Source organism: Bradyrhizobium monzae, assembly GCF_021458635.1.
GTDB lineage: Bacteria > Pseudomonadota > Alphaproteobacteria > Rhizobiales > Xanthobacteraceae > Bradyrhizobium.
Genome location: NZ_JAIRDQ010000002.1, coordinates 284,121 through 397,169, shown reverse-complemented (window position 1 = coordinate 397,169; position 113,049 = coordinate 284,121). Strand labels below are relative to the sequence as shown.

Here is a 113,049-nt window from a genome sequence, read left to right as displayed (position 1 = left end):
TCGGCGTCGACCGGCGCTGGACCAGCGAAGGCACCGACGGCGATGCCGCCAAGGTGCTGAGCGAAGGGCTGCGCGTGGCCGCCGATCTTGGTGCCAAGATCAAGGAGATTACCTTCCCCGACCCCAAGGCGGTCATAGACGACTGGTTCCCGCTTTGCGGCATCGAGGTGGCTGTCGCGCACGAGGACACCTATCCGGCGCGCAAGGACGAGTACGGCCCGGCGCTCGCTGGCCTGCTCGACCTTGGCCGGCAACAGTCGGGCATGGACTACCAGAAGATTGTGCTCCGGCGTGAGGCGTTTCGCGGTGCCGTGCGCGTGCTGTTCGAGACGGTCGATCTCATCGCGGTCCCGGCCCAGGCGTTCGCGGCGCCCACGCTGGCCAGGATGGCGGCACTCGGCGAGGACGCGTCGCTGATCGGTGGCCTGCTTCGCTTCACGTGCCCATTCGACATGACGGGAAGTCCGACCGTGACGCTGCCCGGCGGCTTTGCGATGAACGGCGGCCCAGTGGGCTTCCAGTTCGTCGGCCGTCATTTCGACGAGGCCAGTCTGGTTCGTGCAGGCGACGCATTCCAGCGTGTTACCGACTGGCACAAGCGTCATCCCGGGATCTGAGTTGAGGAGCCGATGACATGTCCGCAGAAGACTGGTTGAAGACATCAATCATGGCCAAGCGCGCGGTTGCGAAAGGCGCGACTGGCGCGACCCATAGTCTGACGATCGAGCAGCAGGGCGCCTTCCACTACGTTTACGGTCCCTATGCCAAGCCGACCCTGTCGATCGACCCCGGCGGGGTTGTTGTGGTCGAGACGGAAGACGCCTTCGGTGGCGTGCTCACCAAAGAGAGCGACAGTCCGACCGCCAAATTGAATTTCCCCTTTCTCAATCCGCAATGCGGGCCGATTGCGGTGAAGGGCGCCAAGAAAGGTGATTGCCTCGCGATCTATATCCGCGACGTGGAAACGCGGGGTGAGCAGCCGGCCGGCACGACCTGCATCATTCCGGAATTCGGCGGCCTGGTCGGAACAGCCTCGACAGCGCTGCTCAATCCACCGCTGCCGGAACGCGTGAAGAAGCTGCATGTCGACAGGAACGGCATACGTTGGAACGACAAGATTACGCTGCCTTATGAGCCGTTCATCGGCACCATCGGTGTATCGCCGGAGATCGAGGCAATCTCCTCGCTCCAACCGGACTACCACGGCGGCAACATGGATCTGCCCGATGTCGCCCCGGGGGCGATCATCTATTTCCCGGTGCACACCGATGGCGGAATGCTCTACGTCGGCGATTGCCATGCCACGCAAGGCGATGGCGAGCTCTCCGGCGTGGCGATGGAGCAGCGCGCGACCGTCACGCTGCAGGTCGACCTGATCAAGAACTGGAGCTTCGCCTGGCCTCGGCTCGAGACCAAGGACTTCATCATGACGATCGGCAGCGCGCGTCCGCTCGAAGATGCGGCGCGCATCGCCTATCGCGAGCTGGTGCGGTGGATGGCGGCCGACTACGGCTTCGACGAGATCGACGCCTACATGCTGCTTAGCCAGGCCGGCCGTATGCGCCTCGGCAATATGGTCGACCCCAAATACACGATGGGGGCGTCGATCCTCAAAGATTACCTCAAGCCATGACACTCAAAAGACATCAAGGACAGGGGATTTCACGATGAATTCACGACGTAAAATCAGACTTGCTCTCCTCGGCGCGTTGCTTGGAACCTCGGCGCTCGGTGTTGCCAAGGCCGCCGAGCCGCTGAAGATCGGCTTGCTCGAGGACGTCTCCGGCGATCTCGCGTTCATGGGCATGCCGAAGCTGCATGGTTCTCAGCTGGCTGTCGAAGAGATCAACAAGAGCGGTGGCATCATGGGGCGGCAGATCGAGCTGATCCACCTTGATCCGCAGGGCGACAACGCGCGCTACCAGGAATTCGGCCGACGTCTGCTCAATCGCGACAAGGTCGACGTGCTGATCGGCGGCATCACCTCGGCCTCGCGCGAAGCGCTGCGCCCGATCGTCGATCGTACCTCGACGCCGTATTTCTACACAAACCAGTATGAAGGCGGTGTTTGCGACGCCAGCATGATCAGCATGGGCGCGGTGCCCGAGCAGCAGTTCTCGACGCTGATCCCCTGGATGGTCGAAAAGTTCGGCAAGAAGGTCTACGTCATCGCCGCCGATTACAATTTCGGCCAGATCTCGGCAGAGTGGAACCGCAAGATCATGAAGGATCTCGGCGGTGAGGTCGTGGGCGAAGAGTTTATTCCGCTGGGCGTGTCGCAGTTCGCGCAGACGATCCAGAATATCCAGAAAGCGAAGCCGGATTGGTTGCTTACGATCAATGTCGGAGCTGCCCAGGACTCATTCTTTGAGCAGGCCGCCGCGGCCAATCTCAACTTGCCGATGGGCTCGTCGATCAAGGTCATGCTCGGTTTCGAGCACAAGCGGTTCAAGCCGCCGGCGCTCAACAACATGCACGCGACCGCCAACTGGTTCGAGGAGATCGATACGCCGGAAGCGAATGACTTCAAGAAGCGCTGGCACGCAAAGTTCCCCGACGAGCTTTACATCAATGATATGGGATATAACGCCTATAACGCGCTCTACATGTACAAAGCGCTGGTCGAGAAGGCGAAGTCGACCAAACTGGAGGATATGCGCAAGGTCATCGCAACTGGCGACGCTTGCATCGATGCGCCCGAAGGCAAGGTCTGCGTCGATCCGAAGAGCCAGCATACGTCGCACCGCATGCGCCTGATCTCGGTCGGGCCCAAGCACGAGGTGACGGTGGAGAAGGACTACGGGGTGATCCAGCCTTATTGGCTTGGTCAAATCGGTTGTGACCTCACCAAGAAGAACGACAAGGATCAGTACACGCCGAGCCATCTCCCCAACAAGTCGTGACGTCGGGCGGGCACGGATCTTGCTCGTGTTTGACGTCACGATCTTGAACAAGGCCGGCGCCGCAACGATGCGGCGCCGCGATCGGCAAGGGGATCAAGATGTCGGCTGAAGTGTTCTCGTTATTCTATCAGTTCGCCGACGTGTTCGCGTTCCTCATACTCTCGGCCGCAGGCCTCGCCATCGTGTTCGGCATGATGGGCGTTATCAACATGGCACATGGCGAGTTCATCATGTGCGGCGCCTACGTGACGGTCGGCTTGGTAAACCTGGGCGTGCCGCTCGCGATCTCCCAGATCCTGGCCGCGCTGACGGCGGGGCTCATCGGTGTTCTCGTCGAGTTTCTGGTCGTACGGCGCTTCTACAAACGACCGCTGGATTCGCTGCTCGCGACTTGGGGTCTCAGCCTGATCGTGACGCAATCGATGCTCCTGATCGTCGGTTCTGCCGTGCGGGGCATCGGCACGCCCGAGGGTAGCTTCGCGATCGGCGGCTATACGTTCTCGACTTACCGTCTGGTGCTGTTCGGTTGCGCCGTAGCGGTGCTGGTCGCTCTCTACATCATCTTCATGAAAACACGGTTCGGCGTGATTGCCCGCGCGACGATGCAGAATGCGGCGATGGCGAAGGCGTTGGGCGCACGCACCGGCCGCATCTATGCGATCAGTTTTGGAATCGGCGCCGGCCTTGCCGGTCTTTGCGGTGCGCTCTATGCGCCGACCATGACGCTGATCCCGACCATGGGGGCGACTTTCGTGGTTGAAAGCTTCGTCACGGTCGTCATTGGAGGGGCCAACGTGCTGCTCGGAACGGCGCCGGCCGCGGTGTTCCTGGCGATGATCCGGATGGCGCTGAATGCGAGCTACGGTCAGATCATCGGTCAGATCGGCATGCTGGTCGCCGTCATCCTGATTGTCCGCGTGCTGCCGGAAGGTCTGTCCAGCGTGCTGGCTCGTCGTGGGCGCTAAAGGGAATCTGTGATGTTCAAGCTGCTGGAAGGCCCACAGACGCTCGGACGCGGCAAATTGTTCTGGTCCTGCGTCCTTGCTGTGCTGGCCGGCGCGCTGGTCTATCCGCTATTCGCCGATTCCTACGACGTCGGCAATTTCGCCTACTTCCTGATCTGGATCTTCATGGCGCTTGGCCTCTGCCTGATGTGGGGCTATGGCGGCATGCTGTCGTTCGGCCAGACCTTGTTCTTCGGCATCGCCGGTTACGGTTATGGCGTGCTGGCGATCAACATGGGCGGCGGCACGGCGACGATCGCCGCGCTCGTCCTCTCCGTTGCCCTCGCGATGATCGCGGCGGGCATTCTCGGCTATTTCATGATCTGGGGCGGCATCAACGGCATCTTCTTCGGCATCGTGACGCTGTCCGCAACCCTTGTGCTGGCCTTCTTCCTCGGCCAGACGGCGGGGCCGGAATGGCATATCGGCCCGGCTCGCCTGAACGGATTTAACGGCATGAAGGGTATGGATCCGCTCACCGTTGGCGACTTCTATATCGAGGGATCGGCGCTCTATTACGTCATGATCGCGCTGATCGTGATTGTCTATCTGGCTCTTCGGATGCTGGTGAATTCTGGGATCGGCAACGTCATCGCGGCGACGCGTGAAAATCCTCAGCGCGCCGAGATGCTGGGTTATGACGTCCGGAAATATCAACTCCTGACCTTCGTCATCGGCAGTGGTCTCGCTGGCCTCAGTGGCGCGCTGTACACCTCCTGGGGGCAGTTCATCACGCCGTCCAGCATCGGCCTGCCTGCGGCTGCAATGCCCATAGTATGGGTGGCCTTTTCGGGGCGCAGCGATCTGACGGCGACGCTGGTCGGGTCGTTCCTGCTGCTGTTCGGCTTCCAGACCATCACGGTCTACAGCCAGCAGGCAGCGCTGGTTCTGATGGGTGCGCTATTGCTCGCCACGGTGATGCTGGCACCGCAGGGGTTTGTGCTCGGCATCGGCAAGCTCGTCGCCGATCGGTGGCGCGGCCGCCGTCGCGATGACGGTACCGTCATGGCGGAGGCCGGACGCTTGCAGTCGGAAGAGTCCTGATCATGGCGCTGGTCGAAGTCAAAGGCGTATCCAAACGTTTTGGCGGATTGACCGCCGTCTCCGACGTCGACCTCACGGTCAACGCGGGAGAGGTCCACTGCCTGATCGGACCCAACGGCGCCGGCAAAAGCACGTTGTTCAAGCTGATCGTCGGTCTCTACCCACCGAGCCAGGGCAGCATCCTGTTCGATCGCGTTGACATCACTGCCGAGCGTCCATATGCGCGCGTGCAGCGGGGTATGAGCATCAAGATGCAGGCTCCGAGCGTATTCAAGGAGCTGCCGGTGCGGCAGAACATCCAGATCGCGCTCCAGGATCGCGTGTCCGGAGCGGAGCGCATCTCCGAGGAGGATCGCCTGCTGACGCTGCTCAATCTCACGGCGGACAGCGAGAAGCTCGCGGGTGCGCTGTCGCACGGTCAGCAGCAATGGCTCGAGATCGGGATGGCGCTGGCGTTGAAGCCGCAGCTCTTGCTGCTGGACGAGCCGACAGCTGGCATGTCTCCGGAAGAGACCTTCAAGACCGGGGAGCTGGTTAAATCATTCAACGCCGAAGGCATGACGGTGCTGGTCGTCGAGCACGACATGGCGTTTGTACGGCAGGTGGCCCAGCGGGTCACCGTGCTGCATCTCGGCAAGATTTTTGCGCACGGCGATCTCGAAAGCATTTTGCAGGACGAGAACGTTGCGGAAATCTATCTGGGGAAGACCCATGCTCACTAGAACCCCGCGCACTGACCGGATTCTCGACGTATCGGAGCTGTGGGCCGGATACGGTGCGACGCCGATCCTGCAGGGTGTCACCATGTCGGTCTCGCGTGGCGAGATCGTTGGCGTGATCGGCCGCAACGGCGTCGGCAAGTCGACCTTGATGCGCTGCCTGATCGGCCTGCTGCGGTCCTGGCGCGGCACGATCAGCTTCATGGAGCAGGATGTAACTGCGCTCGAGGCGGACGCGCGGGCGCGGGCGGGATTCGGCTACATCCCGCAGGGGCGCGATGTCTTTCCGCAGATGACCGTTGAGGAGAATCTTCAGGTCGGTGAGCTGATCGGTGGTTCCGGCGGCAAGAAGCTGCCGGAGCTCGTCTATGAGTATTTTCCGCGGCTGAGGGAGCGCCGGCGGCAGGCCGCGGGCACCATGTCGGGCGGCGAGCAGCAACAGCTTGCCATCGGTCGCGCGCTGATTGGCAATCCATCCCTCATGATCCTGGACGAGCCGTCCGAGGGCATCCAGCCCTCGATCGTCCAGCTTATCTGTGAGGCGCTGAGATCGTTCCGGAACGAGCTTGGGACCACGATCATCTTTGTCGAGCAGAACCTCGACACAATTCTGGCGATCGCCGAGCGCTGTTACATCATGGAGAAGGGCAAGATCACGCAGTCGCTGGCAGGCAGCGAAGTCAATGAGGACAATGTCCGCGCACAGCTCCTGCTCTGAAGGGTCGCAAGGCGGGATTTAAGTCGTCAATAGGGAGGGAATGGACATGGATCTGGGACTCAAGGGAGCAAAGGTTCTCGTCACCGGGAGCACCAAGGGCATCGGCAGGGCGATCGCCGATACGTTTGCAGCCGAGGGCGCCAATGTCGGCATCTGCGCGCGGAACCAGGCCGATGTCGACAGCGCGGTCACCGCGATCAGGGCGAAAGGCGTCGTTGCATTTGGAAGTTCGGTCGACGTCTCCAACGGCCCGGCGCTCAAGGCCTGGGTCGAGGACATGGCCTCGAAGCTCGGCGGCATCGACGTCGTTGTCGCCAATGTCAGCGCACTATCGATCGGGCAGGACGAGGAGAGCTGGGAAAAGGAATTCTCCACCGACATGATGGGCACGGTGCGCCTGGTCAACGCGGCGATGCCGTATCTGGAAAACAGCAAGGCCGCCGCGATCGTCACCATCTCGAGCGTCTCGGGGCGCGAGGTCGATTTCGCCAGCGGTCCCTACGGCACGTTCAAGGCGGCGATCATTCACTACACGCAGGGGCTCGCGTTTCAACTTGCCGCCAAAGGCATCCGCGCCAACTCGGTATCGCCCGGTAACACCTATTTCGAGGGCGGCGTCTGGAGCCAGATCAAGGACGGCAATCCCGAGCTCTACAAGACCGCGCTGGCGCTCAACCCGACCGGTCGCATGGGCACGCCGCAGGAAATGGCGAACGGTGCAGTGTTCCTTGCCAGCAAGGCCGCGAGCTTTATCACGGGGACCAATCTCGTGGTCGATGGTGCGCTCACACGCGGGGTGCAGTTCTAGGCGCATCCAAAGCAGCGCGGTCTGGAGGCCGGGCTGTCCGCGGCGCCGGTGAGCGAAGCGATTTCCGACAACAGCAGGGCTGTCAGATGTCAGCAGATCCAATTCACTACAAGTCGATCACCGAGCTCTCTGAGCTGTTCCGCCGGGGTGAGCTTCTGCCCTCGACAGTGACTGAGGCGATGCTGGGCCGGATCGCGAAGCTCGACGCCAAATTTCACGGCTACGCGCTCGTCCTGGCTGAGCGCGCCATGGCGCAAGCGAAGCGCTGTGACGCCGAGCTTGCCAAGGGCATCTGGCGCGGGCCGCTGCACGGTGTGCCGATCGGATTGAAGGATCTCTGCTACACCACATTCGCACCGACCGCAGGCGGCACCACGATCCATGCCAAATTTGTCCCGTCCTTCAACGCGACGATCGTGGACCGGCTCGAGCTCGCGGGTGCCGTCACGCTCGGCAAGCTGAAGATGACCGAGGGTGCCTATACCAGCCATCATCCGAACGATCAGGCGCCACTCAATCCCTGGGGCGTCGACTACTGGGTCGGCTCCTCCTCGAGCGGATCGGGCGTGGCGACGTCGGCGGGGCTCTGCTTCGGCTCGATCGGCAGCGACACCGGCGGCTCGATCCGGTTTCCGTCGGCGACGTGCGGGCTGACCGGGCTCAAGCCGACGTGGGGACGTGTGAGCCGTCACGGCGTCTTTCCGCTGGCGGACTCGCTCGACCATGTCGGGCCGATATGCCGGAACGCAGCCGATGCGGCAGCCATGCTTGGCGTCATCGCAGGCGCGGACGTCAACGACCCGACCACCCTGCAGGCGGCCGTGCCGAACTATCTGGCGGGGATCGGTGACGGCATCCGCGGCTTACGAATTGGCGTGGACCGCAGCTACACCCAGAACGGGATCGATCCGCAAGTGGTCGCCGCGTTGCTGGAGGCCGAACGCACGCTTGCGGAACTCGGTGCCGACATCCGCGAGGTCAAGTTTCCGACATACGAGAAGCTTGTCAGCATGTGGATCCCGATGTGTTCAATCGAGACTGCGGAGGCGCATCTCGCGACCTATCCGTCACGGAAGTCGGAATACGGCCCGGACCTCGCGCAACTGATCGAGCAGGGAAGATCGATGAATGGCGTCGAAATCGCAGAGATCCATCATGAGCGGTTGAAGTTCTCCGGCAGCCTGGCCGCCCTGTTCGGAGATATCGACCTACTCCTGATTCCCACCATGCCGGTGCCAATCCCGACACTGACCAAGATGGGCGAATACGGCGCCGATCCGAACGTGCTGCTTAGCATCCTGCGATTCACCGCGGTGTTCGATTTCTCGGGCAGCCCAACCGTCACGCTGCCGAACGGCACGGCGTCAGACGGCCTTCCGCTCAGCATGCAGCTGGTCGGCCCGCATATATCCGAGGATGTGCTCGCCCGCGCTGGGTATGCCTTCCAATCCGTGACGGATTGGCACACCCGGCGCGCCCCCATCGAATGAACGGCATCGGATACGATCCCTGACAATCGAGCGGCAATCCGAAGGCGATTTCCGCTTCCTTTTCTTGCCTGTATGGCCCAAGAACCGACAGATGGTGGTAGCTTGATAAAATCAAATTTCGCAATCGGTCCAATGACATATGGGATCGATTGCGGAGTGAATAACTATGTAAAATGAACGACTTAGATCGAAAATTCTCTATCGCCCCCATGATGGATTGGACCGACCGGCACTGCCGGGTGTTCCACCGACACCTGACGCGGCGGGCGTTGCTCTATACGGAGATGCTGACCACCGGCGCCATCATTCATGGCGATCGGGAGCGGCTGCTCGGTTTCGACACGACTGAGCACCCTGTGGCGCTGCAGCTTGGCGGCTCGGATCCGCGGGACCTCGCTGAAGCCGCGCGGATCGGCGAGGGTTTTGGCTATGACGAGATCAATCTCAATGTCGGCTGCCCATCGGATCGCGTGAAGGACGGACGTTTCGGCGCCTGTCTGATGGCGGAGCCGGAGCTCGTCGCGCGATGTGTCGCGGCGATGAAGCGCGCAGTGTCGATTCCCGTCACGGTGAAATGCCGCATTGGCATCGACGACCAGGATCCCGAAGTCGCGCTCGATACGTTGGCGCATGCTGTGGTCGCTGCGGGCTGCGACGCGCTGATCGTGCATGCCCGGAAGGCCTGGCTGAACGGCCTGTCGCCGAAGGAGAACCGCGACATCCCGCCGCTCGACTATGACCGCGTCTATCGGCTCAAACGCGCGATGCCGGAGGTGCCTGTCATTATCAACGGCGGCGTTCCCAGCATCGAGGAGGCGAAAGCGCATCTTGCCCATGTCGACGGCGTGATGCTCGGCCGAGCCGCCTATCAGGAGCCGTGGCGGCTGCTCTTGGTCGATCCCGACCTGTTCGGCGAGGCGGCGCCGCACGCGACCATGCAGGACGCGTTCGAGGCGATGATACCCTATATCGAGGTGCAGCTCGCGCGTGGCACGCGGCTGCATGCCATCACGCGCCACTTCGTCGGTGCGTTCCACGCCGTGCCCGGCGCGCGCGCTTTCCGCCGACACCTCGCCGAGCACGGTGTGAAGCCGGGCGCCGGCATCGACGTCTTGCGTGACGCGATCGCGCATGTTGGTGCGCGTGCGCCGGCGGAGGCTGCCTAGTCACGAGAAAGCGCCGGATCGCGGAATCCGACTCTCTCCTGATCACGCTCAGCGGAACAGGTCGAAATGGCAGTTCACGCCGACGCGGAAGCTGTGGAATTTCGCAGCCGTCCAGTCCGGCAGGTCGTCGTGCTTGAACTCGGTGTGGGGATACTCGGCCTTGGCCGACCATTTCGGCAGGAACGCCCATTCCACGCCGCCGCCCGCGGTCCAGCCATCTTCATCTTGTTGATCGGGCCGTCCTTCAATTCGCCGGTGGCAAGACCTGCGGTTCCGAAGAACAGCAACCGTGAATCCATCGTGGCGATGCCGGCGCGGGCACGGCCGGAGAGCGCGGCCCTTAATCGACCGCCGTGCGCGTACGGCGGTGGCTGCTCTGGAGCTCAGGGTAGCCGGTGAGCATCAGCGTGTCGGACCGCACGCCCCAGCTCTCCAAGCGATCGAGGAAGCTCATGCCGAGCAGATTGGTCTTCATCTGCCCGCGCTGGACGACGAGGGCCGGCACCGATTTCTCGACGAGATGGCCGACGGCGAGCCGGTCGATCGTGAGCCGCGCCGCCTTGGTGTGGCCGCCGGCGGTTTCGAGGTCGACGTCATATTCGAGCATCTCGAGCGGCAGGCCGATCGCCTTCGCGGTTTCCCAGGTCAGCACCACGGAGGTGGCGCCGGTATCGATCACCATGGGCGCGGCCACGCCGTTGATCTTGGCGCGCAGCGCGAACTCGCCGCCCTGGCCGCGCTGGATCTGCACGGCGGGGGCAGGCGTTGCCGTTTGCGCACGAAAAATATGCGAGACCTTGTGGCTCGCGCGTGCGATCTGGTCGGGATCGCCATAGGCGACCACAGCGCCGGCCGTGGCTGCGAGCGTGACGAGAACGAGCAGGAAGCGGATCATCGCGCGCCTCCGATGGCACGCTCACCGGTCAAGCGCCTTTCGGCGATCCCCCGATCTGCTGCAGGCCGGCGTCGGTCATGCGCGTGGGCAACAGGGCCATCACTGCGAGCCGTTCCGCACTCTCCATCGCGTGCCAACGCGCGATCTCCGGCAAGGTCCGGCCGCAGCCGAAGCACAGCTTGGTCTTGGGATCGATCATGCAGACGGCGACGCACGGCGTTTCTTTGCTCATACGGACATAGTGAGGGATCGGCGGGCATGTCTGCAAGCATGTGTTTACGAGCCCGTGCCCGCGCTCATGATCGGCTTGTGGCGCGGCCTGCGCTTCTCGTCGGGCACCATGGAACTCTCCGGCTGCAGCGGCGGCGCTTCCTCCGAGAGCGGCGCAAGCGCGCTCATCACGCGCTCCGGCGGGAAGGTGACGATCACCTCGGTGCCGATGCGCAGCTTCGACTTCAGCGTGAACGTGCCGCCATGCAGATCGATCAGGTTCTTGGCGATGGGCAGGCCGAGGCCTGCGCCCTGTTCGGCCGATTTGATCGAGTTGGAGCCCTGGCCGAACGAGGCGAGCACGACCGGGATCTCGTCCTCGGGAATGCCGGGGCCGGAGTCCTTCACCGACAGATACTGGCCGCCCGAGGCGGTCCAGCCGGCCTTGAGCCAGATCTCGCCGCCTTGCGGGGTGAACTTGATCGAATTGGAGAGCAGGTTGAGCACGACCTGGCGGATCGCGCGCTCGTCGGCCCAGAGCCGCGGCATGGCCTGCTCGAACACCTCGTGGATGGTGATCCCGCGGCTCGAGGCGCGCAGCTTCATCAGATGATGGCAGTCGGCGACGATGCCGACCAGCGACACCGCTTCCTCGTTCAATTCGTAGCGGCCGGCCTCGATCCGCGACAGATCGAGGATTTCGTTGATGAGGTTGAGCAGGTGTACGCCGGAATTATGGATGTCTCCGGAATATTCCCTGTAGACCGGCACCGCATGCGCGCCAAAAATCTCGCTCTTCATCACCTCGGAGAAGCCGAGGATGGCGTTGAGCGGCGTGCGCAGCTCATGGCTCATCTGTGCGAGGAAGCGCGATTTGGCGACGTTGGCCGCTTCGGCACGGTGGCGGGCTTCGTCCGAGATCGCCTTGGCCTGTTCGAGCTCGCCGATCAGCGCGTCCTTCTCGGCGCGCGCCTCGAGCGTGGCGAAGGTCGAGGAGTGCAGGCGATGCGCCAGCAGCACGAAGTAGCCTTCCGCCGCGAGCGCGAGTGCAGCCAGGATGTAGTTGTCGAGCGAACCGGTCATCGCAAAGCTCAGCGCCATTGCGACCGCAACCGGCGCGGTGGCGGCAAGCGCTGCGATCGGCAGATTGGCAGCAAGCATGCTCGACACTGCAATCACCAGCAGCATCAGGAACATCATCAGCGTTTCCGTGACCATGTCGAGCACGGGATGAATCAGGATCGCCATCCAGCACAGGCCGTAGAGCAGATCGAGCACGACAAAACGCGTCCGCCAGGTGCGCGTCGCCGTGGGTGAGGCGGGCTCGGCCAGGAAGCGGCGGCAGCTGCGGATCATTGCCGCGTGAAGGCAGATCATGCCGGCGGTCCAGGCCGCGGCCGGAATCGGCTGCATCCAGAGTCCGAACAGCACGCCGGTGGCGACCACCAGCAGCATCACGACATAGGAGGCGGACAGGCGCGTCTGGGCGTACTGGCGCAACAGCTCGGCGTCGAAGGCCGGCCGGGTTCCGCTGGTCGACGTTAACTTATCGCGCGCCTCGCGCACCCGCTGCGACGCAGCCCTTCGGCTGCTCGCCGACGGAGCGCTGATTGGCTCGGCCGGAAGCTGCACAACTTCAGGCTTTTCAGCGGGGTTACTCATCAAGCAACAACGATTCCTGCCCACGTCGGACGCGGGCCTTCTGCATTGTCTATCTCTGGCAAGAAATCCTTAAGAGGTGACTTAAGGAGCTAAAGAATTACGTTAACCGGGCGTTAATTTTGGATCCCGGTGACCGCCCCGCTCAGTGCAGCCAGGCATGCTGTGCGACGTAGATCACGGCGCCGGCCAGGTAGCCCGCAAGCGCGGGCACGGCAATGCGGCGGGCGTACCAGAGGAACTCGATCCGCTCGAGCCCCATGGCGGCAACGCCCGCGGCAGAGCCGATGATCAGGATCGAGCCGCCGGTACCGGCGCAATAGGCGATGAACTCCCAGAGGAAGCTGTCGGGCGGGTAGTGGCCGAGGTCGTACATGCCCATGGTTGCTGCGACCAGCGGCACGTTGTCGACGATGGCGCTGAGCAGGCCGAGCACGACGACGATGACGTCCTGGCGGCCGATGGTCGTCTCCAGCCATCGGGCCAGCATCGTCAGGAGGCCGGCATGTTCCAGGCAGGCGACCGCCAGCAGAATGCCGACGAAGAACACGATCGAGCCCATGTCGATCCGGGTCAGGGCGTGGGCGAGCGAGAGAGGACGGCGCACGTGCTCGTCCTTGTCGCGATGAACGATCTCGCCGACCAGCCAGACGATGCCGAGGCCGAGCAGGACGCCCATGAAGGGCGGCAGATGCGTGACCGTCTTGAAGGCCGGCACCGCGATCAGCACGCCGAGCCCGAGATAGAACATCAGATTGCGCTCGAACCGGTCGACAGTGAGCAATCCGCTGTCGCGCGGTGGTGCCGCGATCGTCTTGCCTCTGAACGACAGACTGATGAAGGCCAGCGGCACCAGCAAATTGACCAGCGAAGGCAGGAACACCGCGCGCATGATGTTCAACGGCGTGATCTGTCCACCGATCCACAGCATGGTCGTGGTGACGTCGCCGATCACGGTCCACGCGCCGCCGGCGTTGGCGGCGATGACGATGAGGGAGGCGAACAGCAGGCGGTCGTCACGCCTGGCGATCAGACGCTGGATTAGCGAGACCATGACGATGGTCGTGGTCAGATTGTCCAGGATCGCGCTGAGGATGAACGCCACGAAACCGACCAGCCACATGAGCGTGACCTGGCTCGTGGTGCTGATGCGCGAGGTGATGACCTCGAAGCCGTCATGGGCGTCGATCACCTCGACGATGGTCATCGCGCCGATCAGGAAGAACACGATCTGCGCGGTCGAGGCGACGGACTCGTCGAGCTGATGGCCGACCAGCGCGTGATCGCCCGTCGTGAATGCGTAGATCGTCCAGAGCACGCCCGCGCCGAGCAGCGCGGATGCGCTCTTGTTGACCCCGATGGGGTGTTCGAGCGCGATCGCCGCATAGGCCAGAACGAAGATGACGACGATCGCAATCAGCAAGGCGGGGTCAGTTCGTCAAGTGTCAGCGATTGAGGCGCGCGAGCAAGCTCGACGTATCCCAGCGCTTGCCGCCCATCTTCTCGACCTCGGCATAGAACTGGTCGACCAGCGCAGTGACCGGCAGATTGGCGCCATTGCGGCGGGCCTCAGCCAGCGAGATCGAGAGGTCCTTGCGCATCCATTCGACCGCGAAGCCGAAATCGTACTTGTCCTCGTTCATGGTCTTGTAGCGGTTCTCCATCTGCCACGACTGCGCGGCGCCCTTGGAGATGGTCTCGATCACGGCGGCGACGTCGAGGCCGGACTTCTTGGCGAAGTGGATGCCCTCGGAGAGGCCCTGCACGAGGCCGGCGATGCAGATCTGGTTGACCATCTTGGTCAGCTGGCCGCTTCCGGCGGGCCCGAGCAGCTTGCACATCCGTGCATAGGCGCCGGTGATGATCGGCTCGGCGCCGGAATAAGCGTCCTGCGCGCCGCCGCACATCACCGTCAGCACGCCGTTCTCGGCGCCGGCCTGGCCGCCGGAGACGGGGGCGTCGATGAACTTGAAGCCGGCCTTGGTCGCGGCTGCGTCGAGCTCGCGCGCGACTTCGGCGGAAGCGGTGGTGTGATCGACGAAGGTCGCGGCCTTCTTCATGCCGGCAAAGGCGCCGTCGGCGCCGATCGCGACCGCGCGCAAATCGTTGTCGTTGCCGACGCAGCACATCACGAAGTCCTGGCCTTCAGCCGCAGCCTTCGGGGTCGCCGCGGTCCTGCCGCCGAACTTGTCCGCCCACTCCTTCGCCTTGGCGGCGGTGCGGTTGTAGACGGTGACCTCATGGCCCCCTTTTTTCACGAGGTGTCCGGCCATGGGGAAGCCCATGACGCCGAGACCGAGGAAAGCGACTTTAGCCATGTGTGTGTCCGTAGCTTGAGTTTTACGGTTGCAGCCGGCGAGGGGCGCCAGCCGGGGTCCTGAGGTTCCGCCCGAGGGCGGGCCGGGCGCACCATAAACCCTTGCGGCCGGAGGGCAACGGCTTCGTTTGGCGGCCTCCTGTGCTAGGATGCAGGGACCAAGGACTTCAACAAGGACTTCAAAACAAGGGAGCGAAGCATGGGTGTGGGCTTGGGCGGCGTGAGCGTTGGCGTCCTCGATCATTTCAACATCCGGACCCGGAATCTGGCCGAGACGGTCCGCTTCTACGAGGACGTGCTGGGCCTGGAAAAAGGCGCCCGGCCGAATTTCGCCTTCCCGGGGGCGTGGATGTACAGCGAGGGCAAGCCGGTGGTGCACCTCGTCGATATTTCCCCGACCTCGGAGCCGCAGAAGCCGGATTCCGGCGTGGTCCACCACGTCGCCTTCGTCAGCCGCGGCTTCGACGGCATGAAGCAGCGTCTGGCCTCCAAGGGCATGAAATTCGACTCCCGCCAGGTGCCCGGCGGCGACCTCTGGCAGATCTTCGTCTACGACCCCAACGGGGTCATGATCGAGCTCAATTACGAGGCGGCCCACGAGCAGGGGTCTGCGCCCGCCGAGATGGCTGACGATATCGGCAAGCAGTAGCCTTTTGGCCGTTTCCGCTCTAATGGGGCATCCTGAACTTTAGGAGATGCGCTTTGAGCGTGACGCAGCAACAGGTTCTCGACAGCCTCGCCAGGATCAAATCGCCCCGCGGGGTCCCGCTCACCAATGCCAATGTGCTGAGCCCGATCAGCGCATCCGACGGCAAGGTGTTCTTCTCGATCAATGTCGATGCCGCCGAGGCGCGGGCCTGGGAATCCGTCCGTGCCGAAGCCGAGGCCGCCGTACGCGGCATTCCCAGCGTCACCACCGTGATGGTCGCCTTGACCGCCGAGCGCAAGCCGGGCGCAGCGCCGCCACCCCCGCAGCCGAGCCGCGGCACGCCCGGCGTGCAGCCGGTCCATGCCCACAAGCCGCCGCCGCAGGGCGGCGCCCAATCGCCGATGGCGCGGCAGTCCGAAATTCCGGGCGTCGCCGCCGTGATCGCGGTGGCCTCGGGCAAGGGCGGCGTCGGCAAATCGACCACAGCACTCAATTTGGCATTGGGCCTGCGCGATCTCGGCCTCAAGGTCGGGCTGCTCGATGCCGACATCTACGGCCCCTCGGTGCCGCGGCTGACCGGCCTGCACGAGAAGCCGGAGCTGGACGGCGAGCGAAAGATGATTCCGCTCCGCCGCTTCGGCCTCGCCATCATGTCGATCGGCTTCCTGGTCGAGGAAGAGACCGCGATGATCTGGCGCGGCCCGATGGTGATGTCGGCGGTGACGCAGATGCTGCGCGATGTCGCGTGGGGAACGCTCGACGTGCTCGTCGTCGACATGCCGCCGGGCACCGGCGATGCCCAGCTCACGCTGGCGCAGAACGTGCCGCTGAAGGGCGCCGTGATCGTCTCGACCCCGCAGGACCTGTCCCTGATCGACGCACGGCGCGGGCTTGCCATGTTCAAGAAGGTCAACGTGCCCGTGCTCGGCATCGTCGAGAACATGAGCTACTTCCAATGTCCGCATTGCGGCACGAAATCCGACATCTTCGGCCATGGCGGGGCGCGCCACGAGGCCGAGAAGCTCCAGGTACCGTTCCTGGGCGAGATCCCGCTGCACATGGCGATTCGCGCCACCTCGGACGCCGGCAATCCCGTCGTGGACAGCGAGCCGGACGGACCCCATGCGGCGATCTATCGCGCCATTGCGGGACAGGTCCGGGACCAGCTCAAGGGCGTCATCGCCGCCGCTTGAGCCGATTGTCCGGGACATGCGACTTTCGTCGCCCCCCGTCATGCCATTGTCGCGTTCCGCGGCAAGGGCTTCCGTGTTAAAGGCCACGGCAGCGAAGCCCCTTCGGATCGACGCGGCTAAAGACGTGTCGCCGGAACGCGCGGCAGCAAAGAGGAAGTTCGGGGAAACGCCCCAGCAAGGAGAGACCTGAAGATGAAGCGTCGTGATTTCCTGAAAGTGTCGGCAGCAGGTGCGGCGGCAACCGCCGCGGTGGCCTCGCCGGCGATTGCGCAGTCCTCGCCCGAGATCAAGTGGCGCCTGACGTCGAGCTTCCCGAAGTCGCTCGACACCATCTATGGCGGCGGCGAGCAGTTGGCGAAGTACGTCGCCGAGATGACTGACAACAAATTCCAGATCCAGGTGTTCGCGGCGGGCGAGGTCGTCCCCGGCTTGCAGGCGCTCGACGCAACCTCGAACGGCACCGTCGAGATGTGCCACACCGTCTCGTACTACTATGTCGGCAAGGACCCGACCTGGGCGATCTACGCCTCGGTGCCGTTCGGCCTCAACGCGCGCATGCAGAACTCCTGGTGGTACCAGGGCGGCGGCGAGCAGCTCGGCAACGAGTTCTTCAAGAAGTCGAACGTGATCGGTCACGCCTGCGGCAATACCGGCACGCAGATGGGCGGCTGGTTCCGCAAGGAGATCAAGACCGTTGCCGATCTCTCCGGCCTGAAGATGCGCATCGGCGGCATCGCCGGCCAGGTGCTGCAGAAGGTCGGCGTGGTGCCGCAGCAGCTCGCTGGCGGCGACATCTATCCGGCGCTGGAAAAGGGCACCATCGATGCGGCCGAGTGGGTCGGCCCGTACGATGACGAGAAGCTCGGCTTCGCCAAGGTCGCCAAGTACTACTACTATCCGGGCTTCTGGGAAGGCGGCCCGATGGTCCATGCCTTCACCAACCTGGACAAGTGGAATTCACTGCCGAAGAACTACCAGGCGATCCTGGCCAACGCGGCGGCCAATGCCAACAGCTGGATGGCTGCGCGCTACGACATGCAGAACCCGAAGGCGCTGAAGAGCCTCGTCGCCGGTGGTACGCAGCTCCGTCCCTTCACCAACGAAGTGCTCGAGGCCTGCCTCAAGGCGACCAACGAACTGTGGGCGGAGACCTCGGCCAAGAACGCCGACTTCAAGAAGTCGATCGACGCCATGCAGGCCTACCGCTCCGACGAATATCTGTGGTGGCAGGTCGCCGAATACACCTACGACAGCTTCATGATCCGCTCGCGTACCCGCGGCTGATCTTCGAGCAGTCTGTCAAGCTGAATGGCCCGGCCTCGTTCGCGAGGCCGGGCTTTTTCTTTGGCAGCGTATCGGGCGCCCAGCAAAATCCGCAAAACAACCCCATGCACAGTAGAAGCGGGGTGATGGCGGGTCGATCGGTGGACGCCCGCCAACGGTTTGGCGCATCAAAGCCCGTTTGACACGTCGGGCAAAACAGTGGCAAAAATCGATCATCGCTAAATCCGAAATAGTTGCTCGCTTGCCGGCCGCGGCTCTTCACGAGCACCGCCTGCGGCTTAGGTCATAAGACCTAAGTTGGCCTCGTTTGCGCAGCCGGCTTTTCCTTTACCGCAGTGCGATCACCATGGCATTCGCTCCGACCTTGCGCCATGCTGGCCTCAAGCCTCGAGAAGAAGGCCCACAATCACCATCCATCAGGGTAGGAAAATCATGAAGAGACGAGACTTCATCAAGGTCACAGGGCTTGGTGCGGCAGGCGCTGCCACGTTGGCCGCTCCCGCAATCGCGCAGTCGATGCCGGAGATCAAATGGCGCATGCCGACGAGCTGGCCGAAATCGCTCGACACGCTCTATGGCGGCGCGGAGATGATGAGCAAGATGGTTGCGGAGGCGACCGACAACAAATTCCAGATCCAGACGTTCGCGGCCGGCGAGATCGTGCCGGGCTTGCAGGTGCTGGACGCCGTGCAGAACGCCACCTGCGAGATCGGCCACACCGCGTCCTACTACTATTTCGGCAAAGACCCGACCTTCACCTTCGGCTCGTCGGTGCCGTTCGGTCCCAACATGCGCATCAACCAGGCCTGGTACATGCTGGGTGGCGGGCGCGAGATCCTCAACGACTTCTACAAGAGCTATAACGTCATCTCGCTGCTGGCCGGCAACACCGGCTGCCAGATGGGCGGCTGGTTTCGGAAAGAGGTCAATACACCCGACGATCTCAGGGGCATGAAATTCCGCATCGGCGGCTTTGCCGGCCGCGTGCTCCAGAAGCTCGGCGTGGTGCCGCAGCAACTCGCTGGCGGCGACATCTATCCGGCACTGGAGAAGGGCACCATCGACGCCGCCGAATGGGTCGGCCCCTATGACGACGAGAAGCTCGGCTTCTACAAGATCGCGCCGCACTATTACTATCCCGGCTGGTGGGAAGGCGGCCCGATGCTGCTCGCCTACGTCAACCTCGACAAATGGAATGCGCTGCCGAAATATTACCAGAGCGTGCTCATGCAGGCCGGCCACTACTCCAACAACTACATGATGGCGCGCTACGACCAGGCCAATCCGCTGGCGTTGAAGAAGCTGCTGGCCAACGGCACCAAGCTGCACGCGTTCCCGCCGCCGATCATGGATGCCTGCTACAAGGCCGCGAAAGAGCTGCACGACGAGGTTTCGGCGACCAACCCGAACTTCAAGAAGGTCTACGAGTCCCTGACCAAGTTCTCCAACGACAGCTATGCCTGGTTCCAGGTCGGAGAAGTCGGCTACGACATCTTCATGGCGCGTCACTCGCAGAGCTGAGCTGCATTCGTGTTGCGAAAGCCTCTGAGCGAAGGCTCCGAGGCTTTTTGCGTGTCGCCACGCATACGCGAGCTCCCGAGCACGCTCGGTTAGCTTACATAAACCTGACAGGGGGCAAAAGGCGGTGAGGTTCGCCTTTTTGCTGGCCGAAACCCCATAGATGGTGGAAGAGAACGAAGATGCGGCGCGAGCCGCATGTTTTCACCGGATATGCGATGCGCCTTCTTATCGTCGAGGACAATGTCGAGCTGTCGCGGCTCGTGGCCAGCGGGCTGGCGGCGGCCGGCTATGAGAGCGACATCGTGGGCTCCACCGAGGAGGCGCGCGAGGCGGTGCACAATGTCAGCTATGCCGCGATGATCCTCGATCTCGGCCTGCCCGACGGCGACGGCCTGTCGGTGTTGCGCGAATTGCGGCGGCAGATGGAGCCGCTGCCGGTGCTGGTGCTGACCGCCCGCGGTGGCGTGCAGGATCGCGTCAACGGCTTGCGCAGCGGCGCCGACGACTACCTGGCAAAGCCGTTCGCGATGGAGGAGCTGGTGGCGCGGCTCGAGGCGATCCTGCGTCGTCCGGGCCAGTTGCTCGGACGATCGCTGCGGCTCGCCAATCTCGTCTACGACACCGAGAGCCGCCAGATCTTCATCGACGACAAGCCGCGGATCATCTCGTCGCGCGAGACCTCGGTGCTGGAGATTTTGCTGCGCCGGCAGGGGCGGGTGGTGCCGAAGAAGAATGTCGAAGATCACATCTTCGGGCTCGAGGGCGAGGTCGCCTCGAACGCGGTCGAGGTGTATGTCTCCCGGCTGCGCAAGCAACTCACTGAACATGGCGCCAAGGTCGTGATCCACACCATCCGCGGCGTCGGCTACATGATGGCCGAGGAGAAATAGCGTGGCCCGAGTCGGGTTTCGCGCCGGGTCGTTCGCCAGGCCGTCGTTCAAATCGCTGATCTCGCGCATCGTGTTCCTGCACATCATCGCGGTCGCGGTGGTCGCGATCTTCCTGCCGCTGGTGTTGTTCTGGCTGCTGGACTCCGAGATCGACCAGTTGCATCGCGCGGCGATGCGCGCCCAGGCCGAGACGCTGGCCGAGCGTATCGCGGTCCGGCCCGACGGCAAGGTGACGTTCAATCTGCCCGAGAGCCTTCGCGGTCTCTATTCGGAAGCCTATGGCCGCTACCAGTACGACATCCGCGATGCCGACGGCCGCCTGCTGTTCTCGTCGCACAAGAAGACCGGTGACGTTGGATCGGAGTCCATTTCCGGCGCTGACGTGACCCAGACGATCGGCGACACCACCTTTCGCATTCAGGTGGCGGAGGATCTGTCGCATCGCGACGTCATCACCGACGACATCGTGTCCAACTTCTTCCGCCGGGTCGGGTGGATCACCATCCCCATTCTCCTGATCCTGCTCGCCATCGATATCATCATCTTCCGCCGCGCGATCGCGCCGCTCTGGATGGCCTCGGAGGAGGCCAGCAATATCGGCCCGTCGCGCACCGACATCCGCCTGCCGACCGAGCAGATTCCGCGCGAGATCATGCCGCTCGTCACCGCCGTCAACCAGGCGCTCGATCGTCTCGAGGACGGTTTTCGCGTGCAGCGCCAGTTCACGGCCGATGCCGCCCATCAACTGCGCACGCCGCTTGCGATCCTGCGCACGCGGATCGAGACGCTCGGCGATGGCGCGGCAAGGCAGGCGCTGCATGACGACATCGCGGGCATGAGCCGGATCGTCGCCCAGCTGCTGGAGATCGCCGAGCTCGACACGCTGGTGCTCGATCCCGATGAGACCGCGGATTTGCGCGCCGTGTGCGCCGAAGTCGTGGCCGCGATCGCACCGTTCGCGATCGCACAGCACAAGGACATCGCGCTCCGGGGCGCCGACGCGCCGGTGATGATCCACGGCAATTTCGAGATGCTCCAGCGCGCGGTCTTCAACCTCGCCGAAAATGCCATCAAGTTCACCGCGAAGGAGACGTCGGTCGACGTCGAGGTCGGCGACGACGGTTCAGTGCGCGTGCGCGATTGCGGCCCGGGTGTCACGGAAGCCGAACGCGAGCTGATCTTCCAGCGCTTCTGGCGCCGGGATCGCCAACGCAGCGACGGCGCAGGCCTGGGACTTTCGATCGTGCGTGGCGTCGCCGACGATCACGCCGCAACGGTTGCGGTGGACAATCTCCCCGGCGGCGGCGCCGAGTTCACGCTGCGGTTCAGGCTGGCGGGGGAAAATTCCTCCGCCCCCGATCGACGCTGACCGTTATTTCAGCTTGCCGGTGGACAGATCCATGATCATGCGCGTGGTCAAATAGAGACGCGGCACGATGGTGTCGAGCTTCACGTATTCGGCGTCGTTGGAATGCGCGCCGAAGCCCGACAGGCCCATGCCTTCGACCACGGCGCCCTTGGTCTTCAGCGCGGCAAAAGCGGCATCGGTGCCGCCGCCGGTCGCCTTCTCGTCGACCTTGAGGGGCATCCCGATCTCCTCGTAGATCGTCTTGCCGTAGGCCGCGACGCGGCGCGAGGCGTCGTTGGCCTCGAGCGGCGGACGGCGCACCTCGAATTTCAGCGCGACCTTGGAATCGGGCAGCAGGCGGTTCTTGATCTTGTCTTGCAGCGCCTTCTCCAGCTCGTCGAAATCCGACACCTTGAGCGCGCGCGCATCGGCCTGCGCGGTGGCCTCAGCCGGGATCACGTTGCGGTTGGTGCCGGCCTTGGCGACTGTCCAGTTCAGCTTCAGGCCCTGCTCGGGCTTGGACAGGTCCTTCATCTGCAGCACCTGGTGCGAGAGCTCGTAAAGCGCATTGATGCCGCCCTCCGGCCGCGCGCCCGCATGCGAGGACTTGCCGGTCACCGTGAGATAGGCCGAGCCGATGCCGCTAGTGGCGAGCCGCAGCGTGCCGTCGGTGCCGCCGCCCTCGAACGAGAACACGACGTCCTGATCGGCGGCGAATTTGGTGATGGTGCCGCGCCAGCCGGGCGAGGAAATCTCTTCGTCGCCGTTGGTCAGCACGGTGAGGGTGCCGTAGTCCTTGAAATTGAGCTTCTGCAGCATCGCCACGGTGTGGAGAATCAGCGCGACGCCCTGCTTGTCGTCGGCAATGCCGAGGCCGTAGGCCTTGTCGCCGTCGATGCGGAACGGCTGGTCCTTCAGCATGCCCTTCAGGTACACCGTGTCCATGTGGGCGATCAGCATGATCTTCTTGCTGCCGGTGCCCTTGAAGACGGCGTGCACGGCCGGGCCGATCTTCTCCGGCGTGTCGTCGAGGCGATAGATATCGGTCGGCTGCAGGATCTCGACCGTGCCGCCGATCTGCTTGAGCTGGTCAGCCACGCGGCCCGCGATCAGGTTGAGGCCCTCGAAATCCTTGCTGCCGGATTCGATGCTGACGAGGTCGCGCAGCGTGTCGAGCAGCGGCTGCTGCTCCTTCTGCGCCAGCGCATGAACCTCGGCCACGGGCTCGGCATGCGCGATGGTGGCGGCACAGGCGAGCCAGAGCGAGGCGACTAGGGAACCGGCGAGCGAGGAAGCGTGGTGCGATCGGAGCATAGGCGGGATCCATCGGTTGGATGACGGCCCGGTATGCCCCTGTTTGCCGCGCCTGTCACGCGCATCATGCTCCGCCGAAACGGAGCATGATGGCGAGAGGCAACCGCTATTTCTGCGGCGGGCCGAGATCCAGCGGCGGCAGGTCGATCTGCGGCACCTCGATCCTGACCTTGTCGAGGTCGACATTGACCGGCTTGTCCAGCAGGCCCGTCACCGTGATCGGGAAAGCGATCACGATCAGCACCATGATCATCTGCAGGCCGATCCAGGGCATCGCGCCCCAATAGATGTCCGAGCTCTTCACTTCCTTCGGCGCGACGCCGCGTAAGTAGAACAGCGCGAAGCCGAACGGCGGATGCAGGAACGAGGTCTGCATGTTGACGCAGAGCATGACGCCGAACCAGATCAGCGCGGGCCCGTCGCCGACGACGGGTCCGAGAATCTTCTGCGCGATCGGCGCGATCATCGGCAGGATGATGAAGGCGATCTCGAAGAAGTCGAGGAAGAACGCCAGGAAGAAGATGAAGAGGTTGATGAAGATCAGGAAGCCCCAGACGCCGCCGGGCAGCGAGGTCAGGAGATGCTCGAGCCAGACGCCGCCGGAGACGCCGAGGAACACCACCGAGAAGCAGGTCGAGCCGATCAGGATGAACGTGACCATGCAGGTGAGGCGCATGGTGGATTCGTAACCCTGCTTGATGAGGTCGCGCAGGTCGGGAATGCGTGCCGCCGAGATGCAGATCCAGGCCACCGCCAGATACGTCACGGCGAAGGCGAGCTTGAAGACCAAATTCTCGGTGAACAGCATCGCGACGATGGTGCCGAGGCCGGCGGCGATCACGCCGACGATCAGGATCTTGCGGTCGGTCGAGGTGAAGTCCTTGTGGTGGATCGCGGCGAGCACGATGGCGCCGACAGCGCCCATGGCGCCGGCTTCCGTCGGGGTCGCAAGGCCCATCATCATGGTGCCGAGCACGACGAAAATGAGAACGGCCGAGGGGATGATGCCCATCAGGCACTTCTTCCACAGCGCCCAGCCGGTCAGCGTGCGTGCTTCGAGCGGCACGGGCGGCACGTGCTCCGGCTTGATCAGGCCGAGGACGAAAGTGTAGCCGGCGAACAGCATGATCTGGAACACCGAGGGACCCCAGGCGCCGAGATACATGTCGCCGACCGACTTGCCGAGCTGGTCGGCGAGCACGATCAGCACCAGCGAGGGCGGCACCAGCTGCGTGATGGTGCCGGAGGCCGCCAGCACGCCGGTGATGTAGCGCATGTTGTAGCCGTAGCGGATCATCACGGGCATCGAGATCAGCGCCATGGCGATGACCTGCGCCGCCACCGTGCCGGTGATGGCGCCGAGGATGAAGCCGACGATGATGACGGAATAGCCGAGACCGCCGCGGACCGGGCCGAACAGCTGGCCCATCGAATCCAGCATGTCCTCGGCTAATCCGCATCTCTCCAATATGGCGCCCATGAAGGTGAAGAACGGGATCGCGAGCAGCAGCTCGTTGGAAAGCACGCTGCCGAACACGCGGCCGGGGATCGCCTGCAGGAAGTTGAGGTCGAAGAATCCGAGATGGATGGCGAGGAAGCCGAATGAGAGGCCGACCGCCGCGAGCGTGAACGCGACGGGGAAGCCGATCAGCATCGCCAGAACCAGGCCGCCGAACATCAACGGCGGCATCATCTCCAGCGTAATCATTGGGTCGGCCTCTCGTACTTGGCGTCGATCGTCACATAGCCCTGGAGAGCCGCGATACGCTTGATGACTTCGGAAACTCCCTGCAATGCCAGCATCACGAAGCCCGAGGGAATCACGAACTTGATGGGCCAGCGGACCAGGCCGCCGGCATTGCCCGACATCTCGTTGACGCTGTAGGCCTGCATGAAGAAGGGCCAGGACAGATAGGCCAGCAGGAGGCAGGAGGGGATCAGGAAGAACAGCGTGCCGATCATGTCGAGCCAGAGCTGGCCGCGCTCGGACAGGGTCAGATAGAAGATCTCGACGCGCACATGCTCGTTGCGCTTGAAGGTGTAGGCCGATCCGAACATCACCAGGATCGCGAACATGTACCATTGCAGCTCCAGCCACCCGTTCGACGAGTAGCTGAAGGCGTAGCGGATCATGGCGTTGGCCGCGCTGACCAGACAGGCGAGAAGCACGAGCAGGTTACAGACGTACCCAATCTTTTCATTGAGGGCGTCGATGGCGTTGCTCAACGCCAGCAATGGACGCATCTTACTTCTCTCCGTCGCGGCCTAACACTTTACGGGAGGCTTCAGCACGCATCGCTGGGCCCGCGTGCAAAAAGCACGCGACCGCACGGATTCCGGTCCGAAAGCGATTGCGGCGTCAGTCCTCCCCTCGTGCCTTGCCGTCTTGACCGCGACCGCCAACGGGGCGGGCCGGCTTATTGCTGCCGGGCAAGCAAAGGCGAGGGCACCAAATCAGCGGGCTTGTGCGCCGTCAATCGGAAAATGGGCAAATTGACGCGCGCTCAAAAGCTTAAGGCAGCCGGCGGCCCGCGAATCCTCAGCCGCCGGTGACGCTCATATGCCTGGAGACGCTGGGGCGGTCGTGGCGGCGGTCGATGATGAAATCGTGGCCCTTGGGCTTCAGCCCGATGGCGCGGTCGATGCTCGCGGCAAGCAGCATGTCATCGTTCGATGCACGCAGAGGTTTGCGCAAATCGGAGGCATCCTCGTGACCGAGGCAGGTGTGCAGCGTGCCCGTGCAGGTGATACGCACCCTGTTGCAGGATTCGCAGAAATTATGGGTCATCGGCGTGATGAAGCCGAGCTTGCCGCCGGTCTCGGCAACGCTGACATAGCGCGCCGGTCCGCCGGTGCTCTCGGCCAGGTCCGTCAGCGTGAATTGCTGGGCGAGCCGCGCGCGCACCAGCGACAACGGCAGATACTGGTCGATGCGGCCCGAGCCGATCTCGCCCATCGGCATCACCTCGATCAGGGTCAGCCCCATGCCCTTGCCGTGAGCCCAGCGCAAGAGATCGGGGAGTTCATCCTCGTTGAAGTTCTTCAGCGCGACTGCGTTGATCTTCACCGCGAGGCCTGCGGCGCGCGCGGCCTCGATGCCCTCCAGCACCTTGTCGATCTCGCCCCAGCGCGTGATCTCGCGAAACTTCCTGGGATCGAGCGTATCAAGCGAGACGTTGATGCGGCGGACGCCGCAATCGGCGAGCTCCTGGGCATGTTTTGCGAGTTGCGTGCCGTTGGTGGTCAGCGTCAGCTCGCCCAGCGCGCCGCTCGTGAGATGGCGCGACAGCGAGCGGACCAGCGACATCACGTTGCGCCGGACCAGCGGCTCTCCGCCGGTGAGCCGCAGCTTCTTCACGCCCTTGGCGATGAAGGCCGAGCAGAGCCGGTCGAGTTCCTCGAGCGTCAGCAGGTCGGCCTTGGGCAGGAACGTCATGTCTTCCGACATGCAATAGAAGCAGCGCAGGTCGCAGCGATCGGTGACCGAGACGCGCAGGTAGGAGATGGTCCGCCCGAACGGATCGGTCATCGCGCTCGACAGCGCGGCGCCGGGGCTCGCTGTAGCCAGAGAGGTCGCAGGAGATCCGTTCATACCAACTGCCTTGTCACTTACGGCGACGGGCGCACCTTTGCTTCAGCGAAGCCCTGGACGCAATCTAAGCATCGGACGCGCCGAGGACAATCGGGTGGTATACGTAGATTAACGATTGGATCAACGCTTGCCCGCGTTCGGATCGGGGAACGCAGAACCGGCTGCGGGCGCTGCAGCATCGGCCGGCGCCGCGGCGGGCGCGGCTGCGGCCGGTTTCGGCTTGCTCGGCCGGTGCGGCTTCTTCTTCACCGGCTTGGGCGGCACCGCCAGCTGGAGCTCCGCGAACACCGGGTTCGGATCGGTGGTCACCGTGGCAGGCGTGGTGAAATCGCCGGGATTCTTGATCACGTTCACCGGTACGCTGGTCGGCTGGTACTTGTTGAGGACGTAGTCGACCGTGAACGGAGCCTCCGGCGCGGGGACCGAGACGGAGCAGGGGGTCTTGCAGCCCGGACCGAGCGAGGTCCGCGCGTCGGCGCCCGGAGGATTGGATTCGAGCCGGACCTGAACGGTCGGGGGCGCCGATTTGAGCATGTCCCAAGACATCGAGGAGCAGCCACCAAGGCTTGTTGCCCCCAGCAGGCTCGCTCCCGCTAACGCAATCGCGATGACACGACGCATGACCATCCACTTCCACTGCGACGAACCGCCACATAACCCCGCGCGGACCTTAGGGTCGTCGCCTGGGGCAAGCAACCGGCGGACCGCGCATAGTTAATAGATGGTTAACGCAGGGTTCCCCGGAATAAGCCAGCTGTGTCAGAGCCTTGCCCGGGGCTAAGCCATCATCAGGCTGTGGGCGGCGGCGGGCAGGTCGCGCATGTGATGGATCAGCCGGTCCGGCTTCAGATCGGCGATCGGCACGTCCGTGTAGCCGAAACTGACCCCGATCACAGGCACCCCGGCGCGCCGGGCCACCCCGACATCGGTTCCGGCGTCGCCGACCATGATGCTGGCTTTGACCTCGCCGCCGGCCCGCGCCACGGTCTCGCGGAAAATGGTCGGATCGGGCTTCTGGACCCCAAAAGTGTCCGCGCCGCAGATCGCCGCGAACCGCCGGCTCAGGTCGAGCTGGTCCAACAGCCGCCTCGACAGCCATTCCAGCTTGTTGGTGCAGACCGCGAGACGATGGCCCTGGGCCGCAAACAGGTCGAGCGCGTTCAGCAGCCCCTCGAAGGGCCGCGATTCGACCGCGATATGGTCGGCGTAATAGGCGATGAAATCTGCCGTCAGCCGGTCCATGTCGGCAGGCGTGACCGTGCGGCCCTCGGCCTCCAGGCCCCGCTCGATCAGCTTGCGGGCGCCGGCGCCGATCATGTTGCGGGCCGAGGCCATCGGCACGGGAGGCAGGCCTTCGCGGTCGAGCACGTAATTCAGCGCGGTGATCAGGTCGGGCGCCGTATCCACAAGCGTGCCGTCGAGATCGAAGACGAGGGTGTAGGGGGAGCTCTTCTGGGAGGCGGTCATGGTTCAAGCGCTAGCGGCCCGGCCGTATTGGCGCAAGGGGCGGGGCCATAAGATCGGCTAATGGGCCTGTTCCCAGACCCTGTTCTCCGGGGAAAAACGAGGCTACATAGGCCCGCCGCAACCGACGATACCGGCGGCACTCCTGACCTGAGAGGCGCGCCCGAACGTGAACATGGACCAGTTGAAACGGCAGGCTGCGGCGCGCGCGCTGCAAGAGGTGCGTGACGGCATGCAGCTCGGCCTCGGCACCGGCTCGACCGCGAAGCATTTCGTCGAGCTGCTGGGCGAACGCGTCGCCGCCGGCCTCAAGGTGATCGGCGTGCCGACCTCCGAGACGACGCGCGCCGATGCGGAGCGCTGCGGCGTGCCACTGACCACGCTCGATCAGATCGACCATCTCGACATTACAGTCGACGGCGCCGACGAGATCGATCCCGAGCTCAATTTGATCAAGGGCGGTGGCGGTGCGCTGCTGCGCGAGAAGATCGTGGCGGCCGCCTCGGATCGCATGATCGTGATTGCCGACGACACAAAATGGGTGCCGACGCTCGGCCGCTTTCCGCTGCCTATCGAAGTCATTCCGTTCGGGCTTGGCGCGACGCGTCGGGCGATCGAGAAGGCATTTGCGGAATGCGGCGTTTCCGGGCAAATGGCGGTTCGCAAGGCCAAAGGCGGGGTCGAGGATGGCCACGTTTTCGTCACCGATGGCGGCCACTGGATCGTCGATGCCCAGCTCGGACGTATTGTGGATCCGGCCAGCCTCGCCAAGGCGTTGAGCGCGATCCCCGGCGTGGTCGAGCATGGGTTGTTCATCGGCTTGGCCAGCTCGGCTGTTTTGGCGGGCGGCGAGGGAATTCGCGTGATTGAACGGCGAAAGCCGAAAGGAGACTGGAAATGAAGAGCGTCTTGAAGATCGTGCCCGCTGCGTGCCTCGCCTTCGCGCTGGCACTGGGGACCGCGCCGGCGATCGCGCAGCAGCAGCCGGCGGCACCGTCTCCAGCGTCGCTTGCCGCGGCGAAGGAGATTTTGACGCTGAAGAATGCCAGCGCGATGTACGCCAACGCCGTGCCCGGCATGGTGGACAAGGTCAAGGGCACGCTGATCGGACAGAACCTCAACTACCAGAAGGATCTCAACGAGCTCGCCCCGATCGTCGCCAAGCAGCTCGCCGGCCGCGAGCAGGAGATCGGCGACGGCATGGTGGGGGTCTATGCCGGCGAGTTCACCGAGCAGGAGCTGAAGGATCTCGTCGTGTTCTACAAGTCGCCGCTCGGCCAGAAGCTGATCGCCAACGAGCCCAAGGCCATCAGCCTCAGCATGCAGGTCATGAACGATTGGGCGCGGAACTTCTCCGAGGTCGTCATGGCTGCCTTCCGCGCCGAGATGCGCAAGCGTGGCAAGGAAATGTGACGGTACCTATCTGACAGGATAGCTGATCAGAAAGCCCCAAAGCGCGTCGCGGTTCGGGTTGAAGAGGTCGGAGTGGACAATGGCTGAATTCGACGTCGACCTCTTTGTCATCGGTGGCGGTTCGGGCGGCGTGCGCGCCGCCCGCATCGCGGCCGGCTACGGCGCCCGCGTGATGATCGCGGAAGAGTACCGCATGGGCGGCACCTGCGTGATCCGCGGCTGCGTGCCGAAGAAGCTGTTGGTGATGGGCTCGCATTTCCGTCATGACTTCGAGGACGCCGCCGGCTTCGGCTGGACCGTTCCGCCCGTGACCTTCGACTGGCCGACGCTGATCGCCAACAAGGACAAGGAGATCGCCCGGCTGGAGGCGATCTACACGACCAACGTCGAGAAGTCGGGCGCGCAGGTCGTGAAGAGCCGCGCCGTGATCGAGGACAAGCACACCGTCCGCCTGCTCTCGGACGACAGGAAGATCACCGCGAAATACATCCTCATCGCCACCGGCGGCGCGCCGAACCATGGCGCCTCGATTCCCGGCATCGAGCATGTGATCTCGTCCAACGAGGCATTTCACCTGAAGAAACTGCCGAAGCGGATCGTGATCCAGGGCGGCGGCTACATCGCGCTGGAGTTCGCCGGCATCTTCGCCGGCTTCGGCTCCGACGTCACCGTGATCTATCGCGGCGACAACATCCTGCGCGGCTTCGACGAAGACGTCCGCGCGCACGTCCGCAGCGAGATGGAGAAGCAGGGCATCACCATTCTCACGGGCTGCACGGTGAACAAGGTCGATCGCCATGTCGATCACAATGGCGAGGAATTCACCACGCATCTGTCGAACGGATCGAGCCTCGCGTCCGACCAGGTGATGTTCGCGATCGGCCGTCATCCGGCCGTGGCCAATCTCGGCCTCGAGAAGGCCGGCGTCGCCATCAACCCGAACAATGGCGGCATCGCGGTCGATCATTTCTCCAAGAGCTCTGTCGACAGCATCTACGCGATCGGTGACGTCACCCATCGCCACAATTTGACGCCGGTCGCGATCCGCGAAGGCCACGCTTTCGCCGACACCGTGTTCGGCAAGCGCGAGATGCAGGTCGATCATTCGTATATCCCGACCGCGGTGTTCTCGCAGCCGGAGGTCGGCACGGTCGGCCTGACGGAAACCGAAGCGCGCGCGCAGTATGGCCATGTCGACATCTACAAGACGACGTTCCGCCCGATCAAGGCGACGATGTCCGGCCGCGACACCCGCGTGCTGATGAAGCTCATCGTCGACGGTTCGACCGATCGCGTGCTCGGCTGTCACATCGTCGGCGATTGCGCCGCCGAGGTCACGCAAGTCGTCGCGATCGCGGTGAAGATGAAGGCGACGAAAGCCGATTTCGACGCGACCATCGCGCTGCATCCGACCGCGGCCGAAGAGCTGGTGACGATGCGCACCCCGACCGCGCGTCACGTGCGCCAGGCGGCGGAGTAGGGCGGTTCGAAAACGCTTTAGCTAGCCGTACAGATATCCGACCGGCTTGCCTTCGGTGCGCAGCGGACGAATGTCCTTTTGCGTGATGATCTGGCCGGCGAGGCCGTCGATCTCGTCGCGCTGCGTCGGCGTCCAGCTGCGCAGATCGTTGATGCCTTTCAGGAGACCGAGTCGCAGGACCTGGGTGTTTTCGCCGACGCCGGCGAGGCTGATGGAATCCTTGCCGGCTGTCACCACATCGCCAGCTGCAAGTTCAAAGGTCTCGCCCGCCTTCTGCTTGAATTCGGCGGTGCCGCGAATGACGCGATAGATCACGACCTCGCCCTTGGCAAAGCAGTCGGGGTCCGCAGCGATCGACGCGCTCTTCGGCAGCAGCGAGTGGCCACGCGGGTCGGTCGCGATGATGTGGCCGGTGACGAGATGGCCGCTGGGAATCTCGATCCCGATATCGCGTACGTAGACCGTCAGGGCGGATTTGACGGGGCTGTCGACGAGCGGCTTGAAAAGCGCGTCTAGCGCCAGCGGATCCTGAAGCCAGAAGCCTGCATTGGCCGGGCGATCATGCAGGGGGTGGCTCCAGGCGACCCGCGGCGTCTCGTCTTCGTTGATCTGATCCGGGCCGACGATGGTCGGATTCGGAAAGGTGGTGGGATCGGTGATGAAGGCTTCGAGGAATTTGCCCGAATAACCCATCGAGATCGGATCCGGCACCACCGTCTGCGGCGTCTTCAAGTTCTCGTCGGTCGACAGGCCCGACCAGGTGTAGAATAGCTGGCGATGCACGATCGCACTTTGCAGCATCACTGCGCCGGGGCCGACATTGTAGAACCGCCCGTCATAGTCGAAGGTGAAGGCGCCCGAGGTGACTAGCACGAGCTGAAAGCCGCCCGGCGGAAGATGCAGATGGAAGTCAGTGGGGCCGGTGTCGGGACGATAGATCGGCAGGTTCGTCGCGACTTCGTGGAGCAGGAAGGTTTCGTTGTTGGCGTGAAAGCCTTCGTTGGCGCGATTGTAGAGCGCTTGCGGACGATACGTCGCTTCGAACTTCGCATTTCGGTCGCGGTCGATCGCGACGAAATCCCGGGTGTTAAGGCGGAGCGGCGCGCCGTTCGGATGGGTGAGGCCGGTCGTCTTGAGATCGCCCGCAGCATGCACGTTCATGACGTTCTCCGCTCTGCGCCATTGCTTCGCTTGCGACATCGTTGCGAATTTTGGGCCAATTGGTTCGCGGTCGGCAAACGGGCCCGGCGCGACGACGCGTCGAGGCTGTTCAGGAGGAAATCCGGTGGTTGCACGGGAGGTTAGATCACCCGCCTGGCTTGTCCCTCCGACGCAGCGCTAGGGCCTTGCGCTTCCGGGCCTACGGCTCGACTTGTCTAATTTGTCGGCAAGTCTTGGCAGTGCACGTGCAGTCGCAGCGGCGGCGGAGGGGCGGTGACGTCGCATTTAGTCGCCGCGGCGATTGACAATATGTTCATGTTTTGTTCTTATGCTGTGACCGAGATGGAGGCAGCCATGGACAACCGCATCAACGACATCCGCAGAACGATCAGGGCGCTCCGCGTCAGCATGCGCGAGGCCGAAGCGATCATGCATGAGCAGATCAACCGCGATGAGGACTGCAGCTTCGTGGCGCAGGAAGTCATCAAGATGCGCACGGTCATGAGCGGGCTGGTAAAGGAGCGAACCGCGCTCGGCGACAACGAGCCGATCCTCGTCAACAGCTTCTTCATCCCGCGGCGCCGGTCGGCGCGAAAGCTGGCTGCTGCTGTCCCGACCGTCGCGTCTGTGTTCCGTCCACGCCTGGTGGCGAGGGTTTGACGCGGAGGGCAGCTCAGTCAAACGAGTGAGGCGCAGCACGGTCCGGCTTGCCGGCCGGGCTGTCCGCCCACTTCGCCATGTCCATGGCTCGGGCGTCGACGCTCTCGCACCAGAAGCAGTTCGGCGATGTCAGGCCCTTCTCGGACAGGATCGGGACCAGGCTGTGGCCGCAACCGGCGCACCAGGTGATGTCAGTCATTCATTCCCCTACGGCGTAGCAAGTTCAGACGAGATATTTTCGTTGGCGAAGCTTGCGCGGGCGCTATGGCGGCGCCGGAGCGCTGCAGCGCGCCGACATAATGGTCGTACTCGCGCCTGCTCTCGAACAGCTCGGGCAGCAAAGTGTCGTGAGGTGCACCAACGATCTTCACCTCGTCGCGGTTCCAACCACTTGCTCGAAGCGGACTCGCACGGAGCAGGGTTGCCTTAACGCTCTCGCCGTGTAGAACAGCGACGGGTGTTCACTGCATGTGGCAGTGACAGGTCAAGCGATGGTCGGGCCGCCACGCCGGATGCGTGTGCGCCCATGAATGATCAGCTGCCCGGCAGGCACCTGCCCAAGTCTCCGTTTTTCGTCGAGCGAGCGCTCAACACGTTCCAGCGTTTCCTGCACGTCGAGGCCGTCAGCGGCGTCGTGCTGCTGGTGGCTGCGGCTGCCGCATTGCTCTGGGCCAATTCGCCCTTTGCCCATTCGTATCATGACATCTGGAACCTGCCGATTGCGCTTCGCCTCGGCGAGTTCGCCTTCGTCAGACCTCTGCATTTCTGGATCAACGACGCATTGATGACGGTGTTCTTCCTGGTCGTCGGCATGGAAATCCGTCGCGAGCTCTACGAAGGTGCGCTGAGCAGGTTCGATCAGGCTATTCTTCCAGTGCTTGCGGCTGTCGGCGGTGTCATCGTTCCCGCGCTGATCTATTTGAGCTTCAACGCCGTTGCAGGACGCGAGCAGGGCTGGGCGATACCGACCGCGACCGATATCGCCTTTGCGGTGGGCGTGCTCGCGCTGCTCGGACGATCGGTCCCCGCCAACGTCAGGGTGTTTCTACTTGCGCTCGCCATCATCGACGACATCATCGCCGTTCTCATCATCGCGCTGTTCTACAGCAGCGGGGTCGATCTCAGCGGTTTCATCGTCGCCGCGCTCGGCGTGCTCATGGCGCTCGGGTTTCAACGGCTCGGCTTCGGCTCTGCGTTTGCCTACGTCCTGCCAGCTTTCGTTGTCTGGGCGGGTTTCCTCATGGCCGGCGTCCATCCGACGCTTGCGGGTGTCGTGCTCGGCTTGATCACGCCAGTCCGCTCAGCGCGGTCCGAGATCGTGCCGCCCGTCATTCGCGTGGAGACGGCGCTCCATCCCTGGGTCGCCTACGCCATCATGCCGCTGTTCGCACTGGCCAACGCAGGCGTCGATCTCAGAAACGCCGAATTCACCGGCGGCGTCGAGTTCGTGACGCTCGGCATCGGGCTTGCGCTCTGCGCGGGAAAGCCGATCGGCGTGATCTGTGCGACCTGGCTCGCGGTGCGCGCGGGTGGATGCCGGCTCGCGCCGGGCGTGACATGGTCCGGCGTCTGTCTCATCGGGCTGCTGGCCGGCATCGGCTTCACCATGTCGATCTTCATCGCCATGCTCGCCTTTACCAACGACAGACTGCTGGACGCCGCAAAATTCGGCGTGCTGCTCGGCTCGCTCATCTCCGTGACCCTCGGTCTCGGCTGGGGCGCAGAATACGCCCACCGGCTGCGCAAAGAGGTCGGAGACTAGATTGGAGTCGGAATCAGAGCCGCGACCTCGCGATCGCCTGCGTTCTCGCTCGCCGCGAGCCCGGCTGCGACGCCGATGCGATCGGCCTCGGGCCGGTTCTGGCTCATCTTGCGCTTGCCCTCGAACCGCACCACCGGGATGCGCACGCCAACGATTCCGCGCAGCTGTGCGGCGATAAAATCCGCGGGCGCATCACTGACCGCCCACGGCTTTGCGCGCACGCCTTCGTGCCTGTTGGTCAGCCGCGTCACGGCTTCGAGCAGTCGCTCCGGCTCGTGGAAGAATTCCACGGGGCCATAGGCATGCACGGCGATGTAATTCCAGGTCGGCACGACCTTTTCGGTTTCCTGTTTGGTCGCGTACCAGGACGGCGTCACATAGGCGTCGGGACCGCCAAAGATCGCGAGCGCATCGCCGATCGGCGGCAGCTTCCATTGCGGATTGGCCTTCGCCACATGTCCGTACAGCACACCATGCTGGCCCTCGCTCTCGTCGAGGACCAGCGGCAGGGGCGTGGCGACCGGACCTTCAGAAGTAGCCGTGACGAGGCTTGCAAGGCGAGCGGCGCGAATGGTCGCGCGGATGCTCTCGATGTCGTCGTCCTTGAAGGCCGGGGGGATATACATGGCGTGTCTCCGTTCTGGCTAAGGAGATAGCGGCAATCTGGACTGTAATAAACTGCCAGTTTTTTATAATTTCATCAGTCCAGTTCGGCGACCGCCTGCGCGAGAAGCTTGCAGCCCCGTTCGATCTGCGCGGTTTCCAGCGCCGAATAACCCATGACGAGGCCGACCGACTTCCGGGTTCGGGACCCGACGAACAGCGCGGAGACCGGATGGATGCCGACGCCCTTGGCGCGGGCCGCGTTGATCAATGCATCCTCGTGCTTTGGCGGCAAATCGTCGAACCAGGCCACCACGTGCAGGCCAGCGGCCGCGCCCTCGATCCTGATGCGATCGCCGAAGCGGCGGCGAAGGGCATCGAGCAGCGCCTGCTGGCGTTCGGCATTGCGCCGGCGCACGCGCCTGACATGGCTGTCATAGGCGCCGCTCTCCAGCATCGCGGCAAGCGCCTCCTGTTCGATCAGCGGCGTGTGCCGGTCCATGATCTGCTTGGCGGCAGCGAACAGGGATCGCAAGCCCGGTGGCACGACGAGATAGCCGATCCGCAAGGTCGGCGAGAGCGTCTTGGAGACGGTGCCGAGATAGATCACGCTGTCGCTGCCCTCCAGCGCATGCAGCGGCGGGATCGGCCTGGTGTCGTAGCGGTACTCGCTGTCGTAATCGTCCTCGATCACGCAAGCGTCGTTCTTGCGCGCCCACGCCAGCAATTGATGCCGGCGCCCGATCGGCATGACGCCGCCGAGCGGATATTGATGCGATGGCGTGACATAGGCGAGGCGGGCCGCGATGCCGTCGAGCCGCTCGGTCTGAAGGCCGTCGCTATCAACCGGGATCGGCACCGCGACGGCGCCGGTCGCTGCAAATGTGTGACGCGCCATCTGGTAGCCGGGATCCTCCATGACGAAGCGGTCGCCGGCATCAAGCAGCAGGCGCGCGCAGATATCGAGGCCTTGCTGCGAGCCGTTGACGACGACGATCTGGTCGACCTCGCAGCGGACGCTGCGCGACCGCCACAGATAGCCCTGAAGCGCGGTCCGCAGCCGCGGCGACCCGCTGGGATCGTCATAGGCGAGCCGCTCGGGCTTGCGCGCCATCGCAGCGGTCACAGCCTTCTTCCAGGCCAGCACCGGGAAGTCGGAGGGCGACAGCTCGCCATAGCGGAAGTTCGCAACAAGCCCGCGCGGCGGCACGATCCAGCGCGGCGGGTCCAGGCGCAGTCGCTCGCCGAAGGCCGACAGCCGCGCCTTGCGGGTCGATGGCCGGGAAGTCGCGCGGGTGCGTCCGCGCTGCACCACCGCGCGCGCCACGCGCGGCCGGGCGCCGTGGCGCGTCTCGATGAAGCCCTCGGCGGCGAGCTGCTCATAGGCGATCGTGACGGTCGAACGCGCCACGCCCATCTCGTCGGCCAGCGCCCGCGATGACGGCAGCAGGCCGTCAGTGCCGTAGACCAGCGACATGATCTGATCGCGCAGCGCCTCGTAGATGCGGCGCGCGCCCATGCGGCCGGCGCGGGGGCCGGGATTGGTTCTCTTCTGCATCATCCACATTCCAGGCCGGCGTTCTGTCCGGACCGACGAGGTTGGAATGTGGTTCTAATCCTGTTCGCCGAGCGTTTCGACGTAAGACTTGCCGTAGGGATAGAACTGGTCCTTGTGGCCCTGGTCCCATTGCGCTTTGAGGCCGGGTGCCGTGATGTCCCAATCCGGACGGCACGCCATGCTGACGGCTCTCAGATCCTGGCGAAGCTCTTCGATGGTCGGGCGGCCGAAGAACCAGTAGCCATTGTAGATCTTGTGGATGCGCAAGCCGGGCTCCAGCACGACCACGTAGGGAATCATCGGATTGTGCACAGGGTCGGTGTATTCGGCGATGTCGAGATCCTTCTGAACGATGCGCCGTGAGTCCGAGAGGAACGGCCAGTGCGCCCCGACGCCGCTACGATATTCGTTGGTCTGGGTGATGTTGTCGGTGGTGATCGTGACCATCCGGCAATAGCCCACCTCCATCTCGCGATGGAGTTGCAGCAACCCCTCGGCCTGCCGGCGGTCCTTCGGGCAGAACCCGCCACGGCCGAGCACGAGGACCATGGGATCGCTGCCCTGCAACTCCGAGAGCTTGCGGTGCTTTCCGGTGTGATCGCTCAGCTCGTAATCCGGGAAGGTTGCTCCCGGGACCATGTCTGTTCGCATAGGACTCTCCTGTGCCTCAAAGATCGATCACGGTGTCGCTCTGCGGCCGGGAGCAGCAGATCAGGACATTTCCGTCCGCCGGTGCGTCGAGCGGATCGGGCTGATAGCTGACGTCGCCCGCAACGAGCCCGCTTTCGCAGTTGTGACATACCCCCGTCCGGCACGACCAGCGCACAGGGACGTCGCAGGCTTCGGCCAGTTCGAGCAAACTGGCATACGACGGTCCCCAGCAGACATTGAGGCCGCTGCGCGCAAAGGACACCATGGGTCCCGGGCCCGGTACGCCGGCCGGCACATGCGCGGGCGTCCGCGGTGTAACCGCGATGCCGGGCGTCAGCGATGGCCTCGCGCCGAACAACTCGGTGTGGACGCGATCGGGCGCGACGCCCCATGCGCGAAGACCGTTCGTGAGGTCGCTCATGAAGCTGGCCGGTCCGCAGAGATAGAAGTCGCCGTCTTGCGGCACATTGAGTTGCTTGAGCAGGGGAAAGTCCAGATGTCCGGCGCTGTCGAAATCGACCTCAGGGCGATCGCCGGGATCGGGCGTGCTGTAGCAGACATGACTGTGATGGTGAGCGAGCCTGTCCAGGAGCTCGCGCACCTCGCCGGCAAAGGCATGTTCGCGGCCGTTGCGGCTGCCGTGCAGCCACCAGATTTCTCGTTGTGATCCCTCGCCTGCGAGCGCGTGGAGCATGGCGAGCACCGGCGTCACGCCAATGCCGGCACTCAGCAGGACGACAGGCCGCGCGCCCTCTCGCAGCGTGAAGCTGCCGCGAGGCGCACCGAGCTGCACGAGGTCGCCGGGTCGGAGGTCGTCGGCGATGTAAGCGCTGGCGGCGCCGTGCGCTTCGCGTTTGATGCTGAGACGATAGGACGCCGCATCGGAGGTGCGCGACAGCGAATAGCTGCGCATCATCGCAGGCGTGGTGGAAGGTCCGAGCCTGATGATGACGAACTGACCGGGCAGGGCGATGGCTCCGGGATGTCCATCCGATGGTTCGAGGATCAGCGACGTCACGTTGCTGCTTTCGACGATCTTGCGCGCGACGCGAAACGGCCGGAATCCGCGCCATGCCGGAGGCGGGCTCGCCGCGGGGCCGAGCCCGGCATTTCCCGCTGGTGTAGTCTGCTCGAGCATTGCTCCGAAGGAATGACGCCATCCGCCGCTCAGCGCCGGAATCCGCAGCGCGCGTTCGAGGCGCTCGCGCGGGTGAGGAGGCAGGTAAAGCAGTGCGTTGATCTCGCACACGCTCATGCTTTCAGGCCCGCTCGCGACCTGAACGATCTCATCGCCGGCCTCGACGTCGCCTTCCTCGATCACACGGAAATAAAAGCCGGGCCGGCCGTGCTTGACCATCAGCGCGGCCATGTCTGACTCCTCCATGCGAATGCCGAGCCGGTAGCAGGTGACGCGCGGTTGCGTCACTTCGAACAGGGCAGAGCCGATCCTGTAACGATCACCGATACAGACGTCGCTGTCGGCGAGGCCTTCGACGGTGAAGTTTTCGCCGAATTGACCGGGGACGAAGTTCGAGCGACCGAGATGCTTTTGCCAGTAGCGATAGGATCCGTCCTGATAGACATACACGGCCCGTTGTTCGCCGCCGTGACCCGCGGTGTCGCCCTGGCCGTCGCCGTCAATATTGAGCTGGCGTACCCGGCGCGGGCCTTTGACGGGGCTTTTCCAGATGCCGGTATGGACGGTTCGGCCTTGCCAGGCGACATCGCGCGGCAGGCCGACATTGACGGACAGCAAACGTGCCATGCTTGTTTCCCGGTGTGATCATCCCGGCGCCACCCGGCGAATTCCGGATCGCTGCACCGTCAATCTGCCTCCAGATCGTGGCTTTGGTGCGTTAGGCGTTGTTAGACTTTGCTAGAGGGCCTTGCCGGAGGCTGTCTGCGCTCTGATTTAGAGAGCTGAAACCGCAAGTCGGGAGATAGCGATGGATGACCAGACCACGCTGGCAGCCCTCAAGCGCCATTGGGACGCTTCGGACGCGAACGATTTCGAGGCCGAGCATGACATCTATCGCGAGGACGCCGTGCTCGACTATCCGCAGTCCGGCGAGATTATTCGCGGCCGCCGGAACATTCAGCAGAGCCGCTTCGTGCAGCCCAACAAGAAGCGCTTCACGGTCCGACGGATCGTCGGCGGCGGTGATCTCTGGGTGAGCGAGTTCGTGCTGACCTATGACGAGGTGCCGTCCTACGTCGTCAGCATCATGGAATTCCGCGACGGATTGGTGGCGCACGAAACGCAATATTTTGGGGATCGGTTCGATCCGTCACCGACGCGTGCGCATCTCGTGGAGCAAACGACGTAGCGTCTGTGCTCTTCAACGACGGTCTCGCGCCCCGGACGCAGCGCAGCGCCTCCGGGACACGCGGCAGCAACCTGGAACCCCGCTGCGGCGGCTGGTCGCACTGTTGTCGCCTTGATTCCGGCTCACCCGGCTTTATGTCTGGAGAGAACAAGAATCCGGGCCCCTCTGGCGAGGACGCTGACAATGTCAGCAAAACCTCGCGATGTCGGATGACCTGTCCCGCGCGAATGCGATGGATCGGCCGATCGTCGGGCCTTCTCAAGTTCCCTCCGACCAAATCGTCCTCATCGCAGCTCCGCGCGGCCATTTCGCAAGAATGAGGAGCGACGATGTCTGACGCCACCACTTCCCACCCGATCGAACTCGAGATCACCGAGCCGCGCAGCTTCAACGAGCAGGCTGCGGTGGCGCTGGTGATCGCCGGCGCGCTGGTCGCCGTGGCGGACCGGCACGTGTCGCCGGTCGAGCGCGACGAGGTGATCCGCTTCATCAGGGAACGCGGATTGGCGCCGCACATCGGCGAAGAGCGCCTGTTTGCGATGTTCGACGAACTCGCCGAACGGCTCGAGGAGCCCGATTTCGCCAATGTGGTGATCGAAACCTTGCGGCCGGTCTCGGACCTGCCGCTGTCGTCTCATCTCATCGAGCTGTCGGAGCGCGTCGCGGCCGCGGACCAGGACGTGCATCCGCACGAAGTGCAGGCGATCAAGCTGTTGCGCCTGCTGACGCTGGTGCTGCCGCGCGCGAAGCCGGTCGGGCCGGTTGCGGTCGATGCCGCCGCGAAGGCGTGAGCATGAGCGCAGCTTCGGACGAGCAAAAGACGAGCTCCAAGGACGCCAGCGGCCAACCGGCCGGTGGCGATCCGCGGCTTGACGCGCTCGTTCATCGGCTGCCGCCGCGCCTTGCCGGCACCGTCGACTATCTCCTGCAACCGTCCAGCCGCTGGGTTCGGATTCCCTCGGGCGCGCTGCTCGTCGTCGGTGGCGTGCTGTCCTTCCTGCCGGTGCTCGGCATCTGGATGCTGCCGCTCGGCCTCGCGCTGCTCGCCGAGGACGTGCCGGCGCTGCGTAAGTCCCGCTCAAAGGTCTTCGACTGGATCGAGCACCGCAAGCCGCACTGGCTGGATCCGTCAGTTCCGAAAAATGATCAATCATGATTGAATTCATCACCGCCGATGCGCTGACTGCGCTGCTCCAGGTCGTCCTGATCGACCTCGTGCTCGCCGGCGACAATGCCGTCGTCATCGGCCTCGCGGCCGCGGGCCTTCCGGCCGATCAGCGCCGTCGCGCCATCGTCGTCGGCATCGTGGCTGCGACCGCGCTACGTATCGTCTTTGCCGGTGTCGCGACCCAGCTCCTGCAGGTGATCGGCCTGCTGCTCGCCGGCGGTGTGCTGCTGCTCTGGGTGTGCTGGAAGATGTGGCGCGAACTGCGCGAGCAGGCTGCGCATGCGAATGAGCTCGCATTCAGTCATGCCGGTGGCGCGAGCGCCGCGCCGGCGCCGCGCAAGACGTTCACGCAGGCGGCGTTGCAGATCGTTGCCGCCGACGTGTCGATGTCGCTCGACAACGTGCTCGCGGTTGCGGGCGCGGCGCGCGAGCACCCCTACATCCTCGTCTTCGGCCTGGTTCTGTCAGTCGCGCTGATGGGGGTCGCCGCCGATCTGCTCGGCCGCGTGCTCCAGAAGCAGCGCTGGATCGCCTATGTCGGCCTCGCCATCATCGTCTACGTCGCCTTCGAGATGATCTATCGCGGCTCGCTCGAGCTCGCGCCTGTCATCGCAAGCCTCTAAGTCCTGCTTTCGTTTTTCTGGAGTGACCGATGTCGTCTGAACCCAAAGCACCTTCGACGGCGGCCGCGACGCGGCCGCAAATCGGCCCGTTCGCCCAGCTGATCTTCGGCTCGCGCTGGCTGCAGGTGCCGCTCTATGTCGGCCTCATCGTTGCGCAGGCCGTTTATGTGCTGCTGTTCCTGAAGGAGCTCTGGCACCTGGTTGCGCACTCGTTCGACGCCAGCGAGCAGCAAATCATGCTGGTCGTGCTCGGCCTGATCGACGTCGTCATGATCTCGAACCTGCTGGTGATGGTGATCGTCGGCGGTTACGAGACGTTTGTCTCACGCCTGAACCTGAACGGCCATCCGGACGAGCCGGAATGGCTCAGTCACGTCAACGCCAGCGTGCTCAAGATCAAGCTGGCGATGGCGATCATCGGCATCTCCTCGATCTCGCTGCTCAGGACCTTCATCGAGGCCGGCAATCTCGGCACCACGCGCAGCAATTTCACCGAGACCGGCGTGATGTGGCAGGTGCTGATCCACCTGACCTTCATCATCTCGGCCATCGGCATCGCCTGGGTCGACCGCCTCAGCGAGAGCGGGCACCGCAAGGAGAACGGTCACGCCTGAACGCGTAGCCCGGCCTGATCCAAGGCGCCGGCTCCGCGCCAGCGTCTCGGAGGGTGTCTCGCCAAACGTCATGCCATTTGCGGATATGCCGCGTTCTCGCGCCGCTCGCGCTCGCCGAGCTCGCGTACGAGTTCCTGGAGGAAGGACTCGGTGAAAGCGGGCAGGGTACGCTCGGCGCGGACATAGATGCCGAGATCCGACCACACCGGGCTGCCGGCATTGTCGAGCGGCAGGAACACGAGTTGCGCGTCGCGCGACAGCCGGCCGACGCCGAGCTGGGTCTGGAAGGCGACGCCGACGCCGCGCGCGGCGAGCTCGCGCATCAGGTCGATCGAGTTGGCTTGAATCGCAGGCTCGGGCGTCTCGGAGAGCTGCGCGATCAAGGGCTGCAGCAAATGGTAGATCGACAGCTCCGGCAGCGCCTGGATGACGGGGAAGGCGAGGCATTGCGCCAGCGTCACAGTCTTGCGACGCGCCAGCGGATGCTCGCGCGCGACGAGCGCACCGAGGCGAAACCGTTTCAGCGCGACCTGTCGCAGGTCGGGCGGATGCTTGAGCGCGATGGCGATGCCGATATCGGCCTCACCCCGGCGCAAGGCTTCGAGCACGTCGGACGATCCCATGACTTCAGCGGTGAAGCTGACGCGCCGGGCCCGGGTCCGGTGTGAGGCGATCAGATCCGGCAACACCGACTCGGTGAGGGATTCGATGCAGGCGATGCTGACGGTGCCGTGCCAGGCGCCGGACAGGGACGCCACGTCCGAGCGGAAGCGGTCGAGGTCCTGCAGCACGTTCATGACATGCCGGGCGAGCATCTCGCCGACCGTCGTGAGGGTCAGGCCGCGCGCATTCCGTTCGAACAGGGGCGATCCAACTTCTTGTTCAAGCTTGAGAATTTGGCGACTGACGGCCGACGAGGCAACGTTCAGGTCGCGCGCCGCAGCGCGGATCGAGCCGGCGCGGCGGACGGCATGGAAGTACTGGATGGAAGGTGAGTGAAAGCGCATGGGACCCCCGGCCAGACTATAGCTGTTGCCGAAACGGCAGCAATATGTACGAAATTATCTGCCTTCTTAGAGCGCTGATTTCACCCTAGTGTCACGTGCTGACGGGCCTGCCGGGCCCGCGCAGCGACGCGCCCGCAATGATGCGGTAGGGGATTTGGGGTGAACGAGATGATCGCTGGCGAGCTGGAGCACGGGCCCGACACCCGTCTCGTCGACCGCCGCCGCGCCGCCGCCTATGTCGGTGTGACCGCCGGCCGCTTCGAGCAGCTGGTGCGCGACAATGTCGTGCCGGCGCCGGTCATGGTCGATAACAAGCGGCGCTGGCCGATCGCGTTGCTCGACGACGTGAGGGAAGCGGTTGGCAGCAGCATGCCGTCGCTGCCGGCGGCGACGGCCGATGTCGAGGTGCGCCCCTGTGAGCGCGACGCCGCGCCGTCTTCGCGCGAGCTGCCCGACGCGGCCTGGTTCGAGCAGCGCGCGAGCTTCGTGCAGCGCGTCCGCCGCTCGCTGCTCTCGGGCAACGAGATCCGCGTGCTGCGCGAGTTCAAAGTGCTGAAGCAGAACCAGATCAGCATGTATGGCTACTATGGCAGCTTCGAAGCGCTGATGGTGCGCGGCTACGTTGTCGAGACCGACCGCCAGCCGCCATCGAGCCGTCCGCTGGTGACCTATCGCCTGACCGTGCCGGGCGAGCAGGTCATCGCGGCGCTGAAGGACGAATAGCTGGCGGCAATGATCGCGCCGCTCAGGCGCGCTCGATCCGAATTGACCGCTATGAGGATTTGCGGGAGTGGGCGATGTCGCTCTTGAGCGCTTCCAGATCCTTGTGCACCGCGCGCGCGGCGTCGCGCTCGATCTTCCGGTAGCGCGCAACGAGTTTTTCGCCGAACGGGGTCAGCATCGCGCCGCCGCCGTTCTTGCCGCCGGCCTGCGGCTCGACCGCGGGATGTCCGCAGATCCGGTTGATCTCGTCCACGAGATCCCAGGCGCGCTTGTACGACATGTCCATGGCGCGGCCGGCCCCGGAGATCGAGCCTTGCTCGCGGATCTGCTCCAGAAGCTCGATCTTGCCGGGTCCGATCCGATCCTCGCCGTCGAGGTCGATGCGAAGGCTCAGCTGGGGAAGGGATCTGGCGCTTGCGCGCGACATGTTGAAGTCTCTTGGCCCACTCGTCGCGAGATTGCCACTCTTGCCCGCGGCGGACAAGGTGAGGCGCCAGATTTCCCGGAAGATGGACCTTCGTCAAAGTCCGCAGAGCACGGGCTTCAGCCCGTGCCCTTGATGGCTGCACCTTACTCCGCGGGGCTTCCGACCACCGCGCCCTCACTGACGTCGTCGCGGGCGAGGATCACCAGGACGCCGACGATGACGAGCTCGACAACCGCGAAAGCGATGAAGGCGCCGGTGAACGAGCCCCCGGAGGCGTTGATAATGGCACCCATCATCCAGGGTGCCACGAAGGCCGAGAAGATGCCAAACACCTCGGCGTATCCGATCGCGGCCGGTGCGAGCGCATCGGAGTATTTTTCGCTGAGCAGGGAGAAGATCGCGCCGCCGCCCAGCAGGGCGATGCCGCTGAGCGCTGCAAACAGCACCAGCATCGGAAACGACATCGGAGTGACCACGCTCCACAGGAACATCAGCGCGGTCAGGAAAGCGAGACATGCGGTGAGCTTGATCATGAAGGGCTTGCCGAGCCGATCGGACATGTAGCCGCCAATCACCAGGAACAGCACCTGCGACAGCCCCATCACGGTGCCGATGACTGCGCCGGCCTCCGGAGCCATGTGCTGTACGGTGATGAAGGCCGGCACCACCCAGGTGGCGGTGCCGGCGATGGCGAAGGTGCAGGCCACGATGCCGAAGCCGCCGACCGCGATCCATTTCGAGCGGAATATTTCGCCGAGGGGCAGATGCTCCTGCGGTGTTTCGTTGCCCCAGGTGAAGCCGTCGAGGCCGAGCTCGCGCGGATTGTTGCGGACGACGAGTGCATCGACTGCCGCGACGAGCAGCGTGCCGATTGCCAGCACGGCGAAGAAGGTTCGCCAGCCGGTCGCGATCGTCAGGGGGATGCCGAGCGCGAAATCCATGGTGATGGCGAGGCTGTAGGCGGCGAGGATGATGCCGACCACCGAGCCGCGCCGACTTTGTGGAAACCAGCCGAAGATCAGCTTCATGTTGCCGATGAAGATGCCGGCGTCGAAGAAGCCGATCACGAGCCGGAGCATCACGAGCTGCGTGTAGCTCTGCACGAACACCTGAAGCACCATGCCGATGCCGGTGCCCGCAAGCCCGATCAGCAGCATGTTGCGCGCCGTCATCGACCGGCTGACCGGCGACCACACCACCATGCCGATGCCGTAGGTCAGCGCAAAGATGCCTTGCGCAAGCCCCGCCTCGGCGGGATTGAGCTTGAGGCTCTCGGAGACGAACGGCAGTACGGCCGCGAAGGCATACCAGTCCGCGGCGAGAAATATCTCGCAGAGGATGGCGAGCGCCAGCATGCCTTTTTGCCACCGGGCTATCCGACGGCGGTCGCTCTCGGAGATGGTCGTCCAAGTTGTTGTCAGCGTGGTCATCATCGGTTCTCGCGGTTTGCGTGTTGGTGGGAATCGGCGCGGCGTCAGGCAGGCGGCGGCAGGAAGTTCACCTCGTGCTCGGCGGCACGTCGCACCACCTCCTGCGGATCGGGCAGATTGTGGATGCGTTCGAACAGCTCTTTGAGCGACCGCGTCGGTGCGACCCAGAACAGGCTGGTGGCGGTTTCGCCCGACTTGTTGAAGATGCCGTGGGGGATGCCTTTGGGCATGCGCACGAGGTCGCCGGCCCTGGCGACCAAGTCCTTGCCGTCGAGCCAGAGGTCGTAGCGGCCGCTCAACACATAGATGAACTCATCCTGGGTCGGATGGACGTGCGGCGGCACGAAGGTGCCATCCGGAAAAACGGCATGCCAGGCCATCGACGCCTCGGAATGCTGTTTCAGCGTGTAGGTCTGGCCCAGAATGTTCCAGATGACGTTGTCAAAGCCTTCCTTGGCCGGGGTCACGCCCGGAGGCATCTCGATCATGGTGCTGTCCTCTGATGTGTGCGGGATCAATCGGCGAGAAAGTCGGTGACGTAGTGCGCGGACGACGGCGTTTCCTCGAACACGAGATGACCGGTCGCCGGCACCAGCGTCACGCGTGCGTCGGGGAGTCCTGCTTTCCAGGCCTCTGCCTGGGCGGTCGGGCGCAGACGGTCGGCGGCACCCCACAGCACCAGCGTCGGCATCGTGATCCGATGCAGCCAGTGCGCGAGCTTGGGATTGCCTTGCGGTTCGCTGCGGATCAGCTTCGCAAAGCCCGTGACCTCGCGTCCGAGGCGGGCGTCGAAAGCCGCGTCGGACGCCTTGGGAAAGTAACGGAGTGCCGCGGCCGGATCGTGCGCGAGATAGGCGGGCAGTTCTTGCGGTGCGATCTCGAACAATCCGGGCGCGGGCGCGCTTCCGACTACAAGACCGGCGGGCGCAACCAGCACCAGCTTGCGGACCCGATGCGGCTGACGGATCGCGAACTCCGCGGCAAGCCATCCGCCGAGCGAGAACCCGGCGAGGTCGAATTGCGCAAGACCAAGCTTGTCGAACAGATCCATGTAATGAAGGACGTGATCCTCGACGGTGTCGATCGTCTCGGCGTCGCCGGAGTCGCCAAAGCCCGCATGATAGGGGATGATGACCGTGTGCCGCTTCGCCCAATCGCGCGCCATCTCGAAGCCGGTGAAGGTGCCGGTGCCGTGCAGGAATACGAGCGCCGGGCCGCTTCCGATGCTGTGGACGACGGTGCGCACGCCGTTGATCGTATGTTCCGCGCGCGAGAAGCCGGTGAGATTGGGAGAGGGGTTGACGGTATCAAGCATGGTTGTCTCCGGTTGGCGTCGGCAGGGCCGGGCGTTCGTGAATCATGCGGCTGCTGCCTGGCGACCGCCGAGAAGCGAGGCGAATTGTTCGACGGCGTTGGCGAGCCGCGCCGCCGTCATTGGCGCAAGCGGTTCGCCCGGAACGATCTCGCCGCTGCTGGCGTAGATCGCCGTCGAAACGGTGCAGGCTTCAAAGAAGCCGAACAGAGGGCGGAGCTGGTGTTCGACCACCAACGAGTGGCGCAGGCCGCCGCCGACGGCGGTCAGCAGCACCGGGCGGTTGCGCAGCACGCTGGGTTCGATCAGGTCGAAGACGTGCTTGAACAATCCGGGATAGGACCCCTGGAACACCGGGCACCCGATCACGAGGCCGTCGGCCTGTTCGATGGCCTCGACGACGGCGCGCGCGCTGTCATCGAGTGCGACCCGGGTGAAGCCCGCGATGCCGCAACCGGCATCGACAAGATCGAGGACCGTGGTCTCCAGTCCATGCTGCGCCTGAAGGTCGGCGGCGACGGCTTCCACCAGCACGCGCGACTTCGCGGGGCGCCAGCTATTGCCGCAGAAGCCAACGATGCGGGATGTTCTCACTTCGACGCCCTCGTTGTCTGATCGCCGCTCAGCCCGTCACCCCGAAGACGGTCCATTGCGCTCCCGGGCCGGGAAGGCCGAGCAGCGCGCGGCCGCACTCTTCGACGATCTGGTCGGCCATCAGGATGTGCTGCGTGCCCGAATGAATGTCGCGATAGAACCGCTGCATCGGCGTGTTGTGCAGCGAGGCACCGCGGGCGGCGCGATGCGCGAAAGTGGCGACATCAGACAGCACGTCGTGGACGTGACGCAGTGACAGCTTGATCATCGTCATCTGCTCCAGCGACGGGGATTCACCGCTGGCGCAAGTCTCCGAGACCTCCTTCCAGGTTTCGTGGACCAGCGCACGCGCGGCACGGAAGCGAGCTTCGGCCTGCGCGAACTGAAACTTGAAGCTCGCGCTGTCGCGCGACTTGCCGAAGGGATCCTGGCGCTGGACGATCACCTTGACGAGTTCGTCGAGCATGCGGCGGCCGACACCGACGGCCCAGGCCGAATGCGCCCAGGCGCTGTAGCCTGCCAGTCCCAGCGCACCCTGCACACCACCGCGGCGCGGCGCGCCAATGTCGAAATCGTAGGTCATGTGCGTGGGTACGAACAGCTCGTCGCCCTCGCTCAAAGTGTAGTCGAAGCTTCCGGTCGCGCGCAGGCCAAGCACGTCCCAATTGCCCATCAACTTGATGGTCGCGCGCGGATGGTGTGTGACCACGATCTTGGGCTGGCCGTTGGGACCGAACACCATGTCCTTGCCGGATGCGTCGGTGACGAAGCAGCCGGAATGGACCCACTCGGCGTGCTGAATGCCGCTGCCATAGGCCCAGTTGCCGCGGATCATGTAGCCGCCATCGATCGGTCGGGCGAAGCCGCGCGGCACGCCGTTGCCGGCGATCGTGATGTCGGGCCCGCCCGCGAAGACCTTCTTGATGCCTTCGTCCTCGATGTAGATGGCGAGCGTCGTGCCTTCCATGTTGTTGCCGATGACGCACCAGCCGGCCGAGGCGTGCGTGTAGGCAAGCCGCTCGATGACGGTCATGGCGTCGTAAGGCAGAAGCTCGGCGCCGCCGACCTCCTTCGGGAACAGCATGGTGTAGATGCCGGCCTTGCGCAGCGCTGCCACGACATCGTCAGTCAGATAGCCCTGTGCCTCGGCCTCCGCAGCCCTGGATTCGACCAGCGGCAGCAGCGCGTCGAGGCGCGCATGGAACTCGGCCACCGTCGGGGTCGCGGAAGGTTTGACTGCGAGTTGCACGGAAGGGCTCATCGTTGGTGTCTCCAGGTCGGTCGGTTGGTTCTTCGCGCGGACGCGAAGATTTGGGGCGGACGGGACGGTCGCGGGCAAAACTTCGCCCAAACGCGCCAATGTCAGTTGGCGCGCGCGACGGTCGGCTTGCGTTGGTGTCGAGATGTCCCTGCCGGAAGCGCGCGTCGTGACGCGATCCCGATTGCTGCGATGGTAGAGATGAGGCGGCCAAACCAGCAATCCCCCAGCATGGGGGGATCGGCCATGGTGCTTTGCCGCAAAGCTGGGCCGGGACAGCGGCGCGTTGCCGCTTCTTTTCGCTTGACCAAGGATCAGGCAAGGCAGAAATTTTAAGCCTATAACAATCGGCAATGGCGTGCGCGTGTCCGGAGCACGTCGCGTTCGCGCGAGGAGTGGCGGTGAGAGCCGAGCCCGAGCATTTGGATGGTCTGCCCGAGCGCCAGCTCGCGGATCGGCTGATGTCCATCGCCGAGAGCTGCTCGGTGCGTGCGCTTGGCGTCGCCTGCTGCTCGGCGATCACGGAATTGACGGGATCGCCGACTGTCGGCCTCTATTTGCTCGATGGGCTCGAACCGGAGCTGGTCTACAGCCGCCACGTCGCGGAAGGCCTGCTCGACAATTACCGAGACGGCTTCTGGAAGCATGACCCCGTGCTCGACTGCATCATGACCCGAGGCCGCGCGGTCGACGGCGAAACCGTGATCGGTCCTCTGCAATGGCGGCACAGTCCGTCCTTCGAGATGCTGCACGAGTGGGGTTTTGCGTACAACATGGGTGGGCCATTGTGGTGCGGGCAGAAGATCGTCGGCGTGCTGTTTACGGCGACGACCGACACGAACGCGCCTTACACGATGCGGTCCCGGCAGCGCATGGAGATGCTGTGTCGGGCCGGCTCGCTGGCTTTGACCAACATGACGAACGCGGGCGCGATCGTCGCCCATCCTGCCGCGACCCGGGTCCGTGAGCCGGCCGCGACGCTCTCGCTCCCGCCAAGGTCTGCGGACGTCGCCATCCGGGTCTGCCGCGGTCAGACCAACAAGGAAATTGCCCGCGAGATGGGGATTTCCGATCAGACCGTGAAGGAGCACGTCGCCAATTTGTGCCGGCGCTTCGGCGTACACAATCGCACCGAACTCGCGGCCTGCCTGCTGAGCACCAGCGTGCGCCAGTAGCGGTTCGGCGCTTGCGGCATCATCGCGCGGAGTGCATCTCCAGAAAGGCTTTTACGCCGGAGACCTCGCCGGTGTCGGACAGTGTGTAGCCGGGCAGGGCAGCGACCGCCGCCTGAAAATCATGACTGCGGATAATGTCGAGGATGCGTCGCATCGGCTCCATTTCCAGGAAGGCGCGCTTGCAGACGAAAAAATAGTCTTCGGTGAGAACCCGGATGAAATCGAGACCGAACTGGCGGGCGGCGGCCTCGACGCCGAAGGTGACGTCGGCCATGCCGCTCGCGACGTAGGCTGCGACCGCCGCATGGGTGAACTCGATCTGCTTCGCGCCATTGATCTTGCTCTGGTCGATGCCTTGCGCGGCGAGCAGACGGTCGAACAGGAGACGTGTGCCGGAATCGTGATCGCGGTTGACGAAGCGCACCTTCGGTTCGGTCAAATCGCGAAGCGAGGCGATCCGCAACGGATTGCCGCGCGCGACCATCAACCCCATCTCGCGCGTGACGAAATTGATGACGCGATCCTCGCGCGGGTCGAGCCACTCGCGGGCTGCGTTGATGCCTTGCGCGCGCAACTCGCCGCGCGGCAGATGCAGGCCGGAGAGATCGCAGGCACCCTGCGCCAGCGAGACCAGCGAATGCTGGTTGCTGACATAGCGCAGGTCGACGCCGATGCCGGGCTCGCGGTCGAGGAATTCGCGCAGCTTTGCGACCGCAAAGCCGTGGCTCGCATGCACGCGGATCACGGAAGGTCGCTGTTCGAGGAACGGCTTGATCTCGCTCGCGAGCTCCTGGGCGAGGTTTTCGAGCTGCGGTCCGAGCCGGGCCTGCATGCGCTCGCCGGCCCACACCAGCCGCTCGCCGAATGGCGTGAGCTTCGAGCCCTTGCCACGCTGGGTCTCGACCAGCGGGGTTCCGAGAAATTCGGACCATTGCTCGATCAGGTTCCAGACGTGCCGGTAGGACAGCTGCGCGTCGCTGGCTGCGCTCGTGATCTTCCCGGTCTTCCGGATCTCGTTGAGCACGCCCAGCATGACCACCGCGGTGCGTGGGCTGCCCTCGTGGCGAAACCGCCAGACGGCTTCGATCTCGATCTGAAGCATTCGCTTTCCTTATGAAATTGACTTCATATGTTGGGCGTCCAATTGCACTCCATATCATATTTACTCCAGCCATTAGGTGCCTAGTCTGGCATACCAGATTAGGAGGAAATATGATGTCTGTTGCATATGACTTTGCGCATTCGCCGGCCACCGAGTTCATGTCCCGGCCGCAGCATCTGCTCATCGACGGCCGCCGCGTCCCCGCGAGCTCGGGCCGGACCTTCAAATCCCTCAACCCCGCCACCGGGCAGGTCATCGCCATCGTCGCCGAGGGTGGCGAGGCCGATGTCGAGCATGCCGTGGCAGCCGCCCGCCGCGCCTTCGAAGGCCCGTGGCGCACGATGCGCGCCTCCGAGCGTGGCCAGATTTTGCTGCGCTGGGCGGACCTGCTCAGGCAGCACTCGGAAGAGATCATCGAGATCGAGTCGATCGATGCCGGCAAGCCGATCTCGGCGACGATGCGCCAGGACTTTCCAGCCGCCGTCGACACGCTGATCTACTACGCAGGCTGGGCCGACAAGATCAGCGGCGATGTCGTGCCGGTGCGCGACGATGCCTTGACCTATACCGTGCGCGAGCCGGTCGGCGTGGTTGCGGCGATCGTGCCGTGGAATTTCCCGCTGATGATCGGCATGTGGAAACTTGCGCCTGCGCTGGCCTGCGGCTGTACCATCGTGATGAAGCCGGCCGAGCTGACCTCGCTGTCGGCGCTGCGCATCGCCGAACTCGCGCTCGAAGCGGGCCTGCCGGCGGGCGTCTTCAACGTCGTCACCGGTCCCGGACGTGTCGTCGGTGACGCGCTGGTCAATCACCCCGATGTCGACAAGGTTACCTTCACCGGCTCGCCCGGTGTCGGCCGTGGAATCATGAAGGGCGCTGCCAGCAACTTCAAGCGCGTCTCGCTCGAACTCGGCGGCAAGTCGGCCAACGTGATTTTCGACGATGCCGATCTCGAAGCGGCCAGCAAGGCGGCCCGCTCCGGCATCTTCTTCAATGCCGGCCAGGTCTGCTCGGCTGGCTCCCGCGTGCTGGTGCAGGAGAAGGTCTATGACGAGGTCGTCCAGCGGATCGCGGCACGCGCAAAATCGCTCAAGATCGGCGATCCCCTCGATCGCAAGACGGCGCTCGGCCCCGTCATCTCCGAGAAGCAGATGAAGTCGATCCTCGACTATGTCGACATCGGCCGGAAGGAAGGTGCGACCCTCGTCACCGGCGGTGAGCGGGTCGGGGATCGCGGCTATTTCATCAGGCCGACTGTGTTCGCCGATGTCGCGCACGAGATGCGGATCTCGCAGGAGGAGATCTTCGGTCCCGTCGTCAGCGTCATCAAGTTCAAGGACGAGGCCGATGCTTTACGGATCGCTAACGGCACGGCCTACAGCCTCGCCGCCGGCGTCTGGAGCCGCGATATCGGCAAGCTGCAGCGCTTCGCCAAGCGGGCGCGCGCGGGCACGGTCTGGATGAACACCTATGGCTACACCGACGTGCGCTTGCCCTGGGGCGGCGAGCGCGACTCCGGCCTCGGCCGTGAGCACGGCACCGCCGCACTCGACAATTTCACCGAGCCCAAGGCTGTCTGGATGAATTTGGCCGTCTGATACCTCCCGAGCGGCCAATCCTGGAGCCCGCCTGATCCGTCCGGTCAGGCGGGCTCTCTTTCTCAGATCGGTAAAATTGTCTGCAATCGGCTCAGCGGGGGCAAACCCTGCGGACAAGAACCGGACCGCCTTAAACGTCCGCTTTGGAACCGACATGCATCCTGCCTGCAAAAGGCGGGGCATCAGCATGTCAATTCTCAAGGAGATCGTCGCTGCGGTCGCGGGAGTCTACGCGCTCCTGTTCGTGTGCGACGCACTGTTCGGCGTCGGCGAGGCTCGCTTCGACGACGCTTATTACAGCGCCAGCTTCTACGCGCCGAAGCCGAAGGAATTCCGCTTTGCCAGCGACACGCCGCCGGCGGCCCGCGTCAGCGAAGCCTTCGCGCAGTTCTCGGCGACCGAGTCCAAGCCGAACAAGCGCTACTCGTCGCTGACGACGTTCATTCGGTAAGGTCGACGGCGCTCGCAAGAAACGGCCTTGTGAAAATCACATCGGCCAGGCCGTGATAAGAGCGGCCTCATGATCCTCTATCTTGTCGCCTATCTCGGTGGCGTCCTGACCATCGTGAGCCCCTGCATCCTGCCGGTCATCCCCTTCGTGCTGGCGCGCGCCGATCGTCCATTCCTGCGGAACGGCTTGCCGATGCTGATCGGCATGTCGCTGGCGTTCGCCGTGGTCGCGACGTTGGCTTCCGTTGCCGGTGGCTGGGTTGTCTCGGCCAATCAATATGGGCGCGGCGCCGCGCTGATCCTGCTCGCCGTGTTCGGCCTGACGCTGGTGTTTCCCGAACTGGCCGATCGGCTGATGCGGCCGCTCGTGGCAATCGGCGCGCGGATGTCGCAGTCGGCGGGCGAGCCGGGCGAGGACAGCCTCGTCGCGCCTTTCGTGCTCGGAATTGCGACCGGTTTTCTCTGGGCGCCCTGTGCCGGCCCGGTGCTGGGCCTGATCCTGACCGGCGCCGCACTTCAGGGCGCCAACGTCGGGACCGCGCTCCTGCTTCTGGTTTACGCCGCGGGCGCCGCAACCTCGCTGGCGCTGGCTCTGCTCGTGGGCGGGCGTGTCTTCGCCGCGATGAAGCGCTCGATCGGTGCCGGCGAATGGATCAGGCGCGGCGTCGGCGTGGCCGTGCTTGCGGCTGTCGTCGCCATCTCGCTCGGCCTCGACACCGGCTTTCTCACCAATCTCTCGCTCGGCAGCACGGCGTCGCTGGAGCAGGCGCTGCTCGACAAATTGCATCCGGACGCGAAGACCGCGATGACGGGACCCTCGATGCAAGCCAAGCCGGCCGGCGAGAATGCATCGGATATGCTCATGGTCGAGGACCTCGATCCCAAGCTCGCCGGCGCGCAGGCGTGGCTGAACTCGCCGCCACTGACTTTCGAGGAGCTGAAGGGCAAGGTCGTCCTGGTCGATTTCTGGACCTATTCCTGCATCAACTGCCTGCGCTCGATCCCCTATGTCCGCGCCTGGGCGGAGAAATATCGCGACAGCGGTCTCGTGGTGATCGGCGTGCACGCGCCCGAATTCGCCTTCGAACGCAATGTCGCCAACGTCAGGAATGCGGTGTCGGCGTTGAAGATCGGCTATCCCGTCGCGATCGACAATGACTACAAGATCTGGCGGTCGTTCGAGAACCAGTACTGGCCGGCGCACTACTTCATCGACGCCAAGGGCAAGGTCCGTCACCATCACTTTGGTGAAGGCGAGTACGCGGAATCGGAGCGCGTTATCCAGACGCTGCTTGCCGAGGCCGGCAACAAGAACATCCCGTCCGATATCGTCGCGGTGAAGGCATCGGGTGCGGAGGCCGTGGCCTCGGATGGCGCTGACGTCAAATCGCCCGAGACCTATGTCGGCTATGATCGCAGCGAAAATTTCGTCTCACCCGGCGGCGTGGTGAAGGACGAGAGCCACGTCTATGCCACCGGCGAGCTGCAGCTCAACGACTGGTCGCTCACCGGCAATTGGACGGTCAGCTCCGAGCGCGCGCAGCTGAATGAGCAGGGGGGCGGTATCGTCTATCGCTTTCACGCCCGCGACCTGCATCTTGTGCTCGGCCCCGCCACCGAAGGCGCCAGCATCCGCTTCCGCATCACCATCGACGGCAAGCCGCCCGGTGCCGCGCATGGCATGGATGCTGACGCCGACGGCAATGGCGTGGTGACGACACAGCGGCTCTATCAGCTCGTCCGCACGCCGGACACCGTCGCCGACCACACGTTCGAGATCCGCTTCCTCGATCCCGGCGTGCAGGCCTATGCGTTTACGTTCGGCTGAGCGAGTGATCGCCGGGATGCTGTCCCGCGCGTTGCGGGATCAGCAGCAGGCAGACCACCATGAACACTGCGATCACGGCCGAGGCCAGTGGCCGGCTCAAGGCAAGTCCACCGTGATCGAGCGGCTTGTCGAGGAAGTCGCCGACGGTCGCACCCAGCGGTCGGGTCAGGATGAACGCAGCCCAGAACAGCGTGACGCGTGAGACGCGGGTCCAGAAATAGAGTGCGGCGATGACGGCAAGCCCGGCTGCGAAGATCAGCGCGCCGCCGCGATAACCCATGTCGCCGGTATCAGCGATCCAGTCGCCGAGCGCGGTGCCGAGCGTCTGCGAGAAAGTGATCGCGCCCCAGTAGAACGCCTCCACCCTCGGCGTGCTGACGCTGTTGACCGAGATCGTGCCTTCAGTGCGATACCAGAGGCCGAGCACCAGCACGAGGTAGGTGAGCAGGAGCGTCGAGCCGCCGCTATAGCCAATGCCGAGCGAGCGGTCGGCGAAGTCGGCCATCGTGGTGCCGAACGTGGTCGAGGCAACGATGGTCGCCCAATACAGCGCCGGATTGAATTTGCGCGCGCGGATTTGGACGGCGACCAGGACGATCATCGCCGCCAGGAACAGGCACGTGCCGGCGAGGTAACCCCAGTTCAGCGTCATTGTGACGGTATCACCGCCGGTCTCGCCCAGCGTCGTGGCGGCGATCTTGATGATCCAGAAGCCGAGCGTGACTTCAGGAACCTTGCTCTCGCTGACAAGGCCGCTCTTGGTGGAATCTTGCATGAATCTCCTTGCCGCGTCCGGGGAACGCGATCAATCGCGTTGCCGACGGTGTGCCAGTTGGCAAACGACAATGGCGGAAATCAGCTTCGTTGTGATCGATGACGGGAAGGTGGCGGCCGCCTTCAATAGAGCGTGACGCTCACTCCCCCTGGATCCATTCCGCGACGCCGCGCCACAGCGTGTCGCGATGCTCGGGGCGGAAGAAGCCAAAATGGCCGATCGCCTTGGCGCCGACGTCGGATGGTTTCACCGTCAGCACCTCCGGCTTGATCGCCGTGAAGCCGGATGTGAGCAGCTCGACCGCCGGGCGCGTTGCCCAGGGATCGTCGGAGAAGCAGAGCGCGCGCAGCTCGCCCTTGAACTTTGCAAAATTCTCCAGCGCCGGCAGTTTGGAATCGAAGAGATAGCGCGGGCTCGAGACCCAGTCGGCCCATTGCAGGAAGACGCCCTTGGGCAAATCCTCGCCGATGCCGACCCAGCCCGGTGCGTAGCCAAGCGCGTGGACCAGCGGCACGCCGACGAAATTCATGAAGGCGAAGACGCGGTATTTCTCCGGCGAAATCATCAGCCGCCAGGTCGCGGCCTGCGAGGCCACGAACGCCGCGCGCGAAATCTCGCTGTTGTTTTCGATCAGCCCCAGCGCTTGTCCGCCGAAGGAATGGCCGACATACGCGAAGGGCAGGGTGTTGTACCGCTCGCGCATCCAGCGCACCGCGGCGGTGACGTCGAGCGCGGCCCAGTCCGACATCGAGGCCTTGAAGCCGACCAGCGATTTCGGCTGGTTGTAGCCGACCATGGCCGGCTGCCGGGAGTCGCCGATGCCGCGATAGTCGTAAGTGAGGACCGCGCAGCCGCGATGGGCGAGGTAGGAGGCGAAGCCACGATAGATTTTTCGCGGGACGGCGGTCGCCGAGTTGATCAGGACGGCATGGCGCTTGGCGCCGCGCGGCAGGAACAGGGTGCCGGTCAGCGCATACCCGTCGGTTGCCGGGAAGCTGATCTCGTCGATGAAAACGTCGTCCAGTGCCGCGTCCATGGGTGGAAGTCGTCTTGCCGGTTTCCTCTCCCCCCTAGCAAATGCGAATTCGGCTTTACCCGCAAGGGTTTGCATTGCGAAACGGATTTACAACTGGCGGTGTCGTGCCAGCCTGTGTATAAGGCGGCCCTCGCAACCCACAGATCAGGTTGCACTTTTTGCTTCACGGAGAGATTGCGATGTCCGAGCGGTGGACGCCCGAGTCCTGGCGCAGCAAGCCGGTGCTACAGGTGCCCGATTATCCCGACGCCAAGGCTTTGGCCGACGTCGAGGCGCAGCTTGCAACCTTTCCGCCGCTGGTGTTTGCCGGCGAGGCGCGCAATCTGAAGAAGGCGCTCGCGCGCGTTGCGGCCGGCGACGCCTTCCTGCTGCAGGGCGGCGATTGCGCCGAGAGCTTTGCCGAGCACGGCGCCAACAACATCCGCGACTTTTTCCGCGTGCTGCTCCAGATGGCGGTGGTGCTGACCTATGCCGGCGCGGTGCCGGTGGTGAAGGTCGGCCGCATCGCCGGCCAGTTTGCAAAACCGCGCTCGTCGCCGACCGAGAAGGTCAACGGCGTCGAGCTGCCGAGCTATCGCGGCGACATCGTCAACGACATCGCCTTCACCAAGGACGCGCGCGTGCCGGATCCGCAGCGCCAGCTGATGGCCTATCGCCAGTCGGCCGCGACGCTGAACCTGCTCCGCGCCTTCGCCACCGGCGGCTTCGCCAACCTCGGCAGCGTGCATCAATGGATGCTCGGCTTCCTCAAGGATAGTCCGCAGTCCCGCCGCTACAAGGAATTGGCCGACCGCATCTCGGACGCGCTCAATTTCATGCGCGCCTGCGGCCTCGATCTCGAAAGCCATCCGGAGCTGCGCGCCACCGATTTCTACACCAGCCATGAAGCTCTGCTGCTCGGTTACGAGCAGGCCATGACCCGCGTCGATTCCACGACCGGCGACTGGTACGCGACCTCGGGCCACATGATCTGGATCGGCGATCGCACCCGTCAGCTCGACCACGGCCACATCGAATATTTCCGCGGAATCAAGAACCCGATCGGCCTGAAGTGCGGTCCCTCGCTGAAGCCGGACGAGCTGTTGAAGCTGATCGACGTGCTCAACCCGGACAACGAGCCGGGCCGGCTGACGCTGATCAACCGCTTCGGCTCCGACAAGGTCGCCGACCATCTGCCGGGCCTGATCCGCGCGGTGAAGCGCGAGGGCAAAGTGGTGGTCTGGTCGTGCGATCCCATGCACGGCAACACCATCACGTCCACGTCGGGCTACAAGACGCGGCCGTTCGATCGCGTGCTGTCGGAAGTGAAGTCGTTCTTCACGATCCACGCCGCGGAAGGCACCCACGCCGGCGGCGTGCATCTGGAGATGACCGGCCAGGACGTCACCGAATGTATCGGCGGCGCCCGCGCCATCACGGACGAGGATCTCAACGATCGCTACCACACGGTTTGCGATCCCCGCCTCAATGCCGAGCAATCCATCGACATGGCTTTCCTGGTCGCCGAACTGCTGAAGCAGGAACGCTCCGGCAAGGTCAGGCCGATTCCGGCTGCAGCGGGGCTCTAAAACCTTGCTGCGGATCTGGAAGGCCACGATCAATTCCCGCAACGGTCTGGCCTTTGCGTTCCGCTCGGAACAGGCCGTCCGCGAGGAGATTTTTGCGCTGATCCTGTCGGTGCCGGTCGCGTGGTTCGTCGCCGCCAGCGCGACGCGCGCGGTCGAGCTGGTCTGCTCGGTCGCCTTCGTGCTGGTGGTCGAGCTGCTCAACACCGCGATCGAGAAGCTCGCCGACCGACTGACCATGGATCACGACAAGCAGATCGGACGGGTCAAGGACATGGGCTCGGCCGCGGTCGGCGTTGCGCTGCTGATGGCCGGCGCGTTCTGGATCATCGCGATCATCGAGCGGCTGGGATTTCTCTAACTCGAGGACGGCGGCCATGACCGAACGTCTCAACACATTCGCGGTCACGCTCGCCCAGCTCAATCCGACCATGGGCGACATCGAGGGCAATGCCGCGAAGGCTCGCTCGGCACGCGCGCGAGCCATCGCCGATGGCGCCGATCTGGTGCTGTTTCCGGAATTGTTCATCGCCGGCTATCCTCCGGAGGATCTGGTGCAGAAGCCGGCGTTCCAGGCCGCCTGCCGTTCCGCCATCGAAGCGCTCGCGCGCGAGACCGCCGACGGCGGCCCGGCGCTGCTGGTCGGCACGCCCTGGGTCGAGGACGGCAGGCTCTACAATGCCTGCGCGCTGCTCGACGGCGGGCGCATCGCGGCGTTGCGCTTCAAATGCAATCTGCCGAATTACGGCGTGTTCGACGAGAAGCGGCTGTTTGCGCGCGGGCCGGCGGCGGGTCCCGTCACCGTGCGCGGCGTGCGGATCGGCGTTCCGATCTGCGAGGATATCTGGCTGGAAGAGTCCGAGGATTACGAGAACGTGGTCGAGACGCTGGCCGAGACCGGCGCCGAGATCATTCTGGTGCCGAACGGCTCGCCCTATGCCCGCGACAAGAACGATGTGCGCCTGTCAGTGGCGGTCGCGCGGGTCACCGAGAGCGGCTTGCCGCTGATCTATCTCAATCAGGTCTGCGGCCAGGACGAGCTCGTGTTCGACGGCGCGTCTTTCGCGCTCAACGGCGATCTCTCGCTCGCCGCGCAACTGCCGGCGTTCGCGGAGAACGTCACGACGCTGCGCTTCATCAGGAACGGCGGCGATTGGCGTTGCACGGGTCCGATCGTGGAGCAGCCCGAGGGCGACAAGGCCGACTATGCCGCGTGCGTGATCGGCTTGCGCGACTACGTCACCAAAAATGGCTTTCCCGGCGTGCTGCTCGGCATCTCCGGCGGCATCGATTCCGCACTCTGCGCGGCGATCGCGGTCGATGCGCTGGGCGCCGATCAGGTGCACGGCGTGATGCTGCCTTATCGCTACACGGCAGCACACTCGATCGCCGACGCGGGCGAGCTCGCCGGCCATCTCGGCATCCGCTACGAGGTGTTGCCGATCGCGGAAGCGGTGGGCGGATTCGAAACCATCCTGTCCGGCATCTTCAAGAACCTGCCGCCCGATATTACCGAGGAAAACCTTCAGGCCCGCACGCGTGGCACGCTGCTGATGGCGATCTCCAACAAGACCGGGCTGATGGTGGTGACGACAGGCAACAAGTCGGAAATGTCGGTCGGTTATGCCACGCTCTATGGCGACATGAACGGCGGCTTCAATCCGATCAAGGACATCTACAAGACGCAGGTGTTTCGCATGGCGGCGCTGCGCAACACCTGGAAGCCTGACGGCGCGCTAGGACCTGCGGGCGAGGTGATCCCGCCCGACATCATCACGCGTCCGCCGACGGCCGAGCTGCGTGAGAACCAGACCGATCAGGACTCACTGCCGGCTTACGAGGTGCTCGACGCGATCCTGGAGCGTCTGGTCGAGCGCGAAGAGCCGTTGGACCAGATCATCGCCGCCGGCTTCGACCGCGGGACGGTCACCCGCATCGACCATCTCCTCAACATCGCCGAATACAAGCGCCGCCAGGCCGCTCCCGGCGTGAAGGTGACGCGCAGGAATTTCGGCCGCGACCGCCGTTACCCCATCACCAACCGTTTTCGCGACAAGGGCGAGCCGCTTCCTGTCCCGGACGAGACCTTGGTCTCGCGTGCCAACGGCGCCTCGATCGACGCGTTCGAGGGGTGAGGTTAGAGGCCGGGTCTGCCGGTGCTACGACGGGCTTGCGAAGAACAGCACCCGAAGGAAGTGCGTGTACTCGGACTCGAGCACCATGATCGTAACAAAGACCAACACCGCGATCGGCGGCGCCAGTATGGCATAGGCCAGGGCCAGCCGCTCCCAGGCCATGTGCATGAAGACGGCAACGATCAGGCCTGCCTTCAACACCATGAACAGCAGGATCAGCGACCACCTGAGATAGCCATGCAGGCCAAAGTAGTCGACGAGGAAGGAGCACGTGCTGAGGACAAACAACCATCCCCAGACCACGAGATAGAGCTTGATCGGGTGCTGCTGGCCCTTGGCGTGCGCCGCTCCCGATCCGACGGCGTCATGCGCATGAGCGTGTAGCTGTCCTTCCATGTGTACCGCTGCATTTGTCATTGGCCGATCTCACCAAAGATAGAACAAGGCAAAGATGAACACCCACACGAGGTCGACGAAGTGCCAGTACAGGCCCATGATCTCGACGATCTCGTAATAGCCCTTGCGGCTCGTGAAGAAGCCGCGCCTCGCGACGTCGAAGTCGCCGCGCAAGACCTTCCGCGCAATGGCGATCAGGAAGATTACACCGATCGTCACATGGGTGCCGTGAAAGCCGGTGATCATGAAGAAGCTCGCGCCAAACTGCGGTGCGCCCCACGGATTGCCCCAGGGCCGGACGCCCTCCGTGATCAGCTTGGTCCATTCGAAGGCCTGCATTCCGACGAATGTCGCGCCGAAGGCCGCCGTGACCAGCATCAAGGCTGCCGTCCTGACGCGGTCGCGGCGGTAGCCGAAATTGACAGCCATCGCCATCGTCCCGCTGCTGCTGATCAGGATGAACGTCATGATGGCGATCAGGATCATCGGGATGTGTGTATCGCCGATGGTGAGGGCAAAAACTTCGCTGGTATTGGGCCACGGCACGGTCGTCGACATGCGCGCGGTCATGTAGGAGAGCAGGAAGCAACTGAAGATGAAGGTGTCGCTGAGGAGGAAGATCCACATCATGGCCTTGCCCCAGGACACGTTCTTGAAGGCGCGCTGATCGGAAGCCCAGTCGGCGGCGATGCCGCGCCAGCCTTCAAGGCGCGCAGGCGATTGGCCCGAATTTGTCAGCACGGTCTCAGCCATCTGGTCTCGCCTCCCTAACTCAGCAATTGGCGACAGATGTTGACGAAATCGTCGGTCCAGCCGGTGAGGAGGCCGAGCAGGACGAGCCAGACCAGCAGCAGGAAGTGCCAGTAGATGGCGCACAGCTCCACGCTCAGGCGTGTGTCGGCGATCTCGGCGCTGCGCCACACCTTGGCTGAGGTTCGGCCGAGGGCCACCAGGCCGCCCGTCAGATGCAGCCCGTGCACCGCCGTCAACAGGTAGAAGAAGGAATTGGCCGGATTGGACGCCACGAAATATCCGGCCGCGTTGAGCTGTTGCCAGGCCAGAAGCTGTCCGGCGAGGAAAAGTACGGCGGACACTCCGCCCGTGAGCAGGCCGGCCATGACGCCATCAGCGTCGTGTCGGCGCGCGGCCACAGACGACCATTGCAGCGCGACGCTGCTCACGACCAGGACGCCCGTGTTGATCCACAGCAGCCGCGGCACGGGCAGAGCCCGCCAGTCCACCGCATTCATGCGCATCGAGTAGGCGCTGATGAAGAGGACGAACAATGAACCCGCGACCGCGAGAAACACGCCAAGTCCGATCTTCGCGGCCGGCCAGGTCATGGCATCGCCGCCTGGGAAGTCACCGGCCGAACCTTCCTCCAGCCAGGGCTTGGCCGTCAGCCGCTGCTGCGACAGCCACCATCCGGTGATGACCGCGATCACAGCCAGGAACAGGATGATGGCGCTCACGAAACAGCTCCCTGAACGGCCTGCGTTGCGCGCGGCGGCTGGTTCTGCGGAATGAAGTCCTCCTCGGCGCCGGGTACGCTGTAGTCATAGGCCCAGCGGTAGACGACCGGGAGCTCCTTGCCCCAGTTGCCGTGCCCGGGGGGCGTCTCCGGCGTCTGCCATTCCAGCGTCGTCGCCCGCCACGGATTGCCGCCTGAGGCTTCACCTTTGAACAGGCTCCAGGCAAGATTGAACAGGAACACCATCTGGCTGAAGCCGACGGTCAGGGCCACCACGGAGATGAAGGCGTTCAGTGAATGGGCCGAAGGCGGGATGAACGCCGCCTCGCCGAGTTCGAAATACCGGCGCGGAACGCCGAGCAGTCCGAGATAGTGCATGGGGAAGAAGATCAGGTAGGCGCCGAGGAAGGTGACCCAGAAGTGAAACTTGCCGAGGACGTCGTTCAACATCCGTCCCGTGACCTTGGGGTACCAATGATAGATCGCGCCGAGCACGACCATGATCGGCGCCACGCCCATCACCATGTGGAAATGTGCGACCACGAACATGGTATCCGAGAGCGGAACGTCCACGACGACGTTTCCGAGGAAGAGGCCGGTCAGCCCGCCGTTCACGAAGGTGATGATGAAGCCGAGGGCGAACAGCATCGGCACCCTGAGATGAATGTCGCCGCGCCACAGGGTCAGCACCCAGTTGTAGACCTTGATCGCGGTGGGGATGGCGATGATGAGCGTCGTGGTGGCGAAGAAGTAGCCGAATTGCGGGAACATGCCGCTCACATACATGTGGTGCGCCCATACGAGGAAGCTGAGCGCGCCGATGGCCACGATCGCCCAGACCATCATGCGGTAACCAAAGATGTTCTTGCGCGCATGTGTGCTGATCAGATCGGAGACGATGCCGAAGGCGGGCAGGGCGACGATGTAGACCTCGGGGTGGCCGAAGAACCAGAACAGGTGCTGGAAGAGCAGCGGGCTGCCGCCACCATATTTCGAAAGCGTGCCCATCTCGACGAGTGAGGGCATGAAGAAGCTGGTTCCCAAGAGACGGTCGAGCAGCAGCATGACCGAGGCAACGAAGAGTGCAGGGAATGCCAGCAAAGCCATAACGGTCGCCGTGAAAATGCCCCACACCGTCAGGGGCAGCCGCATCAGTGTCATGCCGCGGGCGCGCGCCTGGAGCACCGTGACCACATAATTCAGCCCGCCCATGGTGAAGCCGATGATGAACAGGATCAGGGACGACATCATGAGAATGATGCCCCATTCCTGCCCAGGCGTTCCGGAGAGGATTGCTTGCGGCGGGTACAACGTCCAGCCGGCGCCCGTGGGGCCGCCGGGCACGAAGAATGTCGAGGCCAGCACCAGGACTGCGAGCAGGTAGACCCAGTAGCTCAGCATGTTCACATAGGGGAAAACCATATCCCGGGCGCCGACCATCAGCGGGATCAGGTAGTTGCCGAAGCCGCCCAGGAACAATGCGGTGAGCAGGTAGATCACCATGATCATGCCGTGCATGGTGATGAGCTGGAGGTACTGGTTGGGGTCGATGAAAGAGAAAGTGCCCGGGAACCCCAGTTGCAGCCGCATCAGCCACGACAGCACCAGGGCCACCAGTCCGATGGCGGAGGCCGTCAGCGCGTACTGAATGGCGATCACCTTGGCGTCCTGCGAGAAGACATACCGTGTCCACCAGCTCCTCGGATGATAGAGCTCGACATCAGGTGCTTCGGCAGGCGGGATGTTCGCGATCCCTTCATATGGAATATCGACCATAGAAACCTCCTCGGTCGTTTCCATCGGGTACGACGAGTTGACCTCACGCACCCGATCTAGCTTCGCGGCGGCACCTTGCTACTTGTCGCCGGATTGGTACGTCGCCCTCACAACCGCGTTTCCGCCCGACAATTCTGCGAACGTTTTCTGTTGCTCCAGCCAAGCGTGATATTCATGTTCTTCGTCGACGATGACCTTGGCCCGCATCTGATAATGCGCAGCGCCGCAGAGTTCCGCACAGAGAACATCGAACGTTCCGGTTCGGATCGGCGTTATCCAGAAATAGGTCACCGCGCCCGGGACCATGTCCATCTTGGCCCGGAATTCCGGCACGTAGAAATCGTGCAGGACATCGACCGAGCGGAGCAGGACTTTGACAGGCTTCCCCAATTGAAGGTGCAACTCGCCGTTCTCGATCACGACATCGTCCTGCGCATGTGCATCGTCGCGATTGAGTCCCATCGGATTGTCGGGACCGATGTTGCGGACATCGGAGGTGCCCAACCGCCCATCCTTGCCGGGAAGGCGGAAGCTCCATTGCCATTGCTGGCCCATGACCTCGACCTCGGTGGCATCCGCAGGCACCGTCACGAACTGGTGCCAGACCACGAGGCCCGGCGCCAGCATGGCCGCGACGCCGACGCCGGTCCCGACGCTCAGCCACCATTCGAGCTTTTTGTTTTCCGGGTTGTAGTCAGCCCGTCTTCCCTCTTTGTGGTGAAAGCGGAAGACGCAATAGGCCATGAACGCGATGACCGCGACGAAAACGAAGCCCGTGATCCAGAACGTGATGTTGATGGTGTGGTCGATATAGACCCAGTTGGTGCCGATCGGCGTCCACCACCACGGGCTGTAGATGTGAAACAGCACCGAGCCGATCGCGACCAGAAGCAGTATCAATGCGACAACCATCCTGATCCATCCTTGCCATCGAAGGCTACGGATACGAATCCAGGGCGGAGCTCACGTCTGTCGCGATAGCTGGCTTTTCTTGGTTGGCATCTATGCCATCGCCGGCCTCTTGCCTCGCCCATTCCAGTGGTCGCGAACTCAAGAGAACGTCTCGACCACCAATCTCATCGGAGCTGAGGGCGTCCGCTTTTAAGATGATACCAGCAGAACCCGGCGTCAATAGAGCATTGTAGGCGTGCCAATGTCGTGTCGGCGTCGCTGTCGGTCGGCAAGAAGCGCCTGTTGCATCCATTGCGCGACGGCGTCTCAGGTGACGCCACGCATGAAAACTTGTGCAGATGCACAATTCACCTAACCGTGAGTTCAGCCGAGCCCGGTGCGCGCTAGGATTGCCAAGGCAGGTCGCGACGGGTTCCGTCCGGCCAGGCTCGTGTCGCTGAACCTGGGTTACCGTACTCGGCCCATCGCGTTTCTCGCTCGTGAGGCGGACACGCGTGGTTGGAAAACGCGTGTTATCGGCATCGCGATTTTCAGCACGGGAGGTGCGTCCATGGCCACTCTCTACTCCCACGACATCTTGAGGCGGCACGTATTCGGCGAAGCGGCCTCTTATCCCATTCGCAAGATCAGCTTGTCCGACTTGACCGTGGCTCTGCGCCTGGGTTGGGAGGACTTCCAGGCAATGCCAAGTCACGCGATCGTCGTATGCGCGATTTATCCCGTTCTTGGTCTCGTCCTGTTCAGGATGGTCCTCGGCCATTCGGTGCTGCCGCTGTTGTTTCCGCTAGCCGCCGGGTTTGCCTTGATTGGCCCCTTTGCCGCGATCGGTCTCTACGAACTCAGCCGTCGCCGCGAGCTCGGCGAGGAGGTCGACGCATGGGACGCGATCAAAGTGCTGCGCGCACCGTCGTTCGGCGCAATGCTCGAGCTCGGCGTGCTCCTGCTCGTCCTGTTCGGGATCTGGATCGGTGTCGCGAACGCAATCTACGTCACGATCTTCGGTCACGCGCCGGCTGCAAGCATTCCCGACTTCGCAACGCGCGTGCTGACGACCCCGGAAGGCTGGTCGCTCATCATCGTCGGTTGTGGCGTCGGCTTCCTGTTTGCGGTCGTGACGCTGTGCATCAGCGTCGTGTCGTTCCCGTTGATGCTCGACCGGCATGCGACTGCGATCGATGCGATCCGCACGTCGCTCCGAGTCGTGGCCGCGAATCCGGTCGGGATGGCCGGATGGGGTCTCATCGTTGCGGCGCTGCTGGTGATCGGCTCGCTACCGGCGTTCGTCGGTCTCGCTGTCGTGTTGCCGGTGCTCGGTCATGCCACTTGGCATCTCTACCGGAGGGTGGTCGAGCCGAATCCGAATCCACCTGACGAACCGCCGCCGCACCCGAAGGGAAAGCGCTACGCAGCTGACTTTCCGGCGAATCTCTTCCCGTGGAGCCGCGAGGGCGAGCAGTAACAGCGACACGGCCGCGCCTGGCGGCCGCCTTCGCGTGACATGACGGAGAATAACCTACTTCTGCTGCTGCGGCAGGAACGTCGGCCCGACCGAACGGATCGGCTTGTTTTCGGACGTGGTGGCGGTGCTTGCCTCAGGCGGAGGTGTCGCTGCCGGTGCGGTAGCCGTTGTCGGCGCCGGAGCTGCGCCCTTCTTGGCCGTTGCGGCAGGCGTGCCCCTGCTGAGCCGCTGCTGCTGCATTTTCTTGGCGCTCTCCTCGGTGACGATGATGTCACCCTGCTGCTCGGCCGCCGCCTTGTCGTCGGCCGATTTCAGCGCGTCGGCCCAGGTCTGGCCGGCCGCTTTGCACGAGCAGGACGGGTTGAACTCGCTGCGGAATTTGAAGGCGGTTGGCAACGCCGTGTAGGGCTGACCACTGATGGAGACCGCCGAGCTCATGTCCTCGCCGGGATTGCGGTGGGCGTAGAGCACGGCTTCAGCCGCCGGGCACAGCGCCTTGCAGGTCTTCTCGTCGTCGGGGAAGCGCGCCGGCACGGTCGCAAACGAGATCGGAAAATAGGCGCCGTCGCAGGTACGCACGCAGACGGTGCGGTAAGTGCCGGATTGCGGGCCGAGATCCGCGGGCGGCGCGCCCGGCGGATTATTGGGGTTATTGCCGCCGCCGAACAGATTGCTCAGGAAGTTGCCGCCCTGCGACTGCGCGGCGTTGGCGTATTGCGGGCCGCAATTGTTCTGCGCAAGCGCAATCAGCACCGAGCGGCGCTGGCTATCGCGTTCGGGGCTGCCGCCGCCGGGACCGCCAGTGCGCAGGCGTTCGAGATTGCCGGTGATCTGGTCCAGATTGGCGCGCATCTGCTGGATCTGGGTGTTGACCGGGCCGCATTGCGCCGACTGGCCGTTGAACAGCGAGAAGAAGCCGGAGGAATCGCAACCCATGCGCTTGGCCTGCATGGTGACGCGATCGAGCTCGGCCTGCTGGCGGGTCTGGGAATCCTGATAACGGCGGATCTGGTCTTCGCGCGCGGGATCACCACCACCGCCGCCGCGATCGAGCGCGGCAAGCTGGCCTTCCAGCCGCACGCACATCGGATTCGGTCCGAGCCCGTTCTGGGTGGCCGGAGGCGGCGGCGCTCCCGGCGGGCCGGCCTGTGCAAAGGCGTCAGTGGTGAGCACGATCGCGCTCAGAAGCACGGTGCAGGCAAGGAGGGAGCGGGGACGGGACAGAGACAAAAATTCAGGCATATCCGCCATTCTAGCGAGGTCACGGCCCCAACTGACTTCCAATGTGATTTGGGGGGCCGAAGCGCGTCCTCCAATAGCCGCTTCCTGCGGCATCGTCACGTCGTTTCAGGGGCCGTAAATGGGTCCTAAGGTCCGCCAGCTCCGAGCGAATTCAGCGCTGGCAGGTGATTGCGACATATTCGTCGCAATGGCCATGAGAGCAGTTTGCGCCGGATTTGGGGACAGAGCCGGTAATTTCGTCGGGATCGACCCGGCGGTAGGCCGATGCCTGCGCAAAGTCCCGTGACTGGCAGTAGGTGCGGGCCACCTGCGCGCCGCATTTCTCGCCCTTGGCCAGGCATCGGTCGATGCCATAGCCGTCCGCCTGGTTGGCGATGATGAAGACGCGGGTCTCGGCGAAAGCACCGGATACTGCGACGATGGAAGCACAGGAGACGAGCGTGAACAGGGATCGCATGGATGCACCGGGGCTTGGGACCGCCGGGTTCCAAATTAAAGTCAAAAGGTTAAGGATGACGAACCATCAAGGCGGGGCGGCCGCGCATTGCGGAAACAAGACGGCATTTTCGCGGCTCTCTTGACGAAAGGCGCCTTCGTGGCCCATATGTCGCCGCATGAACGGTCTCCTCGCCATCTGCATTATCTGCCGCGAGATTACGAGCTAGCGATTCGCTGGCTGGAGCCGTCTTTTCTCAACCACATTGAGAGCACTGGACGCCCGGCCAACAGCCGACGGGTGTCCATATGGAATTGCGTCTTTACGATACGCTGACGAAGACGAAACGCACCTTCCTGCCGCTGAGGCAGGAGGATGTTCGCATGTATGTTTGCGGGCCAACCGTCTACGACTTTGCCCATATAGGCAACGCCCGTCCGGTAATCGTGTTTGACATGCTGTTTCGGTTGCTACGCTTCTTTGCGAAGAAGGGCGTTTGGGATGAAGGCAAGGGCCAGACAACAGTCACCTACGTCCGCAACATCACAGATGTGGACGACAAGATTAACAACCGTGCTGCACGAGACTATCCTGGCATGCCTCTGAATGAGGCGATCCGTAAAGTCACCGAGAAGACCGCAGAGCAATTTCGCACAGACGTCAAAGCGCTCGGCTGCGAGCCACCGACTTTTGAGCCACGCGCTACAGATTTCGTCCTGCCTCGTCTTGATGGCAAGGCAGACATGGTGACCTTGATCAAGCAGTTGATCGAGCGGGGGCACGCATACGAGGCGGTCGGCGAAGTTCTATTCGATGTCCGATCGATGCCTGACTACGGCACGTTATCCGGTCAAAATCTAGACGAGATGCGGCCGGGCGCACGCGTCGCGGTCGATGCACACAAGAAAAGTCCGTTGGACTTCGTGCTGTGGAAGCAATCGTCGGGGGATGAGCCTGGATGGGAAAGCCCGTGGGGAAGAGGGCGACCGGGGTGGCATATCGAGTGCTCGGCTATGAGCGCGGCATATCTTGGTAACGTATTCGATATTCACGGCGGCGGCTTAGATCTGATCTTTCCGCATCACGAAAATGAAATAGCCCAGTCGCGGTGCGCGCATGGCACTGCCACAATGGCAAATTTTTGGATGCACAACGGCTTCGTAGAGGTCGAGGGTAAGAAGATGTCGAAGTCCGACGGCAACTTCGTGACTATTCGAGACCTACTTGCGAAGTGGCCGGGCGATGTGTTGCGCTTGCAAATGCTGATGACTCACTATCGATCGCCCAGCGATTGGACCGACGCGCGGGCGCATCAAGCCAATGCTGAACTCGAGGACTGGGCTTATCTGCTGCAATCTCGATATACGTGGTCCGACGCGGTGCTCCCGGAGCCGACTGCGATTGCAGAAATACTTGCTGACGATCTCGATACATCAAACGCACTAACGTTTTTGCGTGAGCTCTATAGCCGCGCAAAACGAGGTACAGAGGAGGAGATACGAGAGTTTGCGGCCTCTTGCCGATTGATGGGTTTCCGCAATCTAAATAAGCCGGGGTATTTCAACCAGATAAATACCGGAATCGGCGCGGGATCCGGTGAGGCCGTTTCGAAGAATGCTGACCGCATTCAAGCGCTGCGTGCAGCTTATGCGAACACAGCTCCGCCTCAGGTCATCAGCGTCATCAGCTCTGAGATCGAAAGTAGCAGCAATATCCGGGTTGAGGTCACCGATAAGGGCAAAGTTATACTAGTTTTCGGCAATCGACAGGAAACCGATACGAAGGTCAACGAACTTATCGAGCAACGAAATGAAGCACGAGCGAGGAAAGACTTCACCGAATCTGACCGGCTTCGGGGAGTGCTTGCGCAAATGGGCATAACCCTTCGCGACTTCAAGGATCCTGTTACAGGGGAGCCAAAGAGCGAGATAGTTCAGTGAAGCAGCCCGACACGCCGTTCCAGCGGCACTGGCTTTATTGCATCGCGCCGAAAATCTTGCTTCTCGGCGCCGCTGTGGCGATCGTGCTGAAACTCGATTGGATGTTGTGAAGACGATGGCACAAGCTCATCCCAAGCCCGGACTGCGGCCGTTCCTGCCGGCCGACGTTCCGATGCTGGCCGCGATCTTCGCCGCCAGCATCCAGGAGCTGACCGGCGACGACTACAGCGAGGCGCAGCAGGAAGCCTGGATGGCTGCGGCGGAGGACGAGGAGTTCGGCAAGCGGCTGGCGGCCGACCTGACGCTGATCGCCACGCTCGACGGCTCGCCGGTAGGGTTCGCGTCGCTGCGCGGCGCCGATCACATCCGCATGCTCTATGTGCATCCGGCCGTCGGTCGGCAAGGCATCGCGACCATGCTGGTCGATGCGCTCGAAAAGCTCGCTGGCGGCCGTGGCGCTGCGGCGCTGACGGTCGATGCCAGTGACACCGCACAGGGCTTTTTCGCCCAGCGCGGCTACGTCCCCATGCAGCGCAACAGCGTCACCGTCAATGACGAATGGCTCGCCAACACCACCATGAAGAAGACGCTCGGAGCACCGCAATGAGCAAGGAGCGCCTGTATCTGTTCGACACCACGCTGCGCGACGGCGCGCAGACCAACGGCGTCGACTTCACGCTGACCGACAAGCAGGTCATCGCGGCGATGCTCGACGAGCTCGGCATCGATTATGTCGAGGGCGGCTATCCCGGCGCCAATCCGCTCGACACCGAATTTTTCGGCAGCAAGCCGAAGCTCAACCATGCGCGCTTCACCGCCTTCGGCATGACGCGGCGGGCAGGGCGCTCGGTCTCCAACGATCCCGGCGTCGCCGGGCTGCTGGAGGCGAAGGCGGATGCGATCTGCTTCGTGGCAAAGTCCTCCGCGTATCAGGTGCGCGTCGCACTGGAGACGACCAAGGAAGAAAACCTCGCCTCGATCCGCGACAGTGTCGCAGCCGCAAAGGCCGCTGGCCGCGAGGTCATGCTCGATTGCGAGCATTTCTTCGATGGCTACAAGGAAGATTCGAGTTTTGCGCTCGCCTGCGCCCAAGCTGCCTACGAGGCCGGCGCACGCTGGGTGGTGTTGTGTGACACCAATGGCGGCACCATGCCGCACGAGGTCGAGGCCATCGTCACCGAGGTGACAAAACACATTCCCGGCGACCACGTCGGCATCCACGCCCATAACGACACCGAGCAGGCGGTGGCGAATTCGCTCGCCGCAGTGCGCGCCGGCGCGCGGCAGATCCAGGGCACGCTGAATGGCCTTGGCGAGCGCTGCGGCAACGCCAATCTCTGCTCGCTGATTCCAACGTTGAAATTGAAGAAGGAGTTTGCGGACGCCTTCGATATCAGCGTCACGCCGGAGAAGCTCGCAACCCTCGTCAAAGTCTCGCGCACGCTCGACGACATGCTCAACCGCGTGCCGAACCGGCATGCGGCTTACGTCGGCGAGAGCGCCTTCGTCACCAAGACCGGCATTCATGCCTCCGCCGTGATGAAGGATCCGCAGACCTACGAGCACGTACTGCCGGAGACCGTCGGCAATCACCGCAAGGTGCTGGTGTCCGACCAGGCCGGCCGCTCCAACGTCATGGCCGAGCTCGATCGTGCCGGCATCGCCTATGAGAAAAGCGATCCGAAGCTGACGCGGCTGGTCGAGGAACTGAAGGAGCGCGAGGCGGCCGGTTATGCCTACGAATCCGCCAACGCCTCGTTCGACCTGCTGGCGCGCCGCACGCTCGGCAAGGTGCCGCATTATTTCGAGGTCGAGCAGTTCGACGTCAATGTCGAGCAGCGCTACAACGCCCTTGGTGAGCGGGTCACCGTTGCGTTGGCCGTGGTGAAGGTCGACGTCGCCGGCGAGCATCTGATCTCGGCCGCCGAGGGTAACGGTCCCGTCAACGCGCTCGACGTCGCGCTGCGCAAGGACCTCGGCAAGTATCAGAAGTACATCGAGGGCCTGACGCTGATCGACTACCGCGTCCGTATCCTCAACGGCGGCACCGGCGCGGTCACGCGCGTCCTGATCGAGAGCGAGGACGAGAACGGCGATCGCTGGACCACGGTCGGCGTGTCTCCGAACATCATCGACGCCTCGTTCCAGGCATTGATGGATTCGGTGATCTACAAGCTTGTGAAGTCGGGCGCGCCGGCGTAGGGCAGGATGGGGCGCCACAAACGCCGTCATTGCGAGCGACGCGAAGCAATCCAGAGTCTTTCCGCGGCAACAGTCTGGATTGCTTCGTCGCTTCGCTCCTCGCAATGACGGAGAGAGGGGAGCGCGACCAATGATCGACCACATCTCCGTCGGCGTCAGCAATCTCGATCGCTCCGCAAGATTTTACGAGGCCACGCTCGCCACCCTCGGCCTCGCGCGCCTCGTCACGCGGCCGCGCACGGTCGGCTTCGGCAAGGCCTATCCCGAATTCTGGATCAATCTGCGTGAGGCCATGCCGCCCGTGACACCGGAGAGCGGCGTGCACGTCTGCCTGCGCGCAAAGACGACAGGTGAGGTCGACGCATTCCATGCTGCGGCACTTGCGAGCGGCGGCGCGTCCGACGGCGCGCCGGGTATCCGCCCGCACGACCGCGTGCGCTACTACGCCGCTTTCGTCGTCGATCCCGACGGCAACCGGATCGAGGCGGTGACGTTTCCGCCTGCGTAGGGCGTCAGGAGAGCCAGCGCGCCACGTCCGGCGCAAGATCCTTGTCCGCCTCGGCGACCCCTGCCGCGGCCGCCTTGAGCTTCGGCAATATCTCCTCAACGCGATCGGCCATGAGAATGTCGACCGAAAGGCCGGGGCGGATGAACTCCGTCTGCCGCATGTGCGAGATCAGCGAGAACAGCGGCTCCCAGAAATTATCGATATTGGCGAGCAGCAGGGGCTTGGCGTGGCGGCCAAGCTGCTTCCAGGTCAGCTGCTCGACCAGTTCCTCCAGCGTGCCGAGGCCGCCTGGCAGGGCGACGAAGGCGTCGGAGTGTTCGAACATCAGCCGCTTGCGCTCGTGCATGTCGGGAGTGACGATCATCTCTTGCACGCGCGTCAGCGCATTCTCGCGCATTCGCAGGAAGTCGGGGATGATGCCGGTGACGCTGCCGCCGTGATCGAGCACGGAGGTCGCGACCGCGCCCATCAGGCCGAGCGAACCGCCGCCATAGACCAGTCGGATGTTGCTTTCAGCGAGGGCCTTGCCCAAGGCCTTGGCGGCTTCGACGAAGCTGGGATTGGTTCCGGGGCCGGAGCCGCAATAGACGCAGACAGTTTTGATGGTGCTCATTGGCGCCATGATGCATTGCAGCGAATACGCGTCAAGCCCAATCGGTGATTCGGACCACCCGGAAATCTACCGGCAAATGGCGACAAACAATCGAGGATTCGCCATCTGGCGGGGTGCGCTGGCCTCCGGAAGCTTCTATATGACGAGCGAAAACAGTTAATCGCAACACGCCCGCATCCGGCGGGCCTCCAGGTTTCTTGATGAGCCCACCTCATTTGCCAGACGTCCCCGACGTGCCAGAGCCTGCCCGCGGCCCGCTCGAGCGGGCCACCCTGATGGGTACGCTGGCGCATCTTTGGCCCTACATCTGGCCTGGCGACCGCTTCGACCTGAAGATGCGGGTGGTCTGGTCGATGGTGCTGCTGCTCGCCGCCAAGCTGATCACGCTGACGGTACCGTTCAGTTTCAAATGGGCAACCGACGCGCTCACCGGCGCCGACACGGCACCGGTGCAGGCCGGCAACTGGCACCTCTGGGTGATCGCATCGCCGTTGCTCCTGACCGCGAGCTACGGCGTCATGCGCATCGTGATGGCGGTGCTGACGCAATGGCGCGACGGCATCTTTGCCCGCGTCGCCATGCACGCGGTGCGCAAGCTCGCCACCATCACCTTCGTCCACATGCACGAGCTGTCGCTGCGTTTTCATCTCGAGCGCAAGACCGGCGGCTTGACGCGCGTGCTCGAGCGTGGCCGCGAGGGCATCGAAGTCATCGTGCGCATGGTGATCCTGCAGCTGATCCCGACCATCGTCGAGGTCACGCTCTTGATGGCGGTGCTGCTCTGGCAGTTCGACTGGCGCTACGTGGCCGCGACGCTGATCACGGTCGCGGTCTACATGTACTACACCTACATCGCGACCGAATGGCGGATCGGTATCCGCCGCAAGATGAACGATTCCGACACCGAGGCGAACACCAAGGCGATCGACTCGCTGCTCAACTACGAGACCGTCAAATATTTCAGCGCCGAGGCGCGCGAAGCGCAGCGCTATGACAAGTCCGTCGCGCGCTACGAGGACGCGAGCATCCACACCTACACTTCGCTCGCGGTGCTCAACACCGGGCAGGCCGTGATCTTCACGCTGGGCCTGACCGCGACCATGCTGATGTGCGCGATCGGCGTGCGCAACGGCACCAACACGGTCGGCGATTTCGTGCTGGTCAACGCCATGATGATCCAGCTCTACCAGCCGCTGAACTTCATGGGCATGGTCTACCGCGAGATCAAGCAGGCGATCATCGACATCGAGAAGATGTTCAACGTGATCGGGCGCGAGGCCGAGATCAAGGATGAGCCCGGCGCGCAGCCGCTGGTCGTCTCGGCCGGTGCCGTGCGCTTCGAGGACGTGCGCTTTGCCTACGAGCCCACGCGGCCGATCCTGAAAGGCATCAGCTTCGAGGTGCCGGCCGGCAAGACGGTGGCGATCGTCGGCCCCTCCGGCGCCGGCAAGTCGACCATCTCGCGCCTGCTGTTCCGCCTCTATGACATTTCCGGCGGAAAGATTTTGATCGACGGCCAGGACATCCGCGAGGTTACGCAGGCGAGCTTGCGCGCCTCCATCGGCATGGTGCCGCAGGACACCGTGCTGTTCAACGACACCATCCGTTACAACATCCGCTACGGCCGCTGGGACGCCAACGATGCCGAAGTCGAGGAGGCGGCGCGGCTGGCGCAGATCGACCATTTCATCCGCATGGCGCCGATGGGCTACGAGACCCAGGTCGGCGAGCGCGGCCTGAAACTGTCGGGTGGCGAGAAGCAGCGTGTCGCGATCGCGCGCACGGTGCTGAAGGCGCCGCCGATCCTGGTGCTGGACGAGGCCACCTCGGCGCTCGACACCCACACCGAGCACGAGATTCAGGGCGCGCTCGAGCGCGTGGCGAAAAACCGCACCTCGCTCGTGATCGCCCACCGGCTCTCGACCATCGTCGGCGCGGACGAGATCATCGTGCTGGACCAGGGCCGCATCGCCGAGCGGGGCACCCATGCCAGCCTGCTCGCGCAGGGCGGTCTCTACGCCAGCATGTGGAACAGGCAGCGCGAGGCCGAGGCTGCGCGCGAGAAACTGGCCCGGATGGCCGACAGTCGCGAGGCGCCCAACCGGGAGCCGCCCCCGGTCGAGGACGTCCTCACGGCGCAGGCGGCCGCGGAGTGAGCTTGTCTCCGGTGCCAACTCTGGCCTAAACAACCCCACCGCGCGAGACGACCCGCGCCAGCAACTCCTGAGCGGCAGATAGCGATGTCCATCCTCGATTCGATCCAGCGTCAGATCCCGCCGATCCACAAGGAGGGCTATCCCTTCATCGGCGGCTTTGCGCTGGCCAGCCTCGTCCTGTTCTGGCTGTGGTCGCCGCTCGGGTGGATCGGCACCATTATCACCGTATGGTGCGCGCTGTTCTTCCGCGACCCCGTGCGGGTAACGCCGGTGCGCGACGGGCTCGTGGTGTCGCCGGCCGATGGCCGCGTCTCGATGATCACCATGGCGCTGCCGCCGGCCGAGCTCGGGCTCGGCGACCGGCCGCTGCCGCGCATCTCCGTGTTCATGAGCGTGTTCAACTGCCATGTGAACCGCGCTCCCGCAGCGGGCAGGGTGGATCGCATCGCCTATCGGCCCGGCCTGTTCATCAATGCCGAGCTCGACAAGGCGAGCGAGGACAATGAGCGCAATTCGCTTGTCATCTCGACACCGCAGGGCCGCATCGGCGTGATCCAGATCGCAGGCCTCGTCGCAAAACGCATCGTCTGCTTCGTCAAGGAAGGCCAGGCGGTCGGCGCCGGCGAGCGGTTCGGCCTGATACGGTTCGGCTCGCGGCTCGACGTCTACCTGCCGGTCGGCACCAAGGCGTTGGTCTCGGAAGGGCAGACCGCGATCGCCGGCGAGACCATTTTGGCCGATCTCACCGGAGACGACCCGAACCGCGCCTATCGCGCCAATTAACCATCAGGCCGCTGTCGGGGGTCCTCCGCCGCAATGGCGGAGGGGAACACGGCTTGCTATATCTCGCCTTCAGGTGAGGATGCGCCAATGACGCCCTACGACTTCAGAGATCCCGACATTCGCCGCCGGCGGTTCCGCCCGATCCCGGTGCGGATGCTGGTGCCCAACGTCATCACGCTGCTGGCGATCTGCGCCGGCCTGACCTCGATCCGGCTGTCGATCGAGGGGCGGATGTCGCTCGCCGTCTACGCCATCGTGTTCGCGGCCGCGCTCGACGGAATCGACGGCCGCGTCGCGCGCATGATCAAGGGCCAGTCGAAGTTCGGCGCCGAGCTCGACAGCCTCGCCGACTTCGTCAATTTCGGCGTCGCCCCGGGCTTGATGCTGTACTTCTGGCAGCTGCACGAGCTCGGCAATGCCGGCTGGATCGCCGCGATGGTGTTTGCGATCTCCGGCGGTCTCCGGCTGGCGCGCTTCAACGCCACCATGGACGATCCGAACAAGCCGGCTTTCGCCGCGAATTTCTTCACCGGCGTGCCGGCGCCGGCCGGCGCCATCACGGTGCTGCTGCCGATCTATGTCGCCTTCCTCGAGCTCGGCCGCGCCCCCGCGGCGGTGACGGCGGCCTATACGCTGCTGATCGCCTTCCTGATGGTCTCGCGCCTGCCGGTGTTCTCCGGCAAGACCAAGCGGATGCGCGTGCCGCCTGAGCTCGTGCTGCCGGCCTTTGTCGCGGTGGTCGTCTTCATCGCGATCCTGATCGCCTATCCCTGGCACGTGCTCTCGATCGGCACGGTGCTCTATCTGCTCGGCCTGCCGCTCGGCTACAAATCCTATCGCGATCAGGCCCGCGCGACGGAAGCCGCGGCGTCCGCGGGCGGCGAGGTCTCGTCGCCGCCGTCGGCGCCGACAATCGCGAGCCTGTCTGAGCCGCCGCACGATGACGACCGGCCCGGACGGTTGCACTGAGCGATCGCGCGCGGATATCTGCCATGAGAGCGCCTGAGTTGGGTTGAGGCCCGATCTCGGCTATATCGCCCTGTGACGGCGGCACCGCGCCAACAGCGGCCGCCAATCTGGGAGATAACGCCGTGACCAATACCGCGACCGGGCCGCTGCCCGCTTCCGTCCTCGAAGCGCTGGGCCGCTACGACACGCCGACGATCTGCAACGCCATGGAGATCGTGGCGCCCGAGCGCCGCCTGATCGGCTACACCACCAAGCAGCTGGTTTGCCCGTTCCCGGATTTGCCGCCGATCGTCGGCTATGCCCGCACCGTCGCGATCCGCTCAGTGTTGAAATCGTCGCTGCCGGCCGAAGAACAGTCGAAGCGCCGCATCGAATATTACGAATATGTCGGCACCGGCCACGGTCCGCGCATCTCGGTGATCCAGGACATCGACGGTCATGACGTCGGCTACGGCGCGTTCTGGGGCGAGGTGCAGAGCAACGTGCACAAGGCACTCGGTTGCCTCGGCGTCATCACCGACGGCTCGATCCGCGACATTCCGCAATGGGCGCCGGGCTTCCAGGCGCTGGCCGGCTCGATCGGCCCGTCGCATGCATGGGTGCATGCCGAGAGCTTTGGCGGCGAGGTGCGCGTCGCCGGCATGACCGTGAAGTCGGACGATCTGATCCACGCCGATCAGCATGGCGCCATCGTGATCCCGCTCGACATCGCTGCGAAGCTTCCCGAGGCCGCCGAGCTCTGCGGCCGCCGCGAGACGCCGATCCTCGAGATCGCGCGCAGCCCGGACTTCTCGCTGGAGAAGCTCAAGGCCGCGCTGAAGCGCTCGGCGGAGATCCACTAATCTCGGAGTAGCGCGATGGACATGGCCGGCAAGACGGTTCTGATCACGGGTTCGACCGATGGTGTCGGGCGCTATGTCGCGAACCGCCTTGCCGCCGAGGGCGCGCATGTTCTGATCCACGGTCGCGACGCGGCGCGGGCAAACGGGCTGATCGAGGAGATCGTGAGGGCCGGCCACACCGCTCCGACCTTCTATCAGGCTGATCTGTCGTCGATGGCTGGCACGCGCGAACTCGCCGCGGCCGTGACGCGGGATCATCAACGGCTCGATGTTTTCGTCAGCAATGCCGGCATCGGCTCGCAGAGCGACGGGCCGCAACGCCAGGAGAGCCGCGACGGTCACGAGCTGCGCTTTGCCGTGAACTATCTCTCGGGCTTCCTGCTCGCCCATCTGCTGCTGCCGCTGCTGAAGGCGGCGGCGCCGTCGCGCATTGTCAATGTTGCGTCGCTCGGCCAGCATCCGATCGATTTCGACGACGTCATGATCACGAAGGGCTACAGCGGCTCGCGGGCCTATGCACAGAGCAAACTGTCGCAGATCATGTTCACGATCGATCTCGCGGCCGAGCTCAAGGGCGCCGGCATCACCGTGAATTCGTTGCATCCGGCGACCTACATGAACACGACGATGGTACGCGCCGGCGGCATCACGCCGATGTCGACGGTCGAGCAGGGTGGCGCTGCGATCCGGCATCTCATCGAAGGCGACGACGTCGCGGGCAAGAGCGGCCTATTCTTCAACGGCATGAACGAGGCGCGCGCCAATCCGCAGGCCTATGACGCCGATGCGCGCAGTCGCTTGCACGCGCTCAGCCTGGAGCTGACGGGACTGTCGTCCTAGCGCACCCGTCATGGTTAGCGAAGTGTTGAGATTTCTATCCGCCGTCGGCAAAGCCGGTGTCCTGTCAGCGCGCTGCGCCGATCCGGCGCGCCGGCTCAACTTAACCTTTACGGGTCTTTAATGGCGACACTCTAGGGTTTCCGATGCGGCTCGGGGTTGGGCCGCGCCAGCGGCCAGGACGGCCGTTGTTGCGTACGCGTTGGAGTATCCCATGGATATCATGACGGGCGTCGGGCTCACTGCGGGCATCATCGTCGTCGCGACGATGATCTTCATGGGCGGCGACCTGCACATGTTCATTTCCGAACATGCGATGATCATCATCTTCGGCGGCTCGATCTCCGCCACCATGATCCGCTTCCCGCTCAGCGCGCTCCTGCATGGCCTTCCGCTCGGCGCCAAGTTCGCCTTCACGATGAGCCGCCTGTCGGCCCACGACCTCGTCGACGAGCTTGCTCGCATAGCCGAAATCGCCCGCAAGCAGGGCCCGGTGGGTCTCGAAAAGGTCGAGACCGACGAGCCGTTCCTCGCCAAGGGCATCCGCTACGTCGCCGACGGCTACGACCTCGACTTCATCCGCGACAATCTCGAGCGCGACCGCGACAATTTCCTGATGCATCTGGACGAGGGCAGCAAGATCTACCGCGCCATCGGCGACTGCGCCCCGGCCTTCGGCATGATCGGCACGCTGATCGGCATGGTGCAGATGTTTGCGAACATGACCGACCCCTCCAAGCTCGGCCCGTTCATGGCGACCGCGCTGCTCGCCACCCTCTACGGCGCGCTCGTCGCCAACCTGTTCTGTCTGCCGATCGCCGACAAGCTGCACGGCAAGCTGCTCGACGAGGAGACCAACCGCACCCTGATCATCGACGGCATCCTGATGATCCGCGACTCCAAGAGCCCGACGCTGGTGCGCGAAATGCTGCTGGCCTACCTGCCGGAGAAGCATCGTAATGCCGAGGGCGAGCCGGTGCCGGCGTAAGGCGCCCGCCGGGATTTGACAGATGGCCAAGAAGAAACGCGGCGCTGCGCACGGCGGCGGTCACGGCTGGTTCGTGACCTTCGCCGACCTGATGGGCCTGATGATGAGCTTCTTCGTGATGCTCGTCGCGTTCTCGACCCAGGACGCCAACAAGCTGAAGATCGTCGCCGGTTCCATGCGAGATGCCTTCGGCGTTCAGAACGAAGCGCGCTACGCCGGCATCGTCGAGTCCGACGGCTTGCCGACGCGCCCGCGGCTGAAGCACGTCGACCACATTCAGCCCGAGGATGCCTCCAACACCCCGACCCCGGACCAGGAGGATCGCGATCGTACCTCGGGTGCCAAGCTCAAGGTCGACCGCAATTTTGCGCTCGCCGCGGCCTCGCTGCGCCAGGCCTTGCAGGACATGCCGGAACTGACCGAGATGTCCAAGCACATCATGTTCGAGGAGACCCAGCAGGGTCTCAACCTCGAGATCGTCGACCAGGACGGCCGCTCGATGTTCGCGGACGGCTCCAAGGTGCCCTACGACCGCACCCGCCGCCTGATCGAGAAGCTCGCGGTCCCGCTCAAGGCGACCCCCTTGCGCGTCTCCATCGCCGGCCACACTGCGGCCGGCTTCGTGCCGACCCGCAGCGATTACGGCGCCTTCGACCTGTCGGCCGACCGCGCCAACGCGGTGCGCCAGATCCTCGAGCGCGAGGGTCTGCCGCCGTCGCATGTCTTTGCCGTCTCCGGCAAGGCGGACACCCAGCCGCTGTTCCCGGACGACCCATCGCTTGCCGCAAACCGCCGCGTGACCATCACCTTGATGCGTGAAGACCCGCCGCTGCCGCCGAACTTGAAGCCTTAGGGCATGATCCGGAAAAGTGTGCAGCGGCTTTCCGAGAAGATCGTGCCCAAGCAATGAATCCCTTGCGTTACCATTTTACCTGAGGCTATTCGTCGCGAAGGCGACGAACGTGGCCGCGCCGTCACAGCATCTCGCTCGGCGCCTGCTATGGTGGCGGGCCGATTGACAGGCGCAGCGGAAGCGTCAAAAGGCGCCGGATCAATTCCAGGGACGAAGCGTTTTCCACCCTCATGACGGCGAGCATCACATCGACCGAGACCCAGGAAGGGCCGGTCACTTCGGGCTTTTGGTCCCTCACGCTCGGGAGCATCGGTGTCGTCTTTGGCGATATCGGCACTTCACCGCTGTACGCCTTCCATGAGGCGGTCCGAGGGGCGGCCCATGGCGAGCCGGTCACGCGGATCATGGTACTCGGCGTGCTCTCGCTGATCCTGTGGGCGCTGCTGATCGTCGTCACCGCCAAATACGTCCTGCTCCTGCTGCGGGCCGACAATAACGGCGAGGGCGGCACGCTCTCGCTGATGGCGCTGGGCCAACGGGCGCTGGGACGGCGGAGCTGGTTCCTGCTGGCGCTCGGCGTAGTCGGCGCCTCCATGTTCATCGGTGATTCCATGATCACGCCGGCGATCTCGGTGCTGTCGGCAGTCGATGGCCTCAAGCTCGCGACGCCGGCGTTCGAGCATTATGTCGTGCCGCTGACGGTCCTGATCCTGGTCTTGCTGTTTGCGATCCAGAGCAAGGGGACCGCGCTGGTGGCCTCGGCCTTCGGGCCGGTGATGGTGGTCTGGTTCACGGTCCTGGCGGTGCTGGGCGTCATTCACATCGCCGACGATCCGTCGGTGCTGGCCGCGATCAATCCCTATTATGCGTTCCAATTCCTGCTGTCGCACGGCACGATCGGCCTGGTGACGCTCGGCGCGGTCTTCCTCGCCGTAACCGGTGGCGAGGCGCTCTATGCCGACCTCGGACATTTCGGCCGCAAGCCGATCCAGTCGGCCTGGATGTTTTTCGTGCTGCCGTCGCTGCTGATCAATTATTTCGGGCAGGGCGCGCTGGTGCTGTCCGATCCGAGTGCGATCGAGCATTCCTTTTATCGCATGGTGCCCGCGCATCTGGTGCTGCCGCTGGTCGGGCTTGCAACCGCGGCCACCGTGATCGCCAGCCAGGCGGTGATCACCGGCGCCTATTCGCTGGTCTATCAGGCGGTGCAGCTCGGCCTGCTGCCGCGTTTCGAAGTGCGCTACACCTCCGAAACCCATGCCGGCCAGATCTATTTGCCGCGCGTCAACCGGCTGCTGCTGATCGGCGTGATGCTGCTGGTGCTGTTGTTCCACACGCCCAGCAATCTGGCTTCGGCCTACGGCATCGCGGTCTCCACCACCATGGTCGCCGACGGCATCATGGGCTTCGTGGTGATCTGGAAATTGTGGAACTGGCGCGCCGCGACAGCTGCGGCCGTGATCCTGCCCTTCGTCATGGTCGACATGACCTTCTTCAGCGCCAATCTGTTGAAGCTGCTCGAAGGCGCCTGGGTGCCGCTGCTGTTCGGTGCGGCGATGGCGGGGACGATCTGGACCTGGCGGCGCGGGTCGGGGACTCTGATCCAGAAGACGCGCCGGATCGAGGTGCCGCTGGACGATCTGATCCGCAGCCTGGAGAAGCGGCCGCCGCATATCGTCAAGGGCACGGCGGTGTTTTTGACCAGCGATCCCGCCTTCGTGCCGACCGCGCTGTTGCACAATCTCAAGCACAACAAGGTGCTGCACGAGCACAACGTGATCCTCACCATCGAAACCGCGCACACGCCGCGGGTCGATCTCGCTGATCGCTTCAAGATGGAGAAGATCAGCGAGAAGTTCTCCAAGGTCCGGCTGCGCTTCGGCTTCATGGAGCAGCCGAACGTGCCCAAGGCGCTTGCGATCGCGCGCAAGCAGGGCTGGCAGTTCGACATCATGTCGACGTCGTTCTTCGTGTCACGGCGCTCGCTGAAGGCGTCGGCACAGTCGGGCATGCCACTCTGGCAGGACCACCTGTTCATCGCGCTCAGCCGCTCGGCCAATGACGCCACCGACTATTTCCAGATTCCGACGGGGCGGGTGGTTGAAGTCGGAACCCAAGTCACCATTTGAACGCTGCATCGGACGCAATGACGGACCTATGCGAGTTTTGCATGCCAAGGGCCCAGAATCGGGCTAGGCTATGCCATCAGCGCAGGACTATAAGCCGCGCGCGCTCCTCCGCCGTTGTGCAGTGAAGCATTTTTAGAGGCCACCAGGCTCTCCCATGACAAGTGACGTAGCAGTTCCCGCCCCGGAAACGGCGGCGGCCAATGGGCATGGCGATGCCCACACCACTGCCGGTTTCGGTGCGCTGACGCTCGGCAGCATCGGCGTGGTCTATGGCGACATCGGCACCAGCCCGCTCTACGCCTTCCGCGAGGCGGTGATGGCGGCCTCAGGCGCGGAAGGCGCGCCGACGGCGGCGGCTGTTCTCGGTGTGGTGTCCCTGATCCTGTGGGCGCTGATCGTCGTGGTGACGCTCAAATACGTCGTGATCCTGCTCCGCGCCGACAACAACGGCGAGGGCGGCACGCTGGCCTTGATGGCACTGGCGCAGCGCGCGGTCGGCACCGGCGGCGCAACCATCGTCCTGCTCGGCATCATCTCCGGCGCCCTGTTCTACGGCGATGCCGTGATCACGCCGGCGGTCTCGGTGCTGTCGGCCCTCGAAGGCATGAAGGACGTCACGCTGCGGTTCGAGCCCTATATCGTTCCGCTGACGGTGGTGATCCTGGTGTTCCTGTTTGCCGTGCAGTCGCGCGGCACCGCCCGCGTGGCGGCGTTCTTCGGACCGGTGATGTGCGTCTGGTTTGCGGTGATCGCGGTCGCCGCGATCCATCCGATCATCGCGCAGCCGCAGGTGCTGCTCGCGCTGAATCCGTTCTACGCCGTGTCCTTCATGTTCCACCACGGCATCATCGGCTTCGTGACGCTGGGTGCCGTGTTCCTGGCCGTGACCGGCGCCGAGGCGCTCTATGCCGACCTCGGCCATTTCGGCAAGCGGCCGATCCAGACCGCCTGGCTGTTCATCGTGCTGCCGTCGCTGGCGCTGAACTATCTTGGGCAGGGCGCTCTCGTGCTCGGCGATCCCGGCGCGATCGAGAGCCCGTTCTTCCAGCTCTTCCCGCAAGGCATTATTCGCGGCTGCATGGTTGTGCTGGCCACGGCCGCCACCGTCATCGCGAGCCAGGCCGTCATCACCGGCGCGTATTCGCTGACGCGGCAGGCGATCCAGCTCGGGCTGCTGCCCCGATTCGAAATTCGCCATACCTCTGAAGCCCATTCCGGCCAGATCTTCATCCCGCGCATCAACCAGCTGCTGCTGGTTGCCGTGATCATGATGGTGCTGCTGTTCCGCTCTTCCAGCGCGCTCGCCTCCGCCTACGGCATCGCCGTGACCGGCACGATGGTGGTCACCGGCTTGATGGGTTTTGTCGTGATCTGGAAGGCCTGGAAGTGGTCGCCGCTGTGGGCCGCCGCCCTGATCGCGCCGTTCCTGTTCCTCGACCTGACCTTCCTCGCCGCCAATTTGCTCAAGGTGTTCGAGGGCGGCTGGGTGCCGCTGGCGCTCGGCGCGCTCATGATCCTCATGATGTACACGTGGCGGCGCGGCAGCCGGCTCTTGTTCGAGAAGTCGCGCAAGCTCGAATTCCCGCTCGCCGACCTCGTGGCGATGCTGGAGAAGCGGCCGCCGCAGCGGGTGCCTGGCACCGCCGTGTTCCTGACCAGCGATCCCCTGAGCGCGCCGACCGCGCTGATGCATAGTCTGAAACACTACAAGGTGCTTCACGAGAAGAATGTCATTCTCACCATCGAGACCGCGCAGACCCCGCGCATCGATCCGGCCGAGCGGGTGAAGCTGGAGCAGATCTCGCCGACCTTCTCCAAGGTGACGCTGAAGTTCGGCTTCATGGAATCGCCCAACGTGCCGAAGGCGCTGGCGATCGCCCGCAAGCTCGGCTGGCAGTTCGACATCATGTCGACCTCGTTCTTCCTGTCGCGGAGGGCGCTCAAGCCCGCCGCCCATTCCGGCATGCCGCGCTGGCAGGACAGGCTGTTCATCTCGCTCAGCCGCTCCGCCAACGATGCTACCGACTATTTCCAGATCCCCTCTGGCCGGGTCGTCGAGGTCGGCACGCAGGTGACGATTTAGGCTCACGATCTGGCGTCGGGATTCAAAGCGTACTTCAAGTCGCTGCGATTTAGCTTTAACTTGCGCAAGGCAGCCCAAGCCTTTGTAGCGCTTGATTTTCAATGCCTGAGAGGCGAGGTTGCCCGCCGGCCGGGATTGCCCCGGCGGGCGCCCCGCGACGTTGGAGGATGATGTGGCAAATCAAGTACAGGATCTGACCCCCGAGGAGGTTTCCAAGGGTGTCGCGGAGGGCCGCTATCTGCTCGTCGACGTCCGTGAGCCGAACGAGGTCGAGGCTGAGGCTTACCCTTACGGCGTGGTCGTGCCGCTCTCGACCTTCGATCCGAAGGCGATCCCCGATCCGCAAGGCAGGGAGGTCGTGTTCGCCTGCCGCTCGGGCAAGCGCTCGGTGACCGCCTCGCTCGCCGCCCAGGCCGCGGGCCTGCCTTACGACAAGCATCTGGCCGGCGGCATGCTCGGCTGGAAGGCGGCGGGTCTCCCCAGCAAGGTTGGTGGCTAACCTCGCGATGACCAAGAGCTCTTCGCTGAACAAGGTCTTCGCCGACCTTCCCGTCACCATCTTCGAGGCGATGTCGCAGGCCGCGCGCGACAACAACGCCATCAATCTCGGCCAGGGCTTTCCCGACGATCCCGGCCCCGAGGACATCCGCCGCGCAGCCGCCGACGCCTCGCTCAACGGCTACAACCAGTATCCGTCGATGATGGGCATCCCGGAGCTGCGCCAGGCGATCGCGACCCATTACGGCCATTGGCACAACCTCAAGCTCGATCCGATGAGCGAGGTGATGGTGACCTCCGGCGGCACCGAGGCGCTGACCTCGGCGATCCTGTCGGTGGTGCAGCCCGGCGACGAGGTGGTCTGCTTCCAGCCGGTCTATGATTCCTACCTGCCGATCATCCGCCAGGCCGGCGGCATTCCGCGCCTGGTGCGGCTCGAGCCACCGCATTGGCGGCTGAATGAGGACATGCTGAAAAGCGTCTTCAATTCAAAGACCAAGGCGGTGCTGTTCAACAATCCCTTGAATCCTAGCGCGGTGGTCTATCCGCGCGAGGACCTCGAGCTCTTGGCGCGCTACTGCCAGGAGTTCGACGTCATCGCGATCTGCGACGAGGTCTGGGAGCACGTCACCTTCGACGAGCACAAGCACATCCCGCTGATCACCATCCCGGGCATGCGCGATCGCACCATCAAGGTCGGGTCGGCCGGCAAGATCTTCTCGCTGACCGGCTGGAAGATCGGCTTCGTCTGCGCCGCGCCGCCGCTGTTGCGCGTCGCCGCCAAGGTGCACCAGTTCCTGACCTTCACCACCGCGCCGAACCTCCAGGCCGCCGTCGCCTACGGCCTCGGCAAGCCCGACGAGTACTTCCTGTCGATGCGCAAGGATCTGGTGCGGAGCAGGGACCGCCTGACCAAGGGGCTCGAGAGCCTCGGCTTCCCCGTGCTGAAGTCGCAGGGAACTTATTTCCTCACCGTCGATCTGTCGCCGCTTGGGCTGAACGAGAGCGATGCCGAATTCTGCTGGCGGATCGTGAAAGACTACAAGGTCGCCGCGATCCCAGTCTCGGCGTTCTACGAGCAGGACCCGGTGACCTCGGTGGTCCGCTTCTGCTTTGCCAAGAACGACCAGACGCTCGACACCGCCCTGGAGCGGCTGTCGGACGCGATACGCGGACGCAAGAGGTAGACCGAGATGACGAACGTCGGCCGCTTCGGGCTTTGCCTTGGTTTTGCAATCGCCGCGCTGACGTTGCTCTCCGCCCCAGTGAGGGCCGAGGAGCGGGTCGTCAACTTCTACAACTGGTCGAACTACATGGCGCCCGACGTCCTTGAGGCCTTCACCAAGGAGACCGGCATCAAGGTGGTGTACGACACCTTCGATGCCAACGAGACGCTGGAGACGCGCCTGATGGCCGGCAAGTCCGGCTATGACGTCGTGGTGCCCACGGCCTATTTCCTGCAGCGCCAGATCAAGGCGAATATCTTCCAGAAGCTCGACAAGGCGAAGCTGCCGAACTTGGCCAACGCCTGGCCGATGGTGACCAAAAATCTCGCGACCTACGATCCCGGCAACGATTTTGCCGCGAACTACATGTGGGGCACGACGGGCATCGGCTACAACGTCGCCAAGGTGAGGCAGATCCTCGGGCCTGACGCGAAGATCGACAGCTGGGATATCGTCTTCAAGCCGGAGAACCTGGCCAAGTTCAAAGACTGCGGCGTGCACATGCTCGACTCCGCCGACGACATCTTTCCGGCGGCGCTGAATTATCTCGGGCTCGATCCGAACTCGACCAGGCAGACGGACCTGGAGAAGGCTGCCGATGTCGTGGCGAAGGTTCGCCCTTTCGTGCGAAAATTCCACTCGTCCGAATATCTGAGCGCGCTCGCCACCGGCGAGATCTGCTTCGTGGTCGGCTGGTCCGGCGACATCATGCAGGCCCGTGCGCGTGCGGCCGAGGCCAAGAGCGGCATCGAGATAGGCTATGCGATCCCGAAGGAGGGCGCGCAGATGTTCTTCGACAATCTCGCGATCCCCGCGGATGCAAAGAACGTCAAGGAAGCCTACGAGCTGATCAACTACCTCTACCGCCCCGACGTTGCCGCCAAGAACTCGGACTTCCTGTCCTACGCCAACGGCAACCTCGCCAGCCAGAAACTGGTCGATCCGAGAATCCTCAACGACAAGAACATCTATCCGGACGAGGCGACGCTTTCAAAACTGTTCGTCATCACCGCTCGTGATCCGGCCACGCAGCGGATCATCAACCGGCTCTGGACCAAGGTGAAGACGGGACGCTGAGGGGCGGCGGTCGATCCGGAAACTCAATTCCGCAAAACAACCCCATGCACAGTAGAACCGCGGCGTGCGAGTTGTCGGTCATTTGACACGTCGGGCAAAACACCGGCAGGATGACATCCTGCCCATAAGCTCCAGACACTGCGCGCCACGCGAAGCATCGCGCGGGCACCGTGCCTCTTACCACTCATACCGGACTGTGCCCTTGCCGGTGTAGGTCTGCGTGCTCCGGGAGAACTCGCCCTCGACGCTGCCGGCGAGCGAAAGGCCATTCCGCCATTTCATCTCGGCACGGCCGCCGACAAGCGCGGAGTCGGCGGCCGGCTGCGCGCCGCCGACGGTGAAGGCGGCGCCGGGGAGGGTCTGGAAGGCGGCGTTCACGAAGCGGTTGGTGTTGGAGTCGTGGGCCCAGGCGAGCCGGCCGCGCAAGGTGAGCAGGCCATAGCTGACGAGGAAGCGCTGGTCTGTACGCGCGCCGAGCTCGGTGCGGACATTGGTCGTGTCCTGCGCGGCGTAAGACAGCGCGAACTGATTGCTGCCGACCATCGCGGTCTCGCTGTAGCCGGGCAGATGGAAGGTGGTGGCCTGCACCGCCGCGTAAGGCGTCACGCCGAAGCTGGAGGCGGGGATGGGTGCGAAGCGCCAGCCGGTTTCGAGGCGACCGGCAAAGGTGCTTGCCTTGAAGTTCGCGGTGAGCTTGTCGGTGCCTGACACCGTCACGGTGCGGTCGGTGGTGACGTCCTGCCAGCCATAGGCGAGGGCCGCGGAGATGTAGGCTGGCCCAAGATCGTGGCGGGCATAGAGGCCGGCCTGGAAGACATCGGCGCGGCCGCTGCCGAGCGCATCCGCAACGGAGAAGTGGAAGCCGGCGCCGCCGAGCGCAAAGCCGACCAGCGTGTCCGGCGAGAGGCGATAATCGGCGCCGACGGCGGTGCCGTAGATGCGGCTGGTGGTGGAGGTCGAACCGGCCGCCGCATTGCCGTTCAAATTGCTGGCGCCGCCATAGCCGGAGGCCCACACGCCCCAGCGCCGATCGATGACATCGCCGCTCGCTTCGCGCGGTGTCACCGCGGCATAGGCCTCGCGGACTGCGTCGTGGTTTTGGGCATCGTCCGGGGCATAGCCCAGCGCTCCGCCACCGGCACCATTAGGGCTGCGTCCGCCGTCCGTGCCGCCATTGAGCGGATCGAGCATGCCCATGAACTGCTGCATGGCGTTGAACGCGGCCTGCGTGCTGGCGGCGCCGGGCTGGCCCGAGACCTCGCTGAGCGCGCGCTTGAGCTGCGCACCGCTCATGTTGAGAAGCGTATCGAAGCCGGCCGGCGGTGCCGCACCGCCGTCGACCGCCTTGTTGACGCTGTTTGCGACGCCGGTCTGGTTGCTGTTCGTGTCCGGCGGCAGCACGATCAGGCCGGGATCGAGCACGAGATAGACATTGTCGAGGTCGTAGGTCAGGTGCGGATTGCGGGCCGGATTGAACGAGCCGCTGACGTTAAGCCCGGCGAACTGCGTTCCACCAAGCCCGCGGGTCGCCGTGAGAATGGTGTAGGTCTGGCCGCGGAAGCTGCCGGGGATCGCTACCGCTTGCACGGTGGCGCCAGTGAGCGTCGCAGTGCCCGTGACTTTGGCGGACGTGGCGGCCGAGGAGCTGACCTGCACCAGATAGATCGCGCCGGAGGCGAACGCGAGGCTGCCGGTGACGGACGCCGACGAGCCCGCGGTGGTGCCGGGCGCATAGGTGCCGCCGTTGATGTTCAGCGTCCCGGTCGAGCCAGTGCCGGTCAGGATGCCGCCGTTCAGATTGGTCGTTCCCAGGATCGCACCCAGGTTGGTGATGGTGCCCGAATTGCTGGTCAGGCCGCCGCTCAGTGTGCCGGCGTTGGTGACGGTGCCGCTGTTGGTCACGAGGCCGGATACCGTGCCGCCGGAATTGTTGATGAAGCTGCCGGCGGTCGCAATCGTGCCGGTCCACACCGCGTTGTTGGTGATGGTGCCGGTGTTGCTCGCGACGTCTGCGACGTAAGTGCCGTTGTTGGTCACGGTGCCGGCATTGTCGAGAGCATCGCTGATGCTGCCGCCCACGGACACCACGATCGTGCCTGACGACGTATTGACGATGCCACTGGCGGTCGCCGTCAACCGTCCGGTATTGGCGACCGTGATCGCGCCGCTATTGGTCAGGAGACCCTGAATTGTGTAATCGCCGTTCGCGTTGATCGCCAGCGTCGCGCCATGGGCGTTGGTAAAGGTGGAGTCGCTGTCCACGGCGCCGCCGACATTGAACACGCCGTTGGCATTGTTGGCGATGTCGCCATTGACCACTCCGCCATTGGCGTTGACGGTGGCGGTGTTGGTGAGGCCTCCGAAAATGCCGTAGGTGGTCGTAAGCGTGCCGCCGGAAACGTTCACGCCGCCCCAGAAGATGCCGTCGTTGATGGTGGTTCCGGTGTTGGTGAAAAGGCCGTCGACGCCACCGCGCATATTGTTGACGAAGGTCGCCGAGTTGGTGGTGCCGCCGGTCGTCGTCACCCCGCCGCTATTGGTGAAGGTGCCGGCGTTGTTGGCGATGGTGGTGGCGCTGAGCCCGCCCGAGGCGACATTGACGGCCGACGCGGATGTCGAATTGTTGGTGAAGGCGGTGATGCCGGTGAAATTGCCGGAGACCGCCAACGTCGCCGTGCCGCTGTTGGTGAAGGTGCTGTTCGTCGACAAGTGGCCAGCCGTTACCGTGAACGAGCCGGTGCCCTGGTTGACAATGGCGCCATTGATCGTGCCGGTTGCCCTCACGGTGCCGGTATTGGTAAGGCCACCCGTCACCGTGTAGTAGTTGGTGAAGGTGGCGCTGTTGGTGATACCGCCGGTCGTCGTCACCGTGCCGTAGTTGGTGAAGCTGCCGGCATTATTGGCAATGCTGCCCGCACTCAAGGTTCTTGGCCAAGCGACAACGACGGCCGACGCTGATGTCGAATTGTTGGTGAAGGTCGTAATGCCGGTGAAATCGTTGGAGACCGCGATCGTCGCCGTATCACTGTTGGTGAAGGCGCCGTTGGTCGTGAGCGCGTTGGCCACCGTGAACGAGCCCGCGCCCTGATTGACGATGCCGTCGTTGATCGCGCCGGCCGCATACACGGTCCCTCTATTGGCAAGGCCGCCATTGACGGTGCCGAAATTGGTCAAGGTTCCCGCGCTGTTGTTCGTGGTGCCACCCGTCGCAGTCAACGTGCCGTAGTTGGTGAGGGTGCCGGCATTGTTGGCGATGGTGGTGACGCTGAGCGTCATGCCTCCGGAGACAGTGACGGCCGATGCGGATGTCGAATCGTTGGTGAAGGCGGTGATACCGGTAAAATTGCCGCCGGCGACGGCGAGCGTCGCGGTGTCGCTGTTGGTGAAGGCGCCGTTGGTCGTGAGCGCGTCAGTCAGCGTAAACGAGCCTGTGCCCTGATTGACGATGCCGTCGTTGATTGCGCCGGCTGCATTCACGGTGCCGTTGTTGGTGAGGCCGCCGTTGACAGTGTCGGTGGTGGTGAAGGTTCCTGCGCTTCCGTTCGTGAACCCGCCGGTTGTCGTCACCGTGCCGTTGTTGGTGAAGGTGCCGGCATTGTTGGCGATGGTGGTGGCGCTGAGCGTTCTGCCCGTGGAGACAATGACGGCCGACGCGGATGCCGAATTGTTGGCGAAGGCGGTGATGCCCGTGAAATTGCCGCCGGAGACGGCGAGCGTCGCTGTGCCGCTGTTGGTGAAGGTGCCGTTGGTCGTCAGTGCGCCGGTCAGCGTGAACGAGCCGGCGCCCTGGTTGACAATGCCGTCGTTGAGGACGCCGGTCGCGTTCACGGTGCCGGCATTGGTGAGGCCGCCATTGACGGTGCCGGTGGTGGTGAAAGCCCCTGCGCTGCCGTTCGTGAAGCCGCCGGTCGTCGTCACCGTGCCGCTGTTGGTGAAGGTGCCGGCATTGTTCGCGATGGTGGTGGCGCTCAGCGTCATTCCGGAGGCGACGTCCACGGCTGAGGCCGACGTCGAATTGTTGATGAAGGTGGTGATGCCGGTGAAATTGCCGCCGGAGACGGCCAGCGTCGTCGTGCCGCTGTTGATGAAAGTGCCGTTGGTCGTGAGCGCGCCTGTCACCGTGAACGAGCCGGCGCCCTGGTTGACGATGCCGTCGTTGACCACGCCGGCCGCATTAACGGTGCCGCTGTTGGTGAGGCCGCCATTGACGGTGCCGGTGGTGATGAAGGTTCCGGCGCTTCCATTCGTGAAGCCACCGGTCGTCGTCACTGTGCCGTTGTTGGTGAAGGTGCCGGCATTGTTGGCAATGGTGGCGGCGCTGAGCGTCATGCCGGAGGAGACGATGACCGCCGACGCCGATGTCGAGTTGTTGATGAAAGTGGTGATGCCGGTGAAATTACCGCCGGCGACCGCGAGCGTCGCTGTATCGTTGTTGGTGAAGGCGCCATTGGTCGTGAGCGCGCCTGTGACCGTGAACGAGCCCGCGCCCTGATTGACGATGCCGTCATTGATCGCGCCGGCCGCATTCACGGTGCCGTCGTTGGTGAGGCCGCCATTGACGGTGCCGGTGGTGGTGAAGGTGCCGCTGTTGGTCATGCCGCCGGTCGTCGTCACCGTGCCGCTGTTGGTGAAGGTGCCGGCATTGTTGGCAATGGTGGCGGCGCTCAGCGTCCTGCCGGAGGAAACAATGACGGCCGAGTCCGAGGTCGAATTGTTGGTGAAGGTGGTGATGCCGGTGAAATCTCCGCCGGAGACCGCGAGCGTAGCCGTATCGTTGTTGGTGACGAAGCTGTTGGTCGCGAGCGCGCCTGTTACCGTGAACGAACCGGTCAGCAGATTGGAAATACCGTCGTTGAGCGTGCCGGACGCAGTGGCGGTGCCGACGTTGCCAAGCCCGCCATTGACCGTGCCCGTGGTGATGAAGGTTGTCCAATTGCTGATGGCGCCGTTCCAGGTGCCGTTATTCGTCAGTGTGCCGCCCTCATTGTGGGCCGTGCCGTTCCAGGTGGCGCCGCTGCTGTTGGTGATGGTGCCGCCGGCGTAGGACGCCACGTTGCCCGACATTGTGCCGTTGTTGGTGAACGTGCCGCCATAGTTATAGAGGTCGTCGCTGAACGACCCGTTGTTGATGATTTGGCCCTCATTCCTGACGGAGCCCGCAGTGAAGCTGCCGCTCGCGCCGACGGTGATCGTGCCGCCGCCGTTGTACACCGCGTTGCTGAAGCTGGCGGTGCCGTTGGCCGTGAAGGTCGCGCCAGTGGCCAGGCCGAGGTCGGTCGCGCCCAGGGTCCGTCCGCTCGAGACGTTGACCGATCCGGTTTGGTCCATGTAGACGCCGCCGGCGCCCGTGAGGTTGCCGCTGGAAACCGTCAGCGAGCTGCCGTAGAGCGTGATGACGTTTCCGTTCAGCATGCCCCGTGCGTCGAGCGACGAGCCACTGGCGGTGATTTCGCCAGTGATGTTCGATCCGGTCAGCAGGGTCAGGCTGTTGACGCCGCCGGTGAAGGCGAGGGCCATGGAGCCGGAAATCGAGCCGGAATTGGTGATTGCCAGATTTTGCCCGGTAATGCCGACGCCGGTATTGCCGGAGTGTCCGCGCGTAACAAAATGAAAGGCGGTTCCGCCCAAGCCGCCCGAGCCTGCGGCAATTGCCCCGGAATTTGTGATGGTGGCGCCATTGCTGTTGGTGACAGTGATGCCGTTGCCGCCATCGCCGCCCGCGCCGATAGAGTCGAAATCACCGGAATAATTATATATCTCGTCGCCGCCAACACCACCGCTTCCGCCTTGCACGGAGACGCCGCTATTGATGGTCAACACGACGCCGGTGTTGGCGCCGTTGACGATGAGGCCGCTGCCGCCGCCGCCGCCGCCGCCGCCGGGGCCGACGCTCATAATGTCAGTCTGATTAACATATCCAGTGCCGCCGGCGCCGCCAGTGCCGCCGGTGGCGTTGACGCTGATGGTCGTCGTGCCTGACGCGCTGACGGTGGTGCCGGCACCACCCGCGCCACCGCCGCCACCGCCGGCGGCACCGCGGCCGCCGGGGCCGCCATAGCCGCCTTCGCCGCCGCTGTCGGATCCGCCGCCGGAACCGCGACGACCGGGAGTATAGACGCCGTCACCGCCGGCTGTGCCTGTCGACGCTCCATTGCCAGCGAGCCCTGCGGCTCCGCCGCTGCCGGGAAACGTGGTGAGATTCCAGTACGCATCCGTACCGTTGCTGCCGTTTTGTCCGGTCGACTGGGCGAGCGCGGCAGCCGGGCTCGCCAGGGCGGCGATAAAGGCGGCGCTCGCCATCCAGCGGCGGCGAGATCGCGATGCTATCGAACCGACATGCGCTTTCCGCTCACCATTCATAACGCACCGTGCCCTTGCCCGTGTACGTCTGCGTGCTGCGGGAGAACTCGCCTTCGATCGTGCCCGCGAGCGACAGGCCATTCCGCCATGTCATCTCGGCGCGGCCACCGACCAGCGCGGAGTCCGCGGCAGGTTGCGCGCCGCTGACCGCGAAAGCCGCGCCGGGCAGCGTCTGGAAGGCGGCGCTGACGAAGCGGTTGATGTTGGTATCGTGCGCCCAGGCGAGGCGGCCCCGCAACATGAGCACGCCATCGCTGACAAGGAAGCGCTGGTCGATGCGGGCGCCGAGCTCGGTGCGGACATTGGTAGCGTCCTGCGAGGTGTAAGAGAGCGCGAACTGGTTGCTGCCGACGATCGCGGTCTCGCCGTAGCCGGGGAGATGGAAGGTGGTGGCCTGTACCGCCGCGTAAGGCGTGACGCCGAAGGAGGAAGTGGGGACCGGTGCGAAGCGCCAGCCGGTCTCCAGGCGGCCGGCAAAGGTGCTCGCCTTGAAGTTGGCGGTAAGCTTGTCGGTGCCCGACACCGTCACGGTACGGTCGGTGGTGACGTCCTGCCAGCCATAGGCGAGGGCCGCGGAGATGTAGGCCGGCCCAAAGTTGTGGCGGGCATAGAGGCCGGACTGGAACAGATCGGCGCGGCCGCTGCCGAGAGCATCCGAGAGCGCGAAATTGTAGCCGGCGCCGCCGAGCGCAAAGCCGATCAGCGTGTTCGGCGAGATGCGATAATCGGCGCCGACCACGGTGCCGTAGATGTGGCTGGTGGTGGTGCTCGAGCCCGATGCGGCATTGCCGTTCAACGTGCTGGCGCCGCCATAGCCGGAGGCCCACACGCCCCAGCGGCGATCGATGACGTCGCCGCCGGCCTCGCGCGGTGTCACCGCGGCATAGGCCTCGCGCACCCTGGCGTCGTTCGGGCCGGTGGAGGCGTATCCAAGCGTCCCGCCGTCACCGGCGGCCCCGCCGTGCTCGCCGCTGGCGTCGCCGCCGAGCATGTCCAGGAATTGCTGCGTGGCGCCGAACGCGGCTTGCGTGCCGGCGGCGCCGGGCTGGCCGGAGACCTGGTTGAGCGCATGGTTGAGCGGCGCGCCGTTCATGTTGAGCAGCGCATCGAAGCCGGCCGGCGGCGTCCCGCCGGCCGCGACCGCTCTGTTAATGGCGTCGGCAACACTCTCGGGATTGGCGCCCGTGCCGGCCGGCAGTGTGATCGTGCCGGGATCGAGCACGAGATAGACGTTGTCGAGGTCGTAGGTGAGATGAGGATTGCGGGCGCCGGGGGCAAAGGTGCTGCCCGTGATGCCGGCAAAGGCGCCGACCAGTCCGCCGCCTGCGGAGAGGATGGTATAGGTCTGGCTGCGGAAGCTGCCCGCTAGCGCCACCGCCTGCACGGTCGCGCCGGTGAGCGTTGCGGTGCCCGTGACGTTGGTGCGGTCGGCCGCGGACGTTGAGACTTCCACCTTGTAGAAGCTGCCGGCTGTGAACGCCAGATTGCCGCTCACGGTGAGGGTGCCGATGGAATTGCCGGGCGCGAGCGTGCCGCCGTTTGCGATCGTCGTGTTGCCGACAATGCCGGTGCCGCCGAGCGCGCCGCCCGCGTTCACAGTGACGCCGCTCGATGCGGTGATATCGCCGTTCACTGCGAGCGTGCCGCCGTCGATCGTGGTCGCGCCGGTGTAGGTGTTGATGCCCGACAGCGTCAGCGTGCCGGTGCCGACCTTGGCCAGCGCGGCGCCCGCGCCGCCGCCCGATCCGCCGTCGGCGATCACGCCGGTGACGTTGGTCGATCGATTGTCGCTGCCGACCGTCAGCTGGTTGGCACCAAGATAAAATGTCCCCACTCCGAGGAGCGAGCCGGCGGTGAGCTTGTGGTCGCCGTTGGGTCCTGACGTCGTCGAGAGGTCGAATACTGATCCGACCGAGGCGTTGAACAATTGCGCGTTGCCGGGCCTGGAGTTGCCTTCGAACAGCACATTGCCGCTGTTGGTGATGACGGCGCTGCCGGCCGTGGCATTGGCGCTGAACGCCAGCGTACCGGCGGAGACCGTCGCGCCGGAAAAACTCTCCACGCCGGTCAGGGTCAGCGTGCCGGCGCCGGTCTTGGTCAGCGTGGTGCCGCCGAGGTTCTGACTCACGACGAAATTGTTGGCGGCATCCGCAATGTCGAATGTGCCGCCGCCGGTGCCCAGATTGATGGTACGCGCGGTGGTGTTGAAGGTCGTGCCCGTGATCTGCAGGGTACCGCCCTTGAAGGTCAGGCCGCCCGCGAGGTCGCCGAGATTGTCCTCGGAGGCGACGCTGACGGTGCCGCCGGCGAAGGTGGTGCCGCCGCTATAGGTATTGCTGCCCGTGAGCGTCAGCGTGCCGGTGCCGGTCTTCACCAGCGAGCCGCCCGCGGCGCCGCTGTAGCCGCCGTCGGCGATCACGCCGCTGACGGTGGTCGACAGATTGTTGCCGCCGACCGTCAGCTCGATCGCGCCGAGATAGAAGGTGCCGTCGCCGGCGATCGAGCCGGCGCTGAGCTTGTTGTCGCCGCTCGGGCCGGAGCTGCCGGAGAAATCGAAGAAGGTGTTGGCCCCGTTGTTGATCAACTGCGCATTGCCGGCGGTCGCATTGTCGCGGAACCAGGTCATGCCGCTGGTATTGTTGACGGGGCCGCCGGCATTGTTGGTGATGGCGGCGTTGCCGGCGGTGCTGGTGCCGGTGAATGATAGATTATAGGTGTTGTTGATGGTCGCACTGCCGGCCGTGCTGGCGTCGTTGAACGACGCTACAAAGTTGCTGGTGATCGTTGCGCTGGCCGCAGTGCTCGAGCTCTCGAAGTACAAGCTGCCATTGTTGGTGATGCCGGCGCGTCCCGCCGTGCTCGTTTGGTTGAAGTCGATTGAGCCGGTGCTGGTGATGACGGCATCGCCAGCGGTGCTCGAACCGCCAAAGGAAAGCGATCCATCGTTGTTGATGGTTGCGGTGCCGGCCGTGCTGGTGTTCAGGAAATACGCGTAGCCGAAGTTGTTGACGGTGATGGTCGCGCTGCCAGCCGTGCTGGTGTTGCGGAAAGACAATTGGCCGTTGGCCGTGATGGTGGCGCTGCCGGCCGAACTCGCATCGTAGAAACCTATGAACGTATAGTTGCTGCCGCCGCCGATGATGGCGTTTGCGGCCGTGCTCGAGTCCTGGAAGATGACCTGGCCGGTGCTGGAATTAGCGATGGTGGCACTGCCGGCCGAGCTCGTGCCGTAGAAATATGTCAATCCGCTATTGCTGATGGTCGCGTGGCCTGCCGTGCTGGGTGTCGTAGAACGCAGTCGTTCTGTTTGTGATGTTATTGATGGTTGCGTTTGCTGCCGTGCTGGCGTCGCGGAAATAGAACGTGCCGCCGATATCGTTGCTGAGGTTTGCGGTTCCGGCCGAGCTCGTGTTGTGGAAAGTGACGGCGTAGGTGGGAGTATCGGCATTGTTGATGATCGTGGCGCTTCCGGCCGTGCTCTGGTCGTAGAAGTCGACGGTGCCGTGTCCCGTGCTGGTGATCACGGTGCTGCCGGCACTGCTTGTGTTGCGAAAGATCACGGCCCCTTCGCTGGAGATGCTGGTGATGCCGGTGGTGTCGGCGTTGACGACGGCGAGCGTGCCGCCAGAGCCTACTCCGATCGTGCCCAGGATCGAGCCGGTGCGGGTGGCCGCGCCGAGCTGCAACGTTCCGCCGTTGATCGTGGTGCCGCCGCTGTAGGTGTTTGCGCCCGACAGCGTCAGCGTGCCGGTGCCGGTCTTCACCAGCGATCCGCCGGTTGCGCCCGCCGCGGAGCAGGTCGGGCTCGTGCCGCAATCGCTGATCACGCCGCTCACTTCCGTGCTCAGATTGTTGCCGCCGACGGTGAGCTCGCGTGCGCCCAGAAAGAAACTGCCCGCGCCCGCAATCGAGCCGGCGCTGAGCTTGCCGTCTCCCGCCGGTCCCGTGGACGCGGAAAAGTCGACGATGCCGCCGGCAGCGTTGGTGATCGCTGCGTTGCCTGCCGTACTGGTGCCGGAGAAACCCAGGAAGCTGTTCGTGTTGTTGATGATGGTCGCGTTACCAGCCGTGCTGGCGCCGGAAAAACTCACGCCACCATTGTTGGTGATGGTCGCGCTGCCCGCTGTACTGCTGTCCTTGAAGGACAGGTGCATGTTGTTGGTGATGGTGGCGCTGCCCGCCGAGCTCGTGTTGTTGAAGAACAGCCACCCGCCATCATCGCCATTGTAGTTGACGGTGATGTGGGCGCTGCCAGCCGTGCTGGCGTCGTAGAAATTCACACTGCCGTAGGTCGTGATGGCCGAGGTGCCCGCCGTGCTGGTGTTATAGAAGTTCACCGCGCTGGTGGGATTGTCGTTGTTGATGGTGGCGCCGCCGGCCGTGCTGGCGTTGAGGAAATTGACGCCGCCGTCGACCATGTTGATGGTGGCGCTGCCGCCGTTGATGACGATGCCCGCGCCGTTGAAATTCAGAAACTGGCCGGTGGCGAAGGTGTAATTTCCCGCCCCGGCATTGAACGTCCAGCCGCCGACATTCGTCGTATTGGCTTCGTCGTTGCCGGGAAGTGACAGGCTGGTGGTGTTCGAGGCACCGAAGGAAGCCGTGCCTGACGGCACAGTACCGGTGCTCCAACTGGTGCCGAAATCATAGCGGTTGCTGCCGGGAGCAGCGAGCCAGGTCGCGTCCTGCGCACGGGCGGGGGTGGCCGGCAGCGACCAGGCCAAAGCCAGCGCCGACGACGTCAGCAGCGCGGCCCGCAGGCGGCGGGTCGCCTTGAAACAATCTTTCCCCGTCCTCACCTCGTCCCCCGGCATGCACTTTGCGAGTCCTTGATCGGATTCATCGCATCGGGCCGGAGGTGGTGTCCTGATAAGGGGGTGGCTTGTTTCTGAAACTTTCTGATATTTCCGGTTCAGGGAAACTTTTCGGGCTTTTTCGACACAGTTGCCCTATATGAGCCGGCCAGAGAGAGGCTTGGGGGGATCAGTTGCTTTGTTTCGCCGGCTTCGAGCTGGATCAGCAGCGCGCGGAGCTGCGCTCAGCCGATGGCGTTGCAATCAAGCTCCGGCCCAAGACCTTCGAGATGCTGCGGTTGTTCGCAACCAGCGGCGGCCGGGTGCTGAGCAAGCAGGAGTTGATGGAGGCGGTCTGGCCGAACGTGCATGTCGGCGAGGACAGCCTGTTCCAGTGCATCCGCGAGCTTCGCACCGCGCTCGGCGACGAGCGGCGGCAGCTGATCAAGCTCGCTTCCGGCGGCGGCTATCTGCTGGCGACGGAGGTCGTGGCCGCGCCGGATGCTACGCCACAAGCCGAGGTGCCCCGGCTGGCTCCGACTGGCGGGGTTGAGCCTGAGCCGCCGGCCGAGATGGTCGTGGCGCCTGTGCGGCCGCAGCGTGCCATCTTCGGTTTGAGCCGGCAGGCCATCGTCGCCGCGGTGGTCGGACTCTGTGCGATCCTCATGGGGCTTGCGGTGGCCGCGCCCGTGCTGAAGCCGGACCTGCTGTTCAGGCGAACGCCGCCGCGCATCGTCGTGAGGCTGATCGTTGATGCCAGCAACGATTCCCGCGGCGCGGCGATGGCAGCCGAGGTCACCGGACGCCTGACTGACGGTTTTGCCAAGATCCAGAACATCAGCGTGGTGGCGCCGCGACTGGCGGCGGTCGCGGGCGGCGAAAGCACCTCCGCGCCTGCCACCTCATCCGATTACGAACTGCGCGGCGAGTTGCAGCTTGCCGATCAATCCTGGACGCTGCGGGCGCGCATCATCAAGTCCGCGACCGGCGAGGTTCAATCGGCGGTCGCGGCGTCGGTCAACGCTGAGGCGCTGGACGCGCAGCTTGCGCAGGCGCGGCTCGCCGCGGGCGTCGGCCATGTGCTTGCGCGCCGGCTGAATGAAATTCTGGAGCCGAGTGCGTCATCCGCGCGCCGCACATCGTCGGCGGGCGGCGACAAGGTGGCCGTCGAGCAGGCGCTCGCCTCGATTAACCAGACCACGCGCGAGCGTTTTGACGCGGCACAAACGATGCTGCAGAAGGCGCTCACCGACGATCCCGACAATGTCGATCTCGCCGTCGCGCTCTCATCGCTGCAGATGCGCGGCATCCAGATGGTCTGGTTCAGCCCGGAGGAGGCCGTTGCGGTCGAGGCGAAGGCCAATGCCACGCTCGAGCACGCACTGCGATTGAAGCCGAACGCCATTGCGGTGCTCGAGGCCCAGTGCCGCTTTCTCAGCGCCACCAACCATTTCGTCGAAAGCCTCGTCACCTGCGCCAAGGCCTTGAGCTTCGATCCGTGGAACGGGTCTGCGCTCTATCTGATCGGCCTCGGGCAGATATTTCTAGGCCGCTTCGACGATGCGCTCGCGACATTCCAGCAAGCCGACCGTTACGACACGCCGCCGGCTTCGCGCTGGACCTGGCTGCTCGGCGCAGGCATGGCGAATGTCTTCATGGGGCGCGACGAGGAGGCGCTGCCGTGGCTGCAACGCTCGATCGCCATCACGCCGGCGACCGGCCGCTCGCATTTGATGCTGGCTGCCGCCTACCAGAGATCGGGCCGGTTCGAGGAGGCAAAGGCGGCGATCGCGGAGGGACTGCGCTTGCGGCCCGGCACGACCAGGCAAAGCGTCTGGCCGCCTATGAAGAACGTCAGTCCGGTCTGTATCGCAGCCTGGGAACGCGTCGTGCAGGCCGAGGTGGATGCGGGCTTGCCGGAGCAGTGAGGGCTGTCTCAGCGGCTGACGCCCAAAAAAGCCAAACCCTCACCCTCTCAGGATGAGGAATTAGCAGTCCGGACTGCTTCGCTTCGCTCGCAGCAATGACGGAATAAATCAGCGCCACCGCCGGTGCAGCCAGAGCCACTGCTCGGGATGCTCGCGCACCCAGCCTTCCACCACATTGGTGATCGCCTGCGTCGTGCCCTGGATGTCGATCTTGCCGTCGGCGTCACGCACTGGCGGAATTTCCTCCGTCAGTTCAGCGCGGAAGCGGAAGCCGGGCAGGCGGATGACGCGCACGCCGTGAATGGGGCACTCGACCTGGCGCAAGAGGCGGGCCAGCATCGGATTGGCGCGGGTCTTGCGACCGAAGAAGGTGACCTCGACGCCGTTGGTCAGATACTGGTCGACCAGCATGGCGACGTGCTTGCCATCCTTGAGCGCCTGCGCGAGCCGCAGCGGCGCATCGCGGCCGGCGGGGATCAGCGTGCCCATGTTGACCTGGCGCATCTCCTGGATGATGCGGTCGGCCGACGCAATGTTCGGCCGGCGGTAGAGGATCGCGGTATCGAGCCCGTGCGCGACGGCGGCGAGTGCGGGCAGTTCCCAATTGGCGAGATGCGCGGCAAAGATCAGCGCAGGCCTGCCGTCGTCACGGATGCAATCGAACCGCTCGATGCTGGGCTTTGGCAGTTCGATCCGGCTGTTCTCCGGATGGGCACGATCGTAGTCCCAGACATGGTCGATATGGGCGAACTCGGCGCCGACGCGGCCGAGATTGTCCCACACGCCCATCAGGATCTGCTCGATCTCTTCGGGTGATTTTTCCGGAAACGCCGCGGTCAAGTTGGCGCGGCCGATGCGGTGCTCGCGCAGACGCGGGCCGATCGTCTTGGTGACGCGCGCGAAAAAATCCGAGGTCTTGACCGGATCGAAATAGCGCGTGGTGCGCAGCATGCCGACGGTGGCAGCCCCGATCAGGCCTCCGCTGATCGATTTGGCGGCTTCCCGCGCGCGGGCCTTCGTGCTCGCAGGAAGCAGCGCCATGCGTCCGGTCAGGCCGGTTCGCGGGTCAGGATCAGCGAGGCGTTCTGGCCGCCGAAGCCGAACGAGTTCGACATCACCGCGGTGACACGGGCATCGCGCGCCTTGTTGCCGACGACGTCGAACAGGATCGTGGGATCCGGATTGTCGTAGTTGATGGTCGGCGGAATGCGCTGATGCTCGAGCGTGAGCAGCGAGAAGATCGCCTCGACCGCACCCGCGGCCGAGATGGTGTGACCGACCATCGACTTGTTGGAGGTGACCGGAATCTTCTGCAGGAGATCGCCGAACACGGCCGATGTCGTGTTGTACTCCATCTTGTCGTTCTCGGGCGTCGCGGTGCCGTGCGCGTTGATGTGGTCGATCTGGTCCGGCGTCATGCCGGCGTCGGCCAGCGTCTTGTTCATGCAGCCGATGATCGGCTTGCCATCGGGCGACGAGCGGGTGCGATGGAAGGAATCGGTGAGCTCGCCGCAGCCGGCGATGACACCGAGAATCCTGGCGCCACGCGCGGTCGCTGCTTCATAGCTCTCCAGCACCAGCGCACCTGCGCCTTCGGCCATGACAAAGCCGTCGCGGTTCTTGGAGAAGGGGCGGGAGGCCGCCTGCGGCGGATCGTTCTGGGTCGACAGCGCCGAGAGCAGCGAGAAGCGCACCAGCGCTTCCGGATTCACGGTGCCGTCGGTTGCGACGCAAAGCGCCGCATCGGTCTCGCCGCGGCGGATCGCCTCGACGCCGAGCTGGATCGAGGTCGCGCCCGAGGCGCATGCCGTCGACAGCGAGATCGGCGAGCCCTTGGTGCCGAAGGTCTCGGCGAGGTGCGCGGCGACCGAGCCGAACATGAAGCGGTGATGATAGGCGCTATACTTGCCGCCGCCGGAGATGCGCAAGAGATCGTCATAGGTGAAGTCGGGCGCGCCGACGGCGCGGCCAAGCTCGCGACGCTGCGGCCACTCGACCTCGACCGGCGCGACCGCGAGGAAGAGAGGACCCGGGAAATCGCCCCTGGCGCCGATGCCGGCCTGCTCGAGGGCTTCCTGCGTGACGAGTTCGGCCATCCGCTCGGACAGGCCAGTGGAGGAGAATGGATCGACGCTGACGAAATCCACCGTGCCGGCCATCGTGGTCTTCAGGCCGTCGATCGGAAAGCGCGTGATGGTCCGGATGCCGGATTCGCCGGCGACGAGCTTCGACCAATTGTCGGCCTTGCCGGCGCCGAGCGAGGTCGTGATGCCCATGCCGGTGACGACGACAACGGGACGCCCGAGTTTGTCGCGTGGTGCAGTCATGTCGATCCCCTGCTAGAGCTAGCTAAATTGCCTCGACCAGCGCCATGCCTTCGCCGCGCCAGTGTCCGGCTCCCACCACGACGATCTGGGTCGGCGCACCCTGCATTTCAACCTCGGTCCCGGTCGAATCGTTCGGCGGAAACAGCGCGCCGCGCGAGATCGAGAGCGCCGCGAGCGCAATGCCGAGCGGGAATTGCGTCTCCATGGTGTGGCCGAACATCGTGCCGGTCGAACGCACCGGGAAATCGGCGTGCTTCTTCAGGAAGCCGCGTTCCTCCGACGTCGCCGGCTCCGCGCCGGTCGCGCCGGAGATGATCGCGCCCTTGCCGTCGCGCTTCGGAAGCTTGTCCCAAAGCGTCTCCAGCGTCGCTTCCATGTCGCCGGACTGCTTGCGGCGGGCGAGATCGGTCACCACGCTCGACAGCTTCGCGTACGGTTTTGCGCCGCGCGCTTCCGCATGCGCCTTGGATTCCAGCACCAGGAAGGCGCCGGCCGAGCCGAGCGCGAAGCCGGCGTGATCCTTGCGCCCCCAGACGGGAGCAAACTTGTCCTTCAGATTGAAGTCACCGAATTCGTAGAGGACCATGAGGTCCTTGCGCTCGCCATTATGCGAGCCGCCGACCAGCGCGATGTCGCTCTCGCCCGAGGCGATGCGCGACAGCGCGATGCGCGCGGCGTCGGCGCCCGCGACCTCTTCGCCCATGAAGGTGCGCGAGGTGCCGCCGAGACCGTTGACGATGGCGATGTTGCCGGCGAGCAGGTTGGAGAGCTGTGCAAGGAACAGCGTCGGCCGGAGATCGCTCATCAGCCGCTCGTTGAGGAAGCCGGGCGCATTGGCGCCCTTGGCCTCGGCGGTGAGCACGCCGGTGTCGACGTTGAGGTCGCGCTCACCGCCGCCGGCGGCGACCACCATGTCGATCTTCGACAGGATGTCCTTGTTGCCCTTGATGCCGGCGGAGTCGAGCGCGAGGCCTGCGGCGTAGACGCCGATGCGCTGCCAGGCTTCCATCTGGCGCTGGTCGCCCTTCTTCGGGATCTGGCTGTCGAAGGTAACAGGCAGCAGCGGGTGCACGATGAAGGGCGCAAAGCCTTTCTCGTCGACATTGATGCGCTTCTCCTGAAGCGCCGCCCAATTGGCGTCGAGACCCTCGCCGAGCGAGGTGGCAAGACCAATGCCGGTGATCCAGACTTCCGTCTGGCCGGGCTTCGAAGCAGTGTCGGTCATGACGATGCGGCCTGTTGCGGAAAGCCGACGCGCTTGGCGACCGCGTCCATGTATCCGCGCATATCCGAATTGGGGAAGGGGATCAGCGTGAAGGTGAGCGCCGAGTTCGCGCGCAGCTTGCCGCCGACCCTGATCTTGGCCTCGGTCATGGCGTAGCCCGATCCCTCATGGGCGACGCTCGCCTCGAGGCTCATGAGATCGCCGGGGAACACCGAGCCGCGCACCTTGGCTTCCTTCACCGCGGCGAGAATCGGCATGCGCTCAAACTTCAGAACGCCGAGCAGGAGAAAGCCCGAGGCCTGCGCCATCGATTCGATCAGCAGCACGCCGGGCATGAGGGGATAACCCGGGAAGTGCCCCTCGAAGATGGTGCTCTCCTTGGGAACCTGGGCCTCGACGACGATCTTCTTCTCGTCGACGTTGAGGTCGACGATGCGATCGATCATGTGGAAGTATTCGAGTTGCATGACCGCCCGATCAGGCGCTCGCGCCCTTGGCGGCAACCAGCTCGTCGATGCGCGCGCACAGATTCTTCAGCACGAAATACTGCTCGGTGGTCGCCTTGCCGTCGTTGACTTCCTGGGTCCACTTTTCCAGCGGCAGCTTGATGCCGAACTGCTTGTCGATCGCGAACGCGATGTCCAGGAAATCGAGGCTGTCGATGCCGAGGTCATCGATGGCATGGCTATCCGGCGTGATCGTGTCGCGCGGGATGTCGCAGGTTTCAGCGATGATCGTAGCGACCTGATCGAATGTGGAGGACATCACTAAGCCTTTGATATATTGCAGGTATTCATCAGATATCCCAGAGTGGCACGGTGGGTGGGCATCGCGCCCGGAATGACGCCCTCTAACCCCCCTCTGGACGGGTCGGAAGCCCGTATATCGGAGCGCCGCCCTGAGTTCAATGGAGCCGGACGGGGGTGGGGAAAGCCCTGGGGATGCCGGTCCGGAGCGGTTTCGGCCGAGGGGACCTGCCGGCAGGGAGCTTCCGGCGCCGGGGCCTGTTCGACAGGGCCCGCCTAGATGTGCGGCGTCGTGATCTTGACGCAGTCCCGCCGGCCCATCATCACGCAATCCTGGGTCCGGCGGAGGTCGGCGATGCTGACGGCGAGCCAGATCCCGATCGCGGTCAGCGCGATGGTGAAGGCGAGCGCCGCGATGTTGGCGAGCATGCGATGGCGGAAATCGTCCGGCGCCTCGCGCGGCTGTTCGTAGCGGGACAGGTCGAGCGGTTCGGGGGCCGCGTGCGCGTGCAGCGGCTGGACGACACCACTGCCTCGGTGGACCACCGGGGAGGGCGTCGTGCGCGGCCTGAACTGGAGCACCCGGTGCTCTTCGTTCGAGGTTATGGGCCGCTGGGATTTCATGGGGCGGGATTACTCCGAAGCAGCGATTTTTAGATAGCATAGGCGACACGGAGGTTGCAGAAAATCTTCTCAACGCGCACGTACATTGCGCATTCGCATGATCTTTCCTGACCATTTCCTGGGCGATTCCCAGCACGTGCGAATGATCTTTGGCGCGGGTTGTCATTCCGGCGTCAGGGACGCGCGGGTTGCGATGCAGCAACTGCCAGAACAATGACGCTGCCCGTGCTGAAGGCATGTTGCCGCAGCAGGGCCCGTGGCATAATCGGGAACCCGACCACAATCTCCCACCAGACGAGAGGCCGTCGACCATGACCCCCAACGCGCGCGAGCCGAGAGTGCACCCGGTGCCGATCCTGTCGCTTCGTCCGACGCAGATGACGGTCGGCATGCGCGAGGTCAAGGAGAAGCGCAAGCGCTGGCGTGAGCACGACAAGAAGAAGCAGACCGACCTGCTCGGCACCCACATGATCCCCGTCGTGTACGGACCCGACGAGCGCTACTACGTGATCGACCATCACCATCTCGGCCGTGCGCTGCACGACGAGGGCATCAAGCAGGTGCTGGTCACCGTGGTCGGCGATCTCCGCATGGTCGAGCGCGAAGCGTTCTGGGGCGTGATGGACAACAAGCGCTGGGTCTATCCTTACGACAGCAAGGGCGAGCGTCGCCCGTTCCGCGATTTGCCGAAATCGGTCGTCGATCTCAAGGACGATCCGTTCCGCAGTCTCGCCGGCGAGATTCGCCGCATGGGCGGCTTCGCCAAGGACACCACGCCTTTCTCAGAATTTCTGTGGGCCGATTTCCTGCGCCGCAAGCTGACGCGCAAGGCGGTGGACGCCAATTTCGACAAGGCACTGGAGAAGGCGCTGGCCGCGGCCAAGAGCAAGGACGCGATCTATCTGCCCGGCTGGTGCGGCCCGGCGTCGGACGATTGAGGCGCGCCCGCTCGCATCAGTCGCGCTGGAAGATCTTGGCGCCAGGGTAGACGCGCCGCGCATAGGTGACGACCAGCGCGCGATCCTGGGTTGCCAGGAAGGGCGTGCGAATCCGGCACGACCCGATGATGAGGTGCCACAGGCCATTTAGCCTTTGGATGACGATTTTCATCTGACTGTTCCTCGAAAACTCCGCAATTGAGCCAATGCAGTCTGTCACGGCTGTCGTGCGAGTCGTGATCGCGATCGCGGGCGTGAAATTCCCCGAGACCGCTTGCACGCGCGGCAAGACGGAGGCGACTATGATGATTTGGTTACGACCTGCGGCCCGGTCAGCTGAATCCGATCACAGCCGCTTGAGCGACATCATTTTCCGCGCCGACGAAACCGTCCTGAAACAGAGCCACCCACCAATAGGGTATCGAGCTCATACAGGAGGCGACAATGCGCCGTCTGGTTTTCGCAATTGCCCTGCTCGCAGTGGCTTCCGTTGGAATCTCTGCCTCGTTTGCCGCAGTTCACCAGGCCAGGACTTTGACATTTGCGGAGCGCTTTGCCCCGGCGCTTCCGCTGATGGACAAGCAGTAGCGGGTTCGCGTCTCACGCGCGATCATTTCGGAGTTTGCTGGTTCGGCGAGGACAGCAATCGCTCCATGTCGACGGCTGCTTCGCCGTCGCGGACCTTCTGCAGCAGCGCGTGACGCTCGGCGCCGGCCGGCAGGTTCTTGGCCGCGGCGCGCGCGTCCTCGGTGAACTTGTTCAGGCGCTCCTGGAGCGAGAGGGCCGGTCGCGTGCGGTTGCGCTTCTTGGTCATGGTTTGGCCTTTCAGGGCAAATCAGACCATGCGCGGACAATCGGCGTCCTTAACTTTTGTTGGAACCGGGGGAGTGGATCGCGGGTTTTTCCCCGTGATGGCGCGATGGCGCCCTCCAACCCCAAATGGGTTCCGTACTCACGACTGGAGTTGACCCGACGTGCCCAGCGATGTGATCCGCGGGGCGCTCATCAAGCGCCTGCGCGTCTCGTCCGCGATCGCGGACGAGGATATCAGGGAGATCGAGGCCCTTCCAATCTCGGTGCGGCACTACCCCGCCGAAACGGCGGTGGTGCGCGACGGCGAGCGCGCGACCGATTGCTGCCTGATCGCGGACGGCTTCTGCGCGCGGTCCAAGACGATCGCGAACGGCAAGCGGCAGATCCTTTCGCTGCACATTCCCGGCGAAATCCCGGACCTGATGAGTCTGTTCCTGCATGTGATGGACCATGATCTGTCGACGCTGACGGCGGCGACGCTCGGCCTTATCAGCCACGAGACGCTGCAAAAACTGCATCGCCGCAGGCCTGTGGTCGCCGAGATGTTCTGGCGCGACACACTGATCGACTCCGCGATGTTCCGCGAATGGATCGTCAATGTCGGCCAGCGGCCCGCGCCGGCGCGGCTTGCGCATGTCATGATCGAATTGCGTGAGCGGCTGAAGATCATCGGGCGCGTCGACGGGGCCAGCTTCGAGATGCCGCTGACCCAGGAGCAGATCGGCGAAGCGCTGGGCATTACCGCCGTGCACGCCAATCGCGTGATCAGGCAGTTGCGCGAGGAGGGCATCGTCGAGCTGCATCGCGGACGCGTCACCGTGCTCGACGAGCGAAAATTATCGGAACTGGCGGATTTCGACGGTCGCTATCTGCACCAGTCGCCGACGCTTTGATTGGACGTTCCTTACGGCTCCCGCTGCCTCCAGTCGTCGAGCGTCGGCGTCGCCATGTCGAAACGGTCGCGAATGGTCGCGCAGGTGCTGCCGCCCAGCCTGGCGATGGCATCGAGTCGCGCCGGATCGACGTGCAGGCGTTCGGCATCGACGACGTCGGCGTGATAATGCGCGAACAAGATCTCGCCCATGATGATCTGCCGCGACTTGCCGAGCTCCAGCGTGATGTGGCGGCGGCATTCGAACGCGGCCGGCGCCTCCTTGATCCAGGGCGACGCCACGGTCTTGCCCGGCATCGCAGTCAGGCCCGCGGCCTTCAGTTCGTCATGCTGCGGTGAGAACGGCACGGCGCAGACATGCATCGCCTCGGCAATCGCGTGCGAAACGATGTTGACGGTGAAGACCTCGGTCAGGCGAATGTTGAGACCGGTGTCCTTGAAGCGCATGTCCGGGTGGTTCTCGACGCCGAGCGCGAGGATCGGCGGATCGGCCGACAGGCAGTTGAAGAAGCTGAACGGCGCTGCATTGATCCGCCCCTCCGGATCGACCGTGGTCACGAGCGCGATCGGGCGCGGAACGACGGTGCCGATCAGCAGCTTGTATTTGTCGCGCGCCGACAGTTGGCGGAAGTCGAAGGTCACGTCACCGGGGTCGTGAGCACTGCTGTCCATCATGCCTCTCAGGTCCGAACGGCAATCGAACCGGCGACCACCGTGAATTACCGGGAATGATTACCAGCGCTTCAGACCAATATGCGAGCGGAAGATTTGAGCAAGGCCGCTAGGATTGCCGGCGGTCCTCGTGCGGCTCGTCCGTGCCGCCGAGCATTCGATGCACGTGGCGCTCGATACGGCGGCCGACCGTGAGTAGCACGAAGGCGAACGCCAGCGCGACTGCGATGATCTTCCACTGCCCGGCACCGCAGACCACGCCGAGGCAGGCGGCCAGGAAGGTGCAGGCAGCACTGGTCAAGCCGCGGACACGAAACCGTTCGCTCTCATGGACGATGACGCCAGCGCCGAGGAAGCCAATGCCGGTGAGGATGCCCTGGATGACCCGGCTCGTCGCATCGGCGACCTTGTCGGGCTCGGCGAGTTGCAGCGCCAGCAGCACCACGGTTGCGGTGGAGAGGCCGACGATGCCGAGCGTCTTCAGCCCGATCGGCTTGCCGCGCAAATCACGGTCGAGCCCGATCGCACTGCCGGCGAGCGTCGCAACGCCGAGGCGCAGCAGGATTTCGGGCCAGTCGAGCTCCGTCATTTTTTCGGCAGCCGTCCCATCAGGTAGAACTCGTCGTTCGGCCGCATGCCGGTGAAGTTCGCCAGCCGGTTCGACAGCGCGAAGAAGGCCGAGATCGCGGCGATATCCCAGATGTCGTCGTCGCTGAAACCGTGCGGGGCGAGGCTTGCGAAATCCTCTTCGGCGATCCGTTGCGCGTCCGCGGAGATCTTCATCGCGAAATCGAGCATCGCCGTCTCGCGCGGCGTGATATCGGCCTTGCGGTAGTTGATCGCGACCTGGTCGGCAATCAGCGGGTTCTTGGCGCGGATGCGCAGGATCGCGCCATGGGCGATCACGCAATATTGGCACTGGTTGGCCGCCGAGGTCGCCACCACGATCATCTCGCGCTCGGCCTTGGTGAGGCCGCCGTCCTTCTCCATCAGCGCGTCGTGATAGGCGAAGAAGGCGCGGAACTCCTCAGGCCGGTAGGCCAGCGTCAAAAACACGTTCGGCACGAAGCCGCTCTTCTCCTGCACCGCGAGCAGGCGCGTGCGGATGTCGTCAGGGAGCGTGTCGAGGGCAGGTGCGGGAAAGCGTTGCGCGGGCTTTGTCATGGGCATGGATTCCGGCTTAGGGCCGGCAACCATAGTCGATGCGGGCGGTGGGCTCAACTTGCCCGCAGCAAATGCCAATTAGAGAAGCGGCGCTGTCGCCCTTGCTTTTTCATTGCGAGCGCAGCGAAGCAATCCAGAGTCTTTCCGGGGAGGGATTCTGGATTGCTTCGCTGCGCTCGCAATGACGAGGATGGAGAGCGAGAGCCCCTTACCGCAGCGGCTTCTTCAGCAGCGAGAAGCGGTCCGGATCGAGGCCCATCGAGGGCTGCAGCATTGGTGTCTCGGCCGCCGCCAGCGTCCTGGCCGGCGGCGCCTGGAACACCGGGTCGTTCGGAACGTCGCGCTGCGATGTCGCACCGCGCCAGCGCTCGAGCACGGCACCGACGAAGTGCATGTCGTGACCGGAGGTGACCGAGGGAACACTCGATATGGTGGCTTCGCCGCGCGGCAATTGGTGCGGCGGCACCTCCTTGAAGCGCAGCCGTGTCGGCAGTGCGACGCCTTCGCCGAACGCCAGCACCTCGCGGGTGCCGAGCGATGGCACGAAGGAGAGCAAATTTGCAGCCGCATCCGACACCGCGGCGCGCAGCAGCGCTTGGTCGCGGTCGTTGGCGAGGCGCATCGTGAACAGCGTGTTGCACTGGGAGATGATGGTGGCGTCGAGCTCGGCGGGGCGCTGCGTGATCAGGCCGAGATAGACGCCGTATTTGCGGCCTTCCTTGGCGATGCGCGAGACGGCTTTGCGGGTCGGACCGAAGCCGATGTTGCGGTCGGCGGACGCGTAACGATGCGCCTCTTCGCACACGAACAGCATCGGCGAGACGCCGTCGCTCCACAGGCCGAAATCGAAGGCCATGCGGCACAGCACCGAGACGACGGAATCGATGACCTCGGCCGGGAAGCCGGCGAGCTGCATCACCGTCATCGGCTTGCCGTTGGCGGGCAGGCGGAACAGATGGCTGATCACCTCGGCCATGGTATCGCCGCCGACATTGGCGTTGTCGAACATGAAGGCGTAGCGCGGATCGTTGCGGACCGCCTCGATGCGCGAGATCAGCTTGTGATAGATGATGCGCGAGGAACGGTTTTCGAGCTTGCCCATGCGCTCGTCGATCAGCGAGATCAGATCGACCAGACGGTACGGCACCGGCGTATCGACGGTGAAACCGATCTGCTTGGGGTCGACGCGCTTCAGGCCGAGGCGATCGGTGTTCTGGTATTGCGTGTAGATGCCCTTGGCGATCGGGATGACTTCGGCGAGGACGTCGAGCTCCTCGGGTACGCCGGCGCGGCCGCCGAACAGCACGTCGACGATTTCCTCGAAATTGAACAGCCAGAACGGCAGCTTCAGGTTTCGCGGGTTGAGCACCAGCGAGCGGTCGCCAAAGCAGCGGCCATATTCGTTGTGCACGTCGAGCAGGAAGATGCGCAGGTTGGGCCGCGCTTTCAGGATCTCGTTGAGCAGCAGCGACACGCCGGTCGATTTGCCGACGCCGGTCGACCCCAGCACCGCGAAGTGCTTGGAGAGCATTTCCTCGATATCGACATAGGCGACGACCGAACGGTCCTGCTGGAGGAAGCCGACATTGATCTGGTCCGAGCCGGTCGGCGCGTAGATGGTGCGCAGCTCCTGGCTGGTGATCAGGTCGACGGAATCTCCAATCGTCGGATAGTTGGTGACGCCGCGCTGAAACTTGGCCTTGTCAGCGGCGTTGTGGATTTCGCCGAGCAGATCGACCGAGGCGATCGCGATCAGATCGTCGGTGCGCGAGAGGTTCTCGCAGGACACCTCGGTGATCATGGCGACGATGACCGAGCTGGCGCAGCGGATGCTGACGAAGCGACCGACGGTGGCCCGAACTTCCGAGACCGGCATCTGGCTTGCCGCCAGAAGTCCGACCCGGGCGAGCGATCCGCGTACCGAAATCACGCGTCCAAAGGATGTCACGATGGATGAACCTGAAAGTCCGAGGAGTTTGACCCTGACTATGCGAGGCGGGGCTGGACAAACGGTTAAGCGGCAGGCGCGGCGGCTTTGTTAAATCTGCGACAATTCGGTTGGTAGCTTTGTTCCAAATGCATACTTGTCGGCGGAATTGGCCGGAAAATGCCGCGTTATTGGGCTTTCGAGCTTAAAATGAATTAAGGAAGATTTTACCATTCGGGCAGTCCGTTCACCGTTCGAGGGACGGCGCGGATCGCGGGCCGGCACGCGTTGATTTGTTGACGGGACCTAATCATTTGTACATTAGTACAAATGAGCCCGTGGCCGAGTGCCGTCCGGGCGCACCCACAAGATTGCGCCCTGCGCCCGATCGCGCGATTCCGTGAACCGGATCGCCACGCCTTTGGAGGAAGCCCATGCAGCCCGAACCGATCCTCGATCTCGCCCATCTCGGCCACATGGAGCTGCTGACGCCGAAGCCCGACGAGAGCCTGAAATTCTTCGTCGACGTCATGGGCATGACCGTCAGCGGGCAGAAGGGCGAGTCTGTTTATCTGCGCGGCTGGGATGATTACGAGCGCTACTCGCTCAAGCTCACCGCGT

General features: G+C 64.1%; 104 protein-coding genes and 3 pseudogenes (2 of these 107 running past the window's edge). 56 read left to right on the top strand and 51 right to left on the bottom strand.

The features are described from left to right. The 10 genes from K3F49_RS11080 to dusA form a co-directional block, all read left to right on the top strand. Window positions 1-617, top strand: partial view of an amidase gene (locus tag K3F49_RS11080; protein ID WP_234680958.1) — the final stretch only. It extends 784 nt beyond the left edge of the window; the window shows 617 of its 1,401 coding nt (coding positions 785-1,401); the start codon falls outside the window, past its left edge; its stop codon occupies window positions 615-617. Window positions 618-634: 17 nt separating this feature from the next. After that, window positions 635-1,633, top strand: a complete 999-nt coding sequence (locus K3F49_RS11075) for an acetamidase/formamidase family protein (RefSeq protein ID WP_234680957.1) — start codon at window positions 635-637, stop codon at window positions 1,631-1,633. A 34-nt stretch (window positions 1,634-1,667) separates the two neighbouring features. After that, on the top strand, window positions 1,668-2,903 hold the full coding sequence (locus tag K3F49_RS11070; RefSeq protein WP_234680956.1) for an urea ABC transporter substrate-binding protein: 1,236 nt from the start codon (window positions 1,668-1,670) through the stop codon (window positions 2,901-2,903). Window positions 2,904-3,001: 98 nt separating this feature from the next. Then, window positions 3,002-3,868, top strand: coding sequence for an ABC transporter permease subunit (locus K3F49_RS11065; RefSeq protein WP_234680955.1), 867 nt, complete (start codon window positions 3,002-3,004; stop codon window positions 3,866-3,868). Window positions 3,869-3,880: 12 nt separating this feature from the next. Continuing rightward, window positions 3,881-4,951 (top strand): branched-chain amino acid ABC transporter permease, encoded by a 1,071-nt coding sequence (locus tag K3F49_RS11060; protein WP_234680954.1) that lies wholly within the window; start codon window positions 3,881-3,883, stop codon window positions 4,949-4,951. A gap of 2 nt (window positions 4,952-4,953) precedes the next feature. Continuing rightward, the gene (locus K3F49_RS11055) at window positions 4,954-5,673 is read left to right on the top strand and encodes an ABC transporter ATP-binding protein (protein WP_234680953.1); all 720 of its coding nucleotides are present in this window, start codon (window positions 4,954-4,956) and stop codon (window positions 5,671-5,673) included. Then, complete coding sequence (locus K3F49_RS11050; protein ID WP_234680952.1) at window positions 5,663-6,388, top strand: ABC transporter ATP-binding protein; 726 nt, start codon at window positions 5,663-5,665, stop codon at window positions 6,386-6,388. The genes K3F49_RS11055 and K3F49_RS11050 overlap by 11 nt, the downstream gene beginning before the upstream one ends. Before the next feature lie 46 nt (window positions 6,389-6,434). Beyond that, the gene (locus tag K3F49_RS11045) at window positions 6,435-7,196 is read left to right on the top strand and encodes an SDR family NAD(P)-dependent oxidoreductase (protein ID WP_234680951.1); all 762 of its coding nucleotides are present in this window, start codon (window positions 6,435-6,437) and stop codon (window positions 7,194-7,196) included. Between the two features lie 86 nt (window positions 7,197-7,282). Further along, on the top strand, window positions 7,283-8,686 hold the full coding sequence (locus K3F49_RS11040) for an amidase (protein ID WP_234680950.1): 1,404 nt from the start codon (window positions 7,283-7,285) through the stop codon (window positions 8,684-8,686). A 173-nt stretch (window positions 8,687-8,859) separates the two neighbouring features. Then, window positions 8,860-9,852 carry a tRNA dihydrouridine(20/20a) synthase DusA gene (dusA, locus tag K3F49_RS11035; protein ID WP_276575366.1) on the top strand — a complete coding sequence of 331 codons (993 nt, stop codon included), beginning with the start codon at window positions 8,860-8,862 and terminating at the stop codon, window positions 9,850-9,852. 48 nt (window positions 9,853-9,900) lie between these two features. On the opposite strand, the pseudogene K3F49_RS39640 reads toward dusA, so the two are convergent. From K3F49_RS39640 to K3F49_RS11005, 6 genes and pseudogenes are all read right to left on the bottom strand, one after another. Continuing rightward, window positions 9,901-10,184 (bottom strand): annotated as a pseudogene (locus K3F49_RS39640) (outer membrane protein); the annotation flags it as partial. Between the two features lie 8 nt (window positions 10,185-10,192). Then, window positions 10,193-10,747 carry a TIGR02281 family clan AA aspartic protease gene (locus K3F49_RS11025; protein WP_234680948.1) on the bottom strand — a complete coding sequence of 185 codons (555 nt, stop codon included), beginning with the start codon at window positions 10,745-10,747 and terminating at the stop codon, window positions 10,193-10,195. Window positions 10,748-10,775: 28 nt separating this feature from the next. Beyond that, complete coding sequence (locus tag K3F49_RS11020; RefSeq protein ID WP_234680947.1) at window positions 10,776-10,979, bottom strand: DUF1289 domain-containing protein; 204 nt, start codon at window positions 10,977-10,979, stop codon at window positions 10,776-10,778. A gap of 44 nt (window positions 10,980-11,023) precedes the next feature. Then, entirely contained in the window at window positions 11,024-12,619 is a 1,596-nt protein-coding gene (locus tag K3F49_RS11015; RefSeq protein WP_234680946.1) for a sensor histidine kinase, read from the bottom strand. A 142-nt stretch (window positions 12,620-12,761) separates the two neighbouring features. After that, window positions 12,762-14,039, bottom strand: coding sequence for a sodium:proton antiporter NhaD (gene nhaD, locus K3F49_RS11010; RefSeq protein WP_234680945.1), 1,278 nt, complete (start codon window positions 14,037-14,039; stop codon window positions 12,762-12,764). Window positions 14,040-14,061: 22 nt separating this feature from the next. After that, window positions 14,062-14,985: an NAD(P)-dependent oxidoreductase gene (locus tag K3F49_RS11005; protein WP_276575375.1), complete on the bottom strand. Its 924-nt coding sequence runs from the start codon at window positions 14,983-14,985 to the stop codon at window positions 14,062-14,064. 147 nt (window positions 14,986-15,132) lie between these two features. Here K3F49_RS11005 and K3F49_RS11000 point away from each other — a divergent pair, with 147 nt between their 5' ends. The 6 genes from K3F49_RS11000 to K3F49_RS10975 all read left to right on the top strand — a co-directional run bounded on the left by K3F49_RS11000 (window position 15,133) and on the right by K3F49_RS10975 (window position 21,839). Continuing rightward, window positions 15,133-15,582 (top strand): VOC family protein, encoded by a 450-nt coding sequence (locus K3F49_RS11000; protein WP_234680943.1) that lies wholly within the window; start codon window positions 15,133-15,135, stop codon window positions 15,580-15,582. A gap of 53 nt (window positions 15,583-15,635) precedes the next feature. After that, entirely contained in the window at window positions 15,636-16,775 is a 1,140-nt protein-coding gene (locus tag K3F49_RS10995; RefSeq protein ID WP_234680942.1) for an Mrp/NBP35 family ATP-binding protein, read from the top strand. A 192-nt stretch (window positions 16,776-16,967) separates the two neighbouring features. Then, window positions 16,968-18,059 (top strand): TRAP transporter substrate-binding protein, encoded by a 1,092-nt coding sequence (locus K3F49_RS10990; RefSeq protein WP_234680941.1) that lies wholly within the window; start codon window positions 16,968-16,970, stop codon window positions 18,057-18,059. A gap of 432 nt (window positions 18,060-18,491) precedes the next feature. Further along, window positions 18,492-19,580 carry a TRAP transporter substrate-binding protein gene (locus tag K3F49_RS10985; protein ID WP_234680940.1) on the top strand — a complete coding sequence of 363 codons (1,089 nt, stop codon included), beginning with the start codon at window positions 18,492-18,494 and terminating at the stop codon, window positions 19,578-19,580. A gap of 215 nt (window positions 19,581-19,795) precedes the next feature. Beyond that, window positions 19,796-20,470 (top strand): response regulator transcription factor, encoded by a 675-nt coding sequence (locus K3F49_RS10980; RefSeq protein WP_234680939.1) that lies wholly within the window; start codon window positions 19,796-19,798, stop codon window positions 20,468-20,470. A gap of 1 nt (window position 20,471) precedes the next feature. Continuing rightward, a complete protein-coding gene (locus K3F49_RS10975; protein WP_234680938.1) occupies window positions 20,472-21,839 on the top strand; it encodes a sensor histidine kinase in 1,368 nt (455 codons plus the stop codon). A gap of 3 nt (window positions 21,840-21,842) precedes the next feature. On the opposite strand, the gene K3F49_RS10970 is transcribed toward K3F49_RS10975, so the two are convergent. The 6 genes from K3F49_RS10970 to K3F49_RS10945 form a co-directional block, all read right to left on the bottom strand. Further along, window positions 21,843-23,132 carry a M20/M25/M40 family metallo-hydrolase gene (locus K3F49_RS10970; RefSeq protein ID WP_234680937.1) on the bottom strand — a complete coding sequence of 430 codons (1,290 nt, stop codon included), beginning with the start codon at window positions 23,130-23,132 and terminating at the stop codon, window positions 21,843-21,845. 106 nt (window positions 23,133-23,238) lie between these two features. After that, window positions 23,239-24,840: a TRAP transporter large permease gene (locus K3F49_RS10965; protein WP_234680936.1), complete on the bottom strand. Its 1,602-nt coding sequence runs from the start codon at window positions 24,838-24,840 to the stop codon at window positions 23,239-23,241. After that, complete coding sequence (locus K3F49_RS10960) at window positions 24,837-25,376, bottom strand: TRAP transporter small permease subunit (RefSeq protein ID WP_234680935.1); 540 nt, start codon at window positions 25,374-25,376, stop codon at window positions 24,837-24,839. Before K3F49_RS10960 ends, K3F49_RS10965 begins: the two co-directional genes overlap by 4 nt. Window positions 25,377-25,671: 295 nt before the next feature. Next, window positions 25,672-26,724: a GTP 3',8-cyclase MoaA gene (gene moaA / locus K3F49_RS10955; protein WP_234680934.1), complete on the bottom strand. Its 1,053-nt coding sequence runs from the start codon at window positions 26,722-26,724 to the stop codon at window positions 25,672-25,674. A gap of 120 nt (window positions 26,725-26,844) precedes the next feature. After that, complete coding sequence (locus K3F49_RS10950; protein WP_234680933.1) at window positions 26,845-27,345, bottom strand: hypothetical protein; 501 nt, start codon at window positions 27,343-27,345, stop codon at window positions 26,845-26,847. A 156-nt stretch (window positions 27,346-27,501) separates the two neighbouring features. Further along, on the bottom strand, window positions 27,502-28,191 hold the full coding sequence (locus tag K3F49_RS10945) for an HAD-IA family hydrolase (RefSeq protein WP_234680932.1): 690 nt from the start codon (window positions 28,189-28,191) through the stop codon (window positions 27,502-27,504). 166 nt (window positions 28,192-28,357) lie between these two features. Here K3F49_RS10945 and rpiA point away from each other — a divergent pair, with 166 nt between their 5' ends. The 3 genes from rpiA (at window position 28,358) to gor (ending at window position 31,081) form a co-directional block, all read left to right on the top strand. Next, window positions 28,358-29,089 carry a ribose-5-phosphate isomerase RpiA gene (gene rpiA, locus K3F49_RS10940; protein WP_234680931.1) on the top strand — a complete coding sequence of 244 codons (732 nt, stop codon included), beginning with the start codon at window positions 28,358-28,360 and terminating at the stop codon, window positions 29,087-29,089. Further along, entirely contained in the window at window positions 29,086-29,601 is a 516-nt protein-coding gene (locus K3F49_RS10935; protein WP_234680930.1) for a DUF2059 domain-containing protein, read from the top strand. Before rpiA ends, K3F49_RS10935 begins: the two co-directional genes overlap by 4 nt. A 79-nt stretch (window positions 29,602-29,680) precedes the next feature. Then, window positions 29,681-31,081: a glutathione-disulfide reductase gene (gene gor / locus K3F49_RS10930; RefSeq protein WP_234680929.1), complete on the top strand. Its 1,401-nt coding sequence runs from the start codon at window positions 29,681-29,683 to the stop codon at window positions 31,079-31,081. Window positions 31,082-31,102: 21 nt separating this feature from the next. Here gor and K3F49_RS10925 read toward each other — a convergent pair whose 3' ends face one another. Next, window positions 31,103-32,242, bottom strand: a complete 1,140-nt coding sequence (locus K3F49_RS10925) for a glucuronate isomerase (RefSeq protein WP_234680928.1) — start codon at window positions 32,240-32,242, stop codon at window positions 31,103-31,105. Between the two features lie 354 nt (window positions 32,243-32,596). Between K3F49_RS10925 and K3F49_RS10920 the strand changes: the two genes are divergently transcribed. Beyond that, entirely contained in the window at window positions 32,597-32,902 is a 306-nt protein-coding gene (locus tag K3F49_RS10920; protein ID WP_234680927.1) for a hypothetical protein, read from the top strand. 13 nt (window positions 32,903-32,915) lie between these two features. On the opposite strand, the gene K3F49_RS10915 is transcribed toward K3F49_RS10920, so the two are convergent. Continuing rightward, a complete protein-coding gene (locus K3F49_RS10915; RefSeq protein ID WP_234680926.1) occupies window positions 32,916-33,101 on the bottom strand; it encodes a hypothetical protein in 186 nt (61 codons plus the stop codon). Between the two features lie 327 nt (window positions 33,102-33,428). Here K3F49_RS10915 and nhaA point away from each other — a divergent pair, with 327 nt between their 5' ends. Next, on the top strand, window positions 33,429-34,664 hold the full coding sequence (gene nhaA, locus K3F49_RS10910; RefSeq protein WP_234680925.1) for a Na+/H+ antiporter NhaA: 1,236 nt from the start codon (window positions 33,429-33,431) through the stop codon (window positions 34,662-34,664). Here nhaA and K3F49_RS10905 read toward each other — a convergent pair. The 4 genes from K3F49_RS10905 to K3F49_RS10890 form a co-directional block, all read right to left on the bottom strand. Then, window positions 34,661-35,290 carry an FMN-binding negative transcriptional regulator gene (locus K3F49_RS10905; protein ID WP_234680924.1) on the bottom strand — a complete coding sequence of 210 codons (630 nt, stop codon included), beginning with the start codon at window positions 35,288-35,290 and terminating at the stop codon, window positions 34,661-34,663. The two genes, nhaA and K3F49_RS10905, sit on opposite strands and share 4 nt — an antisense overlap. Before the next feature lie 74 nt (window positions 35,291-35,364). Beyond that, window positions 35,365-36,828 (bottom strand): MocR-like pyridoxine biosynthesis transcription factor PdxR, encoded by a 1,464-nt coding sequence (pdxR, locus tag K3F49_RS10900; protein WP_234680923.1) that lies wholly within the window; start codon window positions 36,826-36,828, stop codon window positions 35,365-35,367. 51 nt (window positions 36,829-36,879) lie between these two features. Then, window positions 36,880-37,476 (bottom strand): redoxin domain-containing protein, encoded by a 597-nt coding sequence (locus K3F49_RS10895; protein WP_234680922.1) that lies wholly within the window; start codon window positions 37,474-37,476, stop codon window positions 36,880-36,882. Window positions 37,477-37,492: 16 nt separating this feature from the next. Then, a complete protein-coding gene (locus tag K3F49_RS10890) occupies window positions 37,493-39,241 on the bottom strand; it encodes an MOSC and FAD-binding oxidoreductase domain-containing protein (RefSeq protein ID WP_234680921.1) in 1,749 nt (582 codons plus the stop codon). Window positions 39,242-39,422: 181 nt separating this feature from the next. Between K3F49_RS10890 and K3F49_RS10885 the strand changes: the two genes are divergently transcribed. The 5 genes from K3F49_RS10885 (at window position 39,423) to K3F49_RS10865 (ending at window position 42,208) form a co-directional block, all read left to right on the top strand. Then, on the top strand, window positions 39,423-39,803 hold the full coding sequence (locus K3F49_RS10885; protein WP_234680920.1) for a nuclear transport factor 2 family protein: 381 nt from the start codon (window positions 39,423-39,425) through the stop codon (window positions 39,801-39,803). 329 nt (window positions 39,804-40,132) lie between these two features. Beyond that, complete coding sequence (locus tag K3F49_RS10880; RefSeq protein WP_234680919.1) at window positions 40,133-40,594, top strand: TerB family tellurite resistance protein; 462 nt, start codon at window positions 40,133-40,135, stop codon at window positions 40,592-40,594. Between the two features lie 2 nt (window positions 40,595-40,596). Then, window positions 40,597-40,959 (top strand): hypothetical protein, encoded by a 363-nt coding sequence (locus tag K3F49_RS10875; protein WP_234680918.1) that lies wholly within the window; start codon window positions 40,597-40,599, stop codon window positions 40,957-40,959. Further along, the gene (locus K3F49_RS10870) at window positions 40,956-41,594 is read left to right on the top strand and encodes a TerC family protein (protein ID WP_234680917.1); all 639 of its coding nucleotides are present in this window, start codon (window positions 40,956-40,958) and stop codon (window positions 41,592-41,594) included. The genes K3F49_RS10875 and K3F49_RS10870 overlap by 4 nt, the downstream gene beginning before the upstream one ends. 29 nt (window positions 41,595-41,623) lie before the next feature. Beyond that, a complete protein-coding gene (locus K3F49_RS10865) occupies window positions 41,624-42,208 on the top strand; it encodes a TIGR00645 family protein (RefSeq protein WP_234680916.1) in 585 nt (194 codons plus the stop codon). Window positions 42,209-42,276: 68 nt separating this feature from the next. On the opposite strand, the gene K3F49_RS10860 is transcribed toward K3F49_RS10865, so the two are convergent. Continuing rightward, entirely contained in the window at window positions 42,277-43,215 is a 939-nt protein-coding gene (locus K3F49_RS10860; RefSeq protein WP_234680915.1) for a LysR family transcriptional regulator, read from the bottom strand. A gap of 168 nt (window positions 43,216-43,383) precedes the next feature. Here K3F49_RS10860 and K3F49_RS10855 point away from each other — a divergent pair, with 168 nt between their 5' ends. Then, window positions 43,384-43,938 carry a hypothetical protein gene (locus K3F49_RS10855; RefSeq protein ID WP_234681420.1) on the top strand — a complete coding sequence of 185 codons (555 nt, stop codon included), beginning with the start codon at window positions 43,384-43,386 and terminating at the stop codon, window positions 43,936-43,938. 49 nt (window positions 43,939-43,987) lie between these two features. Here K3F49_RS10855 and K3F49_RS10850 read toward each other — a convergent pair whose 3' ends face one another. The 6 genes from K3F49_RS10850 to K3F49_RS10825 form a co-directional block, all read right to left on the bottom strand. After that, on the bottom strand, window positions 43,988-44,365 hold the full coding sequence (locus K3F49_RS10850) for a winged helix-turn-helix domain-containing protein (RefSeq protein ID WP_234680914.1): 378 nt from the start codon (window positions 44,363-44,365) through the stop codon (window positions 43,988-43,990). Between the two features lie 143 nt (window positions 44,366-44,508). Next, complete coding sequence (locus K3F49_RS10845) at window positions 44,509-45,795, bottom strand: MFS transporter (RefSeq protein WP_234680913.1); 1,287 nt, start codon at window positions 45,793-45,795, stop codon at window positions 44,509-44,511. Between the two features lie 44 nt (window positions 45,796-45,839). After that, on the bottom strand, window positions 45,840-46,283 hold the full coding sequence (locus K3F49_RS10840) for a cupin domain-containing protein (protein WP_234680912.1): 444 nt from the start codon (window positions 46,281-46,283) through the stop codon (window positions 45,840-45,842). 26 nt (window positions 46,284-46,309) lie between these two features. Further along, entirely contained in the window at window positions 46,310-47,110 is an 801-nt protein-coding gene (locus K3F49_RS10835) for an alpha/beta fold hydrolase (RefSeq protein WP_234680911.1), read from the bottom strand. 42 nt (window positions 47,111-47,152) lie between these two features. After that, on the bottom strand, window positions 47,153-47,701 hold the full coding sequence (locus tag K3F49_RS10830; RefSeq protein WP_346657313.1) for an NAD(P)H-dependent oxidoreductase: 549 nt from the start codon (window positions 47,699-47,701) through the stop codon (window positions 47,153-47,155). 28 nt (window positions 47,702-47,729) lie between these two features. Continuing rightward, window positions 47,730-48,962: an acyl-CoA dehydrogenase family protein gene (locus K3F49_RS10825; protein WP_234680909.1), complete on the bottom strand. Its 1,233-nt coding sequence runs from the start codon at window positions 48,960-48,962 to the stop codon at window positions 47,730-47,732. Window positions 48,963-49,360: 398 nt separating this feature from the next. Between K3F49_RS10825 and K3F49_RS39380 the strand changes: the two genes are divergently transcribed. Continuing rightward, window positions 49,361-50,134 carry a response regulator transcription factor gene (locus K3F49_RS39380; RefSeq protein WP_234680908.1) on the top strand — a complete coding sequence of 258 codons (774 nt, stop codon included), beginning with the start codon at window positions 49,361-49,363 and terminating at the stop codon, window positions 50,132-50,134. A 19-nt stretch (window positions 50,135-50,153) separates the two neighbouring features. Here K3F49_RS39380 and K3F49_RS10815 read toward each other — a convergent pair whose 3' ends face one another. Continuing rightward, complete coding sequence (locus tag K3F49_RS10815; RefSeq protein WP_234680907.1) at window positions 50,154-51,236, bottom strand: substrate-binding domain-containing protein; 1,083 nt, start codon at window positions 51,234-51,236, stop codon at window positions 50,154-50,156. Window positions 51,237-51,349: 113 nt separating this feature from the next. Here K3F49_RS10815 and K3F49_RS10810 point away from each other — a divergent pair, with 113 nt between their 5' ends. The 3 genes from K3F49_RS10810 to K3F49_RS10800 all read left to right on the top strand — a co-directional run bounded on the left by K3F49_RS10810 (window position 51,350) and on the right by K3F49_RS10800 (window position 55,112). After that, on the top strand, window positions 51,350-52,834 hold the full coding sequence (locus K3F49_RS10810) for an aldehyde dehydrogenase family protein (RefSeq protein ID WP_234681419.1): 1,485 nt from the start codon (window positions 51,350-51,352) through the stop codon (window positions 52,832-52,834). Between the two features lie 187 nt (window positions 52,835-53,021). Next, window positions 53,022-53,285 (top strand): hypothetical protein, encoded by a 264-nt coding sequence (locus K3F49_RS10805; protein ID WP_234680906.1) that lies wholly within the window; start codon window positions 53,022-53,024, stop codon window positions 53,283-53,285. Between the two features lie 69 nt (window positions 53,286-53,354). Then, entirely contained in the window at window positions 53,355-55,112 is a 1,758-nt protein-coding gene (locus K3F49_RS10800; RefSeq protein WP_234680905.1) for a cytochrome c biogenesis protein DipZ, read from the top strand. On the opposite strand, the gene K3F49_RS10795 is transcribed toward K3F49_RS10800, so the two are convergent. Beyond that, complete coding sequence (locus tag K3F49_RS10795; RefSeq protein WP_234680904.1) at window positions 55,099-55,887, bottom strand: COG4705 family protein; 789 nt, start codon at window positions 55,885-55,887, stop codon at window positions 55,099-55,101. The two genes, K3F49_RS10800 and K3F49_RS10795, sit on opposite strands and share 14 nt — an antisense overlap. Window positions 55,888-56,026: 139 nt before the next feature. Beyond that, window positions 56,027-56,923 (bottom strand): alpha/beta hydrolase family protein, encoded by an 897-nt coding sequence (locus K3F49_RS10790; protein WP_234680903.1) that lies wholly within the window; start codon window positions 56,921-56,923, stop codon window positions 56,027-56,029. Window positions 56,924-57,102: 179 nt separating this feature from the next. Here K3F49_RS10790 and K3F49_RS10785 point away from each other — a divergent pair, with 179 nt between their 5' ends. Genes K3F49_RS10785 through K3F49_RS10775 form a run of 3 tightly spaced genes read left to right on the top strand, consistent with a single transcriptional unit; the run spans window position 57,103 to window position 60,623 of the window. Continuing rightward, window positions 57,103-58,491, top strand: a complete 1,389-nt coding sequence (locus K3F49_RS10785; protein ID WP_234680902.1) for a class II 3-deoxy-7-phosphoheptulonate synthase — start codon at window positions 57,103-57,105, stop codon at window positions 58,489-58,491. Between the two features lie 4 nt (window positions 58,492-58,495). Beyond that, entirely contained in the window at window positions 58,496-58,849 is a 354-nt protein-coding gene (locus K3F49_RS10780; RefSeq protein WP_234680901.1) for a diacylglycerol kinase, read from the top strand. A 16-nt stretch (window positions 58,850-58,865) separates the two neighbouring features. Then, entirely contained in the window at window positions 58,866-60,623 is a 1,758-nt protein-coding gene (locus tag K3F49_RS10775; RefSeq protein WP_234680900.1) for an NAD+ synthase, read from the top strand. A gap of 24 nt (window positions 60,624-60,647) precedes the next feature. On the opposite strand, the gene K3F49_RS10770 is transcribed toward K3F49_RS10775, so the two are convergent. The 5 genes from K3F49_RS10770 to K3F49_RS10750 all read right to left on the bottom strand — a co-directional run bounded on the left by K3F49_RS10770 (window position 60,648) and on the right by K3F49_RS10750 (window position 65,178). After that, a complete protein-coding gene (locus K3F49_RS10770; RefSeq protein ID WP_234680899.1) occupies window positions 60,648-61,040 on the bottom strand; it encodes a cytochrome C oxidase subunit IV family protein in 393 nt (130 codons plus the stop codon). 9 nt (window positions 61,041-61,049) lie between these two features. Continuing rightward, window positions 61,050-61,772, bottom strand: coding sequence for a heme-copper oxidase subunit III family protein (locus K3F49_RS10765; RefSeq protein ID WP_234680898.1), 723 nt, complete (start codon window positions 61,770-61,772; stop codon window positions 61,050-61,052). Between the two features lie 14 nt (window positions 61,773-61,786). After that, complete coding sequence (locus K3F49_RS10760) at window positions 61,787-62,491, bottom strand: cytochrome c oxidase subunit 3 (RefSeq protein ID WP_234680897.1); 705 nt, start codon at window positions 62,489-62,491, stop codon at window positions 61,787-61,789. Beyond that, window positions 62,488-64,266, bottom strand: coding sequence for a cbb3-type cytochrome c oxidase subunit I (locus tag K3F49_RS10755; RefSeq protein ID WP_234680896.1), 1,779 nt, complete (start codon window positions 64,264-64,266; stop codon window positions 62,488-62,490). The genes K3F49_RS10760 and K3F49_RS10755 overlap by 4 nt, the downstream gene beginning before the upstream one ends. A gap of 78 nt (window positions 64,267-64,344) precedes the next feature. Beyond that, window positions 64,345-65,178 carry a cytochrome c oxidase subunit II gene (locus K3F49_RS10750; protein ID WP_234680895.1) on the bottom strand — a complete coding sequence of 278 codons (834 nt, stop codon included), beginning with the start codon at window positions 65,176-65,178 and terminating at the stop codon, window positions 64,345-64,347. A 550-nt stretch (window positions 65,179-65,728) separates the two neighbouring features. On the opposite strand from K3F49_RS10750, the gene K3F49_RS10745 reads away from it, so the two are divergent. Continuing rightward, entirely contained in the window at window positions 65,729-66,637 is a 909-nt protein-coding gene (locus K3F49_RS10745) for a DUF2189 domain-containing protein (RefSeq protein WP_234681418.1), read from the top strand. 54 nt (window positions 66,638-66,691) lie between these two features. On the opposite strand, the gene K3F49_RS10740 is transcribed toward K3F49_RS10745, so the two are convergent. Further along, window positions 66,692-67,888, bottom strand: coding sequence for a DUF2865 domain-containing protein (locus K3F49_RS10740; protein WP_234680894.1), 1,197 nt, complete (start codon window positions 67,886-67,888; stop codon window positions 66,692-66,694). A 142-nt stretch (window positions 67,889-68,030) separates the two neighbouring features. Beyond that, the gene (locus tag K3F49_RS10735; RefSeq protein ID WP_234680893.1) at window positions 68,031-68,336 is read right to left on the bottom strand and encodes a hypothetical protein; all 306 of its coding nucleotides are present in this window, start codon (window positions 68,334-68,336) and stop codon (window positions 68,031-68,033) included. A 287-nt stretch (window positions 68,337-68,623) separates the two neighbouring features. On the opposite strand from K3F49_RS10735, the pseudogene cysS reads away from it, so the two are divergent. The 5 genes and pseudogenes from cysS to K3F49_RS10715 all read left to right on the top strand — a co-directional run. Next, window positions 68,624-69,757: pseudogene (gene cysS / locus K3F49_RS10730) on the top strand (cysteine--tRNA ligase); the annotation flags it as partial. A gap of 84 nt (window positions 69,758-69,841) precedes the next feature. Continuing rightward, the gene (locus K3F49_RS39635) at window positions 69,842-70,255 is read left to right on the top strand and encodes a CysS/YqeB C-terminal domain-containing protein (RefSeq protein WP_452101021.1); all 414 of its coding nucleotides are present in this window, start codon (window positions 69,842-69,844) and stop codon (window positions 70,253-70,255) included. A 115-nt stretch (window positions 70,256-70,370) separates the two neighbouring features. After that, window positions 70,371-70,862 (top strand): GNAT family N-acetyltransferase, encoded by a 492-nt coding sequence (locus K3F49_RS10725; RefSeq protein WP_234680892.1) that lies wholly within the window; start codon window positions 70,371-70,373, stop codon window positions 70,860-70,862. Then, window positions 70,859-72,457, top strand: a complete 1,599-nt coding sequence (cimA, locus tag K3F49_RS10720) for a citramalate synthase (RefSeq protein WP_234680891.1) — start codon at window positions 70,859-70,861, stop codon at window positions 72,455-72,457. Before K3F49_RS10725 ends, cimA begins: the two co-directional genes overlap by 4 nt. A 130-nt stretch (window positions 72,458-72,587) precedes the next feature. Then, window positions 72,588-72,965 (top strand): VOC family protein, encoded by a 378-nt coding sequence (locus tag K3F49_RS10715; protein WP_234680890.1) that lies wholly within the window; start codon window positions 72,588-72,590, stop codon window positions 72,963-72,965. Window positions 72,966-72,969: 4 nt separating this feature from the next. Here K3F49_RS10715 and K3F49_RS10710 read toward each other — a convergent pair whose 3' ends face one another. Continuing rightward, window positions 72,970-73,578 carry an LOG family protein gene (locus K3F49_RS10710; protein WP_234680889.1) on the bottom strand — a complete coding sequence of 203 codons (609 nt, stop codon included), beginning with the start codon at window positions 73,576-73,578 and terminating at the stop codon, window positions 72,970-72,972. 200 nt (window positions 73,579-73,778) lie between these two features. On the opposite strand from K3F49_RS10710, the gene K3F49_RS10705 reads away from it, so the two are divergent. From K3F49_RS10705 to K3F49_RS10650, 12 genes and pseudogenes are all read left to right on the top strand, one after another. Beyond that, on the top strand, window positions 73,779-75,734 hold the full coding sequence (locus tag K3F49_RS10705; protein ID WP_234680888.1) for an ABCB family ABC transporter ATP-binding protein/permease: 1,956 nt from the start codon (window positions 73,779-73,781) through the stop codon (window positions 75,732-75,734). Window positions 75,735-75,791: 57 nt separating this feature from the next. Continuing rightward, a pseudogene (locus tag K3F49_RS10700) lies at window positions 75,792-76,517 on the top strand (phosphatidylserine decarboxylase); the annotation flags it as partial. An 87-nt stretch (window positions 76,518-76,604) separates the two neighbouring features. Continuing rightward, window positions 76,605-77,486: a CDP-alcohol phosphatidyltransferase family protein gene (locus K3F49_RS10695; protein WP_234680886.1), complete on the top strand. Its 882-nt coding sequence runs from the start codon at window positions 76,605-76,607 to the stop codon at window positions 77,484-77,486. Between the two features lie 122 nt (window positions 77,487-77,608). After that, window positions 77,609-78,328, top strand: a complete 720-nt coding sequence (locus K3F49_RS10690) for an RraA family protein (RefSeq protein WP_234680885.1) — start codon at window positions 77,609-77,611, stop codon at window positions 78,326-78,328. A gap of 15 nt (window positions 78,329-78,343) precedes the next feature. Continuing rightward, the gene (locus K3F49_RS10685) at window positions 78,344-79,168 is read left to right on the top strand and encodes an SDR family NAD(P)-dependent oxidoreductase (protein WP_234680884.1); all 825 of its coding nucleotides are present in this window, start codon (window positions 78,344-78,346) and stop codon (window positions 79,166-79,168) included. A 211-nt stretch (window positions 79,169-79,379) separates the two neighbouring features. Continuing rightward, on the top strand, window positions 79,380-80,153 hold the full coding sequence (locus K3F49_RS10680) for a motility protein A (protein ID WP_234680883.1): 774 nt from the start codon (window positions 79,380-79,382) through the stop codon (window positions 80,151-80,153). Between the two features lie 22 nt (window positions 80,154-80,175). Then, window positions 80,176-81,006 carry a flagellar motor protein MotB gene (locus tag K3F49_RS10675; protein WP_234680882.1) on the top strand — a complete coding sequence of 277 codons (831 nt, stop codon included), beginning with the start codon at window positions 80,176-80,178 and terminating at the stop codon, window positions 81,004-81,006. Window positions 81,007-81,236: 230 nt separating this feature from the next. Then, the gene (locus K3F49_RS10670; protein ID WP_234680881.1) at window positions 81,237-83,135 is read left to right on the top strand and encodes a potassium transporter Kup; all 1,899 of its coding nucleotides are present in this window, start codon (window positions 81,237-81,239) and stop codon (window positions 83,133-83,135) included. A 154-nt stretch (window positions 83,136-83,289) separates the two neighbouring features. After that, window positions 83,290-85,218, top strand: coding sequence for a potassium transporter Kup (locus tag K3F49_RS10665; RefSeq protein WP_234680880.1), 1,929 nt, complete (start codon window positions 83,290-83,292; stop codon window positions 85,216-85,218). A gap of 172 nt (window positions 85,219-85,390) precedes the next feature. Further along, window positions 85,391-85,717 (top strand): rhodanese-like domain-containing protein, encoded by a 327-nt coding sequence (locus tag K3F49_RS10660; RefSeq protein ID WP_234680879.1) that lies wholly within the window; start codon window positions 85,391-85,393, stop codon window positions 85,715-85,717. A gap of 7 nt (window positions 85,718-85,724) precedes the next feature. Further along, window positions 85,725-86,903 carry an aminotransferase gene (locus K3F49_RS10655; RefSeq protein ID WP_234680878.1) on the top strand — a complete coding sequence of 393 codons (1,179 nt, stop codon included), beginning with the start codon at window positions 85,725-85,727 and terminating at the stop codon, window positions 86,901-86,903. A 6-nt stretch (window positions 86,904-86,909) separates the two neighbouring features. Continuing rightward, a complete protein-coding gene (locus tag K3F49_RS10650; protein ID WP_234680877.1) occupies window positions 86,910-88,019 on the top strand; it encodes a polyamine ABC transporter substrate-binding protein in 1,110 nt (369 codons plus the stop codon). 177 nt (window positions 88,020-88,196) lie between these two features. On the opposite strand, the gene K3F49_RS10645 is transcribed toward K3F49_RS10650, so the two are convergent. Genes K3F49_RS10645 through K3F49_RS39375 form a run of 3 tightly spaced genes read right to left on the bottom strand, consistent with a single transcriptional unit; the run spans window position 88,197 to window position 99,178 of the window. After that, window positions 88,197-94,319: a hypothetical protein gene (locus tag K3F49_RS10645; protein WP_234680876.1), complete on the bottom strand. Its 6,123-nt coding sequence runs from the start codon at window positions 94,317-94,319 to the stop codon at window positions 88,197-88,199. A gap of 49 nt (window positions 94,320-94,368) precedes the next feature. Continuing rightward, window positions 94,369-97,623 carry an autotransporter outer membrane beta-barrel domain-containing protein gene (locus K3F49_RS10640; protein ID WP_234680875.1) on the bottom strand — a complete coding sequence of 1,085 codons (3,255 nt, stop codon included), beginning with the start codon at window positions 97,621-97,623 and terminating at the stop codon, window positions 94,369-94,371. Between the two features lie 4 nt (window positions 97,624-97,627). Further along, window positions 97,628-99,178 (bottom strand): beta strand repeat-containing protein, encoded by a 1,551-nt coding sequence (locus K3F49_RS39375; RefSeq protein WP_346657312.1) that lies wholly within the window; start codon window positions 99,176-99,178, stop codon window positions 97,628-97,630. A gap of 188 nt (window positions 99,179-99,366) precedes the next feature. Between K3F49_RS39375 and K3F49_RS10630 the strand changes: the two genes are divergently transcribed. Beyond that, the gene (locus K3F49_RS10630; protein ID WP_234680874.1) at window positions 99,367-101,100 is read left to right on the top strand and encodes a winged helix-turn-helix domain-containing protein; all 1,734 of its coding nucleotides are present in this window, start codon (window positions 99,367-99,369) and stop codon (window positions 101,098-101,100) included. A gap of 108 nt (window positions 101,101-101,208) precedes the next feature. Here the strand turns inward: K3F49_RS10630 and K3F49_RS10625 are convergent, their stop codons facing one another. The 6 genes from K3F49_RS10625 to K3F49_RS10600 form a co-directional block, all read right to left on the bottom strand. Beyond that, complete coding sequence (locus K3F49_RS10625; RefSeq protein ID WP_234680873.1) at window positions 101,209-102,141, bottom strand: lipid A biosynthesis lauroyl acyltransferase; 933 nt, start codon at window positions 102,139-102,141, stop codon at window positions 101,209-101,211. A gap of 8 nt (window positions 102,142-102,149) precedes the next feature. Beyond that, on the bottom strand, window positions 102,150-103,427 hold the full coding sequence (locus K3F49_RS10620; RefSeq protein ID WP_234680872.1) for a beta-ketoacyl-ACP synthase: 1,278 nt from the start codon (window positions 103,425-103,427) through the stop codon (window positions 102,150-102,152). A 22-nt stretch (window positions 103,428-103,449) separates the two neighbouring features. Next, window positions 103,450-104,652 carry a beta-ketoacyl-ACP synthase gene (locus K3F49_RS10615; RefSeq protein ID WP_234680871.1) on the bottom strand — a complete coding sequence of 401 codons (1,203 nt, stop codon included), beginning with the start codon at window positions 104,650-104,652 and terminating at the stop codon, window positions 103,450-103,452. Beyond that, window positions 104,649-105,119, bottom strand: a complete 471-nt coding sequence (locus K3F49_RS10610; protein WP_234680870.1) for a 3-hydroxyacyl-ACP dehydratase FabZ family protein — start codon at window positions 105,117-105,119, stop codon at window positions 104,649-104,651. The genes K3F49_RS10615 and K3F49_RS10610 overlap by 4 nt, the downstream gene beginning before the upstream one ends. Before the next feature lie 10 nt (window positions 105,120-105,129). Beyond that, on the bottom strand, window positions 105,130-105,417 hold the full coding sequence (locus K3F49_RS10605) for an acyl carrier protein (RefSeq protein ID WP_007592476.1): 288 nt from the start codon (window positions 105,415-105,417) through the stop codon (window positions 105,130-105,132). A 257-nt stretch (window positions 105,418-105,674) separates the two neighbouring features. Further along, window positions 105,675-106,022, bottom strand: a complete 348-nt coding sequence (locus K3F49_RS10600) for a hypothetical protein (RefSeq protein ID WP_234680869.1) — start codon at window positions 106,020-106,022, stop codon at window positions 105,675-105,677. Between the two features lie 311 nt (window positions 106,023-106,333). On the opposite strand from K3F49_RS10600, the gene K3F49_RS10595 reads away from it, so the two are divergent. After that, complete coding sequence (locus K3F49_RS10595; RefSeq protein ID WP_234680868.1) at window positions 106,334-106,960, top strand: ParB-like protein; 627 nt, start codon at window positions 106,334-106,336, stop codon at window positions 106,958-106,960. Between the two features lie 16 nt (window positions 106,961-106,976). Here K3F49_RS10595 and K3F49_RS10590 read toward each other — a convergent pair whose 3' ends face one another. Both K3F49_RS10590 and K3F49_RS10585 read right to left on the bottom strand, forming a co-directional pair. Next, on the bottom strand, window positions 106,977-107,132 hold the full coding sequence (locus K3F49_RS10590; protein WP_234680867.1) for a hypothetical protein: 156 nt from the start codon (window positions 107,130-107,132) through the stop codon (window positions 106,977-106,979). A 438-nt stretch (window positions 107,133-107,570) separates the two neighbouring features. Next, window positions 107,571-107,774, bottom strand: a complete 204-nt coding sequence (locus K3F49_RS10585) for a hypothetical protein (protein WP_234680866.1) — start codon at window positions 107,772-107,774, stop codon at window positions 107,571-107,573. Between the two features lie 160 nt (window positions 107,775-107,934). Here K3F49_RS10585 and K3F49_RS10580 point away from each other — a divergent pair, with 160 nt between their 5' ends. Further along, window positions 107,935-108,666 carry a Crp/Fnr family transcriptional regulator gene (locus K3F49_RS10580; RefSeq protein WP_234680865.1) on the top strand — a complete coding sequence of 244 codons (732 nt, stop codon included), beginning with the start codon at window positions 107,935-107,937 and terminating at the stop codon, window positions 108,664-108,666. Window positions 108,667-108,677: 11 nt separating this feature from the next. Here K3F49_RS10580 and K3F49_RS10575 read toward each other — a convergent pair whose 3' ends face one another. The 4 genes from K3F49_RS10575 to K3F49_RS10560 all read right to left on the bottom strand — a co-directional run bounded on the left by K3F49_RS10575 (window position 108,678) and on the right by K3F49_RS10560 (window position 112,449). Further along, window positions 108,678-109,337, bottom strand: a complete 660-nt coding sequence (locus tag K3F49_RS10575) for a flavin reductase family protein (RefSeq protein WP_234681417.1) — start codon at window positions 109,335-109,337, stop codon at window positions 108,678-108,680. Window positions 109,338-109,446: 109 nt separating this feature from the next. Continuing rightward, window positions 109,447-109,926, bottom strand: coding sequence for an MgtC/SapB family protein (locus tag K3F49_RS10570; protein WP_234680864.1), 480 nt, complete (start codon window positions 109,924-109,926; stop codon window positions 109,447-109,449). Then, entirely contained in the window at window positions 109,923-110,501 is a 579-nt protein-coding gene (locus K3F49_RS10565; RefSeq protein ID WP_234680863.1) for a peroxidase-related enzyme, read from the bottom strand. Before K3F49_RS10565 ends, K3F49_RS10570 begins: the two co-directional genes overlap by 4 nt. Before the next feature lie 208 nt (window positions 110,502-110,709). Beyond that, window positions 110,710-112,449, bottom strand: a complete 1,740-nt coding sequence (locus tag K3F49_RS10560) for an ATP-binding protein (RefSeq protein WP_234680862.1) — start codon at window positions 112,447-112,449, stop codon at window positions 110,710-110,712. A 413-nt stretch (window positions 112,450-112,862) separates the two neighbouring features. Here K3F49_RS10560 and K3F49_RS10555 point away from each other — a divergent pair, with 413 nt between their 5' ends. Continuing rightward, window positions 112,863-113,049 carry the 5' portion of a catechol 2,3-dioxygenase gene (locus tag K3F49_RS10555; RefSeq protein WP_234680861.1) on the top strand. The gene runs 782 nt beyond the window's last position, so the window shows 187 of its 969 coding nt (coding positions 1-187); the start codon lies at window positions 112,863-112,865; its stop codon lies beyond the right edge, outside the window.

Excerpts from the sequence above, each read along its gene's own strand:
- K3F49_RS11075 (WP_234680957.1), top strand. The coding sequence starts at position 635 with ATGTCCGCAGAAGACTGGTTGAAGACATCAATCATGGCCAAGCGCGCG.
- K3F49_RS11070 (WP_234680956.1), top strand. The coding sequence starts at position 1,668 with ATGAATTCACGACGTAAAATCAGACTTGCTCTCCTCGGCGCGTTGCTT.
- K3F49_RS11065 (WP_234680955.1), top strand. The coding sequence starts at position 3,002 with ATGTCGGCTGAAGTGTTCTCGTTATTCTATCAGTTCGCCGACGTGTTC.
- K3F49_RS11060 (WP_234680954.1), top strand. The coding sequence starts at position 3,881 with ATGTTCAAGCTGCTGGAAGGCCCACAGACGCTCGGACGCGGCAAATTG.
- K3F49_RS11055 (WP_234680953.1), top strand. The coding sequence starts at position 4,954 with ATGGCGCTGGTCGAAGTCAAAGGCGTATCCAAACGTTTTGGCGGATTG.
- K3F49_RS11050 (WP_234680952.1), top strand. The coding sequence starts at position 5,663 with ATGCTCACTAGAACCCCGCGCACTGACCGGATTCTCGACGTATCGGAG.
- K3F49_RS11045 (WP_234680951.1), top strand. The coding sequence starts at position 6,435 with ATGGATCTGGGACTCAAGGGAGCAAAGGTTCTCGTCACCGGGAGCACC.
- K3F49_RS11040 (WP_234680950.1), top strand. The coding sequence starts at position 7,283 with ATGTCAGCAGATCCAATTCACTACAAGTCGATCACCGAGCTCTCTGAG.
- dusA (WP_276575366.1), top strand. The coding sequence starts at position 8,860 with ATGAACGACTTAGATCGAAAATTCTCTATCGCCCCCATGATGGATTGG.
- K3F49_RS11025 (WP_234680948.1), bottom strand. The coding sequence starts at position 10,747 with ATGATCCGCTTCCTGCTCGTTCTCGTCACGCTCGCAGCCACGGCCGGC.
- K3F49_RS11020 (WP_234680947.1), bottom strand. The coding sequence starts at position 10,979 with ATGAGCAAAGAAACGCCGTGCGTCGCCGTCTGCATGATCGATCCCAAG.
- K3F49_RS11015 (WP_234680946.1), bottom strand. The coding sequence starts at position 12,619 with ATGAGTAACCCCGCTGAAAAGCCTGAAGTTGTGCAGCTTCCGGCCGAG.
- K3F49_RS11000 (WP_234680943.1), top strand. The coding sequence starts at position 15,133 with ATGGGTGTGGGCTTGGGCGGCGTGAGCGTTGGCGTCCTCGATCATTTC.
- K3F49_RS10990 (WP_234680941.1), top strand. The coding sequence starts at position 16,968 with ATGAAGCGTCGTGATTTCCTGAAAGTGTCGGCAGCAGGTGCGGCGGCA.
- K3F49_RS10985 (WP_234680940.1), top strand. The coding sequence starts at position 18,492 with ATGAAGAGACGAGACTTCATCAAGGTCACAGGGCTTGGTGCGGCAGGC.
- K3F49_RS10980 (WP_234680939.1), top strand. The coding sequence starts at position 19,796 with ATGCGCCTTCTTATCGTCGAGGACAATGTCGAGCTGTCGCGGCTCGTG.
- K3F49_RS10970 (WP_234680937.1), bottom strand. The coding sequence starts at position 23,132 with ATGCTCCGATCGCACCACGCTTCCTCGCTCGCCGGTTCCCTAGTCGCC.
- K3F49_RS10965 (WP_234680936.1), bottom strand. The coding sequence starts at position 24,840 with ATGATTACGCTGGAGATGATGCCGCCGTTGATGTTCGGCGGCCTGGTT.
- K3F49_RS10960 (WP_234680935.1), bottom strand. The coding sequence starts at position 25,376 with ATGCGTCCATTGCTGGCGTTGAGCAACGCCATCGACGCCCTCAATGAA.
- moaA (WP_234680934.1), bottom strand. The coding sequence starts at position 26,724 with ATGAACGGATCTCCTGCGACCTCTCTGGCTACAGCGAGCCCCGGCGCC.
- K3F49_RS10950 (WP_234680933.1), bottom strand. The coding sequence starts at position 27,345 with ATGCGTCGTGTCATCGCGATTGCGTTAGCGGGAGCGAGCCTGCTGGGG.
- K3F49_RS10945 (WP_234680932.1), bottom strand. The coding sequence starts at position 28,191 with ATGACCGCCTCCCAGAAGAGCTCCCCCTACACCCTCGTCTTCGATCTC.
- K3F49_RS10935 (WP_234680930.1), top strand. The coding sequence starts at position 29,086 with ATGAAGAGCGTCTTGAAGATCGTGCCCGCTGCGTGCCTCGCCTTCGCG.
- gor (WP_234680929.1), top strand. The coding sequence starts at position 29,681 with ATGGCTGAATTCGACGTCGACCTCTTTGTCATCGGTGGCGGTTCGGGC.
- K3F49_RS10925 (WP_234680928.1), bottom strand. The coding sequence starts at position 32,242 with ATGAACGTGCATGCTGCGGGCGATCTCAAGACGACCGGCCTCACCCAT.
- K3F49_RS10920 (WP_234680927.1), top strand. The coding sequence starts at position 32,597 with ATGGACAACCGCATCAACGACATCCGCAGAACGATCAGGGCGCTCCGC.
- K3F49_RS10915 (WP_234680926.1), bottom strand. The coding sequence starts at position 33,101 with ATGACTGACATCACCTGGTGCGCCGGTTGCGGCCACAGCCTGGTCCCG.
- nhaA (WP_234680925.1), top strand. The coding sequence starts at position 33,429 with ATGAATGATCAGCTGCCCGGCAGGCACCTGCCCAAGTCTCCGTTTTTC.
- K3F49_RS10905 (WP_234680924.1), bottom strand. The coding sequence starts at position 35,290 with ATGTATATCCCCCCGGCCTTCAAGGACGACGACATCGAGAGCATCCGC.
- pdxR (WP_234680923.1), bottom strand. The coding sequence starts at position 36,828 with ATGATGCAGAAGAGAACCAATCCCGGCCCCCGCGCCGGCCGCATGGGC.
- K3F49_RS10895 (WP_234680922.1), bottom strand. The coding sequence starts at position 37,476 with ATGCGAACAGACATGGTCCCGGGAGCAACCTTCCCGGATTACGAGCTG.
- K3F49_RS10890 (WP_234680921.1), bottom strand. The coding sequence starts at position 39,241 with ATGGCACGTTTGCTGTCCGTCAATGTCGGCCTGCCGCGCGATGTCGCC.
- K3F49_RS10885 (WP_234680920.1), top strand. The coding sequence starts at position 39,423 with ATGGATGACCAGACCACGCTGGCAGCCCTCAAGCGCCATTGGGACGCT.
- K3F49_RS10880 (WP_234680919.1), top strand. The coding sequence starts at position 40,133 with ATGTCTGACGCCACCACTTCCCACCCGATCGAACTCGAGATCACCGAG.
- K3F49_RS10875 (WP_234680918.1), top strand. The coding sequence starts at position 40,597 with ATGAGCGCAGCTTCGGACGAGCAAAAGACGAGCTCCAAGGACGCCAGC.
- K3F49_RS10870 (WP_234680917.1), top strand. The coding sequence starts at position 40,956 with ATGATTGAATTCATCACCGCCGATGCGCTGACTGCGCTGCTCCAGGTC.
- K3F49_RS10865 (WP_234680916.1), top strand. The coding sequence starts at position 41,624 with ATGTCGTCTGAACCCAAAGCACCTTCGACGGCGGCCGCGACGCGGCCG.
- K3F49_RS10860 (WP_234680915.1), bottom strand. The coding sequence starts at position 43,215 with ATGCGCTTTCACTCACCTTCCATCCAGTACTTCCATGCCGTCCGCCGC.
- K3F49_RS10855 (WP_234681420.1), top strand. The coding sequence starts at position 43,384 with ATGATCGCTGGCGAGCTGGAGCACGGGCCCGACACCCGTCTCGTCGAC.
- K3F49_RS10850 (WP_234680914.1), bottom strand. The coding sequence starts at position 44,365 with ATGTCGCGCGCAAGCGCCAGATCCCTTCCCCAGCTGAGCCTTCGCATC.
- K3F49_RS10845 (WP_234680913.1), bottom strand. The coding sequence starts at position 45,795 with ATGACCACGCTGACAACAACTTGGACGACCATCTCCGAGAGCGACCGC.
- K3F49_RS10840 (WP_234680912.1), bottom strand. The coding sequence starts at position 46,283 with ATGATCGAGATGCCTCCGGGCGTGACCCCGGCCAAGGAAGGCTTTGAC.
- K3F49_RS10835 (WP_234680911.1), bottom strand. The coding sequence starts at position 47,110 with ATGCTTGATACCGTCAACCCCTCTCCCAATCTCACCGGCTTCTCGCGC.
- K3F49_RS10825 (WP_234680909.1), bottom strand. The coding sequence starts at position 48,962 with ATGAGCCCTTCCGTGCAACTCGCAGTCAAACCTTCCGCGACCCCGACG.
- K3F49_RS10815 (WP_234680907.1), bottom strand. The coding sequence starts at position 51,236 with ATGCTTCAGATCGAGATCGAAGCCGTCTGGCGGTTTCGCCACGAGGGC.
- K3F49_RS10810 (WP_234681419.1), top strand. The coding sequence starts at position 51,350 with ATGTCTGTTGCATATGACTTTGCGCATTCGCCGGCCACCGAGTTCATG.
- K3F49_RS10805 (WP_234680906.1), top strand. The coding sequence starts at position 53,022 with ATGTCAATTCTCAAGGAGATCGTCGCTGCGGTCGCGGGAGTCTACGCG.
- K3F49_RS10800 (WP_234680905.1), top strand. The coding sequence starts at position 53,355 with ATGATCCTCTATCTTGTCGCCTATCTCGGTGGCGTCCTGACCATCGTG.
- K3F49_RS10795 (WP_234680904.1), bottom strand. The coding sequence starts at position 55,887 with ATGCAAGATTCCACCAAGAGCGGCCTTGTCAGCGAGAGCAAGGTTCCT.
- K3F49_RS10790 (WP_234680903.1), bottom strand. The coding sequence starts at position 56,923 with ATGGACGCGGCACTGGACGACGTTTTCATCGACGAGATCAGCTTCCCG.
- K3F49_RS10785 (WP_234680902.1), top strand. The coding sequence starts at position 57,103 with ATGTCCGAGCGGTGGACGCCCGAGTCCTGGCGCAGCAAGCCGGTGCTA.
- K3F49_RS10775 (WP_234680900.1), top strand. The coding sequence starts at position 58,866 with ATGACCGAACGTCTCAACACATTCGCGGTCACGCTCGCCCAGCTCAAT.
- K3F49_RS10770 (WP_234680899.1), bottom strand. The coding sequence starts at position 61,040 with ATGACAAATGCAGCGGTACACATGGAAGGACAGCTACACGCTCATGCG.
- K3F49_RS10765 (WP_234680898.1), bottom strand. The coding sequence starts at position 61,772 with ATGGCTGAGACCGTGCTGACAAATTCGGGCCAATCGCCTGCGCGCCTT.
- K3F49_RS10755 (WP_234680896.1), bottom strand. The coding sequence starts at position 64,266 with ATGGTCGATATTCCATATGAAGGGATCGCGAACATCCCGCCTGCCGAA.
- K3F49_RS10750 (WP_234680895.1), bottom strand. The coding sequence starts at position 65,178 with ATGGTTGTCGCATTGATACTGCTTCTGGTCGCGATCGGCTCGGTGCTG.
- K3F49_RS10745 (WP_234681418.1), top strand. The coding sequence starts at position 65,729 with ATGGCCACTCTCTACTCCCACGACATCTTGAGGCGGCACGTATTCGGC.
- K3F49_RS10740 (WP_234680894.1), bottom strand. The coding sequence starts at position 67,888 with ATGGCGGATATGCCTGAATTTTTGTCTCTGTCCCGTCCCCGCTCCCTC.
- K3F49_RS10735 (WP_234680893.1), bottom strand. The coding sequence starts at position 68,336 with ATGCGATCCCTGTTCACGCTCGTCTCCTGTGCTTCCATCGTCGCAGTA.
- K3F49_RS39635 (WP_452101021.1), top strand. The coding sequence starts at position 69,842 with ATGGGTTTCCGCAATCTAAATAAGCCGGGGTATTTCAACCAGATAAAT.
- K3F49_RS10725 (WP_234680892.1), top strand. The coding sequence starts at position 70,371 with ATGGCACAAGCTCATCCCAAGCCCGGACTGCGGCCGTTCCTGCCGGCC.
- cimA (WP_234680891.1), top strand. The coding sequence starts at position 70,859 with ATGAGCAAGGAGCGCCTGTATCTGTTCGACACCACGCTGCGCGACGGC.
- K3F49_RS10715 (WP_234680890.1), top strand. The coding sequence starts at position 72,588 with ATGATCGACCACATCTCCGTCGGCGTCAGCAATCTCGATCGCTCCGCA.
- K3F49_RS10710 (WP_234680889.1), bottom strand. The coding sequence starts at position 73,578 with ATGAGCACCATCAAAACTGTCTGCGTCTATTGCGGCTCCGGCCCCGGA.
- K3F49_RS10705 (WP_234680888.1), top strand. The coding sequence starts at position 73,779 with ATGAGCCCACCTCATTTGCCAGACGTCCCCGACGTGCCAGAGCCTGCC.
- K3F49_RS10695 (WP_234680886.1), top strand. The coding sequence starts at position 76,605 with ATGACGCCCTACGACTTCAGAGATCCCGACATTCGCCGCCGGCGGTTC.
- K3F49_RS10685 (WP_234680884.1), top strand. The coding sequence starts at position 78,344 with ATGGACATGGCCGGCAAGACGGTTCTGATCACGGGTTCGACCGATGGT.
- K3F49_RS10680 (WP_234680883.1), top strand. The coding sequence starts at position 79,380 with ATGGATATCATGACGGGCGTCGGGCTCACTGCGGGCATCATCGTCGTC.
- K3F49_RS10675 (WP_234680882.1), top strand. The coding sequence starts at position 80,176 with ATGGCCAAGAAGAAACGCGGCGCTGCGCACGGCGGCGGTCACGGCTGG.
- K3F49_RS10670 (WP_234680881.1), top strand. The coding sequence starts at position 81,237 with ATGACGGCGAGCATCACATCGACCGAGACCCAGGAAGGGCCGGTCACT.
- K3F49_RS10665 (WP_234680880.1), top strand. The coding sequence starts at position 83,290 with ATGACAAGTGACGTAGCAGTTCCCGCCCCGGAAACGGCGGCGGCCAAT.
- K3F49_RS10655 (WP_234680878.1), top strand. The coding sequence starts at position 85,725 with ATGACCAAGAGCTCTTCGCTGAACAAGGTCTTCGCCGACCTTCCCGTC.
- K3F49_RS10650 (WP_234680877.1), top strand. The coding sequence starts at position 86,910 with ATGACGAACGTCGGCCGCTTCGGGCTTTGCCTTGGTTTTGCAATCGCC.
- K3F49_RS10645 (WP_234680876.1), bottom strand. The coding sequence starts at position 94,319 with ATGGCGAGCGCCGCCTTTATCGCCGCCCTGGCGAGCCCGGCTGCCGCG.
- K3F49_RS10625 (WP_234680873.1), bottom strand. The coding sequence starts at position 102,141 with ATGGCGCTGCTTCCTGCGAGCACGAAGGCCCGCGCGCGGGAAGCCGCC.
- K3F49_RS10620 (WP_234680872.1), bottom strand. The coding sequence starts at position 103,427 with ATGACTGCACCACGCGACAAACTCGGGCGTCCCGTTGTCGTCGTCACC.
- K3F49_RS10615 (WP_234680871.1), bottom strand. The coding sequence starts at position 104,652 with ATGACCGACACTGCTTCGAAGCCCGGCCAGACGGAAGTCTGGATCACC.
- K3F49_RS10610 (WP_234680870.1), bottom strand. The coding sequence starts at position 105,119 with ATGCAACTCGAATACTTCCACATGATCGATCGCATCGTCGACCTCAAC.
- K3F49_RS10605 (WP_007592476.1), bottom strand. The coding sequence starts at position 105,417 with ATGTCCTCCACATTCGATCAGGTCGCTACGATCATCGCTGAAACCTGC.
- K3F49_RS10600 (WP_234680869.1), bottom strand. The coding sequence starts at position 106,022 with ATGAAATCCCAGCGGCCCATAACCTCGAACGAAGAGCACCGGGTGCTC.
- K3F49_RS10595 (WP_234680868.1), top strand. The coding sequence starts at position 106,334 with ATGACCCCCAACGCGCGCGAGCCGAGAGTGCACCCGGTGCCGATCCTG.
- K3F49_RS10590 (WP_234680867.1), bottom strand. The coding sequence starts at position 107,132 with ATGAAAATCGTCATCCAAAGGCTAAATGGCCTGTGGCACCTCATCATC.
- K3F49_RS10585 (WP_234680866.1), bottom strand. The coding sequence starts at position 107,774 with ATGACCAAGAAGCGCAACCGCACGCGACCGGCCCTCTCGCTCCAGGAG.
- K3F49_RS10575 (WP_234681417.1), bottom strand. The coding sequence starts at position 109,337 with ATGGACAGCAGTGCTCACGACCCCGGTGACGTGACCTTCGACTTCCGC.
- K3F49_RS10570 (WP_234680864.1), bottom strand. The coding sequence starts at position 109,926 with ATGACGGAGCTCGACTGGCCCGAAATCCTGCTGCGCCTCGGCGTTGCG.
- K3F49_RS10565 (WP_234680863.1), bottom strand. The coding sequence starts at position 110,501 with ATGACAAAGCCCGCGCAACGCTTTCCCGCACCTGCCCTCGACACGCTC.